Origin of the sequence: Rubripirellula tenax, assembly GCF_007860125.1 — a bacterium.
GTDB lineage: Bacteria > Planctomycetota > Planctomycetia > Pirellulales > Pirellulaceae > Rubripirellula > Rubripirellula tenax.
Window position 1 is genome coordinate 301,515 of the sequence record NZ_SJPW01000006.1, and the last position, 115,343, is coordinate 416,857.

Annotated in this window: 78 protein-coding genes, 2 tRNA genes and 3 pseudogenes (1 of these 83 only partly in view); 45 read left to right on the forward strand and 38 right to left on the reverse strand. The window is 55.6% G+C overall.

The genetic code is table 11. The features are described from left to right. The first annotated feature begins 36 nt into the window (after positions 1-36). The gene (locus Poly51_RS22015) at positions 37-2,154 is read left to right on the forward strand and encodes an arylsulfatase (RefSeq protein WP_146460179.1); all 2,118 of its coding nucleotides are present in this window, start codon (positions 37-39) and stop codon (positions 2,152-2,154) included. Positions 2,155-2,217: 63 nt separating this feature from the next. On the opposite strand, the gene Poly51_RS22020 is transcribed toward Poly51_RS22015, so the two are convergent. Both Poly51_RS22020 and Poly51_RS22025 read right to left on the reverse strand, forming a co-directional pair. Beyond that, positions 2,218-2,838 carry a hypothetical protein gene (locus Poly51_RS22020; RefSeq protein ID WP_146460181.1) on the reverse strand — a complete coding sequence of 207 codons (621 nt, stop codon included), beginning with the start codon at positions 2,836-2,838 and terminating at the stop codon, positions 2,218-2,220. A 72-nt stretch (positions 2,839-2,910) separates the two neighbouring features. Further along, on the reverse strand, positions 2,911-3,174 hold the full coding sequence (locus Poly51_RS22025) for a hypothetical protein (protein ID WP_146460183.1): 264 nt from the start codon (positions 3,172-3,174) through the stop codon (positions 2,911-2,913). A 21-nt stretch (positions 3,175-3,195) separates the two neighbouring features. Here Poly51_RS22025 and Poly51_RS22030 point away from each other — a divergent pair, with 21 nt between their 5' ends. Beyond that, positions 3,196-3,558, forward strand: coding sequence for a hypothetical protein (locus Poly51_RS22030; protein ID WP_146460185.1), 363 nt, complete (start codon positions 3,196-3,198; stop codon positions 3,556-3,558). 1,491 nt (positions 3,559-5,049) lie between these two features. Here Poly51_RS22030 and Poly51_RS22035 read toward each other — a convergent pair. The 6 genes and pseudogenes from Poly51_RS22035 to Poly51_RS31885 all read right to left on the reverse strand — a co-directional run. Beyond that, complete coding sequence (locus tag Poly51_RS22035; protein ID WP_146460186.1) at positions 5,050-5,757, reverse strand: LolA family protein; 708 nt, start codon at positions 5,755-5,757, stop codon at positions 5,050-5,052. A 139-nt stretch (positions 5,758-5,896) separates the two neighbouring features. Further along, positions 5,897-8,140 (reverse strand): outer membrane protein assembly factor BamB family protein, encoded by a 2,244-nt coding sequence (locus Poly51_RS22040; protein ID WP_315853677.1) that lies wholly within the window; start codon positions 8,138-8,140, stop codon positions 5,897-5,899. Positions 8,141-8,253: 113 nt separating this feature from the next. Beyond that, positions 8,254-9,609: a DUF1552 domain-containing protein gene (locus tag Poly51_RS22045; protein ID WP_146460188.1), complete on the reverse strand. Its 1,356-nt coding sequence runs from the start codon at positions 9,607-9,609 to the stop codon at positions 8,254-8,256. Between the two features lie 70 nt (positions 9,610-9,679). Then, positions 9,680-10,408, reverse strand: coding sequence for a DUF1588 domain-containing protein (locus Poly51_RS31875; RefSeq protein ID WP_390621805.1), 729 nt, complete (start codon positions 10,406-10,408; stop codon positions 9,680-9,682). Beyond that, positions 10,388-10,804, reverse strand: a pseudogene (locus Poly51_RS31880) (DUF1592 domain-containing protein); the annotation flags it as partial. The gene Poly51_RS31875 and the pseudogene Poly51_RS31880, both read right to left, overlap by 21 nt. 54 nt (positions 10,805-10,858) lie before the next feature. Continuing rightward, a pseudogene (locus Poly51_RS31885) lies at positions 10,859-12,391 on the reverse strand (DUF1587 domain-containing protein); the annotation flags it as partial. 164 nt (positions 12,392-12,555) lie between these two features. Between Poly51_RS31885 and Poly51_RS22055 the strand changes: the two are divergent. From Poly51_RS22055 to deoC, 5 genes are all read left to right on the forward strand, one after another. Then, positions 12,556-13,200, forward strand: coding sequence for a hypothetical protein (locus Poly51_RS22055; RefSeq protein ID WP_146460190.1), 645 nt, complete (start codon positions 12,556-12,558; stop codon positions 13,198-13,200). Positions 13,201-13,305: 105 nt separating this feature from the next. Continuing rightward, on the forward strand, positions 13,306-13,860 hold the full coding sequence (locus tag Poly51_RS22060) for an RNA 2'-phosphotransferase (protein WP_146460191.1): 555 nt from the start codon (positions 13,306-13,308) through the stop codon (positions 13,858-13,860). A 190-nt stretch (positions 13,861-14,050) separates the two neighbouring features. Beyond that, on the forward strand, positions 14,051-14,821 hold the full coding sequence (locus tag Poly51_RS22065; protein WP_146460193.1) for a GntR family transcriptional regulator: 771 nt from the start codon (positions 14,051-14,053) through the stop codon (positions 14,819-14,821). Next, entirely contained in the window at positions 14,818-15,993 is a 1,176-nt protein-coding gene (locus Poly51_RS22070) for a Gfo/Idh/MocA family protein (protein WP_146460195.1), read from the forward strand. Before Poly51_RS22065 ends, Poly51_RS22070 begins: the two co-directional genes overlap by 4 nt. A 66-nt stretch (positions 15,994-16,059) precedes the next feature. After that, positions 16,060-16,785, forward strand: a complete 726-nt coding sequence (gene deoC / locus Poly51_RS22075) for a deoxyribose-phosphate aldolase (protein WP_146460198.1) — start codon at positions 16,060-16,062, stop codon at positions 16,783-16,785. Between the two features lie 68 nt (positions 16,786-16,853). On the opposite strand, the gene Poly51_RS22080 is transcribed toward deoC, so the two are convergent. The 3 genes from Poly51_RS22080 to Poly51_RS22090 form a co-directional block, all read right to left on the reverse strand. After that, positions 16,854-18,071 (reverse strand): purple acid phosphatase family protein, encoded by a 1,218-nt coding sequence (locus Poly51_RS22080; RefSeq protein ID WP_246114686.1) that lies wholly within the window; start codon positions 18,069-18,071, stop codon positions 16,854-16,856. Beyond that, positions 18,068-19,132 carry a hypothetical protein gene (locus tag Poly51_RS22085; protein WP_186775719.1) on the reverse strand — a complete coding sequence of 355 codons (1,065 nt, stop codon included), beginning with the start codon at positions 19,130-19,132 and terminating at the stop codon, positions 18,068-18,070. The genes Poly51_RS22080 and Poly51_RS22085 overlap by 4 nt, the downstream gene beginning before the upstream one ends. A 176-nt stretch (positions 19,133-19,308) precedes the next feature. Continuing rightward, positions 19,309-20,022 carry a sugar-binding protein gene (locus tag Poly51_RS22090; RefSeq protein WP_146460200.1) on the reverse strand — a complete coding sequence of 238 codons (714 nt, stop codon included), beginning with the start codon at positions 20,020-20,022 and terminating at the stop codon, positions 19,309-19,311. Between the two features lie 266 nt (positions 20,023-20,288). Between Poly51_RS22090 and Poly51_RS22095 the strand changes: the two genes are divergently transcribed. After that, positions 20,289-20,999, forward strand: a complete 711-nt coding sequence (locus Poly51_RS22095) for a hypothetical protein (protein ID WP_146460201.1) — start codon at positions 20,289-20,291, stop codon at positions 20,997-20,999. A 74-nt stretch (positions 21,000-21,073) separates the two neighbouring features. On the opposite strand, the gene Poly51_RS22100 is transcribed toward Poly51_RS22095, so the two are convergent. Beyond that, the gene (locus tag Poly51_RS22100; protein WP_146460203.1) at positions 21,074-22,501 is read right to left on the reverse strand and encodes a sulfatase-like hydrolase/transferase; all 1,428 of its coding nucleotides are present in this window, start codon (positions 22,499-22,501) and stop codon (positions 21,074-21,076) included. A gap of 1,201 nt (positions 22,502-23,702) precedes the next feature. Here Poly51_RS22100 and Poly51_RS22110 point away from each other — a divergent pair. From Poly51_RS22110 to Poly51_RS22140, 6 genes are all read left to right on the forward strand, one after another. Further along, positions 23,703-24,206, forward strand: a complete 504-nt coding sequence (locus Poly51_RS22110) for a hypothetical protein (RefSeq protein ID WP_146460205.1) — start codon at positions 23,703-23,705, stop codon at positions 24,204-24,206. A gap of 159 nt (positions 24,207-24,365) precedes the next feature. Next, a complete protein-coding gene (locus Poly51_RS22120) occupies positions 24,366-24,833 on the forward strand; it encodes a hypothetical protein (RefSeq protein ID WP_186775720.1) in 468 nt (155 codons plus the stop codon). Positions 24,834-25,010: 177 nt separating this feature from the next. Further along, complete coding sequence (locus Poly51_RS22125) at positions 25,011-25,697, forward strand: thioredoxin family protein (protein WP_146460208.1); 687 nt, start codon at positions 25,011-25,013, stop codon at positions 25,695-25,697. Between the two features lie 689 nt (positions 25,698-26,386). Continuing rightward, on the forward strand, positions 26,387-28,348 hold the full coding sequence (locus Poly51_RS22130; protein WP_146460210.1) for a hypothetical protein: 1,962 nt from the start codon (positions 26,387-26,389) through the stop codon (positions 28,346-28,348). A 337-nt stretch (positions 28,349-28,685) separates the two neighbouring features. Further along, positions 28,686-29,627 (forward strand): PEP-CTERM sorting domain-containing protein, encoded by a 942-nt coding sequence (locus tag Poly51_RS22135; RefSeq protein ID WP_186775721.1) that lies wholly within the window; start codon positions 28,686-28,688, stop codon positions 29,625-29,627. Between the two features lie 258 nt (positions 29,628-29,885). Beyond that, positions 29,886-31,976, forward strand: a complete 2,091-nt coding sequence (locus Poly51_RS22140) for a polysaccharide lyase 6 family protein (RefSeq protein ID WP_146460214.1) — start codon at positions 29,886-29,888, stop codon at positions 31,974-31,976. Between the two features lie 153 nt (positions 31,977-32,129). Here the strand turns inward: Poly51_RS22140 and Poly51_RS22145 are convergent. Both Poly51_RS22145 and Poly51_RS22150 read right to left on the reverse strand, forming a co-directional pair. Continuing rightward, positions 32,130-32,202, reverse strand: a tRNA-Lys gene (locus Poly51_RS22145). 77 nt (positions 32,203-32,279) lie between these two features. Next, on the reverse strand, positions 32,280-34,178 hold the full coding sequence (locus Poly51_RS22150; protein ID WP_146460217.1) for a DUF3352 domain-containing protein: 1,899 nt from the start codon (positions 34,176-34,178) through the stop codon (positions 32,280-32,282). A gap of 235 nt (positions 34,179-34,413) precedes the next feature. On the opposite strand from Poly51_RS22150, the gene Poly51_RS22155 reads away from it, so the two are divergent. Next, a complete protein-coding gene (locus Poly51_RS22155; protein ID WP_146460219.1) occupies positions 34,414-35,043 on the forward strand; it encodes a BON domain-containing protein in 630 nt (209 codons plus the stop codon). A 114-nt stretch (positions 35,044-35,157) separates the two neighbouring features. Here the strand turns inward: Poly51_RS22155 and Poly51_RS22160 are convergent, their stop codons facing one another. The 3 genes from Poly51_RS22160 to Poly51_RS22170 all read right to left on the reverse strand — a co-directional run bounded on the left by Poly51_RS22160 (position 35,158) and on the right by Poly51_RS22170 (position 39,141). After that, entirely contained in the window at positions 35,158-36,423 is a 1,266-nt protein-coding gene (locus Poly51_RS22160) for a polysaccharide biosynthesis/export family protein (protein WP_186775722.1), read from the reverse strand. A gap of 133 nt (positions 36,424-36,556) precedes the next feature. Next, positions 36,557-37,849, reverse strand: a complete 1,293-nt coding sequence (locus Poly51_RS22165; RefSeq protein ID WP_146460220.1) for a hypothetical protein — start codon at positions 37,847-37,849, stop codon at positions 36,557-36,559. Between the two features lie 170 nt (positions 37,850-38,019). Beyond that, positions 38,020-39,141, reverse strand: a complete 1,122-nt coding sequence (locus Poly51_RS22170) for an EAL domain-containing protein (RefSeq protein WP_146460222.1) — start codon at positions 39,139-39,141, stop codon at positions 38,020-38,022. 373 nt (positions 39,142-39,514) lie between these two features. On the opposite strand from Poly51_RS22170, the gene Poly51_RS22175 reads away from it, so the two are divergent. Both Poly51_RS22175 and Poly51_RS22180 read left to right on the forward strand, forming a co-directional pair. Beyond that, on the forward strand, positions 39,515-40,840 hold the full coding sequence (locus Poly51_RS22175; protein WP_146460224.1) for an AAA family ATPase: 1,326 nt from the start codon (positions 39,515-39,517) through the stop codon (positions 40,838-40,840). Beyond that, positions 40,840-43,932 carry a protein kinase domain-containing protein gene (locus Poly51_RS22180; protein ID WP_146460226.1) on the forward strand — a complete coding sequence of 1,031 codons (3,093 nt, stop codon included), beginning with the start codon at positions 40,840-40,842 and terminating at the stop codon, positions 43,930-43,932. Before Poly51_RS22175 ends, Poly51_RS22180 begins: the two co-directional genes overlap by 1 nt. Positions 43,933-44,065: 133 nt before the next feature. Here Poly51_RS22180 and Poly51_RS22185 read toward each other — a convergent pair whose 3' ends face one another. Together Poly51_RS22185 and Poly51_RS22190 are read right to left on the reverse strand one after the other, a co-directional pair. Beyond that, complete coding sequence (locus Poly51_RS22185) at positions 44,066-45,565, reverse strand: YihY/virulence factor BrkB family protein (protein WP_146460227.1); 1,500 nt, start codon at positions 45,563-45,565, stop codon at positions 44,066-44,068. Positions 45,566-45,734: 169 nt separating this feature from the next. Then, entirely contained in the window at positions 45,735-46,094 is a 360-nt protein-coding gene (locus Poly51_RS22190; protein WP_146460229.1) for a hypothetical protein, read from the reverse strand. A 332-nt stretch (positions 46,095-46,426) separates the two neighbouring features. On the opposite strand from Poly51_RS22190, the gene hpt reads away from it, so the two are divergent. The 4 genes from hpt to Poly51_RS22210 are packed head-to-tail and all read left to right on the forward strand — an operon-like array spanning position 46,427 to position 51,577. Continuing rightward, positions 46,427-46,969, forward strand: a complete 543-nt coding sequence (gene hpt, locus Poly51_RS22195) for a hypoxanthine phosphoribosyltransferase (RefSeq protein ID WP_146460231.1) — start codon at positions 46,427-46,429, stop codon at positions 46,967-46,969. Further along, positions 46,966-48,243 (forward strand): glycosyltransferase family 4 protein, encoded by a 1,278-nt coding sequence (locus Poly51_RS22200; RefSeq protein ID WP_146460232.1) that lies wholly within the window; start codon positions 46,966-46,968, stop codon positions 48,241-48,243. Before hpt ends, Poly51_RS22200 begins: the two co-directional genes overlap by 4 nt. Positions 48,244-48,245: 2 nt before the next feature. Continuing rightward, a complete protein-coding gene (locus tag Poly51_RS22205) occupies positions 48,246-49,331 on the forward strand; it encodes a glycosyltransferase family 4 protein (RefSeq protein WP_146460699.1) in 1,086 nt (361 codons plus the stop codon). After that, positions 49,331-51,577 (forward strand): trypsin-like serine protease, encoded by a 2,247-nt coding sequence (locus tag Poly51_RS22210; RefSeq protein WP_146460234.1) that lies wholly within the window; start codon positions 49,331-49,333, stop codon positions 51,575-51,577. Before Poly51_RS22205 ends, Poly51_RS22210 begins: the two co-directional genes overlap by 1 nt. A gap of 1 nt (position 51,578) precedes the next feature. On the opposite strand, the gene Poly51_RS22215 is transcribed toward Poly51_RS22210, so the two are convergent. Next, on the reverse strand, positions 51,579-51,779 hold the full coding sequence (locus Poly51_RS22215) for a hypothetical protein (RefSeq protein ID WP_146460236.1): 201 nt from the start codon (positions 51,777-51,779) through the stop codon (positions 51,579-51,581). A gap of 199 nt (positions 51,780-51,978) precedes the next feature. On the opposite strand from Poly51_RS22215, the gene Poly51_RS22220 reads away from it, so the two are divergent. The 4 genes from Poly51_RS22220 to Poly51_RS22235 all read left to right on the forward strand — a co-directional run bounded on the left by Poly51_RS22220 (position 51,979) and on the right by Poly51_RS22235 (position 57,523). Beyond that, positions 51,979-53,232 (forward strand): tagaturonate epimerase family protein, encoded by a 1,254-nt coding sequence (locus Poly51_RS22220; protein ID WP_146460238.1) that lies wholly within the window; start codon positions 51,979-51,981, stop codon positions 53,230-53,232. An 86-nt stretch (positions 53,233-53,318) separates the two neighbouring features. After that, positions 53,319-54,905, forward strand: a complete 1,587-nt coding sequence (locus Poly51_RS22225) for an alpha-L-fucosidase (protein WP_146460240.1) — start codon at positions 53,319-53,321, stop codon at positions 54,903-54,905. Positions 54,906-54,916: 11 nt separating this feature from the next. Next, positions 54,917-55,975 (forward strand): aldo/keto reductase, encoded by a 1,059-nt coding sequence (locus Poly51_RS22230; RefSeq protein ID WP_146460242.1) that lies wholly within the window; start codon positions 54,917-54,919, stop codon positions 55,973-55,975. Between the two features lie 63 nt (positions 55,976-56,038). Next, a complete protein-coding gene (locus Poly51_RS22235) occupies positions 56,039-57,523 on the forward strand; it encodes a sugar MFS transporter (RefSeq protein ID WP_146460244.1) in 1,485 nt (494 codons plus the stop codon). Positions 57,524-57,610: 87 nt separating this feature from the next. On the opposite strand, the gene corA is transcribed toward Poly51_RS22235, so the two are convergent. From corA to Poly51_RS22255, 4 genes are all read right to left on the reverse strand, one after another. Then, positions 57,611-58,738 carry a magnesium/cobalt transporter CorA gene (gene corA / locus Poly51_RS22240; protein WP_246114687.1) on the reverse strand — a complete coding sequence of 376 codons (1,128 nt, stop codon included), beginning with the start codon at positions 58,736-58,738 and terminating at the stop codon, positions 57,611-57,613. Positions 58,739-58,797: 59 nt separating this feature from the next. Further along, a complete protein-coding gene (locus tag Poly51_RS22245) occupies positions 58,798-62,385 on the reverse strand; it encodes a mechanosensitive ion channel domain-containing protein (protein WP_246114688.1) in 3,588 nt (1,195 codons plus the stop codon). 220 nt (positions 62,386-62,605) lie between these two features. Further along, complete coding sequence (locus tag Poly51_RS22250; protein ID WP_146460249.1) at positions 62,606-63,859, reverse strand: serine hydrolase domain-containing protein; 1,254 nt, start codon at positions 63,857-63,859, stop codon at positions 62,606-62,608. A 108-nt stretch (positions 63,860-63,967) separates the two neighbouring features. Beyond that, entirely contained in the window at positions 63,968-64,996 is a 1,029-nt protein-coding gene (locus tag Poly51_RS22255; RefSeq protein ID WP_146460251.1) for a helix-turn-helix transcriptional regulator, read from the reverse strand. A 271-nt stretch (positions 64,997-65,267) separates the two neighbouring features. Between Poly51_RS22255 and Poly51_RS22260 the strand changes: the two genes are divergently transcribed. Continuing rightward, on the forward strand, positions 65,268-65,948 hold the full coding sequence (locus Poly51_RS22260) for a hypothetical protein (protein WP_146460253.1): 681 nt from the start codon (positions 65,268-65,270) through the stop codon (positions 65,946-65,948). Between the two features lie 47 nt (positions 65,949-65,995). On the opposite strand, the gene Poly51_RS22265 is transcribed toward Poly51_RS22260, so the two are convergent. Then, on the reverse strand, positions 65,996-66,835 hold the full coding sequence (locus tag Poly51_RS22265; RefSeq protein WP_146460255.1) for an RDD family protein: 840 nt from the start codon (positions 66,833-66,835) through the stop codon (positions 65,996-65,998). Positions 66,836-67,125: 290 nt separating this feature from the next. On the opposite strand from Poly51_RS22265, the gene Poly51_RS22270 reads away from it, so the two are divergent. Together Poly51_RS22270 and Poly51_RS22275 are read left to right on the forward strand one after the other, a co-directional pair. Further along, positions 67,126-72,282, forward strand: a complete 5,157-nt coding sequence (locus tag Poly51_RS22270; RefSeq protein ID WP_146460257.1) for a choice-of-anchor Q domain-containing protein — start codon at positions 67,126-67,128, stop codon at positions 72,280-72,282. 80 nt (positions 72,283-72,362) lie between these two features. Continuing rightward, positions 72,363-72,436 (forward strand) — tRNA-Pro (locus Poly51_RS22275). On the opposite strand, the gene Poly51_RS22280 is transcribed toward Poly51_RS22275, so the two are convergent. Next, complete coding sequence (locus tag Poly51_RS22280) at positions 72,418-72,756, reverse strand: hypothetical protein (protein WP_146460259.1); 339 nt, start codon at positions 72,754-72,756, stop codon at positions 72,418-72,420. The two genes, Poly51_RS22275 and Poly51_RS22280, sit on opposite strands and share 19 nt — an antisense overlap. A 266-nt stretch (positions 72,757-73,022) precedes the next feature. Between Poly51_RS22280 and Poly51_RS31405 the strand changes: the two genes are divergently transcribed. The 7 genes and pseudogenes from Poly51_RS31405 to Poly51_RS22315 all read left to right on the forward strand — a co-directional run. Continuing rightward, complete coding sequence (locus Poly51_RS31405; protein WP_146460261.1) at positions 73,023-73,682, forward strand: ISAs1 family transposase; 660 nt, start codon at positions 73,023-73,025, stop codon at positions 73,680-73,682. Between the two features lie 491 nt (positions 73,683-74,173). Continuing rightward, positions 74,174-74,419, forward strand: a complete 246-nt coding sequence (locus Poly51_RS22290; RefSeq protein ID WP_146460263.1) for a hypothetical protein — start codon at positions 74,174-74,176, stop codon at positions 74,417-74,419. A 427-nt stretch (positions 74,420-74,846) separates the two neighbouring features. After that, on the forward strand, positions 74,847-83,567 hold the full coding sequence (locus tag Poly51_RS22295; protein ID WP_146460265.1) for an FG-GAP-like repeat-containing protein: 8,721 nt from the start codon (positions 74,847-74,849) through the stop codon (positions 83,565-83,567). A 701-nt stretch (positions 83,568-84,268) separates the two neighbouring features. Next, positions 84,269-85,414 carry a B12-binding domain-containing radical SAM protein gene (locus tag Poly51_RS22300; RefSeq protein WP_186775724.1) on the forward strand — a complete coding sequence of 382 codons (1,146 nt, stop codon included), beginning with the start codon at positions 84,269-84,271 and terminating at the stop codon, positions 85,412-85,414. Positions 85,415-85,426: 12 nt separating this feature from the next. Continuing rightward, complete coding sequence (locus tag Poly51_RS22305) at positions 85,427-86,281, forward strand: NAD-dependent epimerase/dehydratase family protein (RefSeq protein WP_146460269.1); 855 nt, start codon at positions 85,427-85,429, stop codon at positions 86,279-86,281. Positions 86,282-86,450: 169 nt separating this feature from the next. Next, positions 86,451-88,277, forward strand: a complete 1,827-nt coding sequence (locus Poly51_RS22310) for a dockerin type I domain-containing protein (RefSeq protein WP_146460271.1) — start codon at positions 86,451-86,453, stop codon at positions 88,275-88,277. Positions 88,278-88,499: 222 nt separating this feature from the next. Next, positions 88,500-89,404: pseudogene (locus tag Poly51_RS22315) on the forward strand (transposase); the annotation flags it as partial. 97 nt (positions 89,405-89,501) lie between these two features. On the opposite strand, the gene hmpA reads toward Poly51_RS22315, so the two are convergent. From hmpA to Poly51_RS22340, 6 genes are all read right to left on the reverse strand, one after another. Continuing rightward, positions 89,502-90,737 carry an NO-inducible flavohemoprotein gene (hmpA, locus tag Poly51_RS22320; protein WP_146460272.1) on the reverse strand — a complete coding sequence of 412 codons (1,236 nt, stop codon included), beginning with the start codon at positions 90,735-90,737 and terminating at the stop codon, positions 89,502-89,504. A gap of 66 nt (positions 90,738-90,803) precedes the next feature. Beyond that, positions 90,804-90,965 carry a hypothetical protein gene (locus tag Poly51_RS30635; protein ID WP_186775725.1) on the reverse strand — a complete coding sequence of 54 codons (162 nt, stop codon included), beginning with the start codon at positions 90,963-90,965 and terminating at the stop codon, positions 90,804-90,806. 52 nt (positions 90,966-91,017) lie between these two features. Beyond that, the gene (locus Poly51_RS22325; protein ID WP_186775726.1) at positions 91,018-92,376 is read right to left on the reverse strand and encodes a hypothetical protein; all 1,359 of its coding nucleotides are present in this window, start codon (positions 92,374-92,376) and stop codon (positions 91,018-91,020) included. Between the two features lie 177 nt (positions 92,377-92,553). Then, positions 92,554-93,021 carry a response regulator gene (locus Poly51_RS22330; protein WP_246114689.1) on the reverse strand — a complete coding sequence of 156 codons (468 nt, stop codon included), beginning with the start codon at positions 93,019-93,021 and terminating at the stop codon, positions 92,554-92,556. Positions 93,022-93,117: 96 nt separating this feature from the next. Further along, positions 93,118-93,594 carry a hypothetical protein gene (locus tag Poly51_RS22335; protein ID WP_146460274.1) on the reverse strand — a complete coding sequence of 159 codons (477 nt, stop codon included), beginning with the start codon at positions 93,592-93,594 and terminating at the stop codon, positions 93,118-93,120. A 223-nt stretch (positions 93,595-93,817) separates the two neighbouring features. Then, positions 93,818-94,669 carry a glycosyltransferase family 2 protein gene (locus tag Poly51_RS22340; protein WP_146460276.1) on the reverse strand — a complete coding sequence of 284 codons (852 nt, stop codon included), beginning with the start codon at positions 94,667-94,669 and terminating at the stop codon, positions 93,818-93,820. A 732-nt stretch (positions 94,670-95,401) separates the two neighbouring features. Here Poly51_RS22340 and Poly51_RS22345 point away from each other — a divergent pair. The 4 genes from Poly51_RS22345 to Poly51_RS22360 all read left to right on the forward strand — a co-directional run bounded on the left by Poly51_RS22345 (position 95,402) and on the right by Poly51_RS22360 (position 98,919). Beyond that, positions 95,402-96,166 (forward strand): rhomboid family intramembrane serine protease, encoded by a 765-nt coding sequence (locus tag Poly51_RS22345; protein WP_146460278.1) that lies wholly within the window; start codon positions 95,402-95,404, stop codon positions 96,164-96,166. Positions 96,167-96,377: 211 nt separating this feature from the next. Then, the gene (locus tag Poly51_RS22350; RefSeq protein WP_146460280.1) at positions 96,378-97,514 is read left to right on the forward strand and encodes a serine/threonine-protein kinase; all 1,137 of its coding nucleotides are present in this window, start codon (positions 96,378-96,380) and stop codon (positions 97,512-97,514) included. Next, positions 97,514-98,311 carry an inositol monophosphatase family protein gene (locus tag Poly51_RS22355; RefSeq protein ID WP_146460282.1) on the forward strand — a complete coding sequence of 266 codons (798 nt, stop codon included), beginning with the start codon at positions 97,514-97,516 and terminating at the stop codon, positions 98,309-98,311. Before Poly51_RS22350 ends, Poly51_RS22355 begins: the two co-directional genes overlap by 1 nt. Beyond that, positions 98,308-98,919, forward strand: coding sequence for a flavin reductase family protein (locus tag Poly51_RS22360; protein ID WP_146460284.1), 612 nt, complete (start codon positions 98,308-98,310; stop codon positions 98,917-98,919). Before Poly51_RS22355 ends, Poly51_RS22360 begins: the two co-directional genes overlap by 4 nt. Positions 98,920-98,946: 27 nt before the next feature. Here Poly51_RS22360 and Poly51_RS22365 read toward each other — a convergent pair whose 3' ends face one another. Then, positions 98,947-100,527, reverse strand: a complete 1,581-nt coding sequence (locus tag Poly51_RS22365) for an outer membrane protein assembly factor BamB family protein (protein ID WP_146460286.1) — start codon at positions 100,525-100,527, stop codon at positions 98,947-98,949. Between the two features lie 243 nt (positions 100,528-100,770). Here Poly51_RS22365 and Poly51_RS22370 point away from each other — a divergent pair, with 243 nt between their 5' ends. The 3 genes from Poly51_RS22370 (at position 100,771) to Poly51_RS22380 (ending at position 103,864) form a co-directional block, all read left to right on the forward strand. After that, positions 100,771-101,526, forward strand: a complete 756-nt coding sequence (locus tag Poly51_RS22370; RefSeq protein WP_146460288.1) for a metallophosphoesterase — start codon at positions 100,771-100,773, stop codon at positions 101,524-101,526. A 100-nt stretch (positions 101,527-101,626) separates the two neighbouring features. Beyond that, a complete protein-coding gene (locus Poly51_RS22375; protein ID WP_146460290.1) occupies positions 101,627-101,935 on the forward strand; it encodes a Dabb family protein in 309 nt (102 codons plus the stop codon). Between the two features lie 435 nt (positions 101,936-102,370). Beyond that, a complete protein-coding gene (locus Poly51_RS22380; protein ID WP_146460292.1) occupies positions 102,371-103,864 on the forward strand; it encodes a DUF5722 domain-containing protein in 1,494 nt (497 codons plus the stop codon). Positions 103,865-103,913: 49 nt separating this feature from the next. On the opposite strand, the gene Poly51_RS22385 is transcribed toward Poly51_RS22380, so the two are convergent. Further along, entirely contained in the window at positions 103,914-104,585 is a 672-nt protein-coding gene (locus tag Poly51_RS22385) for a GNAT family N-acetyltransferase (RefSeq protein WP_222435905.1), read from the reverse strand. Between the two features lie 114 nt (positions 104,586-104,699). Between Poly51_RS22385 and Poly51_RS22390 the strand changes: the two genes are divergently transcribed. Continuing rightward, positions 104,700-106,637: an autotransporter family protein gene (locus Poly51_RS22390; protein ID WP_186775728.1), complete on the forward strand. Its 1,938-nt coding sequence runs from the start codon at positions 104,700-104,702 to the stop codon at positions 106,635-106,637. A gap of 208 nt (positions 106,638-106,845) precedes the next feature. Here the strand turns inward: Poly51_RS22390 and Poly51_RS22395 are convergent, their stop codons facing one another. Continuing rightward, positions 106,846-107,295: a hypothetical protein gene (locus Poly51_RS22395; protein WP_146460294.1), complete on the reverse strand. Its 450-nt coding sequence runs from the start codon at positions 107,293-107,295 to the stop codon at positions 106,846-106,848. A gap of 222 nt (positions 107,296-107,517) precedes the next feature. On the opposite strand from Poly51_RS22395, the gene Poly51_RS22400 reads away from it, so the two are divergent. Together Poly51_RS22400 and Poly51_RS22405 are read left to right on the forward strand one after the other, a co-directional pair. Continuing rightward, positions 107,518-108,678, forward strand: a complete 1,161-nt coding sequence (locus Poly51_RS22400) for a C45 family autoproteolytic acyltransferase/hydolase (RefSeq protein ID WP_146460295.1) — start codon at positions 107,518-107,520, stop codon at positions 108,676-108,678. A gap of 15 nt (positions 108,679-108,693) precedes the next feature. Then, a complete protein-coding gene (locus tag Poly51_RS22405) occupies positions 108,694-110,082 on the forward strand; it encodes an aspartate aminotransferase family protein (protein WP_146460297.1) in 1,389 nt (462 codons plus the stop codon). A gap of 237 nt (positions 110,083-110,319) precedes the next feature. Here Poly51_RS22405 and Poly51_RS22410 read toward each other — a convergent pair whose 3' ends face one another. The 3 genes from Poly51_RS22410 to Poly51_RS22420 all read right to left on the reverse strand — a co-directional run. Further along, on the reverse strand, positions 110,320-111,696 hold the full coding sequence (locus tag Poly51_RS22410) for an NAD-dependent succinate-semialdehyde dehydrogenase (protein ID WP_146460299.1): 1,377 nt from the start codon (positions 111,694-111,696) through the stop codon (positions 110,320-110,322). A gap of 307 nt (positions 111,697-112,003) precedes the next feature. Then, positions 112,004-113,179: a hypothetical protein gene (locus Poly51_RS22415; protein WP_146460301.1), complete on the reverse strand. Its 1,176-nt coding sequence runs from the start codon at positions 113,177-113,179 to the stop codon at positions 112,004-112,006. Positions 113,180-113,364: 185 nt separating this feature from the next. Continuing rightward, positions 113,365-115,343, reverse strand: partial view of a DUF3516 domain-containing protein gene (locus Poly51_RS22420; RefSeq protein WP_146460303.1) — the 3' portion only. The gene runs 487 nt beyond the window's last position; the window shows 1,979 of its 2,466 coding nt (coding positions 488-2,466); its start codon lies beyond the right edge, outside the window — the gene reads right to left on this strand; its stop codon occupies positions 113,365-113,367.

The window sequence follows — 115,343 nt, forward strand, 5'->3', positions numbered from 1 at the left end:
CGGGCTTGTCCGCCTTGCTCAAAAAAGGGAGTCACCATGTTGCAGCTTCAAGCCGTTTCGACAACTCAATTCAAAGCCCTCGGTACTCTCTGGAACGCTTCCCGGCACTTGGGTCACAGAGTTTCCGCTCTTGCCCTGGCCACCTGTGCCGCAGCTTTCTGGCTGAACACTGAAATCACTGCGACTGCAGCAGATACGGGTGACCGCCCGAATGTTGTTGTGATCATGGTCGATGATCTCGGGTACTCGGACATCGGTTGCTATGGCAGCGAGATCGAAACGCCCAACCTGGATCGCTTGGCCGAGGACGGATTGCGTTTCAGTCAGTTTTACAACACGGCAAAATGTCACTCGTCGCGTGTTTCCTTACTGACGGGTCAGTATTGCAATGCAGCGGGCAACGAGTCGCTTGCAAATGCCGTTACATCGGCGGAAGTGTTGGCCGCAAACGACTACACCACAATGATGACGGGCAAGTGGCACCTCGATCGCGAACCCACAGATCTCGGTTTCAGCCGTTACTTTGGTCACCTCAGCGGGGCGTGCAATTATTTCCTGGGCGATAAGACGTTCCGGCTCGATGGCGAACCCTTCGAGGTTCCCAACCGCGGTTTTTATACAACGGTCGCTAACATCGACTACGCGCTCGAATTCCTGGACGACGCGCGAGACACCGACGATCCGTGGTATCTGTATGTCGCCTTCAACGCGCCTCACGCACCGCTTCAAGCACTTCCCGACGACTACGAAAAGTACGAAGGCGTTTACGAAAGCGGATGGGACGTGATGCGAGAGGCTCGTGTCGAAAAGCAACTCGAAATCAAGCTGCTCGAAAACGTTGACAAGCCAAGCCCGCGCCCGGAACACATTCCTGCTTGGGACAATCTTACGGATGAGCGTCGCGATTTCGAAGTGAAGCGTATGCAAACACTCGCAGCGATGATCGATCGCGTCGACCAAGAGATCGGCCGGTTGATGAAAGACTTGGAAGACGCCGGCGAACTGGACAACACGTTGATCTGGTTCGTGTCCGACAACGGCGCGTGCCCGTACGATCGCCACAGCGACAACGTGGAAGCCGAACCGACATCGGGCAACGTCAATTGGAGCGATTCGACGGGATGGGCGTGGGCACGCAACAGCCCGTTTCGATACTACAAACAAAATCAATTCGAAGGCGGCATCAGCACTCCGGCAATCGTCCATTGGCCCGATGGCTTGAAAACCGATCGCGGCAGCATCCACCGCGGCGCCGCGCATCTGATCGACGTGATGCCCACGTTGGCGGAAGTGTCGGGATCGACCATCCCGACCACGTTCGAAGGACGGGACCTACGACCGGTATCGGGTCAATCGTTGCTGCCGATTTTTCAAGGTGGCGAGATTGAACGCGAGCAACCGATTCACTTCGTTTTCGCCAAAGATCGCGGACTTCGCGACGGCGATTGGAAGGCGGTCAGTTTCAAAGGCGAAACGTGGGAGCTGTACAACGTCAAAGACGACCGGATCGAAATGAAAAATCTGGCGGACGCCGAACCCGAACGATTGACCGCGATGGTCGACCAGTGGATGCAGATCAGCAAAGACGTGCTGCACGCGACCAGGCCCATGTTGGCGGCGGCGACAAGCGCGGTGCTGCCTCACCATCATCCCGAATGGACCAACTTCGACACGGCACCCGGTGAAAGTTCACGCCGCAATCGAAAGAAGGCTGACCCAGCCGCGAATCCGAAGACCGAGAAAGCCGCCAAGAAGCCGAGGACGATTCGTGCGCGCAAGAACACCGAAATGGAAATCAGCGACGGGAAACTGAACCTGACGTTCACCGGTGACGATCCGGGATTGGCGATCGATCGGCTTCCCGAAACGCTTCCCGCCGGACCTTACGTGTTGGCGTTTCGATTGCGGTCGAATGCGAAAGGTGACGGCGAACTATTTTTCACCGCCGATCCCGAAATCACGCTGCCCGATGGAACGCGTGTTGAATTTCCCGTCGACCCGGACAACAAATGGCACGAATACCGCGTCAGAATCCAAACAACCGATCGAATCGACAAGCTTCGGCTGGACATCTGCGACGGACCGGGCAACGCCACGATCGAACAGTTGCGTTTGACCAACGAAACCGACGAGACGTTGGTCGCTTTTCCGTAAGAAAGGCCTGACTCCCTCGGGATGCATTGGTATCTACCCATGTCTAAATCGTCGGTACGAATGCTACTTCAATGGTTCGCGCAACGCTGACGTCGCCGGCCCGCTCGGCTCTTCGTTTCCATGATGCAGCGCCACGAGCTGGCGAAACCGAGCGGGGTCCGCCGGAGGGAAGTAGAGCCAGCCTTCATTCCACTCGATACGAAAATGCCCTTTCGTTGTTGATGCGGTTGTGACTTCGCGCGGCGGGAATCGCGGCGCTGTCCAACCGTGGATCAACACTTCTTGACGCGTTGCTTGCGTGATGCGAACGATACGATTCCACGGCAAGAATCGTGGATGACCAAACAAGCGTCGAAACCGAAGACCCGCAGACGAAATCTCGAGGCTGCGAATGGTGAAAAGAAAAATCAGGCCGCAAACCAATGCAACGGTCGCCAAGCTAAACAGAAATGAACTCGTTAACCATCCAACAAGGCCCGCCGGAATCCAAAGGTAAATCAAGCCCGGCAACTGACCGGCAACAAGATCGAAACCATCTAGGTACAACGGAGCGACCTTGATCACGACCGATTCTGCCTCGTCGCCCTGTGGGTCCAAAGGTGCTTCGTCAGCAGGCGGTTCGTAGGGATTCAAGACTGTGACAATCGAGTGAGCAGCGCGGTGGCGATCGGCAGGTACGAGCATGCGACTTCACGGCGGACGAAACACCGACCGTCCGGACTCCGTTGCAGCACACGGTTGCGCCGCTTTGTGAAATCACACGTGAGCGTATCGCGCGACCGACCATACGGAACAATGGCGACAGTGTGGGCAATCCGGATTGGAGTCGCGCAATCGCTCGGCGATGTCGTCCGCCCGAACGCGGTCGTCGACTAAAGCATAGCGGTTGACTTCGCTGGAATCAAAAACGCCGGGAAAACCACCGCAATTCGTAAGCACGCTGAGCGATTCGTAGGAATCGAGGATGTCGTAGCCGCAGAATTCGAATTGGTCCGCAACGACGCCAGGCGCAGTGCGCATTCGGGAAAGCGACAGAATGTTATGAACCCGGGGATTGAACTCGATCCGTTCCATAAGATAATCAAGGTCTCGGAACCAAAAGACACGATTGTCTGCGTGAACGTTGTGCTTCCAGTCTTTGTCGACCAGCTCAGTCACGAGGTTTGGACACATCATCGTATCGGCCGAAACCAATTCGTCGATCTGACGAAAACCAGTCCAGTTTATGAAGCTGGTAAACTCGTCGCCGAGCGACTTGTCAAAGCGACGATGGGCAGTGAAAAAGCACATGATATTCAGCCGAAAACCGGTGCAAATCAACTGGAAATGCGGGCGGTCTATTTGCAAGATACTTTCACGCAAGGATTGTTGGGCAACTGCTACCATGGTCACTCCGGTGCATAACATGGCTGTCCGCTGTCCATCGACCAGGGCAAGCCAATTTCTCCTGAAATCTTGAGACTAGAACGCTTCGACCGGAAACGGATATCCTTGTCGGGAACTATTCAGCGTCAGACTTGCGAAAACCATCCACCGAACCGCGAATGCGAGAACCTCTTCGATCGCGTAGATCCTCAATGCATGTGTTAGCGAGGGAAAAAATGACAATCGCAACGAAAGTGCGCATCGGATATGTTGAAACAAACGGTCCTCCGCACAGTATGCCAACGAAGGTGGTAGCGAAGAATGACATCACACGCCTAGCGGGTCGCTGGTTGGCATTCGACATTGGCTTCGATATCGAAACGCCAGCTTGATCTTCAACGTCGTTGGGATTCAAACGCTGCCTTCGTCGTATTGCGTGAAAATATGGGTTTTAGGGCGTTGCCCCTGGTGACCCGACATGGCGAATTCTGCGAATGACGGCCGCCGAAGGTACGAACACAGTGCCCAAATCATTGTGACCAGGTTGCAGAAAGACTTCAAACCTAGAACGTTTCCATTGGGTGGGTTTGTTTGTGACGATCACGTGATCAAGACGAAGGGATTCATGGTATGCCATGAACGTCAGACTCGCACCTGAAGGTAGGCCGTCGATGGATACTGCACCCGTCGAGTCGCTGACGGAAGCAAACGGATGGTCCAAGACAACTAAGAACGACTTCATCCACGGACATGCACTGCTTGTAATTGGGGCAGATGCGGGACCCGCAAGAGGTACAGTGATTGTTTCGCCTGGCTGAAGATCAACGTTTACGATCGGCATATTGAAGAATTCAATATTCGGACAGTGGCGGTCAGAGGCGACGTTCTTCAGCTGAAGCGAGTCACCCACGCGGGCGAGAAGGATATGTGGTTCGAATCGCACGTTCGATATCACCAGACATCGCTGTTGACTCTTGTGCGGAGCCAGATCGAGTTTTGAGCCGCCCCGTCCCGTGTCGACGCAGACAACGACGTTCCGAATCCCTTTTGATTCTCGATCAGCCAGTAGCGCCTCATCCAGGGTCGAGTCTTCCGCAAGGTTAAATTCAGAAGGCGTGTCGATTGTCTCTCGAGCGGGTAGAGCACCATCGAAGACGAATCGCATCTTGAGTGAAGCGGTCTGTGCGTTGATGGAAGTGGCGAGTAGAAGTGAGCCCACAACTGAAATCGCTGTTAAATTCATCTTGAGCCCATGTTTAAGTCGTGTGGCTTGCCACCGCAAAGCGATCGTAAAACCTGCTCACGTGTACGCCGAGGCTATTCGACGCGTTTTGACAGGGAGTCCTGGCGTTCCGAGACCGCCGTCCAGTCAACGGCCGGTCACAGGTACGGCCAGTAGAGCCTTTGTGCACGAAATGACTTTCAGGTTGACGCGAAAACGGTGGCGGTTTCCGCCGCTGCTGACACGTTGGTAGTAAACCCGATTTTCTGGAACTCGACTCTCCGGTGCACCCGATGGTTTGCCGATCGCTACTCGGGTGCATCGTAGGCTAGCCGATTTGGTTCAATTTCATCGTCAACAACAGGATCGTAGATTGTCGTCTCGGATGTTGTAAAATCGTCGAAGACGGACGTGGTATCGATGCGGCGAATCAAGTGACTCTGCTCGTCGATCCAAATGGTTATCGGGTCGCCTCCATACGATGCTTTGATAGTCAGGCAAGCGTGTTCGCCCAATGACTCGCTTGCGCCAAGTTGTGCCGATTTGAGAGCCGTTATCAGACGACCGCCGATCTCCGCCGGCATTAGCATCGCTGGGACAGTATGTGCCGATCCGCTGGAAACACCCGTCGCCCCGGCTATCGCCATCCCAAGAGAATCCTCGCGTTCGGATCGCTTCTTTAAGTCCCACCAAGTGAGAACATCGCCGCCATCCTGCCAGATGATATACCTTGAATCTGGGTCGTCTTGTTCATTGAACTCGAACCGAAACTTGCTTGGCCGAATCATCGCTGTTGAAAAGTGTTTGACGACGGTCCTGTCTTCCTTGTCAGAATGAAAGACTGTCGTGACGGTGCCGGAGTCGCTGTAGGACTGACAATCGGAGTAGGCCTTCGCCATTTGTTCGATGGCCTGTGTCGCCTTGGGGTCGCTTGCAACCCTGGGAAGATCGCACCCAATCGAGAAAATAGTCGAAGAAACGACGACGAAGATGGAACGATTCGACACGGCGTTCATCGGGAAACCTCATTCGTCGTTTGTCGTTTGACCGTTCGTGGCGGCAAATGGCAACCATCGACAATCACCCAAAGTTTGTTCGCTCAACGACCGGCACAAACCGTCCCATGAACTCTCGTAGAAGATGCGACGAACCCCATTAAGGATTCGGTTCGACCGTCACGTTCTCGATTGCGATTTCCGCATTGGTCGAGTTGCCGAACAATCCGGGGCTGCCATTGCGATTGGGTGCGTCATCGGTGGCCGTCAACATCCATTCCTTCGGTTCCGCATCGTCGCGCGGCCAAGCCTTGGCACGCAGCACGGCTTGGTCGCCTTCGACCGCGGCGGTGAACTTCAATCGATACCATGTTCCCGCGTTCCATTGAAACGGAACGCTCTTGGCCATCCGCAACTGGGCCGTCCACGTTCGGATTTGCAACTGCTGGGATTCGCCCATCATGTCCAACGTGTACCGCTGGGCGATCAAACCGATGTCGGGCATCTTCGCCGCTCCTGCGGCGGCTTGCACGTCGGCCGTGACCGTATAGCCGGCCAAGTCGGTCGGACCAAACCAGGTCTGGCTTCGTGTCCCCTTGGGGATCGTGGTGATTTTCACGATCGCCGGCTTGCCATCGACATCGCGAGCTTCGTGGCGATAACGAGCACCGATCCAAGTCACGGGAACTTCGTGGTCGCTGAAGTCGAACGACCAAGGCAACGACGGGATGATGCGGTATCGAGCCACTGCGGTTCGATCGCCCGACGTGACGGTAACCACGGCGGCAATGTGTTTTTCCGAAGCCTGAGTGACCAAGTTTCCGCCGGCGTCGACGGATGCATTTCCGGTCACGGTGAACTGCAAGTCATTCGGTCGGTTTTCCAAAGGCTGGCCGGCGGCGTTGTACGCCCACACTTTCAGTGGCAACATCTTGCCAGCCTCGACGATGGCTTCCGAAGGAACGATCTGCAATCGAGCGACGGTGGTATCCGTCAGGGGCGCATCGGGTTGACGCGCGATCGACAAAGTCGCCGGAGCCGCCTCAACGCCTTCATTGGCCAAACAGAACAAGCCGCCGGTGGTCGGCAAATAGATTCGGTTGCCGACGACGATCGGCGAACCGCCCACATCGTGACCCTTGGGCAAGCGCACTTTGGAAACCACTTCAACGCCATCATCGGCGGGCTTCAAGACGTAGAAAATGCCAGTGCCGGTGCAGGCATAAATTTTGCCGTCGGCGTGAATCAAGCTGCCCCGCATCGACGTTCCCAGCTTCAATCCATCGCCAATCTCTTCGCCCGTTTCAGCATCTAGGACGTGTAGCTTCGACGAGTCTTCGACCACGTAAACGCGACCGTCGATCAAAAGCGGCGAACTCTTGCCGACGATCAGCTCCTCCGTCCGCCAAGTCTCAACCGCATTCGAACCCGCCATGGCGGCGGGAACATCCACGCGAACGACCGCGCCCATCAACGTGCCGACAGGGTTTTCTTCGCCTTGTCCGATGTACGCGTTGCCCTTTCCGTCGACGACGGCCGACGTGTTCAAGCCGCGACGCGAAATTGGCACCGACCAAAGCAGGGCACCAGTCCGCGGCTCAAAACCGTGCAACCCGCCGTCACCCGATCCGGCGATCATGACGTCTTTGCCGTCGACGTTTGCGAACACGGGCGTGCTGTACGTCGTGTCTTCGGGCAACGGACGGGTGCTGGTCAACCAAACCAGTTCGCCGGTGAATTTGTCGAACGCCAAAAACCGGTGCGCCGGGCGAGCGGTTTCGTCCCAACCGGTTGTCACGCCGCTGATGATGATCAAGTTTTCGAACACCGCGGGCGTGTTGGTTCGCCCGCCGTAGGTGCTAAGCATTCCGTATTCTTCGCTAAGCGAATGTGACCAAACGGTTTCGCCGGTCTTCGCATCGATACGCTGCAAAAGACAGCACGCACTGAGTGCAAAAACCGAATCGGTTTCAACATCCGCCGTCACGTTGGACCAACCGACGCGTTCCGCCGGCACGTCCGACAGAAACACGTTGGTGATGTTTTGCCACAGAAAATCGCCGGACGACGCGTCCAGGCAAATGACTTTTTCAGCGTCGATCGGCGTGTCGACCATGTGGCGAACGATGGTGAACAAGCGACCGTTCATCACCACCGGCGTTGAAATGCCGGCCGCATCTTCGCTTTTCCAAACCACGTTGCTGCCGGCGCCGCCGCGGGGATTGAATTTGTCGATCAATCCCGAGGCTTCGATCGTGCCGTTTTGGTTCGGCCCCCGCCATGCGGTCCAGTCGCCAGCCGTCGCCACGGCGCTTGTGACCATCGCGATCGCAATCGCCGGAATTGATATCGCCGTTGTCAACCGAGCGAAAGAAAAGACAACGCAGCGTGGCGTTAGTTTCATAGAGTCACGAAGTACGGCGGGAAGGAACTGAACAGCAGAAGCGTCAACTGCGAAATGTAGTATCCCGCCGCCGGAAAACAATCGTGAAAGTGCAAGTTTTCAACGATCCAGCATTACGCCAAGCGCAGCCGGTCGGTGCTGTCACCAAACGAACCCTGCTGGACACCCATCCGCTCGATCAGTTCGAGGTGCAAGTTGGCCATCGGAGTCGCCTCGGAAAGTTTTTGGTGAATGCCACCGCGAATGCCCTGGGCGACACCGCCGGCAAAGATGATCGGAAGATCATCGTGGTTGTGTCGATCCCCGTCGCTCAAACCGCTTCCGTAAACCAGCAGCGTGTTGTCCAACAACGTCGAACCCGAATCCAGCTTGTGCGACCGCATCACTTCCAAAAGGTAGGCGAACTGTTCGCTGTAGAACGTGTCGATCTTAGCGATCTTTTCCAGCCGTTCGGCATCTTTTTTGTGGTGCGAAAGGTCGTGGTGACCGTCGCCGATGTTGATGTCCTTGAACGTTCGGTTGCTGCCGTCGTGAGCCAGCATCAACGTCGATACTCGCGTCGTATCCGTCGCGAGCGCCAACGACATCACATCCATCATCAAACGCATGTGATCGCGATAGCTGTCGGGGACTCCCGCCGGCGTGGGATAGTCGGGATCGACGGGCATTCCGAAGCGTTCCGCTTTTTCGATTCGCGTTTCGATTTCGCGAACACCGGTCACGTATTCGTCCAATTTGCGTCGGTCATCGATGCCCATTTGACGTGTCAAAAATTCCGCCTCTTCCCGCAAAAAGTCGATCACCGATTCTTGCCGTGCCTGCCGCCGGGCATAGTTTCCCGTTCGCTCGCCATGCGATCCGTCGCCGAACAAACGTTCGAACACCAAACGCGGATTGGATTCTGGCGACACCGGCGTCCGTTCATCGGACCACGCCAAGTTGAACTGGTACGCACACGAGTATCCCGAGTCGCATTCGCCACTGCTGCGAACTCCGTCGCAAGACAATTCCAGCGACGGCAATCGCGTGTCGACACCGATCTTCTTCGCCACGACTTGGTCGGCCGAGACGCCGACGTGGATGTCGGCGCCCGATGTCTTGTGCGGACGCGCGGCGGTCAAGAACGAAGCACCCGCCCGTGCGTGGTCACCCGCGCCATCACGGTGAATGTAGGCCTCGCGATGTTCCAAACCCGTGATGAATCGCAACGAATCCCGGAACGGTTCGAGTGCTTTCGTCGATCGGTTGAACTGAAAATCGCTGCCTTCGCCCTGCGGTCGCCAGTGTTCCATGTTGACGCCGTTGGGGACGTAGACGTAACACAGTCGCATCGATTCACCGCTGGTCGCCGCGGCGTTGGCGGCACCGTTTAGGCTTGGCAAAAACGGCAACGCCATCGAGAGTCCCGATGCTTTCAAGAATCGTCGGCGGCTGTGGGAAACGGTGGATGCCACGGTGCGTGATTTCATGTTCGATTTGCAAATGGGTTTTGAGGTGGGACCGGATGGCGTTTCGTTTCGCGAACGCCAAAACGTGAACTCAAGGATAAGCGGCGACGGAATCGGACTTGGGAACGTGAGTGAACGGAACGCTGCGAATGATCGAACCGATCAAGGATTGCATGCGTCCCTCATCGGTTTTCAACTGGGACACGATTTGGTCGACCGTGGTCGCATCGGTCGACGTCAATCCGCGTCCCAAAGCAAACACCAACATCTTTTCGGTCAAGCATCGATAGAAGTCGTCACGGCGTTCATTCGCCAGCACGTCGGCCAACTGGATAACCGATTCGAACTTCTCGCCCGTCATCAGAACGCCCGTCGGATCGATCGCTTTGTCCGGTTCGGCTTCACGGCCGCGATGTTCGGGCATTCCCCATTCCATCTCGCGGAATTGACCGATCGCGTTGTAGTTTTCCAGTGCCAAACCCAGCGGATCCATCCGACTGTGACACGAAGCACACATGGGCTCGCGGCGATGAAATTCAAGAATCTCGCGCAGCGATGCGTTCTTCATATCGCCGCTCTTGGATTCTTCCAACGCCGGCACGTTCGGTGGCGCCGGCGGTGCCGGTGTGCCCAATAGATTTTCCAAGATAAACAAGCCGCGTTTCACCGGGCTGGTGCGCGTCGGGTTGCTGGTCACCAGCAAGACCGAGCCGTGGGTCAGAATGCCTTTTCGGTGGCTGTCTTCAGGTAACGTGACCTTTTGCATGTCGCCGCCATGAACGCCCTCAATTCCGTAAAACTTTGCCAGTGACTCGTTCATGAACGTGTAGTTAGCGTTCAACAATTCTTCGGCCGGACGATCCTTTTCGATCAGATACCGAAACATCATTTCGGTTTCGCGCTTCATTCCATCGCGAACGGCCCACGAGAACACGTCCCTGTCGCCGCGATAGGCCAACACGCGCCGAACGTCGATGGGCTTGTCCATCACGTCGCGCGTCTTCAACCACTGGCCCACGAAATTGGCAACGCCCGTTCGCATCCGCCACTCGTCGCCAATCATGCGTTTGATTTGCGCGTCGAGTTCTTGCCGCAACGTGCCCGCCGTCGCCGCCCGAATCAATTCGTCGTCGGGCGGACCGCCCCACAGGAAATAGCTCATCCGCGACGCGAGTGCGAAGTCGTCGATCGGGTCACCCAGTGGCGACATCGGCATGTCGGGCGGCAACGAAGCCAAACGATCGGCGACCAACGGTTGTTCGATCCGAAACAGGAAACGAGGCGACGCCAGGACCAACTTCAACGACGCGGCGATTCCCCGTTCGTAATTGCCGCCGGGCTGATTTCGAGCCTGGTTCGAAATGGTGACCAATCGGTCGAGTGTCCGATCATCGATGGGCCGACGAAACGCGCGGCCCGCAAAATTCTTAATCACGCCACGCGTCATCTGATCCAAAGTCGCGTCGTCGGCGTCCTTGGGCGGTGGACCGCCGACCAAAATGTCGCCGCCCCTTCGATACTCTTGGACGTCGCCGTCCGTCGGCCCGATCATGTCGGCATAGGAAATTCGAAACGTGTACGGGGCCGGCGATGGGTTGTCGGCCTGTTTCGATTTTGTGTCCGTGGACGTCGGTTCAAACACCACGCTCAGGTGCACCGGTTCGTCAATCGCCGCAAACGACCCTCGCAATTCGCCGTTGGTTTCGAAAAGGAAACCGGCCTGGGCATGGTCGAGGTCAACAATGGTCGCTTCGCCACCGTCTTTGGCTTCGATGTGACGGCGTAATTTCAAATTGGCGGTTTGATCGGTGTTGGTCCAGGCACCGTCCAGTTCCCACCGAACCACGATGTCGAAGGTCCCCGCTTTTCCCGTCCACTTCACCAAATGAAACTCGCGGATGTCGATGAACTTGACACCTTCGGCCTTGGGCCCCTCGGGGGACTCGAGCCGAAAATGGTCGCTCCAGTGCCGCTGTTCGGGCGGCGTCGGGCCGTCCAACGGGATCGCTTTCGAAACAATCGTTTCCGCCGCGGCCAGGTACTTTTCTAACAGCACCGGCGAGATGTGCAGCACCTCGCCAATCGTGTCGAATCCGTACCCCGTGTCGTCCGCCGGGAACGCTTCGGTCGTATCGAATTCGACGTCCGTCAGCTGCCGAATCGTTTCGCGATACTCCGACCGGTTCAACCGACGCAGCACGACTTTGCCGGGATCGATTTGGCGCGGGTCGAGTTGGAAGACCTCTTTTTGAATCCAGTTGACCCAACCGAGCCGTTCGCTCGGATCGGGCTGCATCTCGTCGGCCGGAGGCATCGTTTCGGCGCGGATGTTTTTCCAAACCGCCTCCCAGCGATCGAGCGTCTGTTCGCCGTAACCGCCCTCGGCCAGCTTATCAAAACTGAATCCGCCCTCTTCGCCACCATCGCCGTGGCATCCAAAACAACTGTCTTCGAACCGACCGCGAAGTTCTTCTAGATCGACCAGGTACCGATGGTGGCCTTCGGTCGAGGGCGTGTCGTCGTTCGCGGATGATACCGAAGGCACCAAACACGCGACTGCCACCAACAAACGAAGGATTTGAATACGAATCGGGCGAGGATTGGGCGTCATGCGTCGAAACAGAAGTGTTTTAGGCGGGGAACGTCGTGACGAAGTCTCGCTCGACGATTGTGACAATGTACGCTGCCGGCGAGATTCCAGTACTGGTTTTCCATGCCGGTTCCGTTTGCGGTGAAGCCACCGAATGCCGTCGGTTTGACCACACTCAATCGGGACCAGATCACTTTGACGACACTTGCCCATGGTCGGGCTGATTACCGCAGGGACGTGAAACAATCGTGATTTACGGCCTTTTGCGATGCTTTGGGGCGGGTGAAACCGATTGGCACGGGCGATGCAAAGTTAGAAGAGCGTCCGACGTCGCGGCGACGCTCGACAAATCCCCCCACGAGTTCAGGAAAATTACGATGGCAACCTTCTACCAAGCAATCGCCTCCGTCGCTTTGACCATGTGCGTTTTCGCCGGTTCGGCCTTTGCCGATACTTACCGCCACATCGATCTGTTGGCGCTGCAGATTGCTCGCGAAACGAAACTGTTGGTTCTGGAAAGCAGCCACTACCGTCACACACCCCAGTACCGGCATTTGCTCGATGACACTCGCGACATGGCGCGTCTGGCCGACCACATTCATGACTTGGCGCACCACCATGGCGAATTGGTGCACATGGAATCGGACGTCGCCCAGTTGGACGCAAAGTTCCACCACCTCGAAGGATTGTTTCATGCGATTGAACGCGAAGCTCGATTCGGCAACGGTCGGATTTATGGCAACACCGCTCACGTCGGCCGGTTGCTGCACTCGATCGAAGACGCGATCCATCACCTGCAGGACGATCTTCGCGACTTGCGTCGATTCGCTTGCGACAACCGAAACGTGATCACCAGTCGCCGAGTGGCCGTGCCGGACCCGATCCGATACGCCCCACGAACCCAATCGCTTTATTGGAATGGACCGCCAGTTCGCAACACACGCGATGACATCCGTCGCGGCAGCGGATTCGGAATCTCGTTCGGCGGCGGACGACGCTCGGGATTCTCGTTTCAGTTCTAGTGAACACGAGATGGGGCGGCACGAGTGCCGATGACACAAACACGCCATCGCGGCCATCGCTGTTGAACGAATAGTGGTCCCTGCCGCTTTGATAGAATCCGGGTTATGAGTGCAGAAAAAAACCGCGTATCGACAAGCAAATTCCTTAGCTTGGTTCTTCGTCACAAACCCGAAGTCGTCGGTATGACGCTGGACGAAGAAGGATGGTTGAGCATCAGAGATCTTATTGCAAGCGCGAATGAACGAGGGAAGCACCTTACCCTGGAACTGCTGCATGAGGTCGTCGCGACGAGTGACAAGCAACGGTTTGCCTTGAGCGATGACGGGCTTCGGATTCGAGCCAGCCAAGGTCACTCCATCTCAGGCGTTGATTTAAAACTTGATGAGCAAACGCCGCCCGACATCCTCTATCACGGAACCGTCGCGCCGTTCATCGAGAGCATTCGCATCCGTGGTTTGCAAAGACGTTCGCGGAATCATGTGCATCTATCAGCCGACGAAGCGACCGCGATCAAGGTGGGTTTAAGGCGAGGCACGCCCATCATCCTTCGCATCGTCGCGGGTCAGATGCAACGAGACGGGCATCAGTTTTACCTGTCGGCAAACGGTGTTTGGCTGACCGATGCAGTACCGACGCAGTATCTGCGATTCCCATCATGACGGACCCCGCAGCGTGTCGGCGATGGATGAGGACTCACGCGAGCCTTCGAAAGTAATTTGAGATAGCCGATTCCATACTTGCGTAGCCCGAGCTCTGGTCCTACAGTGGCTTAGCCACGCGTTCATCAGGCCCGATCGCGAGTCTTAGCCGATCGATCATTTCCCAAGCCGATATTTTGGGCGCAAGCTCTTGGATACCCGTCTTCAACGCCATCCTGTTTACCAGCAACTCAACGACCGCCTGCGCGAGTCGTTGGGAGGCGAGTATCGGCGCGGTTCCAAGTTTCTGACCGAACGAGAGATCAGCGAGCGGTTCGACGTCAGTCGCGCAACGGCGAACAAGGCGCTCGCGAGCTTGGTTTCCGAAGGCTTGCTCGAATTCCGTCGCGGCGTCGGGACGTTCGTCAGGCGTGATCTGATCAACTATGACGTTCGCTCGCTGGTCAGCTTCACCGAAAAGGCAAACGCCGCTGGAAAGAAGCCGACGACCAAAGTACTTTCTTTCGCCAAGTGCTTAGCAGTTTCCGTCGACGCGAAGGTCGTTGAAGCCCTCGATCTTGCGCAAGCAGCGACGCTGTGGCAGTTACAGCGTCTACGTTCGGCGGACAAAGTGCCCGTCATTCTGGAGCATCGATACATCGTGGCCGATCTTTGTCCGAAACTGACCAAGGCACAGGTGGCGGGTTCGTTGTACGAAGCTTTCTCCGATACGAATTCGTTGGCGATTGCTGGTGCGGACGAAATCATTCGCGCGGTTTCACTCAAGCCTTCGGAAGCGAAACTGCTGGCCGTTCCTTCCAAATCGCCTGCCATCGAAGTCACGGCGGTCGGGTTCCTAGACAACAACGAACGCACTCCACTGTGGTGGGAGAGGACACTTTATCGAGGTGACCAGTACGAATTTCATAGCCGTCTTGGCCCGATTCAAACCGCCACGCCGGCGCGAGGAAAATTGCGATGACCGATACCGCGAACGATTTATCGACGAAACGCAAACCCACCGCCGTCGTCGTCGGCACGGGCTTCATTGGGCCCGTGCATGTTGAAGCCCTCGGCCGGACGGGTGTCGATGTCATCGGGATCTTAGGTTCGACGCCACAGAAATCGATCGCGGCGGCCAAGTCGTTGGGACTTGCGCGCGGCTACGCTTCGCTCGACGAAGTCTTAGCCGATGATTCCGTCGACTCAGTACACCTAACAACACCGAATCGCTTTCACTTCGAACAAGCGACGGCGGTCATTAAGGCTGGCAAGCATGTGATGTGCGAGAAACCGCTTGCGATGAATTCGGAGCAATCGCAACAGTTGGTTGAGCTCGCCGAGCGCTCCGGAGTCGTTGCAGGCGTCGCCTACAACATCCGCTTTTATCCGCTTTGCCATGAGGCTGCGGCGCGGGTGTCCGCCCCGGATTTTGGCGATGTATTGCACATCACCGGATCCTATGTTCAGGATTGGTTGTTGAAGGAAACCGATTTCAACTGGCGTGTGATGGCTGACGTTGGCGGTGCGTTACGCGCGGTCGCGGACATCGGCACACACTGGCTCGACTTGGTTCAGTTCATCAGCGGCAACAAGATCGTGGCCGTGTGTGCTGATCTGCAAACGGTTCATGCAACGCGACAGCGACAAGTCGGTGGTTCGTTGACGTTTTCCGACGATGCAAGCGGTGAGACCGAACCGGTTTCCATCGATACCGAAGACGCCGGTTCGATCTTGTTGCGTTTTGCGGACGGCAGTCGTGGCTGTTTGCATGTCTCGCAAGTCACCGCGGGTCGCAAAAACTGTCTGCGGTATGAAATCGCTGGCAGCAAGCAAGCTTTGTCGTGGAACAGCGAGCAACCGAACAGTCTCTGGATTGGCCACCGCGACAGACCAGGCGAGCAATTGGTTCGCGATCCCGCCATGATGCACCCGTCGGCTGGCGGCATTGCGAATTATCCCGGCGGCCACTGCGAAGGCTTCCCTGATACGTTCAAACAGTTGTTCAAATCGTTTTATGGCTACATCGACGCGGGTGACCTTTCGGCTCCGCGACCGTTTCCGACATTTGCCGACGGCCATCGCGAAGTTCTGTTGTGCGAAGCAATCCTTGACAGCCATCGTCAACAAACATGGGTTTCGTGCGGCTGCTAAACGTCTGGTTTACCCAGTTTCGGTCGACTCGAATTCGGCCTTCACTTTCTCTAAAGAGACTTCACGATGTCGGACTACACCTATCACGACGTTTCGAAAATGATCGACCATTCGCTGCTCAATCCAACGCTGGCGGTGAAGGATCTGGAACAAGGTATTCAGTTGGCGATCGCATACGACGTCGCCAGCGTTTGCATCATGCCGTACCACTTGAAACGCTGTGCCGAGGTGTTGAAGGGGACGGACGTGAAGGCGTCCACGACGATCGGGTTCCCCCACGGCGGCCATACGACGGAAATCAAGCGAGCCGAGGCGGTCCGGGCGATCGCGGACGGCTGCCAAGAACTGGACATGGTTGTCAACGTTTCAAAGGTCCTCTCTGGCGATTGGGACTACGTCCGCAACGACATCGCAGCGGTGATCGAAGTCGCACATGCCGCCGGCCAGAAGGTAAAGGTCATCTTTGAAAATGCGTATCTGAACGACGACCAGAAAATCTCGCTCTGCAAAATCTGCACTGAACTAAACGCCGACTGGGTGAAGACATCGACAGGATACGCGCCCGGCGGAGCGACGCACGAAGACTTGAAACTGATGCGTGAGCACGCCGGTGATCATGTTCAGGTCAAAGCAGCCGGCGGAGTGCGTGATCTGGATGCGTTGCTCGCCGTCCGAGCGTTGGGCGTGACACGGTGCGGCGCCAGTCGTACGGCCGAGATGCTTGGCGAGGCGCGAAAGCGTTTGGGTCTGTCCGCGATCGAAGCGACGGCCAATGACGCATCCGGATACTGACTCAACGCCACGCCTACGAACGCGACCGCCGATATTCGGCTTACCGAAACGCTAACGCTGTTGGGCGATCAACGCGGTTGACGCGTGAATTCGTCGCGGATTTTGCCGCCTTCCAGAACGCATTTTCCGTGCATCGCGTCTTTCCCGAATGTCAAAACGAACACGTGGTGTCCCTGGTCCGCCATGCCAGGTGATTGAATGAACCAGCGATCCGTCTTCGGAGTCCGCTGGGGAACTCCCAGGCCGCCCTCGCCGATGTAAACGACTCCGGTCTGGTCCAACTGTCCGTCGCGAATCGGAACGGTGCGTTTGATGTTGTGTCCGTCGGCTTCGCAAACCAAATCAACGTCAAATTTTTCAAACAGGGGCACCCACGTCTTCAGCCCCGCGCCGGCTTCTTTGACAGCCGGATAGACCGGACGATGGTACTGTGCCAAAAGCCAACGGTGGTTTGCCCGAGATCGCGAGAGTTCTTCATTCAGCCAAGTGGCTTGGTCCCCCGCGGTACTGATTTCTGAATTCAGCGTGACCATTCGAACTTTGGGTCCGATACTGATGCCGTAATAGTTCAAGTCGCCATCGGGGAATCCGAAGACTTTATTGAAGGGCTTACCCTTGTCATGATTTCCACGCGCGGGAATGATCGGCAGCAGTCGTCCATCGGTCATTGTGGTCAATTCATGATCAGACATCCACACCGACCAGAGCTCCATCTTCGTCCCCGATACGACGTAGTCGCCCCCGTGTGCAAAAGCAATGATGTCGTCGGCAGGATCGTCGTTGTCGAAGGAGGCTTCAGCCATCTCGGAGATCATCGTGTTGACTCGGCGACGGGCATCTCGATCTGAACGCGAATCGCCACCATGCAAAATACTGAACTCGCGATCGGTGTCGGACGCTGTGACGAAATAAAAAACCGGTGACGACTCGGTATCGCTGATCATTTGAATCTCGTACGCAGTGCCTGGGCGCAGATCGGTTAGCTTTGAATGGTGATAGTAAAGCTCAAACGAACCGCCCGTGTAACGCCCCGACTCGGCAAGCGTGGTCGCGTCCCCGTCGTCGCTGTCTTTGGCCTTAAAGCGAACCGAATGATCGCGACCAGCCGACTTTGTGCTCCAGGCAATTGTGGCCGTCGTGGTAGGGTCGTCGGACCATACAACTCGCCACTGGGCCGGTGCCGTGCCGGCCAGCGGTGCGTCGGCGAAAGCACTTGGTTGTGATGTCAGGAGAGCGCCAGCAAACAAGAGGGTCAGGAAATAGTGAAACGGTATGGTCATAGTCATTCGGATTCAAATTGAGCGGAATTCTGTTGAGCGGAATGTTGCTGCGCAGCAAGTTGAGCAACAAGGAGCAGCAAGATCACAAACGGAACGCCACCATTCGCCGCGCGAAGCACTGTTTCGGGCCATGCATCCAATCCCAACGCGGACATTCTACTTGCTGCGGTGACCCATCCCCAAATCGCCATGTAGGCTGCTGCGATTCGAAATCGAAACACAACCAGGGCAATGGCAACGATAGCGTCAAGAACGCCGATGGCGACGAGTGCCCGTTCGGCGGTGGACTGGCTGAACCCGAAACCGGTCCATTGAAGGTCCGACAGCAGGATCAAGTCCGTAAAGGGGGCGTAACATTCCATCGCCTTGTAGCCATGAGCAAGAAACGTGGCCGCCGCGGCCAGCACAAGCACCGACAAAGCCATCTTGCCACGACCGCGACTAGCAGCCTGTTGAAAAAGGGGTCTGACCCTTTGGAGACGTTGCTGCAACATTGTGAATTCGAAACGTCGGAGAGGGTCAGACCCCTTTTTCAACAGGCTGCTGGGTTCGCCGACCGGATGACCCATCGACACAGGCCGCCAAGACAACATTAGCAAAGCGATCGGCGCCGCATAGCGAACCGCGTGCTCGGCCAGTGCCAGTTCGCCGTAGACAGACGCTCGGATCATGTGTGCAAGAGACAACGCCAACATCCAAACGGCCACCCACACCAACGCGACCTGGTCGGACCAATGAGCGATCGACGCAACGATCGAAACTGGATCGCATTTCGAACGACACCATCCGGCGACACCAATCACGACTGCCGCAACAAGAGTCAGTACCATGCCAAAGTCGTCAATGCCTTGGCACAAAGACTCCGGCCAGTGAAGGTCGAAGTAGAGCCAGCCATAGATGTCGCTTTCGGTTTCTACCGACGAAAGCAAATAGCGTCCGACGACTCCGATGCACTGGATCAGCACAACCCAACGCAACCACCACATCGCTGTGGTGGTTGTTGGGGTGAGAAATCGTTGGCGGGCTTGGTCTCGCGAGGATTCGCGATGCGATGGAGGGGAATTCATGTTCCCGACACTCTAATCGCTGGGGAATCGCAAGGCGATGTGCTCGATGCGATTCCATTCGACAACGTGCCAGCAAAATCGATCCGGCCACGACGTTGGGCCAGAAAGCAGGCCGGAAACCTACCAACCGTTTGCTTCGTGCAGTTTTCACGAAGCAAACGGTAATCAGCGCGAGTCTACTTCAGCGTCAGGGTGCCGAAATTCTCGGTGCTTTCAAAAGAATCGTTTTCCGCGTGACTCCATTTCGCTACCGAGACGCGTTCACCGCTGCCGTCGTCATTGTTGACTTGAAGCTCAAGTCCAAGATGATCGCCAGCGTGAAGTGGCGAATCGGTCATGTTGATCGACATCTCAACCAGATACCCGGTATCCGTCTTTTTGCTGACTGCCTTGACATCCGATTCCACGAATCCGAGACCACGTCCGCTGACCTGGCCCTTGAAGTTGACCCTGTACTGAGCATCATCGTCTTGGTAGGACGCCGTCGCTTCATGGTTTCGATCCACGAAAAGTTCAATGGAGTCTTGCGCCCAATCTTCACTGGAAATCGCCGACAGCTCCTTATCGGAAACTTGCCACAATACCGATAGCTTATCGCTGCTCCAGAGAACGCGCACTTCGCCGGTTGACATTTCTTCTTTCGAAACCTGAGTCAGATCGGTGATCGGCTTATCCACTTTGATTGCCGTTGCCGTACTCCACACTTCGTCGATCTCACCGTCAATGACTGGCGATCCCGCCGCCGCGATTGCCACGACGCCCTTCACCGCACTGCTGTCCGATTCGGTCGCCGTTTTGGCTTCGGTATCTGCCTCGTCACCGGCGCGAGCAATACATGGACTAAAGCAAATGGAGATGGAAGCAACGGCAAAACTGATAGCTCGCAACATTTCGGTTACCTTGGATCGAAGACTCTGGACTTGAAAATTTCAACGACACGCATTCTACGCTACCGACTGCAGGGAGTGGTCCTCGGGCCTCTAGCGGTAAACTGCGGCATCGTTTGAAAGTTGCAGCATCCGCGGATTCCCGATTTGCACGTCCATTCGACCCGTTACGCACGCGATTTGACTTGCTTGCTGCGTGCAAGGGCGTGACAATGAGTGATAGACGTACGGGTTCGTACGTCCTTTCAGATCAACCCTTGAGGTGTGCGATGTATTGGATTCGACTTGTCGCGATGTTTTGTCTCTCCAGTCTCGCGTTGCCGCTGGTTGCCAGCGCAGACCGCTTACAGCTTTCCAACGGCGACGAGATCGAGGGTGACGTTATTGAAATGACACGTGAGCACGTGAAGTTTCGGCACAAAGTGATCGGAGAAATTACGGTGCCCCGACATCAAGTACACGCCATCGAGTTGGGTGAAAAACGAGGTGGCAAACGCATCATGGCCGACGGCACCGAAGCGGCCCCCGAGTCGCCCGAAGAAGTGATCGATCGGCTGGTGAATCCGGAACTGAACAAGAAGAAAATTCGCGAGCTCGAAAAAGGTGCAAAGCGTCACGCGACGGCCGAAGATGCCGTCGAAGAACTTCGCCGAGTCGGCGTCGACTCGAAAATGATGAACCAGTTGCATGGAATGCTTCCGGGGTTCGGTAGTCCCGCCGTGCAAAACCACTTTCAAGATCGTGTGTCAGGATTGATGAACGGTTCGCTGTCCATCAACGATATTCGCAACGAAGCGATCGACGCGAGAGATCAATTGAAGGAGTTGATGGATGATCTGGGGCCCAGCGGAGCAGCCTTGCAGGGCTATTTCGGAATCCTAGACGGCTTCATTGAAAAGACGGATCCCGACAAACCAAAGACGTTGGATATCATTCCGCCACTCGAGCTGACACCGCGTGCGATCCCGCCCCAGCTCTAACGACGAAACTTGAGCGAAGACCTGACCGCTAGTCGCAGCGTTAATGCACAGCCCGGCGGTGTTCCCGCGATTCCCTAGTCGTTTGGGTTGTGGATGTTTTTCCAATCCGGATACGTCGGCCGGTCGACTGCGTCCGGGCCGCCTTTCTTGAGCGGTGCCGCCGGCGCTCGCTCTAGCACGAGGCCGAGTTTGCGCCGTGCGACATCAGCAGGCGACGTGCCGGAACCCTGCGTTTCAAGGCTATGTGTTTCCGTCAGATCATTGGGGACGTCGAAAAATCGACCGTCACGGTACAGTTTGAAACGCTGGTCGCGCACGTACTGTCCGCCAACGGCCTTGCCCCAATATGGTTGGTAGTGCAGGAGAGTCCAATCGCGCGGGTTGCCCCATTCCCCTCTTAACCGCGGAATGAAACTTCGCCCATCGAACGGGTCGTCGTCGGCAAGTGGAATGCCGGCGGCATCCGCTAGCGATGCATAAAAATCGGTGAAATCGACCAAGTCGTCGAACACCGCGCCGTTGGGCGTATGGCCTTTCCAATAAGCGACAAACGGGACATGCGTTCCCATGTCCGTTGTCGTTCCCTTGCCACCGGAAACGGTTTGGCCATTCCAACTCGATCGAATCTGACGATTGGTCCCGTTGTCGGCCGTGAACAGGATGATCGTGTTTTCGATCGCACCGACCGTTTCGAGCTTGGCAACAATTTTGCCAATGACTTTGTCGAGATAGCTGACCATCGCAACGAAGTTCTCTTTTTTCTCGCCAGGGTTCTTGGGCCCCTTGTTTGCGGCTTGCGTTCGCGGCGCATCACCAATCGAATCGGGAGTGGGCACAAACGGGTCGTGAACCAAGACCGTCGGGTAATAGACAAAGAATGGCTCGGTGCGGTAACGGTCGATAAAGTCGCAGACAAAATCGGACATGATATCCGGTCCATATTTTCCAGCGTTCTCGTCGGCCGTCAGCAACTTTCCGTTTTGCTCCAGCGGAGGACTCCAGAAACGCTCGCCGCCGCCGTCTTTGGCGTTCTTGCCTTTCGTCACTTGCCAGAGACAGTACTCGTCAAACCCCGACTTCTGCGGTCGCGTGTTGTCGTTGAACCCTTCGGCTTTGTGGTACAGCCCGTTGAGCTGCCACTTTCCCGCAATCGCGGTTTTGTATCCGGCCGACTGCAGCAACTGACCAAATGTCTTCTCGCTAGGGTTGAGGTAGCCAAAGTGCGTGTAATTACGAAAGCTATACTCTCCCGTCATGATCTCGACTCGCGACGGAGTACAGATCGGCGTCGAGTAGCAGTGGCTGAATCGAACACCTTCGGCTGCTAGACGGTCGATGTTCGGCGTCTGATAGTCCTGGGCTCCGTAGCAACCAAAGCACTCCCAGCTGACATCATCGGCCATGATCAAGACGACATTGGGCCTTGTGGACTCCGCGTGAAGCGTTTGGCAAACCAGCACCGATAGGACGGCGGCAGTGATCGCTATCAATGGATGTCTCATTTTTTCTCCGTGAGAGTCTTATCCGCCGCCCGCCAACCTTCTTTGGAATCGAAGTTCCCCACGAACATGCGATTACCAGACGAAAGCGGCAGCGTTAGAAGAAGTGCGTCGATCGAAATTGCAGTGGAAGTCGGTCGGAGGATGGCAACATCGCAAGAACATGTCGCCGGCGTTGCACATCGTCGTCCTCAATTAGAACGTATCCGCAGGTTCGCAATCATCCGGTTGTCGCCGAAGTCCCACAGAACGAAAATCTAGGCGGAAACCACACGTCCATCACCTTGGGAGAGTAGGTCTCGTGAACCGCGAAGCGATCATCGGATGCATTCTTGGAACAGCCGTCGGTGATGCACTCGGCTTGCCCTAAGAAGGCGTTTCGCCGCTGAGGGCGTCCCGATTGCTGGGACCACCGGATCGCTATCGATTCCTTGTTCAACAGGCTGCTAACCGGGCATTCGTTCGCTGGCGTTCTCGGAACGCTCCGTCAGTTTGAAAGCAAGGAATCCGTTCGGCTATGCCAATACACCTCACCCGAGACAATTGATCCAAAAACATTGCCCTTTCTGTTCCGATCCGCTAGCCTTGAAGTCCACGATGCGACATCTTTGACCCGCCCTTTTGGTAGGGTGTGTCGCATAAAGTCATGTTAGCGGACGCTAGTTTTTCGTTGCGCGGGCGGGGCGCACGGATTGGAGACTGCCCTCGGAGCATTGACGTTGTTCGTTTCGGCGGCGCTTTGGTCGTTCGGCGATCCGACGTCCTCTCAGGTTGGTTGCCGGATCCCGCGCGGTCGGTGCGCTGATTGTCACCGCGAAGCGGCGCGCGTTACATTCGCGATGATTCGCGCCATTAGCGGGCAATCGGTCACGATGGTCTGCCCGCGAATTGCGCCAATGGCCGCGAATGTGGTGACTCGATTGCGCAGTCCGCTTGCAAGTCTCATGAAATGGAGGCTGTTTTGGCGATTCAACGCGTCCGCTAACATGGTTTTTACGCTAGTCGCGGCTGTCGTCGTTGGAGAGTCTTTCGGTGCGCAACGTCAATCGCTTCGGTCACGTTCCCACTGGTGCAAACCCGCGATCACCTTGGCTCTTTGGCAACGGGCCCTCGCATTGGTACAATCTTTCGTAACTCAGAGTCACTCGCTTCGTTCAGGGCGGTGACGTAAAAACCTCCCGTTAGTGGTCACTAGTTTTCACCGATGCCGACCCCGCTCGAACATCCATGGATCGCCGAATCTGACTTCGAGCCTGAATATCGTGACTCCATCCGCGTCGCTATGAAATCGACGCAGGCAATGCTCGACTCACATACGCCGCCGAACTGGATCATCACTCTGGACGAATCCGCAATGTGGTATCGGGCGCGCACTCGAATCGTCGTCGATGGTGACGCAACGATGGACGTGGAGGGTAATCCGGTTGATTCGCCCGTTTCTACTTTACTAACCGACTCACAGACTGCCTCATTGCTGGCGGCCTTGTCTGACATCACGCCAGCCACCCTCGTTGATGTCGAGCATTTCGTACTTGACGGTACATGGTGCGTCGTCACGGTGGCAAATGGAGTCGACGGATGGTGCGCGTTCTCGCAATTCAACTGCGCCGGAATGGATGCTGCCCAACTTGCATTACCCGGGCCACACATCGCAACGCTCGTACAATCGTTTTACCGCAGCCTCACACCCAAAACTGATGGCCCGTGACCACTAACATGGTTTTTACGCTAGGCCTGCGGCACACCTTCCAACTTTGGCAACGCGGGCTGGCCTTGGTACAATTTTCGGTAGTTCAGGCATCGTTCGCTTCGTTCAGGGCGGTGTCGTAAAAACCTTCCGTTAGGCGACCTAGCCGTAGAGTAGTTCGTGACTTCGACGTGGACTGAAACCGACTTCGACTCACTTGGCTGGCACGACATCCATGTCCACGGATTTCGCATCGTTGAAGGCGAGCACGGCGTCGGCGATCTTTGGCTCGACCTCGACTACATTCTCGAATGGGTGCCCCCTGCCGCCAAGGGTGGTGCATTCCGTTTTCGCATCGCACCAGCGTCGCTCGTGTTCCGGGACGTAACATCGCTCCGTCTGGCTCTCGACTACGCTACGCCAACCGCGTCAATGGGGCCGTTTTCACTTGATGGCATTGAGCGCGAACCGATCTCGTTTGACAATGGCTGCAATTCATTCCGCTGGGCAATCAACGTCAACTGGCCTGATGGTGAAATGACATTTGAATCACCGGGTTTTACTCAGACGCTCTCCGGCCCGATCATAGAATCCGATGCGCAATATCTAACAGACGCCGAACGAAATGGTGATGCACCGGTCGCCTAACATGGTTTTTACGCTAGGCCTTCGGCACACCGCTGTCGTTTGTTCAGGCCTCCATCCGATGGTAGAATCTTTCGTAGTTCAGGCATTGCTCGCTTCGTTTAGGGCGGTGTCGTAAAAACCTTCCGTTGGGCGATTGGCGTCGTCGCTTGGCGAACCGGCGACGGTCACGGACTGGCGATGAACGCCGCCGCCGTTCGGTCGTTCCTGCGAGGCGAAGTCGCGGAGTTCGATGATGATCTACCCGAGGATGCGATTCCGCTCTGGCAATCGTCAACTCGGCTGATTCTCGTCACTTCCCAAGGTTGTCAGCCGTGCGAACTTCAAAAGCAATCCATTCCAAACGATGTTCGCTACGAAACAATCGACATCGAGCGGGTGAATGCGAAAGGCTACGAAGTGCGAACGACACCAACGCTGATGGTGTTCGTGGACGGAAAGCTGCAAGGCACGTCGAGCGGCCTGCTTCGCGGCGACCGCTTGCGTGCGTTTCTCGATCGCTGGGGATTCGGCGAAAACCAAACTGAACCCGATGAAACGGAGCCAGCAGACGATTTCAATCCCTGGAACAATCCACGTCGCTGGAACCGAGGCCCGATCCGAGATCGCATCGACGAAGCGAAGAGCCGTTTCGCATGGTGGTTGCTCGGAAAGTGGCTCGGTTTCGGATCGGGCGGAATCGCGGTGATCTTCCCGTGGCTGTTCTTTATCTATCGAGCGTTACGCAAGTTGCGTAGCGACGGTGGCGAAGGATGCCCAGCGAATAAACCACGTTCACGGCGACAGCCCACCAAAAGAACGAAGAAACGAACCGCACGACGCCGAACAACGAAGAAACGATCGCCATCCACGCGACAGGGCCGGTAGGGTCGATCCTGAGTAGTGGTCGCCTGAAAACTCCTGTCCCTGTCATGCGGCTTGGGAGCCGCATCGCGCAGCCGTTTCACCGTTGGAGCATTCTTCACGACGATGGAGAATCCGGTCGCGACGTACCGCAAACGATCGTCGAGCTTTGTTCATTCTTCGAGTGGCAACGACGATCGTTTGCGGAACGTCGCTCCCTCCAAGGCTTCGTTCCTGCTCCGCCGCCGCTGCACGTGGCCTACGTTCGTCCCTCACTGCGGACACGTCTCGCGTCGGCTCCGCAATCCAGCGTGGTCCACGGCCTATGAGCCGTGGTGCAGCGTAATGCCGGGCGGCGGTTGCCGACCGCTAACGCAAGCGAGCTTCCAACGTCAATCGCTTCGGTCGGCTGGCGTGTACGCTACAAGCGGCGTCCGACTTTCACGAAGTGACCTACGGCATCCTGCCTCCGTCGTTTTTTCTGCGGGCATCCTGCCCTGATGCCCTCGGCGGCGACTCCGTCTGTGTTGGAGACTACATCGGGGCTCAAACTGCAAACGTTTCGGTTCAGTGGCGATCCGCTGCAAACGTCGCCGTCCCGATCCGGCAACGCTCAGACTTTCGGGGTGCAAACTGCAACCGTGTTGGAGACTTCATTCGTCGTGCCAAATTAATCGCTTCGGTCAGTCGCTTCCCTGCCGGATCGAAGTTTGATGCCGCTGCTCGAGTCAAAAGCGTCTGGTCAGATTGATCCGACGCGAAGTTTTGCCCTGACCGGGATGGAACGTCATGTCTACTCGTACCCTTCACGTGCGATACGAACGCAAGACTATCTGTACATCCTCAACTTTGATCCCGACCAATGGCCGACTGGCGAAGTCGATGGTCACAACCCTGAGTACGATTTCGCGACGATGGCATGGCCGAGAGACGAAGGCGCTTTCCCTTTCAACATCGATCCGTCACCGGCCAAACAGTTTCTGCGCCTCAATCGCGCTCTCGACGATGTCAAGCAGTTTGCTCAACTCTCGTTCGGTAAACATGCGGAAGAGGAACTCTACGATCTGAACAAAGATCCGGAGCAATTGAACAATGTGTCAAGCGATCAGGGCTACACCGATGTGAAGCGGTTACTACGCCGACAGCTAGACGCGGCGTTGATCAGGAGCGACGATCCACGATTGGCCGTCGCGGGGTATCGCACTCGCGTGATCGAGGGCTGGCCGGTTCGCATCAGTGATCGTTTGCTGCAAAACCAGCCTGACAAGACGGCACGAGCAATTGAGCTACTGACCCAACAGCTCAAGACGATCAGCGAAGTCGTGCCGTCCAGCGTGCTTCCAAGGATTCGATGCGTGCCCATCTGGATGTCACCAGAGTACGAAGGAGTGCGACCGACCGCCGAGTATCACCCCAGTGAAGGTTGGCTACGAAAGGTTGGTCGTCCCGCAGAGTTGGCTGAATGTGTGGAACTGACGAACATCGGCATCTTCGAAAAAGAGAATCTTCGTATGCCAATGATGATCCTGCATGAGCTTGCTCATGCCTTTCATCATCAAATGCTTGGCTTTGACCACGCGAAGATCAAGGCTCAATACGAACGTGCCAACGCTAGCGGGAGCTATGAAGCGGTTGAACGGCATGATGGCAAGACCGAGCGTGCTTACGGAATGAACAATCACAAAGAGTACTTCGCCGAATCATCGGAGGCGTTTTTTGGGAAGAACGATTTCTATCCGTTTGATCGAGCACAACTCAAGAAGCACGACCCTGGCATGTTTGAGGTTTTAACGGAAGTTTGGGAACTAGGTGACCGACGACCCGTTGCTCGTCAACCGTCGACCGATCAATCTTCAAAGTACCGTGTCGAAACACCACCGGCATCGCTGGGTGTGAAATCGTTCTATCGTAAGTACGTCGATGCAAATGGCTATCCGATTGTCGCATCGGCGGGCGTGAATGACTACGCCCTGAAGGAAGCGGCCTATATAATCGACATGATGTTGGCCCACCGGCCAGACATCCGACAGGCAATGGTTGCCAGCGGTTCGAGAATGGTTGTCATGGCACACAGTGAATTCACAACGGACATACCCGAGTATGCTCGCATGCGTCCGAAAGACTTCTGGGATGCGCGGGCAAGAGGCCTAGGTGGATCGAAGATGGATGCGGTTTGCTCATGTGGCGAAGAAAATTTGCTCGCCTTCCCCGGTGATCCCTACTCACAGGAGAGCATCTTGATTCACGAGTTTGCTCACAATATTCACTTGCGAGGCATGGTCCGGTTGGATGCAACTTTTGATGATCGGCTGAAGCAGACCTACGATCACGCCATGGCTCGGGGATTGTGGAGGGGGAAGTACGCGTCATCCAATCACGCGGAGTATTTCGCTGAAGGGGTGCAGTCTTGGTTCAATAACAACCGGCCCCCGGATCATGACCACAATCATGTCGACACGCGGAAAGACCTGCAGGAATACGATGCCGGCTTAGCATCGATTTGTGAAGAAGTCTTTGGGGCGACAATCCTTGCCTACACCAAGCCCGGAACACGTCTTACTGGTCATCTTGCGGGCTTCGATCCTTCCCGGTCCCCGCGGTTTAGGTGGCCTGCGAGATTGGAACAAGCACAAAAAAAGATCCGACAAGGCGGGAGCAAACGCAGTACCAACTGATAAAACAACTGATCAAAAAAGTTTCGGCGATCCAAATACATGCGGCCCGATTTGCTCAAGTCGATCCGCGCGTCTTCACGCACCAACCGCCGTCGCAGAACTAGACGAGCAACCGTCGTATCGATCTTCCTCTCTCTTCCTCTCTTTAACCCGCTTTCCCAACAGAGTCGGACCGCCACTCTCAGTTCTCTTTTCCCAGCAGCCTTATTCCGGACATTTTGCCTAAATTCGCACGCTAACGGTTGCTTTCGCGGACTACGGAGACTATTCCTGGTTAATAGCTATGAAATTACCACGGTTTCTATTACATCCTTGGTCTGGATCGGGAGACACTTTCATGATTGTTCAACGTTGCTCTTTTCTGTCTTTGTTCGTAGTTTTGGCAGCGACTGTGCTTGCTGGTTCTGGCCAGGCAGCCCTTGTTGTTGTCGTTGATGACAGTTTCGCTGACAACGATCGTGCGAAAACCGGCACCGACGACACCAATTGGTACGCCACCAACACGACGTCGGCCTTCGAGAGCCCTTCGCTTACCAACAACCAGTTGCGAATGGCCACCGGAACGTCGGGTCGTGGGATCCACACAGTGTTCACGGCTCAGTCGCTTTCCAACATCGGCGACAAGATCACGGCTACGTACACGTTCACGACTCCCTCCACGATCGGCGCGTCCACAGGCAGCTTCCGTGTCGGCATGTTCAATCCCACGGCGACGCTTGCTGGCGTCAGCCAAGACTTGAGTGTCGGTTCGAGCTCGCCCAACGTCGATCTTAATATGCCCGGCTACATGGTGGATATGGATGTGTCGCCCTCTTCGGCACCCAATGCAACATCGGACTTCCAGTTCCGCAAACTCGACAGCGCTAGCGCGACGGGCCGACTGTTGGGTACAACCAGCGGTTTTGTCCAAGTCGACTCGTCCGGCCCCGACGCGGGTTACTCGTTCGCGCCCAACACTACCTACACAGGCCTACTCTCTTTTGAACTGGTCGCCACCGGCACCCAGATGACTGCCATTCTGGGCAGCGATACTTACACGGTGATCGATGACGGCACCTACTCAGGCGCACCGGTGACCGACTTTGGTTTCTTCGGCGTTCATGTGAATTCGAATGTCTTCGGCAACATCAACGACGCTTCCGTCCCAGACAGCGGCATCGCTTTCAACAACGTCAGGGTAGAGTTCTCGACGACGGCTGTCCCCGAACCAAGTTCCTTGGCCTTACTCATGTTGGGCTGCCTGGGCGGCGTGGTCCGCTTCGTACGACGTCGCAAATAGATCGTCATCCACTCTCTTGAATTTGAAATGTCCGGCAATCACAGGATCGCCGGGCATTTTTCGTAGCCTACGTTCTTCCGTTTCTTGCCGGAACAAGCGATCAACGGGGAGGCTGCAATCACATCAGTTTCCATCAAATAGCAGCGAAAAACGTTGATCTGAAAAAGCATTTCCCTTTTCGAAAACGTTACCCCACACCCAAAACAATTCTTTGCATCGTCGATTCAAAGGTGCCGTAAGGCTTTCAAGGACGGATAAATGATGAAACACGTTTCGAGTCACACGTCGGGTATCGTGACTTGGGTTTTTGGCTTGGCCATGGCGTTTCCAGGTGGGAACACGTTTGCGGCCGATTATTGGGTGTCGTCAGCGGCGGAAATCACCACCGCAATGCAAAACGCTCAACCCGGCGATGTGCTCGTGATGGCCAACAACGGCAATTGGCACAACCAAGCGATCAACTTCACCGGAAAGAATGGCACCGCGGCAGCAGCAATCACGTTGCGGGCTGAAACCGCCGGGCAAGTGAAGCTTACCGGCACCTCCAATCTGTCTATCTCTGGAAACTACCTCGTCGTTGATGGATTGAATTTTGAGGGTGGAACGCCGGCCGACGGTTCGCACGTTATCCGGTTCACCGGTTCCAATGGCGCAGCCAATAACAGCCGTGTGACCAATACTCAGATCAAGAACTATAACGCACCATCGGAAACCGACCGAACGTTTTGGGTTTCGCTTTATGGGCAAGGCAATCGTGTCGACCACTCCACGTTTCAAGGTCAAAGTAACTCGGGAGTTACCATGGTGGCCTGGCTCACCAGTGGCCAGGCGGCCAACCACCGCATTGACTCTAACTATTTCGCTGATCGCCCAGTCGGCAGCACCAACAACGGATACGAGACGATCCGGATCGGCGATAGCGCCACCAGCAATACGAACGCAGGTGTTGTGGTGGAAAACAACCTTTTTCAAAAGGTTGATGGTGAGATCGAGATCATTTCCAACAAGTCGAACGACAACATCTATCGCTACAACACGATCCGCGAATCGGCAGGAACACTGACACTGCGTCACGGCGACCGAGCGACGGTCGAGGGCAACTTTATTCTTGGCAACAACAAAGACGGCTCAGGTGGCGTCCGCGTGATCGGTGAAGATCACAAGATTTTTAACAATTACATTTCGAACGTCGACGACCGTGCCGATGGCGCGATCTCGATCACTGCGGGCGTCCCCAACACACCGCTGAACGGATACAAGCAGGTCAACAACGTCGAAATCAGCAACAACTCGATTGTGAATCCGAAAGCTGCGGCGGTCACGTTTGATTGGGGCCTGGGCAGCGGAAGTCAGTCGTTGTTGGCCGAAAACGTTTCGCTCAAAAACAATCTGTTTTATACGAATCTGTCATCCCCAACCCCGCTATTCGAAGGTGTTGCGGGTGCAGGCTGGACGTGGCAGAACAACATCGCCTTTGGTGCGTCGCTCGGGTCAAAGCAATCTGACCAGACCGGCATCATGACCGTCGACCCGCAATTGGTGCAGGGGCCAGACGGTCTGATGCGGCCGACCGCCAGCAGCCCGACGATTGACGCAGGCACGGCGGTGTCCTTCGCAACCGACATGGATGGCCAGGCCCGCATTGGCGTGGCCGATATTGGCGCCGATGAATACTCCATCGCGCAGATCGTGCGTATGCCGTTGACCGCTGCCGACGTTGGCACACTTTGGAACACGGTGATCGTCCGACCAACCGGTTCTTACTTTGCGGTTCAGGCCGAAGATTTCAGTGTTGTGACGGACCCCAATGGCGACGGTCGCGTTTGGACAACGGTGGCCGACGATTCTGCGCTGGGAGGTTTCGCGATCGAAGCTCCGTCGGGCGGACGCACCGATCTGGCAACGAGTCCTCATGACACGCTTGCCGTGTACACCCTTTCGTTTGCCGAAGCCGAGACATACACCGCTTATTACCGAGCGCGCGGATTCAACGGCTCATCCGATTCTCTGTTTGCGCCGGATGACTTCAACACCGACCCGACACTTAGTGAGTCCACAACGAACAACGGCCAGTTCCGCTGGGAGATCGGCGGCACCTTTGAAATCACAGCTTCAAACGTGGGGATGCCACTGGAATTCAGAATGGGTCGGCGCGAAGGCCTAACCCAGCTGGACGCCATCGTGTTCCATGTCGACTCGGCGCTGACCGGCGCACAACTGGACGCCTTGTTCACAACGGCGGTGCCCGAGCCTAGCGCGTGTGTCGTACTGTTTGCGGGACTGGCTTGGGCCATTCAAACCCGTCGACGTCGAGCCAATGACTCCGCCGCCCAGCAAAGCCCGCGTTGATCATTGAGCGATTCAAGTGACTGCAAACTGAAAACGCAGTCGCAAAACCGCAGGCCAGTAGAGAAAATCCAAAGGCACGAAAAAAGCCGATTGGAAAGATCCCCGTCGATAAAGGAGATCTTTTCAATCGGCTTTGGCTGACTTGCTACTCAGTGCCCCCACTAGGACTCGAACCTAGGACCCAGTGATTAAGAGTCACTTGCTCTACCGACTGAGCTATAGGGGCGGTGGACAGGACTTTTCCTGTCCTGCGAGTTGGGATTTTAACAACTTCTCTCGACACGGCAACGTGGGTTCACGACTTTATTCGGCTGCTTTCAGTGTGAACGATCCGAGGTGCATTCCCGAAGGTTCGTCGTACGCGAATGTGCCGCTGGGAGCGAAGTATTTCTCGAATTTCTCGAACGGCGGGAGTTCGTTCTTTTGCAACAGGCTGGCCAATTTTGCCGCCATCGGGTTCTTCTCGCCCTGCTTCTGCAAAAATCGACGCGTATCGGGTGCCTTGGCCAGTTCGTAAAACTGGCGGATGTATTCGGAACTTCGTAGGAACGACACCATGAACGGGTTTTCGCCGTCCAGCTTGCCGCCCAACTCGCTCGACACAAGTTCATACTCGGGAACGCTGATCAATCGCGGTAACGATCCGAAAGACGCCATCGAGACTCTTTCCACAAACTCACGTCCGTCGCTGATCAACAGCCAGTTCCCCAGCACGGTGAAGCACGGCTCGGGCTTTCGCAGTCCCTCGGGCATGTTTCGACCGCCACCCGACTTGGGAAGGTAGATCACGTTGCCGGCGACCGTGGCAACCTCGATTTTTCCCGGCGATCGTTCTCGCATCTTGGCGATCGTCGCTTTCGCTTTCGTCGGATCTTTCAGCTCGAAGCCATGCAATTGCACTTGGCTGTTCAGTTTGATCGGCGGTTGGATCCAACGACACGTCACGTAACGACCCGTCAACTGGTCAACGACTTCTTCCTGGACATCGATACCCATTCGAGTCTTCGCAGGGTCTTCGATGAAACGCTTCAGCGGTTCCGGGCCCTGGAATTTCTCCAACACCTTGCCAAAGTTCTCGTACGTTGTTGCAAAGTCCCAGTGGATCGATGTGTAACTGGTCACGTCCGATGGAACGAAATCCGGTGGTGTTGTTTCGCCGGTCTGTGGTCGCAACACGCCGAAGAAGCCGTCGCGTGGAGGATCGATCAAAATGTGCAAATGGCTGATCTCTTCAAAGTCTTCGCCTCCGCGAAAAGAGCTTCCGCCGATTCCACGAATTTTTGCGATCCCAAGTTCTTCGACGAGCGGCCAAACCAACGCGGCGGCGCCGCCCCGTTTGACCAAACGTTCGACCACGTGATACGGGTCGACAAAGAAGGTGATTTGTGGCCGCGTATCTTCTGCGCCGATCGATCGCGACATGACGGATGTAAAGTCGGCGCGTTCCGCCAACGTGGGTTCGTCGCTCTTGTCGATCCATTGATCGAGCGCCTTCGATGCAGTCGCATGACCGATTCCCATCACCAGCGTTTCATCGCGGACGAAGTACTCGATCTCGGGTCGCCCCATTCGCGGCGGCAACAAACGGACCAACGTGGTCGAGTCGATCGACGATGTGCGGCGGACGTAGCCTGATTCTGTGATTTTGGATTCGACACGATCGACGATTTGCATCAGGTCTTCGATGTTCTCGCCCGCTTCGATGACCACTATCCCAGCGAAAGAGTTTTGTTGCCTTCGTTTTTGCGCGATGCGACGGCGGATCGCGTCGGGCGACTCGTCTCCGGCGTCGGCCTCTGCTTGCTCAAGCTGTTCCTCCGACAGGTTCCCAGGCATTGCCGCGATGGCGACTTGCCCGGTCGGAATCGCCAAGACTTGGTCGAGCGTCAAGCCGAGCTGGTCGCCGACCATTTGAAACAGTTCGGCAAGTGACTGATAAACGTCGCTAACGAACGGGCGAAGCGCCGGATCGTTGAACATCTTTCCCATCGCCGAATTGGCCGCATCAACACGCAGATCGCTGGCGTTGTCCAGCCGGATATAGGCGAGAGTGTCTTGCGGGAGCAATCGTGGCGCGCCGGGCGTCGTGGAAACGGGCTCTGCTTGCGACCTTGATTCTTGGGCCTGGGCAGCCGGATGCGGCAATGCCAACGCGGTCCCGATGGCCAGGGCGGTGAAGGCGAGACAGCGGCGAAAGCACATGGGGAAATTTCCAAAGTAGCATCGTTGGCGACGGAACCGTATCCCGACATAGATTAGCCGAAGGCGACGGATCTTTGTGCTATTCGATACAATTGGATCCAGATTGGCATCGAGACAGGAAAAACATTGTCGTTTCCCATCCGATCGCACAGATCGCCGAAACCGGTTGTGATCGGCGCGGTTAAAGTACACCGTACTGGACCGCTTACAACGCCCGCTCGGAGTTTTCACGCAGATGTCGATCAAAGCACCCTTTTCCGCTGTCACTGCCTTGATCGTATTCGCATTTGTTGGGGGCGACGGTGGTCACGTTCACGCCCAGCAGAACACGGGAACCAACACGGGCACCGCAACGGGAACCAATACTGGCGCAGCGACGCCGGGGGCAATTGGTACGCTTGATGTGGATACCGCGTTCTCAGCCGTCGAGCGAGGTGCCGAAGTCGGGGCGACAGGACAGACGGGCGCCGGATTCAGTTCGCTCAGCGTTGCAACACCGGTTGGTGCCGGCGGCGGCGGTGGTGGCTTTGGCGGATTTGGAGGGCTCGGCGGATTCGGCGGCCTGTTTGGCGGCAACAATAACGCCAACTCTCAATCCACCACGCCGATCATTCGCACTCGATTGCGATCGGCCGTTGAAGTCAATCGGGTTGCCAGCCAGTCCGTGCAACGGAACGTCAACAACCGATTGCAGGCCGCGCCCAGCCGCGCGGGTGTCCGAGGCGTCGGCGTGACATTCGACGGCGGAACAGCGATCGTGACGGGCACTGTTCGCAGCGAACGCGATCGACGCATGAGCGAGTTGCTGTTGCGTTTGGAACCAGGCGTTCGACGCGTCGATAACCGCGTTGTCGTCCAGCCTTAGGACCCCAGCACCGATTCCATTGCAGGGAGTTGCCGTCGGCAGATTCCGTCGCGTCCAAGGAACCGAACTGTGGCGAGTCCGGTTACGCGTGCAACGCCACCTTCTTGATCTCGTCTACAGGTCGGTCAGGCTGGTGTATTGGACGGGGAAGATTCGATAGAGCCCGTCCGTAAATACTTGCTGAACGAAGTTGTTGAAACGCGTGATCGGCTTGTCTGGCACGATGATCACGTCTCCGTCACGCAACCAAATTTCGTCAGCTGGCGATGGGCGTTTCCCCAAGACCGCGCCCTGAAGATCGAGAACCGTCGAAATCAATCGCCAGTCTTCGGCGCGACGGAAAATCACGACCTGGCGTAAGTTTCCACCTGGCTGGTGCCCACCCGCCGATGCGATAGCGCCAAGGATCGTCGTTGGTGCTTCCAGTTGAACTCGCCCGGGCAAGTTCACTTGTCCTAACACGTGGACGAAGTGCGGCGCTTGCTCGGTCAGGATCGGCTCGGTATCGATTCCGACAACGATCTCGCCGTATCGCAAGTTGATTTCGCGTTTCAGCTGATTCAACGAAAATCCTTGCACGCATACTTCGCCGATTCCCGGCAGCCGGATCTTTCCGTCCGGCATTACCTGGACAGTGATGGCTTGTTGATTGAATCCGCTTTGTCCGCCCACCGCGTTGCGGATGTCTTCGGCAAGTGTGTTGGTCTTCACGGGCGTCACGTCGATAGCCGGTTGTTTGATGAACTTCGAATATTCCTCTTCAAGGATTTCGCGAAGCTGTGATACCGTAAGACCTGCCGCGTGGACCTGTCCCAGCATGCGAACGGTGATCGTACCGTCGGGTTGAACCAGCAATCCGTTTTCAAGAGTACCGCGTGTCAGGTCCTCGTCCGTGCCAGATTCGATCAGCACTTCATCGCCGGGTGTCAGCCGATACTCGCCGACCTTTTGCCGTCTTGTGATCAGATACAGCACCTGGATATTGTCGCCGGGTCGCAATCGATATTCACCCAGATGGGCGAACCGCGAAGGACCGGCGTAACCACCGGGACCATAGGAATCGAACGGCATCGGACGGATGTCGCGCCAGCGCGCTTCGGCCCCACAATTTCCCTGGCAATCGACGCCGATCATGCACTTTTGGCATCCGCCAACGCACGGGTATCCGCCCGGTGTGTTCTGGCATCCGCAAGACTGTGCGACGGGATCCTGACCCAGTTCCATGATCCGAGCGTCCGCGCGGTCCAACACTGATTCAGCAATCTGCTGTGCACCGACAACATGCGGAAACGCAAGCGACGTGCTGATGGCGATGACGCAAGCAACAAGAGCAAGTGAATCTCGCATGTACCGTCGTTGTGATTGTTGTGAAACGTTCATCTGCAAATACCGAATCCGAGATTGAGTTTTCGGCCGCAAGGGTGGCCGTCGAACAAGCGTGGGATAGGCTTCCAGCCTGTCAATTTGGGCTGTTCTCTATGACAGGCTGGAAGCCTATCCCACGTTTTTATGGTTACCAAGGATTCTTGAACACGCCCAAGAATCGTCGGATGATGCTGGGTTTCTTTGCGGGATCGATGTCGTTGGCGTCTACCATCGACGGCTCGGGTGCAAACGGCTGTATCGTGTCGGGCGTTTCGCCCGTACGATTGACTTTCGCGCTGGCCAACTTTCCGGGGACCATGCGAGTGTTAGCCGGTCGCGGCATGACGGGTTTCGATACGGATGCAAATTCGGTGGGCGACAATTCGACGACTTCGGGAATCTTGATCTGACCAGAGCTAGCGTCAGCGGCGGAATCAAGTTTTGCGATCCATTGGTTTGCGGCTGCCGCGTCGCCCGTCGATCGCATGACCGCGACCAAGGCTTGTGCCGTTGGCGGGTCATACTCGAACGACAAAGAGTGTTCGAGCGCCCAGCGTGCTTCATCGTTCAAGCCGATGTCCGCCAAGTGCATGCCCAGTCGCGAAGCGAGGCTCGGGTTGTTGGGTTGTCCCTGCAACGCGGCGCGACGCAAACACAAAGCCGTACCGCTGGGGATCGTTTTTGAATCGGCACGCTCTAAGTAGATCGCCGCTAACAGATCCATTGCCTGGGCGGCATCGGTGCTGGCCTTTGCCACGACCGCCAGGTTGGTCCGAGCGAAATCGAGATACTGGTCTGTCGCTTCGTTTGCTTTGAGTGTCTGAGTCGAATCAAGACGGATCAATCCGCTGCTGTGGCCGCGGGCGATGCGTCGGATGGCGGCGTCATCCACGGGGCCGTAGGATCCGGCAAAGTCGCGTGCTTCGATGATGGCTTGTTTCGCCATCGTGAAATGTTTCGCGGCGGTGGGCGTTGACCCCGCTATTGCGTAACCGTGTTCTTGGGTCGATAAGTCGACCGCTGCGGAGGCGTGGCGGATGGCTTCCCACGCGGACGTTTCGGCGGACATCCAAGCGTGCGAATTGTATTCTGCGGTTGCTTGGGCGATCATCCGACGTGCGGCTTCGCTGGACGCATTCGATGTCGTCGATCGCAACCAACGTGTCGGAACCGCCATCGCGTCGTCCGCTTGCGACTGCGCCGCGGGCAGGCGTTGGTGACGCGCGTCGGTATTGGAGGATGCGTTTCGAACGCCGGTGTTTATTGGCGGCGTAGTCATCGGCGACGCTGATTGCGACGACGCAGATTCCGTTAGTACCGAGGGCAGTCGCGTCGGTTTGGACAAGTCGCGATCCGCCGCAATGGCCGGCAGTCCGATCCCGGCCAAGAGTACCGAAGTGATCAGGCGGCGATGTGAATGGTTTCTCTGTTTGGTCTTCATATTTCCGATCCCAAGTGAAGGGGGCAAGACGCGCCATGCCCACATCCCTTACAGATCGGATCGTCAGATCAAGGATCACTGCCAAACTTAACCGCGATCATCGTTGCATCCATACCGCGACGAACAATTCCGCAGAATCGTCAAAGTCAACGGTGCTCGGGCGTTCAGTTTCACGCCGGTGAAGGACGGCCGAAGAAATATCCCTGTGCCAATTCGAATCCGACTTCTTTGCAGACTTCGGCTTCTTCCGCCGTTTCAATGCCTTCGGCCAATGCCACGATATCGAGTTCGCGGACCATTTTCACCAACGTTTCTAGCATCCGACGTCGTTGCTCGTTCGCTTTGTCGATTTCGCGGATCAGCGAGATGTCGAACTTAACAAAATCTGGACGTGCTTCGATCAATTCAGCCAACCGAGCCTGGCCAGAACCGAAGTCGTCGTAGGCCAAACGTATGTTCAAATCCTGCATGGCCGAGTGCAATGATTTCATCAATGCGGGGTTCGTGACGGACGACTCGTGAATTTCTAGCACCAAATCGGTGCCGCCGGTCATGTCGCGAACTTTGACCAGTGAATCGATCAATTCACTGCCATCTTCCATTTCGCGTGGGTGCGTATTGACGAACAATGTCGGTCGCTCGGGCAGATCGCGGCCGACGCGGATTCCTTCCCAACGCAACAATTGGCTCAGTTCGACTTCGAGATTCAATTGTTCGGCAGCTTGAAACATTGCGCCGACCGATTCCAATCCGAACACGCTACCGCGGCCCAGAATCTCGAATCCGATCGCCTTGTCGTTCGACATTTCAACGATCGCTTGGAAGTGCGGTTTGACCAAACGCTCGCTCATCAGTCGATCGAATTGGACCAAGGCCAGTGCTTGGTCACAAACGTTTTCTGCGTAGGTACCGTTGGACATGCCCGTCGGCGATTGACGACGGACGCGGAAAGGTGCTTCGGCAAAGTGGATCAGGTCTTCTTCGCTGATCGCGATAGGCGTTTCCGGATCGATTCGGTTTCCGTTGACGTACGTGCCGTTCGTGCTGCCGAGGTCTTTCAGGTGCAAAACGCCCTTTTCGACCCACAACGAAGCGTGATTCCCGCTAACGGTACGGAACTGCAACTTCAGGGAGACGCCCGTTTTACGACCAACAATGTACGGATTTCCGTCGACGGGAATGTGCAAGACGCCTTCCCCGGGCTGGGTGGGGCCCGATAAGAACCACACGTCTTCCGAGAAAATCGTGCTGCGTCGAAGTCGTTCGAGGGTTGCGAGGTCGACCGAAGGCATGGAATCGAATCCGAGAAAGCAAATGTGTGAGGATGCCAAATCCGTCTGAACTTGGGCATCTTAAACCTAGGTCATGCTTAGTCGCGTTCCTCGGTTGATAGCACATTTACAGGTAATTTTTGGACTTGGCCGACCGACCCGATCGGTAGACCGCTGCGACGCTTGTTTCAACCGTTTAAAAGCACCCGTTGTGACGGTCGTTCTGTTGTCTTGGTCCGCAATCACGACTCAATCGTAAAAGTCGGCTGGTATCGGCGTGGGTGACACGGTTCGCAAGCTACGTTTCATGGAATCGGTCTCTAAGAACTGCTTGCAGGTTGCTGCAGGCAAGCATCGCGGGACCCTTGGAATACCTACACACCGCAATATCGTTATGAACACGTTAACCTCAGAAACGCAGTCTTTCGAACCGAGCTTGTTGGGCGGTCTCCTTTCGAACGACACGTTCTGGCCCAGCCAACCACAGAACTCAGCCGAAACAGGCCTGAGCGATTCCTTCATTGAAGCCTTGGTGCTGAAAACCGTTTTGATCGGCGGCACGGTCAGCGGTCGAGTCGTTTCTGATCGAACGGGATTGACGTTTCGCGTGGTCGAACCGCTGTTGGATGTACTGCGGACGCGTAAGTTGGTTTCCCACGTGCGCCCGGCGGCTTTCAATGACTATTACTATTCGTTGACCGAAGCCGGCCAGAACCGCGCACAAGGCCACATGAAACAGTGCAGCTATGTGGGCCCCGCACCTGTGCCGTTGAACGATTACGTGCTGAGTGTTGAAGCACAAGCTGCTGGCCTGGAACCGATTGACCGCGACCAGCTACGTGCGGCACTGGCAACAATCTCCTACGACGACCACCTACTCGACGAACTCGGACCGGCCGTCAACAGCAACACGGGGTTGTTCTTGTACGGACCGCCCGGAAACGGAAAGACGACGATCGCTCGATGCTTGACTCAGGTACTGGGCCAAGAAATTTGGATTCCCCATGCGATCCTCGATGACGGAAACCTGATCAAGCTGCAAGACGATGCCTTCCACCGACCCGCGCCTGTTCCGCAGGCGACCGGGAACATGCTAAAGACGCAGGAGTGGGATCGACGTTGGCTGCGTATCGGACGCCCGACCGTCGTCGTCGGCGGCGAATTGGTGATGGAGAACTTGGAGGTTCGTCACGATCCGCGATCCAACATCTGCGAAGCCCCCCTGCAAATGAAAAGCAACTGCGGTTGCTTGCTGATCGACGACTTCGGACGCCAACGCATTGCACCGGAAGATCTGCTTAATCGCTGGATCGTGCCGCTAGAAAACAGTTGTGATTATCTGACGCTTCCAACGGGCAAGAAAATTCAGATCCCGTTCGAGCAACTGATCATCTTCTCGACCAACATCGACCCCGCCTCGTTGGTCGACGAAGCATTCTTGCGCCGCGTGCCCTACAAAATCTTCGTCGATGATCCGACCAAAGAAGAATTCACACAATTGATGTCGGATGTCGGCAAAAAGATGGGATTCCCCGATACACCGCAAGCGGCCTCGCATCTGTTGCGATTTTATGCCGAAAGCAACCGCAACATTCGGCGTTGTCATCCGCGAGACCTGCTCTTGCAAGTTGCCAACTTTTGCAAATACCGAAAGCTTCCATTCGCGATTCGTCCTGAATATTTGGACCAAGCTTGCCGCAGCTACTTCAGCCAACTGTGATGGAAATGCAAACAACAAATTCGACGAAGATCTGCGAAGGCTACGAACCGATCCCCGGTTACGTGCTCGAGGAAGCTATCGGACGAGGCGGCTTTGGCGAAGTATGGCGTTCCAGCGCGCCCGGTGGGCTAAAAAAGGCGATCAAATTCGTCTTCGGCAGCCAAGATCAATCTCGCGCCTCGCGTGAATTGCGTTCCCTTGAGCGTGTCAAATCGGTACACCATCCGTTCTTGCTGACATTGGAACGGTTCGAAATTGTGGATGACCAATTGGTCATCATCACCGAATTGGCCGATGGATCTCTCGAAGACGTTTACAAAGTACATCGCGACCGTGGATCGTGCGGTATTCCCCGCGATCTGCTGTTGAGCCATCTGCATGATACTGCCGACGGTTTGGATTATTTGCACCAGTCGTACCAACTGCAGCACCTGGACATCAAACCGGGCAACCTGTTGATGATCGGCGGTCACGTCAAGGTCGCCGACTTCGGACTGCTGAAAGACTTGCGTGACATCGACTGCAGTGTGGTTGGCGGATTGACGCCGATCTATGCGCCGCCGGAGGTCTTTGATGGGCGTCCGAGTCTGCACAGCGACCAGTACTCGTTGGCGGTCATGTTTCAAGAATTGTTGACGGGTACGCGTCCATTTAGCGGACGGACCATCGCTCAATTGGCGACACAGCACGTTCATAGCGCACCAAACTTGGAAACGCTACCGCCGAGTGATCGACCCGTCGTCGCCCGAGCACTTGAGAAAAATCCGAACCGTCGATTCCCAAGCTGCAAGGAATTTGTCGACGCGTTGCGTAACCAATCGATGCGGTCGCAGTCGAAGGTTACCACGGTCGCACCCACCGATTCGACACTCGAAGAAGCAAACGGCGATGTCGAAGATCTGCCGCAATTGAATGGCGAATCCGCGAAGCCCGCGGGTATCGCTGTCAGCCATGCCATGGTGATCGGTCTGGGCGGCAGCGGCGCGGAATGCGTTCGCGAGCTGCGTCGCCGGATTGCCGATCTGCACGTCGCAAGCCCATTGCATCTCAACAGCGTCGTCATCGATACCGACATGGCAACAATCCATGCGTTGCGTTTGGGCGAAGTTTCCGATCGTGTTCCAAAGTGCCATACCATTCACACGCCGCTGAAGTCGGCACACGAGTACCGAACCAATGGTACCGACCGCCTTCGATCCATTTCACGACGCTGGATTTACAACGTCCCTCGCAACGGAACGACCGAAGGAATGCGACCGCTTGGACGATTGGCATTGGTCGACCACGGTGAGACCGTTAAAAAGCGACTGATCGCCGCGATCGAAACGATGATCGAAGAAGCGGACGGTGCGCCTGCACGTGTCTACGTTGTCGGGTCACTTGCCGGCGGCACCGGCAGCGGTATGTACATCGATGTCGTCCACCTGTTGCGCCATCTTCTGGATCAAGCCGGGCTGGAAGAGACTCGCATTTTGTCGTTGCTGTCGTCGGTCGGTTTTCAGATCGACCACTGCAATCCGCTGGCATTGCATGACGCACAAGCAGCATTGCACGAGATCGAGTTTTTCATGCAGGTCGGCAACGGCTATCCGGGCGACGAAGGCGCAGGCTTTCCAAGCGTGCCCGCTGCAAGAACACCGCTTCGCGATCTCTACGTGATCGCTGGAACGCAAGCCGACCGATGGACCGTGAATCCGATCGAAACGATAACGGAGTACTTATGGGCAGATTCGACCGGATGCGGCGACTTGCTCTCGGCAGCCCGCAAGTTTGAAAAGACGGATGCAACAACAATCCGTCGACCATCCATTCGCTCGGTTGGCGTCGTCCCGCTCGGTGACCGGCACAGGCTGGAAACACGAGTCCTATCGCCGGCCGTCGTTCGCGAATTACTTGTACGGTGGTTGGGCATTCCGTCGAAGGCTCGCCGTGAAGCACCCGCACTTGCGGACCGGTTGGAACGACGTTTGTCGGTTTCGATCGAACATGCCATCGAAGCCGTTCAAGATCACTTGGATATGCGAAGCCTGCCCGAGCCAACGATTGAGGCGATCGAAACTTTCGTACGAGACCACGCCAACGACTTCGACTGGCTTTCCGCCGGCTGGCTCAACAACGCCTTCCGCGAAGTCTCTGTTTGCTTGAACGATCGACGAGCCGACGTTTCGACCGTTTACGAAACATTGAAAATTTTCTACGAACGTTGCGTTGAGTGGTCTCGCTCGACATTGCAATCGACGCCGCGCCCGGTGGGTTCGTCGTCAGATTTAATCGATCAGGACCTCTTCCGCGATGCAATCGTCAAGGGCTTGGCGTCCAAGCAGCTCGACCATTTCGCGATCCACTTGAAATTTTTAGAGGAACGGATCGAACGGTTCGCGGCAATATTGGCCGTCGGCATTGTCGAAACCAAGAACGAAATGGGCGACCTGAATCCTTGGGAATCGATGCCCGAGTTGTTGCGTGCAAAATTCGGCTCTATCGTTAGCCAACTGCATCGCTCTGCGGTCGGCGAATGTCTGGTTCGCCCCCTAAATGATCTGGGAGCGAATGTCGATTGCCGATCCATCATTGCTCAATTGACCCAGCAAGCCGTGCCGATCGTGATCGACGCTGTCGAACGACACAGCGACGAAGTCGCGCGGACAAACGCAAAGGGAATCGAAGTTGCCGAAGCGGTTGCCGAGTCTTCGACGACAAATATATCGCAAACCAACGCCCAAGCTTCGCTAAATCGAACGGCCAATACGCACGAGTTCACGATGGCGCGAGAGGCCAGGAAGTCGGCCGGGCCGATGTCCGTTGATGACGGTATCGCACTGGTCAAGCCTGCGTTGTTATCCATCGGTGGCCTTCAGCGGCTGATTCTGGTCGTCGGCAGCGAAGGCGAACGCAGTCAGTTGGAAACCGAAGTGCGAGCGATTCACCCCGGTGCATTGACCGTCGCGGTGGTTCCCAACGCAGAACCGAAGTTGATTCATGAGGCTCAAAAGATCGAGCTCAAAAACATCTTGTCACGTTTGACCGTTTTGAACGGAAGCAACGAACAAGTGACGACACGGCTGGCAAGCCGCGTCGATGTCGCGTTCTAAACAAAGTGGGCGACCCCTTCGGCAACATTCAAGGGTTGGCATCTTGCCTGCCAATTCGCAAACGCTGAAGATCACTGTTCCGAAGCCGACGCCACGATGAAGGGAACCCGCGATCGAAAATGTGGTTGAAGGCCTAACTGAGATCCGAAAGCATTTTTCCTTGGGCAGCGTTTCGCTCGGCCGACTTCAAATCAGCGAGTGATAGCCACGCCGGGTGATCGCTTGTCGGGCGGAAACGATGAGCCACTTCCAGAATTTCGACGACGGTGATCTTGTCCGATGGGCGCGCCAGGATCAGCGACTCGGCTTTGCGATCATCCGCCGAAACTCTTCTTAAAAAGCCTGCGTCGACCAATTGCGACGTCATTTCGCCGACGATCCGACTGCTCAGTCCGATTCGGTCCGCCAATCCCTGGTTGTCGATCGGTTTTCCTTTCGCGAATGCCAGATTGACTTCGCACATGATCGGCAGCATCCAATCGGGGTCGCCCGATGGCAATGCATCGCTGTCCCAGACGGACGAACGTGGGCTTCGACCTCGCATCGTCTGCAACGCGTGGGTTAACACCAACCCGAACAAGACGATCAACCAAGTGATATAGATCCAAAAGAGGAACAGAGGAATCAAGCCGATCGATCCGTAGATCGCCGAATAGGGAACTGCTTTCGCGACGTAGATCTGAAATCCGAATTTCGCGAATTCCCACATCAGCGAACTGACCAAGGACCCCAAAATTGCAGCGCGAACGGAAACATGCGTGTTGGGCATCAAAGCGTACAGCAAGAATAACAACACCCAGCTTGCAACAACCGACAACAGGTGTCCCATCACAATTCGAAAGTCAGAGCCTGCACCGATTTCGCCAAACCACTCGATGACTTGGCCCGACATGTACAGACTCATCGCCAACAAACCGCTGCCCAGCGTGATGATGGACCAATGAATCGCCAATCGAATGTGAATTGGACGTTTCGACGGAGCGTCGTAGACGCGGTTGAACAAATGCTCGACGGCGTCCGCGAGTGCAACGGCTGCGTAGATGAACAATAGCAGGCCGAATACTCCAATCGATTTGAAGTCAACCGACGCAACCTTCGCTGTCACTTCCGACAACGTGCGGCGAATGCTCGCGCGTGCTTGGCGAACAGATTCTTCCCGCACCTGTTCTTTGTTTTTTGCTTCCTGTTCCGCCAGCGTGATTGCCGCATCGATATCGATCACCGGATCAATCTTGACGCTTAAATTTTCGCCGGTGATCTGAGCGCCAAGCGACGGTTCCAGCGATGATCGTATGTCGTCTGCTTGTTGTTCGGCCAAGTTCGTTCGGCCGTAGTCCCCCGGAACTTCGGGTACGCCAAAGAAAGAATACAGTTGGTTCTCGACTTGCCCTTGGACCTCTTCGAGTCCGCCGACAATACGAAACATCACCAAGCCCAACACGACGACGGGAATCAGTGAAAAGATAGTCCGGTAAGTCAGTTCGGCCGCCATGCCCTCGGCACGATGGCGCTGCAATTGACGCCAGCAATGACACGTCAATTCCCAACATCGCCGCACCGTATGCTGGCGAGGCGTCAATTGATCGTGCGGGCTTCGAACCGCATCGACGATGTATTCAAGGAATCGAGTCATCGGTCAAGCGAGCTTCCAACTTCGGTTCAACGCGTCGCAGGGGGCCGAAACCCCGATGTGCTACGCGAGCAACGCCAACATCGGCGTGTGTCGAAGCTTACTCAACTTTCGCGGTTGAACGTAAGATGAACGCAAGATCGGGAAACCGGCCCGAGCCACGCGATCGACTCTAGGCAGCTCGTCGGACGCCGGTGCTGGCTTGCTGTGGACGGGGGATCGCCAGAATCACGGGATCCGCGTCAGCAACTCGGCCGACGAACTCGTCAATCTCGCCAGATCGCATCACCGTTTGCAGAACATTCTGGTTGTCGAAAATCTTCAGCGTGTCTTCTTCGATGAACCAGACCGCGCGGTGCGTCGCTGCTCGAAATCTTCGCCCGCAAAAGAACTCATCACGAATCAACACCGACTCTGTTTGGATTTGCGGACCGTCACTGTCGTCGTTGCCACCCGATGTCTGGCCAATTTCGGCCGACATCCAACGCAGAAAGCAGTTGCGGACGGTCGCCAATCGCTGAGAGTTCGTCATTCGGTAAATTTCAGAATGGATGTCGATTGGGATGCGATCGAGTCGATCCGCCGAGAGCGGCAAATCGATCCGGACAAAAATTCGGTGATCAAGGTCGACTCGAACCCACGGCCATTTGGCGATAAGTTGGGGGAACCATTTCAGACACGACCACCAGGGTTCGTTTTCGGCACTTCGCCGCCCCACTCATCGCCACAACTGCAACACAAGGTACGTTGCCCCTAAACTACGCAGGTTGACATCGGTCGGGTGCTGATCGATACCTTGGTTGCCGTCGGCGAGTTTCACGTTCCGTTTCTTTAATTCCCCACAAAATTGAAGGCTTGTTGTCGATGCGAATCCTGTTGGACGAGTCGCAACTCAATGAAGGCGTCGAGCGGTTGGCGGCCGAGATCGATTCACACTACGGCGATCGGCCACTGACCGTTATCGCGATCATGACGGGGTCGTTGGTTTTGTTTGCCGACTTGATTCGCCGGTTGTCGATGCCGCAGCGCGTGGGCGTCGTTCGCGCGTCCAGCTACCGTGGCGGCATGAAGTCGGGCGAGTTGACGGTCGATGCTCAAATGATGATTGACGTCACCAATCGCGACGTGTTGTTGGTCGACGATATTTTTGACACTGGCAAAACGCTGGACCGGCTCAGCGGCATGATGCACGAGTTTGGCGCCGCGTCGGTCAAGTCGGCGGTTCTGTTGCACAAACGAACCGATCATGTGGTTGAACTGCGACCCGACTTCCGTGCTTTTGAGATCCCCGACGAGTTCGTCGTTGGATACGGTTTGGACTATCTGGATATGTTTCGCAACTTGCCGTACTTGGCGGTACTGGAACCTGCAGAGATCGAAAAGACAGCGGCGGAAGCCAAATCGTGAGCCGGAAAGTGCGAGTCTTGATGGTCGGCCGACACTTTTGGCCGCACGGCTCCGTCGACTCGGCGGCTTACCTGATTCAGTTGGCGCAAGGTTTGAATCGCCGCGGCGTCCAGATTCAAGTTTGCACGCCTCGCTATGCAGCGTCATGGCCGGAAAAGTTTTGGCTTCGCGAAATACCCGTGCATCGGCCTGCCGCTGCGCCGCGAAGCGACTGGTCCATCGGCCGCTACACGCGTCACTTGACCCAGTGGTTGCGGACCAACGCTTCGTCGTTTGACTTGATGTTGGTCGATGGGATTCGCGAAGAGTCGATGGCAGCGATCGAGGCCGCGCGGTCGACGGGCTGCCCGACGCTGCTTCGGTATGGAAGTCGCGGCAGTCTCAGTGATCAACATTACTGGTCGACATCACGTACGGCTCGTCGATGCGGTACCGTTGGCCGGATGGCGGACGGAGTCATCGTCAATAGCGCCACGTGCAGCCGCTCGCTGCTAGCCGAAGGTTACTCACCCGAGCGGATCATTCGGATCGACCCTGGGTTCGCGGCCGGTCCATTGCGATCGAGCGTTGCTCAGAAACGGGCACGGCGATCGCTCGCGGCGATCAACACCGACCTGCACGTCGACCCAGACGCGCGTGTGGCCATCTGTATGGCACCGATGACACGCGACGGCGGCATCCAGGATTTGGTCCGTGCGGCTTACCGAATCGTGGATCAAGTGCCCAAATTGAAACTTTGGTTCATCGGCGATGGTCCCCACCGCGATTGGATCTATGAGCAGCTGCGAGGCGACGGCGTCCGGGCCTCGATTGCGATGCCAGGATCGTTTTGTGACGGGGACGAATTGTTTGCGGCAGCGGACGTATTCGTTCAGCCTGATGAATCCGGACTCGACTACTTTTTGCCGACAGCCGTGTCGGCCGAATTGCCGATCGTTTCGATCCAGCGGGATGCCGTGCGATCGGTGTTGGTGGGACCGGCTTCTCGTGAGTCGACGTCGACGTTGATTTCGACGGGGCCGGTGCCGGGCGGTGATCCGGCACAATGGGTGCAATGGATCGATCAGCCTACGGCCACGGCGTTTACCGAAAGCATCGCGGCCGTGGCGGCAAACTTGCCGATGTATCAAGACAAAGCATCCATGCTGCGACGACATTGGATCCGAAGTCGCCCAATGGTTTCGGTCATCGATGAGTACGTTGAAGCGATCGAGCGTACGATCGCAAAGAAGAATCGCGTACGCGGTGGCGATCCGACCGAGGTGAAGTCATGACCATGCGAATCGTGCAAATCATTCCGACGATGGATCGCGGCGGTGCCGAGAAACAACTGTGTTTGCTGGCGACTCAATTGCCTCGCGATCAATTCGACGTTCACGTCGTACTGTTGACGCGCGACGGTCCGCGATCGAAGGAACTGACCGCGGCTGGAATCCCTGTCACGTTGATCGGAAAACGTTTCAAAGCCGATCCAACGGCGCTGGTGCGGTTGCGGCGTGAATTGATACGATTGAAACCGGATGCGGTGCATACTTGGCTGTTTGCCGCCAACAGCTTCGGACGCGTGGCGGCAAGATTGGCGAAGGTACCAAAGATCTTTGCCAGCGAACGATGTGTCGATCCTTGGAAGACCGCGGCGCATTTTATGATCGACCGCCAATTGGCCAGGTTCACAACCGCGATCACTACCAACAGCGAAGGCGTTCGTGACTTCTACGGCGATCACGGTATCGATCCAGCCCTGTTCCGAGTAATTCCGAATGGGATTTCGCCTCGGCAACCGACCTCGACGACGCGCGAGAAAGCGTTCGCTAAGTTGAAGGTCGACCCGCGGCGGAAACTGATTTTGGCAGTTGGGCGACTTTGGCCGCAAAAGCGGTACCGAGACTTGATCTGGGCTGCTGAGTTGGCGGCAACGGTTTGTGAAGACACAACATTAGTGATCATCGGCGACGGTCCACAGTCGGGCGAACTTTTGCGTCATCGCGATGCCGTCACCAGCGCTGACCGTGTCCGGTTTGCGGGCCAACGCGATGACGTCTCTGAATTGCTTCCCCACGCCGACGTGTTCTGGATCGCCAGCGAGTACGAGGGGCAGAGCAATTCGGTGATTGAAGCGATGCAGGCGGGTGTGCCTGTGGTGGCCAGTGACATCGCCGGGAACCGAGATCTGGTGATCGACGGTAAAACCGGAATCCTGGTCTCGCTCGGCGACTCGGCCGATTTTGCCAGGAAGACGATCGGGCTATTGGAAGCCCCCGAACGAGCGAGACGCCTTGCCGAAGCAGCCCGGAATCGGATTGAATCCGATTTTACGGTGGCCAACATGGTTGACCGGCACGCTGAACTCTATCGGGGGTAATGCGTCGGATTCGCCGGCCAATCTGTTGGCATGTCGCGCTGGCCGGTCTGTTCTGGACGGCATTTATCGGCGCGTCTGATGATTCTTTCCCCGCCGATCCGATGCACAAAGGTCGAATCAAGTTGAACGCCATCACCTGTTTTGTTTCGTCGCGATTTCGGTCGACCAAGGAGCATTTTCGTGCCACGCTGCTTTGGTTACTGACGGGGTGGCTGGTTCTCGCTAGCGGAAACTTCGCATCCGCAGTCGTTTGGCGCGACGATTTGACGGACGCGGAAGTCCAAGAACTCGCCCGGCAAGGACAGTTCGCGGGCGTCGGAACGGTTTCTGGTGGTGGGACAGGGTCGGCGATCGCGCCGGGCTGGGTTTTGACGGCGCGTCACGTGGTCGGCAACGGAAGCCGCGTCACGTTCCGACTTGATGGCCAGACCTATGCGGGCACCAGCGTCAGCCAAGCGGGCAGCGACGTCGCACTGATTCGTTTGGATGCGAATCAACAACTGCCGACTTCAACGCCTTTCATCGTGCCCAACCCGGGACACAACCCGGTCAACCAACTTGTTTGGAAAGTTGGATGGGGGCAATACAGCAGCGTCGCCAACTCGCAGATCAGCCGCGGTCCATCCGGTGAGAACGCTCGCGCCGGTACCAACGTCATCAACTCGATCCAAAACACATCCGCCGGCTCAAGTCTGGTGTTCAACAACAGCAACATGGGCGTCAACTCGACGCCATTCGAGGTTTCAACGGCGCCCGGTGACTCGGGCGGACCGATGATGTATCAACATCAAAACCAATGGTTCATTGCCGGTGTCACAACCGGCGCCGAATCGGGCGTGGGATTCACCGATGCAAATGTGGCGGGCGTCTACGATTGGATTGTCAGCCAAACCGGAGACATCTTCACGCCGCAGGCTGCGCCGACACAGATTTTTTGGGACGGCGACTCTGCGACACCCGGTGTGCAAACCGGCCCGGGAAGCTGGAGCAACCAGCGACCAAGTTTCACCGCCGTCGGTGGAGCAATCGACGGTTTTAACTTCACGTGGGAAAACGATGCGACGGCGACGGCTGTATTCGGAACTGCGAACTCGGGCGCATCGCTGATCACGGTGGACAGCGCGATCCGGTTCGCCGGAATTCGCTTCGCACCCAACACGTCGACGGGACCGTTCCAAATCCTAGCTGGCTCGGGAACATTAGAAGCCGCGGCAGGCGGCGCGACCATCGAGGCACAGAAGTTCGCCCGAGTCGGCGCGGCTCTGGTCGGCAATCAAACCATCACGAAGACGGGAGCAGCCGACTTGCTCATCAACGGTGACAACTCTGCGTTTGATGGCCAATTTGTGATTCAAGAAGGGACAGCCATTTTCGATAACGCCGCGTCGTTCGGGACCGGCGGATTTCTTCCGACGACGAAGACAACCGTTGCGGATGGCGCAACGCTGCAATTGCGAGGCACCGGTTTGTCGGCAAGCGAACACCTTCACATCAGCGGCAGCGGCATCGACAACAAAGGCGCGATTTACGTGAGCGCCGGCAACCACGAATTGACCGAGCGGATCTCGTTGCAAGCGGATGCGACGATCCGAGTGGACGCTGGACGTTCGCTGACCATCGGTGGCGATCAAGGGCGCTTTTACAATCCCGGAGGACAATCCAACACGCTGACCCAGATCGGCACCGGCGTGGCGGTCTATGACAAGATCAGTAATATCACCGGACTGGCGGTCGTCAACGGTATCGCAGCAGGCTCGGGCGGCATCAACGGATTCGTGACCCTGACAAGCGGTGCCGAACTTCGTCCCGGCGACTCAGCAACCAACACCGCGATCGGAACATTCACGACGGACGACTTTACGATCGACAGCACCAGCTTGCTAACGATCGACTTCGATCCAATGGCCGGTTTGATCGACTCGCTCAACGTGACGGGCTCGGTCAATTTGGCGGGGCTGCTGAGGTTGAATCTGCTGAGCGCGCCGACGCCCCAAAGCAGCTTTTTGTTCGTAAACAACGATGGCAGCGACACCGTCATCGGACAGTTTTCGAACCTAAATCGCATAACGGGTTCGTTCGGCGGGCAAAGTTACGACTTCGCGATTCGCTACAGCGCCGGGACGGGCAACGATATCGCAATTGCGGCGGTCCCCGAGCCGACAACTTGGGTTGCCCTGAGCTTGGCGGGTTTGGCGATCGGGTATCGTCGTCGCCGGCAATGCATGACCCGACCGATGGTCAGCTAAATCAAGTCCTTGGTTGGACGGCCGAAGAGTCGCTTGAATGCGTCAGCGACCGGGAAAGCATCCGATTCGTTGAATAGCCCTTGACTTGCAACAATCGCGAAAGTTGGGCACGGACTTCGCGTGGTGCGTGGTGGATGGCAACGGCATCACGGTCGAGCATCTCAAATGCCCAGACCCATTCGTTGACGACGGCATCAGTCATGACGCTTCCGTCACTGCCGATCCGAACGTTCGAGCATGGTCCGTCACGCTGCCCGAATGGCTCTTAATCCACCGACCGTCTGGTTCAAGGAAGCCTTTCGATAGGTTAAGAATTGACATCTAAAAGTAAATCTCGGCTATGGGGTCGAGCGACGCCATGAGCCAGAATTATGCTCTTAAACAACACACGAAGGAAGAAGATGCTCCCTCTTGAGAAATACACGTTCGGTGTCGGCGATCGATTTGCCCACCAAGCGGCTGCCCAATTGCGCGCTTTTATGCAGTTGGCCGATGATGGAGTCGACGTGACGCCGGTTTGGAACAAGTCCAACCGCGAGCACACGTTCGTCGGATCCCAGCCGCAGAGCGTTTACGACGCGGCCAAGTTAGCTGTTGAAAAATTGGGCTGGGACAAGCCATGGCACGTCGACGCCGATCACATCCAGCTGAAGACCGTTGATCCGTTTTTGCCTTGCAGCGACTTTTTCACGATCGACGTGGCCGATTCGATTGGCAAGCCGGCACCAACCGCCGATGTGGCGGCATTCGTGGATCGCCATCCGGAATTGATTGGAACGTTGCGACTAAGCGGTCTTTCGGCACCACTCGAGGTCACGCGAAAAGACGTTCAAGAGGTCGCCCAACAGTATCTATTGGCTGTGAAAGAGGCCGGCGAGATCTATCGTCATATCGCCGCAAAGAACGGCGTTGATAAAGTCGCGACCGAAGTTTCGATGGACGAAACCGACGCGCCGCAAACGCCACCCGAACTGTTGATCATTTTGGCAGCGTTGGCCGACGAAAAGATTCCCGTTCAAACGATCGCGCCTAAGTTCACCGGTCGATTCAACAAAGGCGTCGACTACGTCGGCGATCTGGCCCAATTCAAACGTGAGTTCAACGACGATGTCGCGGTGATTGCTCACGCCGTCAAAACCTATGGGTTGCCGGAAACGCTGAAGTTGAGTGTTCACAGCGGCAGCGATAAGTTCAGCCTGTATCCGATCATTCGCGAATGTCTGCAGCGAACCAACGCGGGTCTCCACTTGAAGACCGCCGGCACGACATGGCTAGAAGAGATCATCGGCTTGGCCGAGGCTGGTGGTGACGGGTTGGCGTTGGCGAAAGAAATCTACGCCTACGCGCTCGGTCACGTGGAAGAGTTTTGCGCACCCTACGCCAGCGTCATCGACATTGACCAAAGCAAATTGCCGTCCGCCGACGAGGTCAATGGATGGTCGGGCCCAAGAATGGCCAGTGCAATCCGACACATCCAAGACAACGAACACTTCAACGCCCACATGCGACAACTGTTGCACGTGTCGTTCAAAGTCGCTGCCAAGCACGGCGCTCGATACACCGATATGCTGAAGGCGAACGAAGCGATCGTCAGCAACGAAGTCACCAAAAACATCTACGAACGACACCTGCGTCCTCTCTTTGTCGGTTCATAGTTTGGCGTGACCGAATTCCGACGTGAATTGAAACGCTTGGTTGCCGCGATTTTACTTACCTTTTTGAACAACCGGATAAACCTTCGATGAAATACCTAGCCTTGGCGAGTCTTTTGTTGGCTGCCGTTTCGGTGCAAGCCGAATCACCCGAAGTGGCAATGCAGCCACATCCGAATGTTGCGCCCGCGGTGAAAAACATCGACGCGAAAATCGCCGAAGGTCCCTTTCAAGCGAAGTGGGATTCGCTTTCGGGGTACGAAATTCCACAGTGGTACAAGGATGCCAAGTTCGGCATCTTCATCCATTGGGGTGCCTACAGCGTTCCCGCATTCGGAAGCGAGTGGTACCCGCGGCAGATGTACATCAACTTGGATCGTCGCGGCGACAATTTCTTCCAACACCACATCGACACGTACGGGCCTCAGAAAACGTTCGGTTACAAGGACTTCATTCCGTCCTTCAAGGCCGAGAAGTTCAACGCCGACGAATGGGCAAAGCTGTTCAAAGACACCGGTGCACGCTACGTGATTCCCGTCGCCGAGCATCACGACGGTTTCCCCATGTACGATTGCTCGTTTACGAAATGGGACGCATCCGAGATGGGGCCGAAACGCGACATCGTCAAAGAATTGTCGGTATCCGTTCGCGAACAAGGCATGAAATTTGGCGTCAGCAGTCACCGTGCGTTCAATTGGATGTTCTATGTCCGAAACGAAGCCTACGACAACGCGGACCCACAGTACGCCGACCTGTATGGTCGACCGATGCCGTTCTTGTTCCAAGAAAATGCCTGGGACTATCAAAACTTTTTCCCTCCTCAAGACCAACAGTTCAAGGACGATTGGTTGGCGCGATCCTGTGAAATCGTTGACAAGTATCAGCCTGATGTGTTTTGGTTCGACTTTGGCATCACGCCGGACCGGAAAGAAACCTACGAAACCAACTCGTATGCCGAGCACCTGCAAAAGTTCGCCGCGTATTACTACAACCAATCCAAGGGTTGGAACGACGGTATCGGCGTCATCAATTACAAGTTCGAAGCATTCCCCGAGGACGCTGCGGTCTTGGATAAAGAACGATCCAAGATGGCGGAAATTCGCAAGCCATTTTGGCAAACCGATACGGCGGTTAGTGCAAGCTCATGGGGCTATACAGAAAACCAACGCTACAAGACTCCCGATCGCTTAGTCGACGATTTGGTTGACATCGTCAGCAAGAATGGTTGCCTATTGCTGAACGTCGGTCCGCGCCCCGACGGAACCATTCCCGAAGAAGACCAGGCAATCCTGAAAGCAATTGGTGGTTGGTTGAAAATCAACGGCGAAGCCATCTACGACACAACCTACTGGACGACATTCGGCGAAGGACCGACCTCCGTTTCGACAGGGCACGTCTCCGAGTCGAAGGACAAGCCGTTCACGTCCGAAGACATTCGCTTCACCGCGAAAGGCGACGTCTTGTACGTCACGGGAATGGCTTGGCCGAAAACAAATTCCATCACCATCAAAACGCTTGCGAGTGATTCAAAGTATTATGCTGACGATATCGGGTCGATCACTTTGTTGGGATCGGACGAAGAAATCAAATGGAATCGTAACGCCGAAGGCTTGACCGTGTCATTGCCGGCGAAACATCCGTCTGAATTTGCCTACGTGCTCAAAGTAACCAAGTAGCGGCGACGACCATGGAAACGAAGTCGGTAGTATCCGCATCCGGTCCGGTTGGAGTCACGCTTCCGCCGATCGTGTTTGGCACCAGCGCGTTGGGGAATTTGTATCAACAGGTTTCTGACGACGTTAAGCACGAGATCGTTTCCGAATGGTTCAAGCATGTGCCAGGAATCGTAGCGGCTGATTCGGCAGGAAAGTACGGCGCAGGCCTAGCCCTTGAAGCGATGGGCAAGGCGCTCAGCAGCTTGTGCATCCCGCCGGAACGAATCGTTATTAGCAACAAACTGGGATGGCGACGTGTTGCGTTGACAACGCCCGAGCCCACCTTTGAACCGGGCGCGTGGGTCGGATTGGCACACGATGCCGTTCAAGACATCAGTTACGAAGGTATCCTCCGCTGCTATGAGCAGGGTTGCGAGCTTTTGTCGCCCTATCGCCCCCGTATGGTCTCGGTCCACGATCCCGATGAATACCTTGCGTCCGCGGCCGACGACCGTGATCGCGAGTCGCGGTGGGACGATATTTGCGGCGCCTACCGGGCGCTCGCAGAGCTCCGCGACCGAGGCGACGTCGATTCGATCGGCGTGGGATCCAAGGACTGGGAAATTTCAAAGCGATTGTCGGCGGAAGTCCGCCTTGATTGGGTGATGCTCGCTACCAGCCTGACCATCTACACGCACCCGACCGAACTGCTTGACTTCGTCGCCACGCTTCACCAACAGGGCGTTGCCCTGATCAATTCGGCTGTTTTTCATGCGGGTTTCCTGACCGGCGGCGACTATTTTGACTATCGACGCGTCACGGGCGAATGCGAGGGTGACCAGGAGTTGATTCAATGGCGCCGGCGGTTCCATGACGTGTGCCGACAATTCAATATCACGCCTGCGTCCGCGTGCGTCGCCTTCGGGATGTCACCGCCCGGGGTCATCGCGACGGCACTCAATAGCAGTCGTCCCGATCGTATCGCCCAAAATGTGGCACTTTGCACATCGAAACCCGATAGCGCATTTTGGGTCGCGATGAAAGAAGCTAGTTTAATCGCCGCTGACTATCCCTTCCTGGGCGTGGCGTGATATCGAAGTCGCTATAACGTCACCAATGAAATACATCTCACCGAAACAACTAAGAGAAAATTGATGGCGGATGAATCCCACGGCGACGGTCACGATCAAGAATTGGGATCCTCCCATCCCAATGCCACCGATCGTCAAGCAGGAATACCGGGCAAGGTCCCGGTGGTTCCAAAGCAGTACTTGATGGCGTTCATTCTGACGACGTGCTGTTTCGCTCTTTGGGGATTCGCGAACGATATCACCAATCCGTTGGTGAAGGTGTTCAAAGAAGTATTCCAAATCAGCAACACACAGAGCTCGCTGGTTCAATTCGCGTTCTACGGCGGCTACTTTACGATGGCCCTGCCCGCGGCCTACTTCATCCGCAAGTTTTCGTACAAGGGTGCGATCATGGTCGGATTTGCTCTCTATGCACTTGGAGCTTTGCTCAGTATCCCGGCCAGCATGAACACCAATTTTTGGATCTTCATTGCCGGATTCTACGTATTGACGTTCGGCTTGGCGTTCTTAGAAACGAGCTGCAACCCATACATCTTGGCGATGGGTCCACCCGAAACTGCGACCCAACGATTGAATTTGGCACAAGCGTTCAATCCGATCGGTTCGCTTACGGGCATGTTCGTCGCCGCGACATTTGTTGCGCCGAACCTGGACGTTTCCGAGTTTCGATCCAGCATGGAATCGGGTTCGCCCGCAGCAGTGCAGTATGTCGACGCGGAATATCCAAACGGCCTGCCAAATTTTGCCGAGGAATATGGAACGCTTGATGCTGCGGTCAGTACAGGGTTGTTGAACATGAAGGCCAAGGATGCGCCTGCCTTCACCGCAATGCAGCAACATGACCTTGGCGTTGTTCGTACACCCTATGTCGTGATCGCGGCTGTCGTGCTCGGTTTCTTGGCGCTATTCGCGCTCACTAAGATGCCGACCTTTGCCGCAGAGGTTCCTGACGCGCCGATCGGTGAACTCGCTAGCAGATTGCTCGGAAAGGCTCACTATCGCGAAGGGGTGATCGCGCAGGCCTTCTATGTCGGAGCCCAAATCACATGCTGGACGTTCATCATTCACTACGGAATGGAACAAGTCGGATTGTCATTGGGCGAGGCCCAATCGTGGAACATTTATGCCATGATCATCTTCTTGGTCAGCCGGTTCGTGTGCACATTCATGCTGAAATACGTCAGCCCAGGAAAGCTTCTCGCAGCACTGGCCATTGTTGCAATCGCGTTTACATTCGGGGCCATCACGTTGCCAGGTAAAACTGGCTTGATTTGCCTGATCCTCATTTCCGCGTGTATGTCGTTGATGTTCCCAACAATCTATGGGATCGCATTGAAGGGCTTGCCCGCCGAAGAAGCCAAGTTGGGGTCGGCCGGATTGATCATGGCGATCGTCGGAGGTGCCCTGCTGCCACTTTTGCAAGGGAAGTTCATCGATGAACTGGGCGTTCGCAACTCGTTCTATCTGCCGTTGATCTGCTTCGTTGTGATAGCGATCTTCGGCTTCCGAACGTTCATGCGACACGATCAAGAAGTATCGGCTGCTTGATAGCGGGCATCGCCCGACACGCGAGCCTTGATGCCACGGCGTCGGCAAGTCCTTGCCGCGCCGTCGCTCCCCGCTGGGAACCGTGGGTCAGGCCAGCCAACCTTTACGGTACAAGAACGCCAACAGCCCGCCGGCCATTGTTGCCATCAATGCGAGCGCGAACGGATACCCGAACGCCCAGTGCAGCTCAGGCATGTTCAGCATCGACGCATCGCTGTCAAAGTTCATCCCATAGATCCCGGCAACGAAACTCATGGGGATGAAAATGGTTGCGATGATCGTCAACACCTTCATCACGTCGTTGTTCTTTTCGCCCAGCATCGCGAAATACAGCTCGCGAAGCTCACCGCATGTTTCTCGATCCGTGTCGGCTGCTTCCATCAGTTGTTGAATGTGGTCTTGGCAGTCACGAAAATAGAGAGCCGTGTCCGGGCCGACGATTTCTGCCTCGTCACGAAGAATTTCGTTTAAGGCAACTCTGTGTTGATTGACGACCTTTCGTATCAACAGCAGGTCGCTTCGGATGTTGTGCAAGTGCAGCGGCAAACTTCGGTCGCCACCATTCTCCAACAGTGTTCCGGCTTCATCCAATTTTTCGCTGTATTGATCCAAGAGCGGAAAATAGCCATCGACGATCGCATCAATGATCGCATAGGCAAGGTAGTCAGATCGCCGCCGACGAATCCGACCCAACTTGTTCGCGATCCGGTAACGCACCGGTTCCAAACAATCGCCAGGCCGTTCTTGGATCGTGATCACGACGCCATCGATCAGAAACAGGCTCACCTGTTCAGTATTGAATCCATCTGCACCGCTCGGCATCCGTGCAACGAAGAAAAATGTATCGCCGAAGAATTCCAGCTTGGCGTGCTGGTGGACGTTGACGACATCCTCCATCGCCAACGGGTGAATTCCGAACAGACGGGAAAGTTCCCCCAGCTTCTCGATGTCACCGACGCCGTCGATGTTGATCCAAGTCACACCCTTACGACGAGGCGCAGCCGTTTCATCTGTGGTCGTCTCGCTTGCCGCATAGCCCGCCAAATCACCGACGGAATCCACGATTCGATCATCGAGCGTCTTCGAGTCGAAATGGATGACGCGAATTTGACCATTCACGCTACCTTCATGATGCACAAGTTGTCCCGGTACCGCGCCGAAGGCTTTCTTGTGGGTCTTGCGTCGTTTGGTGAGTCGAAGGAGTGTTTTATTCACGGGCACAGAAATCATTGGAGGTCACGGGATTCGAAACGGTGGCGCCACAAGTCTATCACCTATGCCGCGTCTCGATTCAGATCGCCTGGGACATGACGCTCGGAACCTTCCCCAGCAATCTCGCCATTCAACTCCGTCGCTTCGCCAGATAGCCCCAGAACTGCCTGTGTCGTGCGCACATGCAAGTCTCGCTGAGGGTAGGGAATCTCGATTCCTTCGGCTCGGAACGCCTTGTTTACATCTGTGTGAAGTTCGTGAATCACCTTCAATCGGTCATCCAGTGTCGGCAAATAACATCGAAGCACCATGTTCAACGCGCTGTCACCAAACCCCTGTAACGTCGCAACCGCTGGTGGGTCCTTCAAAACCAACGGGTGATCGTTGGCAACATTCATCAAGATCTCTCGAGCGCGATCCGTATCCGACCCGTAACCTATCCCGACTTCAACAACAACGCGGTTGACCTTATCGGAAAGCGTCCAATTCAATAGACGACCCGTGATGAACTCTTTGTTCGGAACGACGTACTCCTTGCGGTCCCAATTGGTGATCGAAGTGGCTCGGATGCGAATTCGCGAAACAACGCCCGTTACATCGTCCACCGTGACGATGTCTCCGACGCGGATCGGTCGCTCCAGCAAGATGATCAATCCCGCCACGAAGTTCGCGAACATCTCTTGCAATCCGAACGCAAGTCCGAACGTCAGCGCCGTGGCCAACCATTGAATTTGTGACCACTGTAGCCCGATCGTCGAACACGCAACGATCGTGCCCACCAATACGATCGCATAACTGACCAGCGTCGTGATTGCGTAGCGCACCGAAGCATCCACGGGTAACTGTTGAAGTAGCGAGATCTCCAAGAGACCAGGCCCGTTTCGCGACAGCACAAACGTGACAAAGACAACGAGAATCGCAAGCGCCAGATCCGAGAGCGTGACGTATTCAACCGGTTTTTCATCGACGAACATTCGAGCCGCTTCGGAACCGCCCTCGGCGTCTGCTGAAGCAGCGTCAGCGGGCAGGATCGCAGCCGTTGGTGATACCGCGGCGACCGATGCCGCATTCAATTGCGAACTGCGCGGCCAAAGTGCGTACTGATCCAACATGCTGAGCGCCGGTAACACCTGGACCCAAATCAACCACAAACCGATCAGCGATCCGGCCAGCAACCCGGTATTGATCAATCTTTGCGATTGCTGGCTGTGAGCGGAAATGTCAGCCTGGGGATCGTCGGTCACGATTCCTGCGACCGATGGTGTTTTTGTGTCACCGTTGATCACGGAGGCCGCTGCTCGGTTCCGCGATTGTTCCATGCTCAGATGTCGACGCCTGAGCAGAACCATTCGCATCAGCAATGCGCGAACGCACAACAACGCCACCACAAACAAGCAAGTGATCATCAACCGCCAACATAGAACTTGTGCGGTGTAGTGGTATCCGAACAAGGTCAAACATGCCAACGACATTGGAATGCTCGCCGCAACAGTAGCCCACACGAACTTCAATCGCTCTGTCCAACCGCCCACATGGTCGGCAAAATAGTCACGCAGCAAGCCGTGGCCCGCCAACAACCGAAAAACCAAGACCGCAACCAGGACCAAGCCGACCAAGAACATCAAACGTTCGAGGCTGTCGCGGCCGTTCGGCGAACCGCTAGTCCCCAGCGTTGCGATCACAAAGGTTAGCGGTAGAGCAATGACCAGGAATCGCTGCAGAGTTTGCCGCAACGTATGAGTTGCATGCGACGACCAACGAAAATGTGCGTTGCCCAGGCCCATGGGGCGACACGCTTGGCGAAGAATTTCGGCCGCAAACCACAACGCTCCGACGCAAACCAATCCATAGCCGATCGAGTTGGCGAATGTCGTTTCGGGTGCAGTCCTGAGTCGCCAACCAATCAACAAGCAAAGCGATGGCCATCCCATTGCTGCCGCAACGGTCAGCAACATGGCCCGCCATGTCGGCGTGATGGAACGGCAATTCGCCTTCGATGCGACTTCACCGACCTCGGTAAGTTTTTGCCGGATCGATCTGCGTCGCATCAGCAATCCCGTGATCGGAATCATGGCAAGAGCGTACAAAAAGTAGTTTGAACGCGCGTCATCGACCAAGGTCGCGCCGGCCTCGGACCACTTCACTGGGCTGATCATCCAGCGGTCCGAATCATCGATGCTAAAGTCTTTGGACAAAGCACGGCCGCTTTGAATCCACAGCACTCGCTGGTCGATGTAGTTTTCGTATTCGTTGACTAATTTCAACACCTGTTGGTCCGTGGTGTCGAGTTCGATCAGGGCGTCAAAGAACTGGCTGCTGCTGCGGATCAGCGCATCCAGATACTCTTCCTTGCGTTTGACGAGATCCTGCGCTGCCGCTTCAAGTACATCGCTGTCGACCTGTGCATCGAGATAGGATTCCGCCAAGATTGTTTTCAAAAACTGATCGGCATCGTCGAGTTCTTGACGCTGGTCTTCGTATTCGAAGATCAAGTACTGGGTGTCGTTGATCAGCGTCTGCCTTGATGCAACGTCTTCACGACGCGCACTGACATCGGGCAACATCGAGCGTTGCTTGCGAAGCATCGCGCCGACGGAACTGGTCAGCCCGACCGTTTCCACTTTTTTGCGAGCCTTACCGAATTGGCGGGCAAGAGTCTCTTTCAATTCGATTGCCGAACTGACATCGCGTTCGGCCTTCACCAAGCTCTCGCCGATCTCCTTAGCGTTCTCAGCAAGTTGCTGGTTCAACTCGGCGTACTCTTTCAACGACGGCGCGGCGGCAATCGCTTCCATCCTCGCTTTTCGAACCGATTCGAGCGCATGTTTTTCGCGTGTGAGGTTGATTTGGTTTTGCAGCAGAGCCAAACATTTCTCGTTGTACGAAATGGCTGCCGTCGATAAGTCGATTTTCAATCGAATCAAATCAGCCGCTTCCTCGGCGTCGTACTTCGCCAGTTCGGCCTCCATCGCCGGCACTTCTTTTGCCAACGTCATGTGACGCGACAACAGCTTGGCCGCGAACGAAGCCGTTGAAATCGAGGGGGACGCATTCTTTAGCAATTGAAGTTGCGACTGGGATTCGGCCATCCGTTCTTGGACGACGGGAATGCGAGCTCGGATTTCTTTTCTGCGCTGCACGCGTGACTGCGCTTCCGATTCGGCCGCCTGTCGTGCTTTTTTGTGTGACGAAAGATGCAACTCCCACTGTGGCAACAACTGCTCAAGCTCTGGAAGGCCCAGCGATGTGTCTATCTCTGCCTTTTTGTCTTTCAGTTCCGCGCGCTGTTGCTTCAGCTGCTCGACACGCGCGGTCACGGTGGCTGTTTCGGCGATGAACGCTTGCTCGCTGGCTTCTTTTTGAGCAGCAGATTGCAGATTGCGTATCGCCGCGCCGTACGTGTCGATCGCTTGAACCGTTTCAACACTGCCGTCACCGGACTGAGTCAATTCGGCGATCGTTCGTTCTAGTTGTTCAATGGAAAGCGATGGGTCGTGGAGGCTTTCCGTCGCCTCCACCGGACTCTGCGCAAAGACCGGCTGTTGCATCCCAATCCAAATTGAGACGCTCAGTGCGCCGACGACCCAGGGCATTGGCGAGCGGCGAAGTGACTGGATTCCTAGCCGAACACGTGTAAACAACGAATTCAATTTGACACCGAACAGCGAGAAACGAGATAACGCGGCAGAGCTCGTCTCTCGGCGAGGCTCCCGGTGCCCGACGGTACGAAAATGCGTCCTTGGGAGTCAACGCCGAACCGTGACACATTCGACGCATTGCTGCGTAAAACCCCGCTAAAAACGGGGGGTCACAAAGTTTCACGGCGTCGCGTCCGGTGCCATCCCGCCCGAGATCCCGCTGGAATTTAATTCAGCGGTTGCGAATGGCGGCTTCCGGCTGATCTTGGTCGTCGAAGATGGGGTCGATGTAGTTTGCCTTCGTTTCCTTGGTCCAACTCGGGTGGTCCTTTGAAAACCGCTTTTCCGATTCCGGAATGTCTTCGCCGCGACTGAACGCATGTTGGGTGACCAGGACTCCTATCACTTCCGTCGATCGGTCCAGCCAAGTGTACGTGCCTGAGGAACCGGTGTGCGCAATCGCGGCGGGCAGTCCATCGCTGTGGTCGTCGGGTGACAGCATGAATCCCAACCCGTACGTTGCACCTTCGCGAGTACGTCGGTACATCGATTCGATGTTGGCCGCTGGAATCAACTGCCGATCACCGACACGGCCTCGGTTTTGATGCAGTTGCATGAAGCGATGCAGGTCACCGATGGTGGACACGATCGCACCGCCAACTGAAACGTAGTCGCCGTAGTCGACGGTTCGTTTCTCAAGCCGCTTGCGCAATCGACCATCGCTCCGCCACTTCCAGTAAAAGTCCGGCATCGCTGCTTGGGTTTCCGCGTCCGGATAGTATGTTGTGTCGTGCATTCCAATCGGCATTAGCAATTCGTCGCGCAGCACATCGGCGAGCGGTTGTTTTAACGCGGCCTGGATGACCGCACCGGCGACGTCATAACCGATTCCGCTGTAAGCGAATCGTGTCCCAGGCATACGGACCATTGGGATCTTCGACTCAATTTCAACGACTTCCGCCAGCGATTTCCCCTTGCCGGTCCATTTCAACCACGGGCGACCATTTTTACCAATGTCCGCAGTGAATCCGGCGGTGTGTTCCAAGCACTGACGCAGCGTCGGCGCACGCCCGATGGGCCTGGCATCGGCAAATTTGAGTCTCGACATCTCCGGCAGCCAACGGTCGACCGGCGCGTCAAGGTCTAGCTTTCCATCGGCGTCCAGTTTGACGACAAGTGTGGCGATGATCGGCTTGCTGATCGAAGCAACCCGAAACGGCATCGCGATTTCAAACGGTCGTTCGTCACGCACGTTCGCGAATCCGAATGCCTCAGAAAGAATCGTTTCGCCACCATGATCCAGAAGAATCGAGCCACCTGGGATATCGCTTTGCTGAACGCTGTGCTGCAAATGCTTCAACAACGAAACCCTCGCACTCGTATCCAGCCCGTGGCGCGACCATTGCGATGTATGCGAATCATCTGCCAAGGAAGACGAAGCAAGCACAAGCAGTCCTAGCAAGATTGTGGCGGTGCGAAAAAACATGGGTGACGAATGCTTGAATGAAAAGCTGTGATGGGCGACTGTCGAAAAGCCGAGAGCGGGCGAGGCCGGTTGCGATTGAGTATCTCCATTTTCGACCTTGCCAGTACACTAGTTCGACGGCGATGAAGTTGCGTAACTTGCCGCCATTTTTTCGACAGCTTCAGCGACCGCGTCGCGAAACAGGGGCGGCGAGAGTACTTCGGCATCCGCACCCAACGACAAGACTTTCGGGAGCACCTCACGAGGATGGGACGCAGGAACCGTCAGCTCGGCCGAGCCATCCTCATGCACTTCGAGTTTTTGTTCAGGGTGCCACGGATCTTCGCGAACGTAGGCCGCGGCCCGTTGGCCCAACCGAATCTTGACGGTCGTTGGCGCTTCCCCCGAAAAGATGCCGATGCTCTTTCCAAGGTGTTTTGACAGTTCAATGTTTGGGTCGGGTTTGAAGTACTCGTCCAAAGCGGTGGCGTGGCGAAACCGATCGAGTTTCCAATTGCGAAGCCGTTCGCTTGGTTCGGCCACTTCCGGCGCGGCGGCGACGACGTAGATACTGCTTTGATAGACCGCCAATCCGTAGGGTTCGATCCGACGTGTCGAGACGGGTTTGCCGACTGCTTCGTATTCCACCTCGACGACACGATGTTCGACGATCGCGCGGTTGATCGTCTTCAGCATTCCTTCGTGGTTCTCGTAAGTTTTGCTGGGGCCGCCAAAGACGTGCAGCGTTTTACGGTAGCGCGAATAGTGGTCGAAGACACCGTCGGGAACCACTTCTTGGACCTTGTTCCAAAACGTCTCGATCCCACGCCAGTACTGGGTTCCCGCCAACGGGTAAAGCAAGTCACGGCCAATCGACAAGGCAATCATCTCTGAGGCCGACAGGCCGATTTCGTGGACCCCCGTATTATTTTGGCCCAACTTGTAAACCTTGCCCCGCTCGACTGTATCCGATTGAATATCGAATCCCGCCGACTGCAACGCTTCGACATCTCGCCGGACCGTCCGCTCGTGCAAATTGGTCAATCCGAGATCCAGAACCAAGTCGCCCCGCAATTCTTCAAGAGTTCGTCCAAACCGCGAAAACTCGAGCAATTGCAACAGTTTGTGTTGACGAATGAGCTGTTCGTTACGGGCCATTAGTCGTTTCCGTCCGTGTTTTAGGGGGTCTCGCGTCGGCGTATTGTCCCCCACCGAGCACGGCTTGTGAAGAACCGGCGTTCCCAGTGACCGACGCCGCCAATGAAATTAGTCACCAAATCTGCTAAGCTTATTCTGGGTCTTCATTCCCAAATGAGGCGTTTCAGCGTTCATGCATGACCAGCACCATGATTTTCCGCTGTGACGACCCACGACGATTTTTAGATTCTGCACCATTGATTCGCACCCTCCATTCGTAGACCTACTTCCTGTGAAACGTTTGCAAATATCCTCATGGCGCGAACGACCGCTCGCTCTCGCGTTGGTCATTCCTTTCGCCATGTTCGGCTTGGCGCCGTGCTACGCCGACATTGTCCTGCTGCTCGGCTCCGCCGGTTCGGGGTCGTTTGACACAGGAGTGGCTGGCCCAAACAAAACCATTCCGTTTTACATCCGTCAAGACGTTGGTTCATCAGACGCGATCGCTGGGGCGGTCGTCGACTTCGAACTCAGCGGCGGAGTCATTCAATCGGGAAAAGTGGGTAGCGAGGACTCCGTCTCCAGTCCTCCACTGTTCGGCGAAACCAATTTGAAGCTGTCCCAGTTTGTTGAGAACGCGCAGAGCGTGGAAAACCCCAACCCATCGTTTGTTGTAAACCAAGAATTTGACGACCCTCAGTCTGTGCCGACTTCGCCGACGTTGTGGTTCGAGTTAACCATCGACACGACGGGATTGGCTGGAGGCGACTACATGATCACGCTCCTCGATCCCGGCAACTCGTTCGTGTCGTCGCTTAACCAACCGGTAACCGCATCGGGGAATTTGACGTTCACTGTTACAGCCGTTCCCGAACTCAGCTCATTCGCATTGGTCGGATTCGCATCCGTCAGCGTGATCGCCATCGGCAGGCGGAATTCGCGACGAAGAAAGACGAGCATCGCCAAAGCTTAGCTTCACGGCAGCGGGACACGTCGTTGGTTTCACTGCTTCAGCATTTCCTACGCGTTGACGACGTAGGTTTTCGCGTACTTATCGTGAAGCGTTTGATGGTCGCCGATGAAAAGGTAGACCACATCGGCGAGCGCAACAAAAATGCCGATCAACGGAAGCCCGGTGAAGATTCCGAACACAAATGTTCGTTGCAAAATTCCTTGCGTGAACCCAACCGGCGCGCCCGTTGCTTCATTGACGATGACAGTGCCAACCAGCTTCTTCCCCAATGTCTGGCCGGACATCGAGACCAAAACGGCATTGATGATCGGCGGGATGATCGCACCGACCATGAACGCCCAAAAGCCGGGATCGGAAAACTCGCCCGCTTGTTCTTCGTCGACACCCGAAACGGCATAGACGGCCAACATCAAACCAAATCCGAGTGCCATTCCGACCATGCTGAAGACGCCGTCAAGCAGCGAGCCGCTGATCCGCTTGCCTACACTAGCGATCGAAAAGTTTGGATTGGCACCCAATAAAACCGCGGCGGACCGATCGGTTGTCGATCCATACTGGTTCAGCAGCTTGCCGCCCGCTGCAGACATGCCACCCGTGGGCGCAGAGCGGCCCGGTTGAGGCACCGCGCGGACGGGTTGCAAATCACCGTCCGTCAATTCGTCGAACATGGCAGGATCAAAATCGTTGCTCGATGCGGCCGCTCGCGAAGGAGCTGCGGCAGGCCGCGATGGCGCCGCCGTCGGAGCACCGGTTGGTCGAGCTGCACCAGCCGGCTTCGCGGCGCCAGGTGCACGCAATTGCTTCCCACAACTGCACTTGACGACCTTGCCGGCTGCCGTATCGGGCACGTTCAAAACGGTGGCGCAACTGGGACACTTGATTTTCATGAACACAAATCGAATCGAGTACAAAATCGGCCTTCATGGGATGGCTCGCGATCGAGCGCATGATAGTTGATTCTCGACACGAGAGGGTCTGAAGTCGGCTTTAGGTGCCATTTACCGCCCACATATCGCACAACGGCGCAGACGTGAACGGTTGCTCATAGTATTTTGGATTGATCGGGTCGCTTAAAGATTTCTCGCAATAGAGACGACATTTGCGTCTCTTGCCGACGAGAGTTTCTCCATTTTATTTAGCCGATCGCTCCCGCCCCACAAGCCGTCTGTTGCCCAAAATGTCGATCCTCCGATTTTTGTCTCATCGAAGTTCCACTCGCCGAGCGTCGAAGCGGCGCGTCCACCAAACGGGACTGCAGCGCCGCCGATCGATCTTGGAGACTCTCGAAGATCGTCGCGTCTTGGCTTCGTTTGCGGTGATCACGTCGGCCGACACGGGCAACGGTTCATTGCGGGAAGCCATCGCGTCGGCAAACGCTTCGCTGGGGCCCGACGTGATCACGTTCGCGCCTTCGGTAACCGGAACGATCACGTTGGGCGCCATCAATGGTCCGTTGTCGATCACCGATTCCGTTTCGATCGCTGGGCCGGGATCGGGGGCGCTAACCATTCGTGCAAACACGAACGCGACGAACGAGTTTCGTATCTTTGACGTCCAACCGGGTTCCGGCGATGTCTCGATCGCGGGTCTGACGCTATCGGGTGGACGCGTGACAGGACAGGCCGGCGGCGCGATCCGTTATCAAAGCGTCGGTACGCTGACGGTCCAGGACAGTGTCCTGAGCGGAAACGTTGCAAACAATGGTGGCGCGATCTATGGCGAATACGACGGCACGATCGCCGTCATCAACAGCACTTTCGAAAACAACGAAGCAAAGTACGGCGGCGGTGGTGCCATTCATGCGATCGAAACGGACATCACCGTCCAAGACAGTACGTTCAACAACAATCGTTCGTACGGAAGTGGCGGGGCGATCTCAAGCTTCTCGTTGGGGTCCATTTCGATCACCAACAGCCAACTGACCAACAACCAAGTGACCGAAGCGGGCTTCAACGGCGGCGCTATCGATAGCGGTGATGGCGCCGTTACGATTGCGAACAGTGTGATCAGCGGCAACACAGTCGCAGGTGGCGACGGCGGCGGACTGTACAGCATCAATGGCGCTGTCACGATCACGTCGTCGACCTTCGATGGGAACATCGCAAACTACAACGGCGGTGCGATCTTGAACGATGTCGGCCCGCTTACGATCACGGACTCGATGATCACCAACAACCGAGCACAGTATGGCGACGGCGGCGGCATCTCGAATTTTGTCGGCAACCTGACGCTGACGCGTTCGACCGTCAGTGCCAACAACAGCGTTACCGACGGTGGTGGCGTCTCCAACGTCAGCGGTATCGTTGTCGTTCGCGACAGCACCATCGACAACAACACATCGGGTGGCGACGGCGGAGGACTGGCAACGATCACCGGTGCGGTCGCTTTGATCAACTCGACCGTATCAACCAACACCGCCAATGTGCGCGGCGGCGGAATCCAAACTGACAATGCACCAGTTCGATTGGTGAACTCGACCCTGGTGGAAAATACTTCGAACATTTCGGGCGGCGGCATTGGGACGCTCAACGACGGTATTTTCGTGGGCGACAATTCAGCGTCGATCTTGATTCACAACACGATCGTTGCCGCCAACACATCGCCGATCGGCCCCGACTTTGTATCGCCGTCAACACCAGTAACGAATCTGGAAGTCCGCAACAGTTTGATCGGCAACAACAAGGACACTTCGTTGTCCGCATCCAACGGCACTTCGAACGGAAACTATGTGGGGACACCCACGGCGTTGATCAACCCATCACTGGGGCCTCTTTCATCCAACGGCGGAACCACGCGAACTCACAACCCCGGCCCCAGCAGCCTTGCCGTTGACCATGGTTCCAATGCCTTGGCACTCGATTTGGGGCCCGATGCGAGACCGGGGGGCGGCGATGACACGTCGTTGGTCGGCGATCAACGCGGCGGCCTGTTCGCTCGAATTGCCAACGCGGGCGGCGGTGGATCCACGGTCGACATCGGTGCCATCGAACGGCAAGCCAGACCGATCCTAACGGTCGATTCCTCGGCTGATGAATCCGACGGAAACCTTGCCCCCGGCGACCGAACGCTACGCGAGTTGATCGAACTGGCAAACGCCAGCGACGGTTTCGACACGATCATCATTCCGGCCAGCATTGGGTCGACGATCACGCTGGATCCCGCGCTCGGCCCACTGCTCATCTCTGATACCGTTTCTATTATTGGCCCCGGCGCCGATCTCGTCGCCTTGGTCGCTGCGGACGGCGAGAGTCAGCGTTTGGTGCAAATCACCAGCACGGCCGGCAACGTCACCGTTTCCGGTTTGCGGATGTCGGGCGGGAATGCTGGGCTTGGCGGCGGTGGAGCGATTCAGTCGCTGTCGCCGGGCGACTTGGTCGTAACCAACGTCGAATTGTCCGACAACGCCGCGGCAATTGGTGGGGCAATCCAAGCGTCGGCGGGAACCGTTTCGATCGCGTCGTCGTTGCTGGCGAACAACACGTCGACGGCGGGCGGTGGTGCTGTCGCCACATCCGGCACGGCGACCTTGATCGCCGTTGTCAACTCGACGTTTTCCGCCAATGCGGCGGGCACCGATGGCGGCGCGATTTTCGCCGGCGCCGGCGCTGTATCGATAGCATCGTCAACGATCACCGCGAACTCGGCAACGGCCATTGGCGGCGCGATTGCGATGGGCACGAGTTCGACAACGCTTCGAATCACCAACTCGATCGTTGCGTCGAACACCGCCGCCACGTCGCCCGAATTTTCCGACCCAACGACTCCCGCCACGAACCGAACGGTCGAGTTTTCGTTGATCGGTTCCAGTGCCGGTACGACCTTGGTCGCAACCACCGGCAGCAACGATCCGGATGCCAGTGGGAACTTTATCGGCGGAACCGCGGGAAGCGAACTCGATCCGCTGCTTCAACCGCTCGCGCTCGCTGGCGGTCGCTTGCGATCGCATGTTCCGATGACTGGCAGCCTGGCGATCGACAATGGCAGCACGATTCGATTGCCGGTCGACACCTACGACGTCAATGGAAATGGCAGCCGAACGGAAACGCTTCCCACCGACGTGCGGACCGCGCCTCGCGCGGTCGACGCCGTTGATATCGGATCCGTTGAACTGGCTCCGCTTCCCTCGGTCACTTGGAGCGCGATCGCAGATATCTCGTTCGGCACTCCCTTGGATACGACACAGTTGAACGCGGTATCGACCGCCGCCGGATCTTTTGTTTACTCGCCCGTGGCCGGAACGGTTCTGGATGCCGGCGACGGCCAAACATTGACGGCGACGTTCACTCCCAATAACCCCTTGGCGTTTCGTTCCGTCGTGGCAACCAATTCGATCAACGTCAATACGGCGGACCCCATGATCAACTGGAATGACCCGTCGACGATTGTCTTTGGTACCGCGCTGACCGAAACTCAATTGAACGCGATGTCAAACGTCACGGGGACGTTTGTCTACACGCCCGTGATCGATACGGTGCTGGATGCCGGTGACGACCAAGTGCTGAGTGTCCAGTTCACACCCGACGATCCAAACTACAACGCGGTCACATCGACCGTCATGATTGATGTTCAGAAAGCGACCGCAACAATCACTTGGAATGATCCCGACGATATTCTTGCCGGCACGCCTTTGTCCGCGGCGCAACTGAATGCGACAGCGGACCTTGCTGGCACGTTCGTATACACGCCGCCGCTAGGAACCATTCTTGCCACCGGACTCGACCAAACCTTGACGGCCGAGTTCACGCCCGATGATGCGACCAACTATGGCGTCACGACGGCGACGGTGATGATCAATGTCATCCAAGCCAACAGCGACGATTACGGCGACGCACCGTCCGACTATCCCGTCACCTTGTCCGATGACGGAGCCCGGCATGCCGTGGGCAGTTTGCGACTGGGAAGCACCATCACCCAGGACACCGACGGCCAGCCTTCGGCCAACGCCGATGCGGATTCCGATGATGGCGTCGTTTTGATTGCCGACCCAGTAGCGTCCGCGAGCGCCGCAACGACGGCTAGTTTCTCTGTCACGGCATCCGCAGCGGGCAAATTGGACGCCTGGTTGGACTTCGGCGCGGACGGATCCTGGGACGCCGCGGACCAGATCGCCGACAGCATCGATTTAGTTGCCGGCACAAACGTTCTGTCGTTCACCATCCCTGCCGGTAAACAGGCGGACGTGACGTTCGCTCGATTCCGACTCAGCTCGGCCGGCGGCTTGTCGCCCACCGGATTCGCAAACAATGGCGAAGTCGAAGACTACCTTGTCGAGATCTTCGAGGGCGATGCAACCGCGGACATCATTGTCACGCCACCCTCGGGATCCACAATCGTCGAGTCCGTCGGCGGCGAAGTGATCGTACGAGCGGGCGACATCGTATTGTTCCGTGCGTCGGCGTCAGAGTTGGCGTCGTTGCAGGTCAGCGGTGGAAACGACGACGACTCGATCGAACTGAACACGATCGGTTTGGCATCGGGCTCTACCCTCGTCGTCGAGGGCGGTCAGGGCACCAACACGCTCGTTGTGCAGACCGCGACACTTGATCTGACAGATACCGCTTCGATTGCCGCCGAAGACTTCGCGGTCATTGACTTATCTTCGCCCAATGCACAAACGGTAACGATCAACACGGCAACGGTTTCAGCGCTCTCACCGAGCGACCGTTCGATCTTGGTCCGAGGCGACGGTTCGCTCGACCGATTCGTCTTTGCCGACGCCGCCGAGTGGCGACTGGGTGCACCGGAGTTGATCGATGGTGAATTCATGCTCGTCGCAGTCCAACAGAGCAGCGGCGAGATCGTCCGTTCGACCATGTCCACAGGATGGCACAACTTCATCGAGCCTTCCGACGTCAACAACAGCGGCGGTGTCACTGCCAGCGACGCGCTGGTGATCATTAACGAACTCGGCCGGCGTTCATTCTCGACGGCCCCGAGTGGCGACCTGGATGACCCGGCCTCGCTGGACGTCTTCCCAGGGACCTACTACGACCAAAATGCCGACGGACGAGCCACCGCGCTAGACGCACTGCGAGTGATCAACCAATTGGCCCGCATCCGAAACGGAGGTCCCGGCCTTGAACAAATTGTAGGTGAACAGATCGCCGGCATCGCAATCGAGAGACGGACGACAACCGTCCCCGACGCGGTGAGTGCAGCCGAAGTTCCCGCCACCGAAGTGCCGCAGCGTACCGCAACGCAATCGTTCACGAGCCCTACGGTTGTGGCGAAAACGCAGCCAATCACCATCGCCGAAGCCGCGACGGAATCGAGTGATTGGGAAACCCAGGTCGACCAAACGTTGGCCCAATGGTCGCCCGACTGGCTGCAGTAGAGCGTTGAAAGAATAGCTCAAATACACCTATTTCAAACCGTCAAAACGGATTATCATTTTACGTCCGTGAAGATCGCCATCGGGGCGTGGCTCAGCCTGGTAGAGCGCTGCGTTCGGGACGCAGAGGTCGTGTGTTCAAATCACATCGCCCCGACTATCTTTCGTAACAAGCCCTTCGGCCAACAGGTCGAAGGTCTTTCTCATTGTGGCGCATAGGTTTACGTCATCCAGAGAACAGTTCAAACAGACGATTTCGAGGATTCGACGTTTGGCGGCGTAATCAGCCGTAACCCACCTAGCACGAAGGCTTTGCGAAAGTTCAAACGCTTTCACTGCTATGTCGATGGTTTCGTTCCGGCCACGGTCACAACGCTCAATTTCGAGCCTCAACGACGCCGCTTCGTCCCTCAGTTCACGGGCTTTGTGAGCAAAGGTATCAGCATCGATCTCTTCGAGCAGGCGAAGGTTGGCCACTGTTTCCCGTTCTCCGTTTCGCTGTTTGCAAAACGAACAATAGTAGTTCGGCCAACCCCCCTCACTATGTGGAGGACTTTCAGGCGCCCATCACTGGTCCCTTTTCAGTGCCCCGTGACAGGTGGGAGCCAAAGGGTTTCGGACTGGGGTCAATTCACAGGGCAATCGCACGTTGATTTCGTATCGGTCCAAGGATTGCGTTGTCATTTCGGAAGTCAAGACGCTCGCTTTTGAGTGGCGTGCTTCCCGCACGGAGGTGCCAAGTGATGAACAGTCCAGCAGCCATTGTTTGCAAAAGCTTTGTAAATGTTACCGACCCACGGGCTGAGCGTGGCCATAACCATGACTTGCTCGAAGTGATTTTCATCACGCTCACTGCGACGATTTGTGGTGCCAACAGCTGGACTGATGTAGAGCGGTTCGCCAATGGAAAGATCAAATGGTTTCGCCGTTACATCAAGTTGGAGAACGGCGTGCCCAGTCACGACACACTCGGACGAATTTTCAGCCGACTCGATACGGGTGAGTTTCTCGCGGCGATGCATCACTGGGTAGACCAATTTGCCCGTTCGCTTCGAGGCAAGGGCATCGCCATCGATGGAAAGGTTCTTCGTGGATCGTTTGATCGTGCTGCGGCCCAAAGCCCGTTGCACACGATGGCCGCTTTCGCTACCGAGACGCGGTTGGTCATTCGGCAGTTGTCTGGAATTCCCGACGAAAAGTTGACAGAGGACGTGCTGTCACTGTCACAAGCCGCGCGTGAGTTGCACGGCCGGCCTCACCCCTCAACTATTTGGAGGTGGGCGAAACGTGGCGTAAACGGAGTAAAGCTGGAAACAATCCGGATCGGTTCCGGACGCATTTACACCAGCAAGCAATCCGTCGCCCGGTTCTTGGAAGCAACTCAAGAATCAGCCAAATCATAGACGACGGACGCCCGCGCCGGATGACCGGTGACGGGCGTTTCGCGTTCCAATCTTTCACGTCGCATTGCTGCTAGGCGGGCGACATCATCACGGACGACGAAACCTTTTTGACGATTGAACCCGAACTGACAAGCCTTTTTGATCACGGGCAGTATGCAAAAAAATCGGCAAGCTGCATACGATTCCGCGAAGCCCCTACAAGCCCAACGGCAGTTTGAAGCGTTGGACTCTCTTCTTTGCGCCGGCAAGAATGGCCGGACTCGCTACGAATTGGCCGTTGATACAGGGATCCTCTACCAGAGCATCAAATCGGTGGCACTGGCTTTGCTTCGCGATGGTCTAGTCGAAGAAAACGGAGAAGTATGGGTCGCGTACTCGCATGAAAATCTCCACCGTGTTGTCAGTCGCGTTTGCGTGGCGACAGAAATTTGATTGGTGAGGATGTTCTCGCGTTTCTGGACCAGTACCTGCGTTTGCTCAGAGGACAATTGATGGACGACCCGGATATCGAAACGCCGTGCCAGCGAATTTACAAGAACCATCGTCAAGCTCTAGAACTGATTTACAAATACGCTGGATCTCCGGCAGCAAGACTGCTCGGCGAAATAGAAGAAGCGATCACGAAACACGCGGACAAATGGCACATCCTCAACAAGACAACAAAGGCCGTAAATTTTGTCCCGGAGGAATGGCTAAAGTGGATGCCGGAAGTTGGGTCGCGTCCAAAGTTTGATTAGAGGTGCTGGGCAGCGCTCCGATTTAAACTACATCCAAAGAAGGGCTTTCTTGCTGCGCAGACATCTACACAATCCCGAAGCCAAAAGGTGAAGCTTCCCCGATAGCGTAAAGGCAAGCAGGGAAACAAACGGTCAGATCAATCGCGAGTTGAAAAAACCGGGCAACCCAAATTCTGTGCCGAACAGCATTGGGTTTGAAGCATTTAATTTTTTCTCGCTAGGTGCTACGTTACCTCCTCTGATCCGCTCCGAAATAAGGCAGGGTTTGCCGCCTGCAAGCTGGTCCGCAGTTCACCCGATGCGTTCGTCAAATTCGGATACTGGAGTAGCTTCGGCAAGATTGCCCGATTACGATACGGCGCGGGTTATCGATCTGTAACGAAGGCGATCGAAATCGCTCGAACACCTTTGGCAAAGCATCGATATCATGGCCCACAAACGACCTGGTTCCAAAAAGAAAACGCGACGACCTCGATTGGAAAGCCTTGAAGTTCGTCGGCTGCTAGCGTCGGATTGGCGCAACCCAGCGGACAACTTGGATGTCAACGCCGATCTAAGGATTTCGGCCTCGGATGCTCTGGTGGTCATCAATGAATTGGGAAGACGTAGCTCCCAAAGCAATGCGACCGACCGCTTCGACCTTCTCGAACCTCGCCCGAGCAATCGTGGTTTTGTCGATGTAAACGGTAGTCGGACTGTCAGTGCCTTGGACGCGTTGACTGTTATCAACGCGCTAGGTCGAGGCATTTCTGGCCAGCGAGTGCTTGCCGAGTCCAACGCGTTTGCGAGCGAGCAACGAACCTTGGTCGCCGTCGGCCAAGATGCCGGAACCAGAACGTATCGAATGGAGGTCGACGCAAATTTTGGGTCCAGCCCTCAAGTCGGAATCGACGGAGACTTGTTCGCCGTTTACTTGCTCGATCCCGAAGATACGTCTCGATCACTCGTCGGCGACGGCACTCGCACGCCATTGTTCTCGTTAACAGCTACCGAAGCACGCAACACAACCGGGATCTCTCGCTGGGACGGCCGTATTCTGGAGCTTGATTTTTCATCTGTCACCGGTGCCGAAGATGGATTGCTGGTGCTGCAATCTCTCAATCGAAACCCACTTTCCGATTCGACATTCAAGCTCGATTTACTTTCCAATTCCGTTGATCCGGATGGAACGCCAGTCGGCCAGGTTGCGATAAATTCTGAATCGGTTGCGCCAGGTGCGATCATCGATACGGCGACGTTCACTTCATCGACGAGCACAAGTGTCGTTGAGCGAGCGACTGCTTTTGATTCGGCCACTCGTTTGTTGACAACGGAAATAGCAATTCAAAATATCGCGAGTTCAGTCAGTCGCAGCTCCGTAATTTCGTTCCCTGGACTTCCTGCCGGCGTGACGGTCGAAAATGCTTCTGGCACCGGGGCGGATGGTTCACCGTATATCAATCTCCGCGGCGCGATCGGATCGGGGGGGCTTCCTGCGGGCGTTCGATCGGGCTTCGTTCCGGTGCATTTCCATGTCACAGGCGATCAGCCCTTGAATTTGACGCCACAAGTGCTGGTCGGATTGCCGAATCTCGCGCCGGTCCTGGAATCGCTGACGACGATCACCGTGACGCCTGGATCACGAGCCGAATTGCAACTGCTGGCAACGGATGCCGACGGCGACGAATTGACGTACTCAATCACCAGCCAAACGCCGCTTCCCAATGCGACGCAATTCGCGGGCGGCCGCTTCACCTTTGCACCCACTCCCGGTCAAGTCGGTACGTACACGGTCGAAGCGATCGTATCGGACAGCCTGCTTTCCGATCGACAAACTTTCACGCTCATTGTGGTAACGGACCCGGTGGTCACCACTCGTATCGCCGGCCGAATTTTGGACGTCGACGGATCGCCAATCAGCGGGATTCAAGTCGAACTGGGTGGAACCGAAGTGTTAACCGACTCTGTCGGCGGCTTCTTGCTAGATGTTGGTGCGGGACTGCCGGTTACCGACACCTTGCGAATCCGCGGCGAGCTGTTGACGATCCCCGGCGCAACCTATCCGTTCATTGCCGAGAAGCTGCCGTTGATGCTTGGTGGCGCCGTCCAGCAAGGTCAAAATAACACGATCGTCCGGCCGATCTATTTGCCGAAACTTGATGTTGCCAACGGCAAGACGATCAGCGCTACGGAGGACACGCTGGTGACCACGGCGGCCATTCCCGGCGCCTCGGTGTTGGTGCAAGCGGGCACGCTTTTCAGTCAATCAGGCACGCCGTTTACCGGAACGCTGTCGATCACCGAAGTGCCTCGCGAACTGACTCCGGCCGCATTGCCGGCAGGCTTTGTCCCCGACCTAGTTGTCACGATCCAGCCCGGCGACATGGTGTTCACCCAGCCGACGCCACTGACCCTGCCCAACCGATCAGGATTGCCGGCGGGAGTCGAGCTTGATCTATGGTCGATCAATCCAGTGACGGGCGAGTTTGACAACGTTGGCAGAGGTCGCGTCAGCACCGATGGATCCGTCGTCGAAACCATCTCTGGTGGAATTCGGAACAGCAGTTGGCACCTATTCGTGCTGAATGTGCTGAACATCGATTTCAATCGCCAGAATCTTTTCAATCAAGATTATTCATGTGACCCCTGCCAAGAATTATTGGCCGGAACATCGATGGTCGAAGCCCATTCCGGAGCGGTGATTGAAAACCATAACTTGGTCACATATCGATCCCAAGGCGTCTCACGCGGTGTGCAGTTGGTTTACAACTCGTTTCGCGCTGACCCGCGACCGATCGTACACGATGCCTTCGCGTTGAATGTCGATACAAACCAGTTCGCCGGAAGCATCGCGGATGTGCGAGTCGTTTCGTATTTGACTGTAACCGGCAACGGACTTCGAGTCGAAGGCGACGATCATTTTTGGCGAACGGGCCTGGGTGGCCAAACTCAGGACATCGCGATTCAGGTGGACCTGAGCAATCAGCCGACCGGTATCTACGACTACACAATGAGAACCGGTTTCGTGGTCGCACCCGATGGCGACATCACGCAATCATCAGGGATACGAGGCGAAACGACGGGACAACTGTTGCACGTCAACAGCATTGCCAGCCCATTTGGAAGTGGTTGGGAGCTTGCCGGACTTCAATATCTTGTCGAGTCACAAGACGGCTCGGTGATATTGGTCGACGGCAACGGTACCGAACTGTTGTTCAAGTTGGCCACAGGTGGACTGTCATACGATTCACCTGCGGGACATTTCTCGACACTCTCGAAACTACTCGATGGCACCTTTCGACACACCACGACCGATCAATCCGTTGCCACTTTCGACAGCGACAATCGCTTGATTTCAAGCGTCGATCGCAACGGCAACGCCACTTTATACGGATACACGAATGGGCGGTTGGCCACGATCACCGATCCGGTCGGATTGATCACGACGCTCAACTACACCGATGGCAAGGTCACGTCGATCATCGACCCCGTTGGTCGTACAACGTTGCTGCAGTACGACGACCGTGGGAACTTAATTCGTGTCACCGATCCTGATAACACGACGCGAACTTGGTCGTACGATGGACGCAGCCACATTGTCGCTGAAGTCGACAAACGCGGGTTCCGCGAGGAAATGCAGTACGACTTTGCGGGGCGTGCACAACGGGCAACTCGCAAGGACGGCTCCATCCTGCAATACAAACCGGTACAAGTTCAGGGGCTGTCTCCAGCGGAGAAAACATCCAGTGCCGCAAGCGCGCCGTTCTCGCTGCGGCGTGACACTGTGGTTTCGACGTTTGTGGATGGCAATGGCAATGTGACAACGATCGAACTGAATACTGCTGGACAATCCGTCAGTGGGCGAGACGGAGTGGGTAGCCTGGGTGCGACGGTATACAACAATGATCTTCTGCCTGTCTCCACGACGGACGCGCGTGGTTTCCGGACGACGTATTCGTACGATGCCAATGGCAACGTGATTGGAATCCTGGACTCGGTCTCTGCCGTTGGTGGCGCTGGTGGAGTGCAATTTCCGGCTCCAGCTTTGCTGGCGGATACGCAGGTAGGCTCCTTCTTTGCCGGTGATCTCAACGGCGATGGCGCGATTGATTTCCTGGTTGACGATCAAGTCATTTTGAATAACGGCAGCGGCGGAATTTTGCCACCGGAATACTTGAATGGCGGATTTGGATATCCGAGCAGCATCTATCGTTTGAAAGATATGAATGGTGATGGGCTGACCGACATTATCTCATCGGTAGGTGTTGAATATACTGCCGGACTGAACATTTGGCTGCAGAACACGGACGGAACGTTCGGAACTGCATTGGCGTACCATACCGACGTGCTCCCAGGTGACTACACCGAGGACTATTACGAACCGGATGACCCGGAAAATCCGTTTCCGGACGTGCGTAGTCAGGTTCGGCAGCCAGGCATGGTCGTTGTGGATTTCAATAACGACTCGCGACCGGATGTACTGCTGACGCAGCCAGAAGATGAAATTAATCAGCCGTTTGCCAGTTTCATTTACTACGAGAATGATGGAAACGGCGGACTCAATTCGCCCGTGCTGATTCATCCCGACGATAGCGTGCAAGCAAATCGGCCTGGCTATGTTTGGGCAGTCGAAGCGGCAGATTTGAATGGCGACGGCAATCAAGACATCGTCGTTTCCAACACACGAAATGTTTTTGTCGGGCTGGACGTGAAGATCACGGTCATGCTTGGAGATGGAACCGGAGGTTTCGGATCGCCGGCCAACTATAGCTTGGGGTTCGAAAGTAATGGCGCGTCTCCGCTGTTTGAAGCAGCGTTCCTGAAACTTGTCGATCTCAATAATGACGGCCAGTTGGATGCGTTTGTCGCCTCTCAACACGAAGGTTTGGCGTCCGTTGTGTTTGGTGATGGACTGGGTGGATTCGGTGTGCCGACGATTGTCACCGAACTAATTCCGGAAGGAAATGAATTTCCATACTGGACAGCGATTGAAGCGGCCGATCTAAACGACGACGGATTCAATGATCTGGCGCTGACATCCAAAGCGGGTGCCATCATTCGCGTGCTGCTCAACAACGGCGACGGCACATTCGATACAGCACAGGACTATTTCTTTGACAACGTCTTTCAGGGATTCGCCGCCAGCGATTCGATTGTCATCAGTCTATTGGCGACCGATTTCGACAAAGACGGGTTCGTCGATTTGCTGACTCCAAGTAATATCGGTAACGACGTCAGTTATCTGCGCGGTCGTGGTGATGGCACGTTTGCTGCGTGGGACGAAATTGATCTGCCGTTCGCGATCCCTTATACGACTGCAGGCAACGCGATCGCGCCGGAGCAAATCGAATCCGCAGATTTCAACCGCGACGGTATCGCCGACATCATTACGCGGCACTATGAAGCCGGGTTGGAAGTACGTTTCGGATTGGGCAACCGACAGTACGCGGAACCGCTCGTGCTGGATTCCGGAGCGTCGGCCTTGGGTCGTCGTCAAATGATGATTGTCGATTTCGACGGTGACAATCTGGATGACGTTGTTTGGGAAATACTGGATAACACGGATACGCAGAACTTCAAAACAGTCCAATACGTTTACATCAACAACGGCGACGGAACATTCGACGAACCGGTTGTGGTTGATTTTGGGATTGCTGGCAGCCTGAACGGCGGACTGACAACGGCGGGCGACTTCAACAACGATGGGGTACTTGATTTCGTCCTCAGAAGGGAAAACTACGGCAATAATGGTTATGTGAACAGCACCATTTTCATGGCGTTGGACGATGGAGTCGGCGGCTATACCGTTTCCAGTTTTGTAGCCGACGGGCGGCCACAACAGATTGAGACGGGTGACATCAACCATGATGGCAACCTCGATCTGGTAATTAGCACCCGCGATACCGGTACGATCCTCGTCTACATTGGCGACGGAGTTGGTGCGTTTACAGCTGCCGCCCCCATTACAGCGGGCGGTGTTCGTGACTACGAAATCGTGGATCTAAACGCGGACGGGTTCAACGATATTGCGGTTGTTGCCTTCGATCAGTCCAGGCTGGTGTTAGATGGAGGATACCTGCTTAATGACGGGACCGGTCAATTCGACGCCGTGAATTTCGTCGGGGCCATCTCCCAGCGATCTTTCACTGTGGCAAGCTTGGAATTTGTTGAGATTGCCGATGTAGATGGCGATGGAGTCCTGGATATTGTGTTGGCCTCCGCCGCGCAATACCACGTTGCCGCAGGAATTGCGGGCGGCGGATTTGGTAGCTCGACGGCTTATCGTGGCGGCGGGTTCGATGCGACTGTCGTCGATCTGGATAACGACGGCGTCAACGACATCCTCGGCGCTCGAACACAGGTCCGTCGTATCAACCGTGACGACCACTATCGCAATGCAATTACGATGCACTACGGCGAACGTGCGTTCGGGCCGACACCTCGGCTGTACACCTACGACCCGGTTTTCAATCAACTGACCAGCATCACTGACGAACTGGGACGCCAAACATTTTTCGAAATCGATCCGACCAACGGCAACACCCTGTCGATCACGGAAGTCATCGGGTTGCCAGACGCAACTAGCAGTGAAACGAATGATCTGGTGACGCGTTACACCTACCTTGGCAACGGCCTGGTGGACACCGTGACGGATCCGCTGGATCGCGTTACTGACTTTGATTACGACGCACTCGGTCGCGGTACCCAGGTGACTTTGGCTGCCGGAACTGCCGACGAAGGCATCATCACCTTTACACTGGACGCGGCCGGCAACGTAACAGAAATTGTTGATCCAAATTTGAACCGGTCAACGTTCACGTTTGATCCACTAAATCGCCAACTTTCGTTTACCGATCCGCTGCTGGCGAGGGCCACGTTTGTATACGACGCCGCCGGCAATTTGATCGAATCGGTGGATCGCGGCGGAAGCGAGATGACGTACGTTTACGATGGCCTGAGCCGCATGGTCGGTGCGACCGACGAACAGTCCAACACAACGCGGTACAGGTATGACGATTCCGATAACCTTTCAAGCGTCACCGACCCGCTCGGGCAAGCGACTCGCTTTCTCTACGACGCCCGCGAACGACTCATCGCCAAAGTCGACCCCGATTCCGGAGTGACACGGTTTGTCCACGACCTGGACAACAACGTGACTCGCCTGATCGATCCGCTCGGCAACCTGACCCGGTTTACCTACGACGCACGAGATCGCGTGATCAGCGAGTTTGATCCGCTTGGAAACGAGATTCGATATGAATTCGATTTGGTCGACAACCTGATCGAAAAAACAGATCGCAATGGCCGCGTGACCCAGTACCAATACGACGACGTGGATCGGTTGGCTCGCGAAACCTGGTTCGATAACAACAGTTCAGTCGCCAACACCATCGACTATGTGTTCGACAAGGCAACCAATCTGCTCTCGATCACCGACGATTTCAGTGCGTTGACCTGGACGTACGATGCGCGCGACCGATTTATCTCGGAGAGCAACGCTGGAACGCCGGGAGCACCAGCGGTTTTGTTGCAGTACACCTACGATGGCGTGGGCAACATTCTTAGCGTCACCGATGCGATCAACGGTACTGCGGGTGCAGCAACTAGTTATTTATACGATGCACTCAACCGTGTGCAGAGCATGACTCAGACTGGCAACGGCGGTTCGTCAGTGGCCGACAAACGAGTCGACATTGCCTACAACGCAATCGGCCAGTTTGCGTCGATCAATCGTTTCTCCGACCCGGCCGGCACTCAACTGGTCGTGGGCACCAATTTCACTTACGACTCGCTCAATCGATTGGAACGAATCGCTCATGACAGCAGTAGAGGCACCGTTGCCTTCTATGACTATCTCTACGACGCCGATAGCCGCATTACGCAGATTAATGATGTCGACGGCATTACCGACTACAGCTATGACGACCGTGATCAACTGACCGGAGCAGACCACGCCGATGGCGCGAACCCCGACGAGAACTACACTTACGATGCCAATGGCAACCGGATCGAATCGCATCTTCAGACTGTGGGTTACGTCACGGGGCCAGCCAATCGCTTGCTGTCTGACGGCACGTATGGTTACGAATACGATGCCGAAGGAAACCGTGTTCTGCAAACATTGATCGCTAACGGCGATTATCGCGAGTTTCAATACGACCACCGGAATCGATTGGTGGCTGTCGTCGACTACGCATTCGATGCGACGCTGCAACAACGTGTTGACTTCACTTATGACTCGCTTGATCGTCGAATTTCAAAAGACGCGAATGGTACAGCGACCTACTTTGTCTACGACCGTATCGATGTCTTGCTCGATTTTATCGACGTCGATGGAGTCGGCGGCGACGCTCCCACACTGGATCAGCGATATCTTCACGGCCCGGCGATTGACCAAGTGTTCGCTCAAGAAACCGGCAATTCAGAAGTCAACTGGCTTTTGGCAGATCATTTGGGGACAATCCGCGACGTGGCGGATACAAACGGAGAGATCGTAAACCATATTCGTTATGACTCATTCGGGAACGTTGCGAGCCAATCCGACGAAACGAAGAGCACGCGTTATGGATTTACGGGTCGAGAAATTGATGACGACATCGACTTGTACTACTACCGAAACCGTTTCTACGATGCACAGGCTGGCGTGTTCATTTCAGAAGATCCGATCCGATTCTCATCGGGCGACTCCAACCTCTCGCGTTACGTTGCAAATCGCGTCCTGACGGCAATCGATCCGTTTGGTACGGAAACAACAATGCCAAGCACGGGCGTTCTGAATGACGCTGCGAATGCAGCGTCCTCGATATTGAATGGAGTGGGGGGCATTGCGGGAGAGATTCAAGATATCAGAGGCGATGATTGCGTAATTATTTCCAACGGTAAAAAAAGAAAAGCAAAGAAAGGCGATCTTTTACGTCACGGCGACCAGGTTTACACCGGCGCTGACACGGTGGCAGCGATTGAGCTTTCCGTCGGCGGTCGAATCGGAATCAAGCGTTCGAGCGGAATAGACATGGGTTGGGGAAGAGAAGTCTACGCCATTGTTGACGGGCGCCTTCAGGAAATACAACTTGAAAAAGGTGGAATGTGGGCGAAGTTTGCAAAACAGGACAAAGGAAACAAGCTTACGATTCAAACGAGCGGCGGTGTGTTGGGAATTAAAGGATAGGGAACGAAGCAACGGTGAAGTCCTGTCCCATCGATTTGACACAAGCAGGCTTGGGGACAGCCCCGGAGGTTGAGTAAAACTTTTTCTATTTAAAACGCCGCATACGGTTGCGGAGTAATCGGCTGAGAGATAGCCCCGGCGAGCTGATGCCTCCACCCAATGAAAATCAGATGAGAGAACACTGCTCAATGTCGAACCCGGATCGCTCGGTGCTGCATTTGGAAATGCCGCGGGCGTTGACCACGACCCTTGCGGCTTTTGACTTTCGAAGTGCGTCCGTCCTTTTCGAGCAGGGATTGGTGTTTGATCAGGCTGACATCAATAGCCATTTTTGGCAATTTGTATTTCGACGCTACGCACCGGAGTTCGGGCTTTCCCAGTTTTTCTCACCGTTCGTTTCGCGTGACGTCGTTTCCCGGTTGGTTGAGCTGCTCTGTGAGCTGCACGAAGATGCGTGGCTCCCGCTGATGCCGTACGGTTTTGAATTCGGAGACTTCGCCGATTCGAGTTCTGATATCGATGAGGCAATTTCCGGTACGGGAATCGGCGAATTGATCGACGCCTACCTCGACGAAGTGGCTCCGCTTCTAAAATTGGATGATCCCGACTTGCGTTGCGTTTCGCTGGGCATCGATTCGGCGAATTCGCTGATTTTCGCCTGTGCATTTGCAAGCTGCCTGCGAAAGCGTTTGGCGTCAAATGTGCAATTGATTCTTGGCAAACACAGCTATGAAAACTTTTCTCTCTCGCTGAGAAAAGATGATATTCTCGCAAACGGTGAGCTGCTGCGATTTTTCGATCACGTCATTTTTCATGAAGAAGAGTTTGCCAGCGAACTATTGCAACTTTTGAAACGGCCTGAGCAGCAAAGAGCGATTAGCGTGGACCGATCAACCCCGCAACCGGTGGAGCTTTTCAAGTGTTCGGTGTACTCGGACCTGCTAGTACTCCCGGCGAGTCAGTACGTCTGGTCGATGCCGCTTTCTCGAAACAAATGTTATTGGAAGAAATGCACTTTTTGCGTGCAGATCAAAAAACACAGTGCGGATCGCTATTTCGACGAATCATCGGAACTAGCATCGGCTTTGCGAGAGATTCAAACGCTTTACCAACTTGGTTTCCGATATTTTATATTCAACGATGAAGCAATTCAGCCCGCGAAATTGAAAAGGCTGAGCGACTTTCTCATTAAGAATGAAATCGACATCAAGTGGACGCCCAGGATTATCGCAGACGCAGAAATCAAGGAAGACCTGATCGCTAAAATGGCGGAGTCCGGTTGCTTCGAGGTACTCTTTGGTCTGGAAACAGTCGCTAGTGTCACCGCCAACCGGATGAAAAAAGTATCGCAGAATTCGACTGAGGAAGAATTGTTTCAGATGCTCAAGAAATTCAGTGGGCATGGAATCGAAATCTTCCTGAATTTGATTTACGCCTTTCCAACAGAATCAGATGAGGAGTTCCAAGAAACTTTCCAGTTTTATCAGCGAGTCAAGGAAGCGATGCCAGAGACTTTTGTCCGGTTCAACAAGTTTCACCTTTTCTATGGCACCGATATCTTTAACGCTCCCTCGGAGTTTGGAGTCACCGACGTTGAAGCGACGGATCCCGGCAACGATCTAAAAGTATCGTTGGATTACGAGGACCAATTCGGTAGAAAGCACTCGACACCGCCGAGCGAAAAATATTTCCTGGAGTCGATTGGTATGAGCGAGTTCGAATACGCCTCGATCGTCGAATCGGAAAGTCCGTTCTTCATAGCTGCGATGTTTCAGGTCAACTATGCGTCATTCGGACTGATTTACAAAGAACAAAACAAGCGAAACCTCTTGAGCAATCTGCGTTAGGTATCCACCTCCATGTCAACCATCGTAATTGGGTCATCCGGCTATCTTGGAAGTAACTTGCTACATGTATTCGGATCCGAACGCATCATCCGAGTCACAAGAAGCAGTCTTGCTCCAGGCCTTGGATGTTCAATCGATTTATCCAGTGTCGTGCTTGACGATTCTCACCCGCTATTCAATATGGTTCCAGAGCGAGTCTACGTTTTGGCACGGCCTGCTGAATCAGATTGGACAGTCAATCGCAGGTTTTATGAAAACTTGCAAAAGTTGTTGCAAAAGTGGTGTGGCAATCAGGAGCTCAAAGCCGTCTATTTTACGAGCACATCCAATGTCTATTCGATCAAGGAATCCGGCGTTAAAAGTCGGTTTAGCGATCATGCACCGGATGGCGAGTATGAGTATTTCAAACTGGAGTTTGAGCTTTTCTTGAAATACCTGCACTTTGCCCGCCGCAATGATGTCGATTTCTATGTGTTTCGCTTGCCAATCGCATTTGGTGGAATTTTCAGTCCAGAAAACAACGGCAATCAGTACATTTATTCATTCATTTCCAGTTACGAGCAAGGATATGCCTGGGAATTTCACAACGTTGAAGAACAAACGTTTGGGACTTCCTGGGTGTATACACCTGACCTTGTTGGGAAGATTTCTAGCCTTGAGCATATAGGGGGATCGTTTCAAATCGTGAATGTTGCCAGCGGTTTTTTCACGTATCGAGAACTTCATGAGATGCTCGTGAAACGGTTTGGCTCACGGAGAGTTGCTCCGCTCCGGCTATATCGATCGCGGATGGAAATCGAGAATGAGTTTGAATTGGAAAGCAGGTCAATCGAAGCTGAAATCGATCGTTACCTTGGGCTCGATTAAGGAACTGAAAATCTCTCGCCAAGGTGAACTTGAGTGGAATGCGAGCGAACAGTTCAGGGTAAATCAGATGCTTTACCCCTGTCCAACGTGAACTATGCTGAAACGAGCGAACGCAGTAGTTACTTGTCTCATCGGTCAGTAGCATCACTTCTGTTTGATTGTCAATTACGTGAAATCTAGACATCGCCGTCGTCGTTACCTCTTTGAAGCTCTCGAAGAGCGTCGGTTACTCGCTTCGCTGTGGCAGAACCCCATCCTTCCGCTCGATGTCGACGATTCGGCCCTGGTGAACGCCGGCGACGCGTTGGCGATCATCAATCGGCTCGGTCGGGTTCGTGACATGGTGCTTCCGGATGTAAAACCCTCCGGCGACGTGTTCTGTGATACCAACGGTGATGGGCGAGCGACGGCGCTGGACGCGCTGCTGATCATCAATGCCCTGCATCGCTACAAAGATCCGCTGACCTTTGTCGCCAGCGTGGCAACCGACAGCGATCCAGACGCAAACGGTGTCCAACTGACTGATTCGACTCGCATGATCGGCCAGACGCTTCCACATTTGGCTGTCCATATCCGCGTGCTGGGTGATTCCGCCACTCCACCACTCGTCTCAGGTGTCAGCGATGGATCTGGGAACTTCGTCTTGGAGATGCCGCTGTCGATCGGACGAAATGATTTTGAGGTCACGGCGACCGATCCGCTAGGCCGAAAGTTTCAAGTTATACAGACGGTTCAGCGTGGCGACGCGGTGCTGAATTGGAACGCTACGATCTTGAACGTCGTTCGCGAGTGGACGACGACCAGCAACGATCCCTACCAAGGGCGAATCGTGACATCCCAGCCGCCGGTTGTGGCGCGGAACATGGCGATGATTCACACCGCGATGTTCGACGCCGCCAACGCGATTTCGGGTGATTACGAGCCGTATTTGCCTGGATTGACTTCACCCCTCGGGGCTTCGCCCGATGCGGCACTTTCGGCGGCGGCGTTTCGTGTTGCCTCGGCGATCTATTCGGACGCCGATGAACTGGCCTATTGGAATGCGGCGCTTGCCGAAGCACTTGCGGTGATTCCTGATGGGCCGGCAAAGCAGTCGGGAATTGCATTGGGGAACACGGTCGGCGACGCCATGCTGTTGGCGCGACAGAGCGATGGCAGCCAAGCAACCGCAACGTATTCTACGATCGATGCGCCCGGTCATTGGGATCGGACGCTGCCAGGTTTCCTGCCTCCGCTGTTGCCGCAGTGGCCTAATGTCGAACCGTTTGCGATCTGGTCTGCCGCAGACTTTCGCGCTCCGCAGCCGCCGGACCTATCGAGTGCCGCATATGCAGCTTCGCTCGATGAAGTGATGCGACTTGGGCGCGTCGACAGCACGGAACGAACAGCCGACCAAACTGAAATCGCGGTGTTTTGGGCCGACGGCGGCGGAACTGCGACGCCACCGGGACATTGGAATCGGATCGCTTCGGATGTCCTCGTTGGGCAAGGAAATTCTCTGGTCGATAACGCGCGGACCTTTGCGTTGTTGAACCTGGCATTGGCCGATGCGGGCATCGCCGCCTGGGACGCCAAGTATCACTACGATTTCTGGCGTCCCATTGACGCCATTCGCCAAGCGGATTTGGATGGAAACGGGGTCACCATTGCCGACGAAACTTGGTTGCCGCTGCTGGCCACACCTCCGTTCCCGACCTACACGTCCGGACACAGTACGTTCAGCGGCGCGGCCGACGCGGTGCTGACCACGTTGCTGGGCGACAACGTTTCATTCACCAGCCAGAGTGACTCGCACTCGGCACCGGGCCAACGGCCGATCGACCCGAGTCTGATCATGACTCGATCGTTCGAAAGTTTTACGCAAGCCGCTGACGAGGCTGGCGTGAGTCGAATTTATGGAGGCATTCATTTTGACTTTGACAACACTGCGGGCCTAGATGTCGGGCGAGCCATCGGAGCAGACGTCGTCAGACGCCAACTGCAGCCAATGTTTTAGCTGCAGGTCAACCGAAGCTTATTCGGCGTTCTCTTGCTCCTGCTGTATTTGCCACATCACTTTGCCGGAGGCGGACTTGGAGAGTGATTCGACGAACTCGACTTACCTCGGAACCTTGTGGACTGCCATCTTCTCGCGAGTCCAAACTTTGTCAGGCCCGCTTCGCGGGGGTCAGCGACAGTCTCATGTAGGGCCACTAGCAGATTCCGAAGGAAGCGCCCAATAATTGTTGAAAGATGGTCTCCCGAAGGGCAGAATCTGCCCTTCGCAACTTTTCAATTTTCGTCGGCGGCAACCGACGGGCAGGCCATCATGAACGAAGCTAGTCTTTGGGAATCATTGGGGCAAGTTTCGGCCTCTGAAACCGGACAAGTCTTTCGCGACTTCTTGCGGGGTCACGTGCGTGAGATGATCTGCGAAGTCATAGCGACGAGGTGACAAAGCTCTGCGGCCCCAAACACAATCCATCGCCAAGTGATCACTTTCGTGCCGGATCGAGTTCAGGTCGCGTGCTCTACGAAGGCGAACGCGAAGACGTTATTCGGCCTCGAGTTCGCCAGAATTCTGGTGACGGTCCCACGCACGAAGTTGAGCTAGCCACGTACCGTGTCGCCAAAGATCCTCAGCAGTTGCAGGAACAGATTGTCCAAGCGATTGTCTCGGGTGTAAGCACACGCGGCGTCCAAGAGATCAAGCCGCATTCTCCTGGTGCCAAAATGCCGAATGTTTCGCGGCTGTGGCAGGAAGCGGGAAGCAAGTTCGTTGAGAAACTGCGAGCCAAGGACCTTCGCGGTGTCACTTGGTGAGCGTTGATGCTTGACGGCATCCGTTTGAGCAAAGATCAGACGGCCGTGGTGGTACCGGGGATCGACAGCGAAGGCCGCAAGCATGTCCTGGACTTTGCGTTGGGCAGCAGCGAAAACCTGGAAGTTTCTCGCGAACTGATGAGCCGAATCGTCAAGCGTTTTTTCACCTGCGAGCATCGCTAGTACGTCATTCTCGAAGGCAGCGATGCCCTTCGCGGCGCGGTGGTTGAGTGCTTTGCCGACGCAGTGATCCAGCGTTGCTTGGTCCACAAACAACGTAACATCAAGGGAAAACTCTCGAAGCGTGATTGGGTCGAGCTTGTTGCAAAGTAAAACCCAACCTCCTACGTCTTCGCCAGAGAGGCTATCAAGAGTTTCAACAACGAATCGGACATCCCCCTCTTTGAAACTCGACCGGTTAGCCAGTCGCAGAGCTCGTCAGTTCTTGCTTGGGTCCAAAGAATTCGTATCGAGCGCGATGTTCGTCCACACCAAGTTCTGCCAAGCACGCATGAATATTTTCCATGAATGGCTTGGGCCCACAGAAGTAGAAATCGGCTTCGGAAAACGGCGTCCACTCACGAAGCATCTCCGTCGTCACGAATCCGGTCGCATCGCATTTGCCGTTTTGGACGTCGTCTGCCAGCGGCGCGTCGTAGATCACTCGCGTATTTACGTTAGGGCCTGCCGCGGAGAGTAGACGAAGTTCATCGTCGAACGCATGAACCGAGCTGTTGCGTGCTGCTTGAAGAAAGTACAGCGTCGCTTCCGGATTTTCATGGATGATCGACTTGGCCATCGACAATAGCGGCGTAACGCCGATACCACCGGCTAGCAGAACAATCGGTTTGGTGACAGCTTTCGGGTCGACCGTGAATTCACCGCATGGTGGGCCGAGCTGAATCGTATGACCTTCTGCGATCGCGTCATGCAAGTGATTCGAAATCAATCCCTCCGGCGCATTGGGTTGCAACCGCTCCTCGCGCTTTACACTGATCCGGTAGTGCGGTTCGCCGCTTCGATCTGATAAGCTGTAATTGCGTGGCGACGTCGGCGTGTGAGGATGGTCGATGTGAACGGTGATGTACTGACCCGGCTTGAACGGCGGAAGTGCACCTTCGTCTTCGGGCTTCAAATAGAACGATGTTACGACATCACTCTCGGAAACTTTTTTAGTCACGACGAAAGCTCGCGTTCCGATCCAACCACCCGGTGCCGATTCCTGCTCACTGTAGATCGCGTTTTCGCGACCAATGAAAATATCAGCAAGGAAACCGTACGCCTCGGAAACGGCGTCCACGATTTCCGGTGTTGCCGCATCGCCCATCACGTCGCCGATCGCACCCAACAGGTTGCTGCCGACGATTGGATAGTGTTCGGCCTTGATACCCAGCGAGCAATGCTTCTGTGCAATCAACTCGACCGCCGGCATCAGCACGGCAGGGTTGTCGATGTGAGTGAAGTACGCGCAAATTGCGCCGGCCAGAGCTTTCTGCTGGCCGCCGGTATGCTGGTGCGACTGATTGAAGAACGCCTTCACTTCGGGATTCGCCTCGAACATCCGTTCGTAAAACCGTCGCGTGATGGTCTCGGCGTTGGCCGCGACCAATGGGGTGATCTCCTTGACGATCCGGATCGTTTTTTCACTCAACATAAACGGCATACCTAAAAATTTGATGTCTGGGGCGCAGTCAAATCACAGCTGAATCGCGAACTATACCTAAAGGTGTACAATGCGAACGTGCATGTCAAGGTGTACGTTGAGGAAGTGTTGCCGAAAGGCCGTTGACGACGACAAGTAGTGTCCATCGCCGATACATACAGCCAAAGTCAGCCACAGCATCGTTCGGAATAGCAGATCGCCGCTCAGCGATCGCAACATTGCGGTACGCTCTTTTTCCGGCAACGTGTCAATCGGATGGTCGCTGCGGAAACTATTTGACGACTGATTCGAAGATCGCCGTTGGCGAAGATTCGTCTTGGCTTTGCCCCGTCGCATGAAACCATTGGGGAAGCCCCGGTTTGGTTTCTGAAAGGATCGCAAGAATGGTGGATCGAGTCGACGAGTCTAAGTGCGGGTAACGCTGGCTCAATGATTCACCGGATAACACACTTAGCAATTGTCGATAGATTTCGTCACGTAGCGGTTTTTGCAGTGCGTCGAACGCATCTGAATAGATCAAGTAGCTACACGGATACTTGAATATCCTGGTCTCTACATCGAAGTCGCGAAGCGATCGGCCCGTGGCATCCTTTGGTCCCCGTCCGATGAAGTCATCAGAAAATACCACCGAACCTTTGACAGCGCTGGTCAATGGAGCTTCATTCAGAAACAGCATGTGGTCAACGATCTCGCGGGCCACCAAGTGCAACTGGGCATTCCATTCGTCGGCATTCTCATCGACGCTGTCGTTCTCGCTGCTCCGCTCTTTGCGTCTCTTGCGATCGTAGATCAGTTTTCGGATCGTGAAGTCGCCTTTGGTCATGAGGTTGTGCATTTGCGTTTGGTGTTCCAAGACCATCAAAGCAACAATGTCGCTCTGTTGTGATAGGTAACCCGTCCCATCAAAGTCGTCTCGCAAATGGACTCGGTTTCCATTGTTGCCCGTGTTCATCCGACTGCCACGCAGAAATGTATTACCGATGTGGCTCATCTCGCCGTGCAGTCCTGTCACGTACCATCCGCCCCAACGTTGGCTAAACGGGCTAGAATGATCGGTGACGAAGGATTCCGATTGGGCATTCACGCTGCCATCAAAACTTGGGTGAACGCTGCGCACCGTGTGGCCGGGAACGCCCGCGGTCATCGACGTCGCATGGCACCCCAGGCAATCGTAGTTGACCCGCAAAAACTTGGCCCGCAGCGGTTTCATCGTAACGGTATAGAAGGCCGCGCCCAGCTTCGGGTCCGTTGTCGACATCTCGATCAGAGAGCTGCCACGGATCCAAGCGACGTAGGTGTCGTCGTTGAAGAATACGGCACGCGGGTTTCGAGGTGAAATGTATTGCACCTGCATACTGGTTTTGGAAAAGACCAGCGTTTGCGACGAAATCGGAATCTCTAGCTCCGCCAGCAGCGATCGCAGATAGCCGCTCTCGGAGTCGTATTGAAGCTGAATAACGCCGGCGTCGACGCCTTCGATCAAGCGACTGATGCGATTTTTCGCCTCCGTCGTGACGTATCGAATCGGCGGCTTGTCGATCTCGATCGTTAAGTTCAATTGAGACCAGCCGCTTGCGGCGAACGCGGCATGCACGATCAGCCCAACGATGAAATGCGCGGGAAACTTCATGGGTACCGTCACGTGGGCCGCGGCCAAATGCAATTCGAAGCGAATGAATCCGCACCTGAGTGTATAGATTAGGCGTTCACCCGTCAACGGTTCAGATCGGCGATCGTGGACAACTCACGTTTTCAGTCAGAAAAACTGACTTGCCCTGAAGGCTACCCACGGTTCATCCGTCGTGCGCTAGCTCAACACGGATTCCAGAATCGGTGTCGAGTGGATCATCAACTTTTTATGATCGCGCACGACTCGCATGAAGTCTTCTTCGCTAACCGGTTTGCGCATGTAGTCGTGAACCTTTAGCTCGTCGCATTGCTTACGAAGATCGGCATCGCGCGATGCCGTCAAGACAACGGTCGTTGGTCCGCAGTGGTTGGACTCGTCATCCGTCATCGACTGGGTTGCTGCTAGGACGTCCAACCCCGAACCATCGGGCAACATCATATCAAGCAACAGGAGGTCGGGATGTGGCGCTCGTGCGAAGACGCCCTCGCGGCGAAGGAACGCGATCGCTTCGCCAACCGTCCGCACCAACGTTAAACGGTGGTGCACACGACTGCGGCGAAGTGCAAAGATCGTAACGCGAGCGTCTGTCCAGCCATCCTCAACCAAGAGGATCTCCATCGGCTTGTTATTCGATACGTTAAGCATCTTTCGTTATCCGTTTTTGCGAGGCTTGTGTTTCGCGGTTCTTTCGCGCGACGCGTACTCCGCCATCGATCGAGGTGATGGGGTTCGAGGCCGGCATCAACCGAATGCTTGCCGGCTCAGTGACATGTCCACCAAATCGGCTTCTAGCTGCTCGTGGCTGCTCCACAAATGGTCAAACTCGATCGCGTCATGAACCAAGCGATTGAAACATTCTGGTTCAAATCCGCGATACTGCAACTCCTCGGCCCGTTCCGCCAGATCGCTAATCCGCAGATACAGCGGTCCGTGCTGGGCCTGGGCGGCTGCAGCTTTTCGGGCCAAGTCTTCATTCTGTGGCTCAGCAACGGCGATGTAGCCGTATGATTCTTCGAGCGAAAACTGCAACGCGATCGCGTCCCTTAGATTATCCAGCAATCGCGTAAGTCGGTTCAAAACGGTTGTTGATTCACCCTGCATCCGGCAGGTATTTCGTAGATCTTCGGCTGCGGACCATAGGTCAGGGTTGCTGTCTTTGATCTCTTGCAAAAATGCGGGATTGACCGCGACCGCAATTGCCGTGCTGGTGATCGACATCGTTGGTTTGCCTCCTTGAATGGTGCCCGACGGACTCAAACTTTGGCGAGGGCAGATGAGAGAAGAGATGTTGCCAAGCCGTCAGCGTATCGATGTGACGACGACAAAGTCAAGCAAATTCGGGCGAAAGATTTTCGAGAACCCGAACGCTTGTTCACTTCGCAAGTTCACGCGGTTTTCGCGGGCGAGCGTCAGAGATGGAACTTGCCGTCCGACAAGCGTTTTATCGCCGGAATAACCCGTACTTCACGATGCATCGAAGCGCGCTAACCCCGTCGCGCCATCCGATCTTTTTTCCCTCGTCGTACCACCGGTGGTGATACCGGATGGGTCGCTCCGTGAATCGCAGCCCTCGCCGCGCCCAACGCGCCGTCAGTTCGATCTCGATTCCGAATCGGTCTTCTTTCAAATCGTCGAAGACGGCTTCGAAGTGCTTCCGCGACGCCATCTTGTAACACGTTTCGACATCGCTAAGCCGGATGCCCACTGCAACGCTGGCCAGCAGTGTCAGTGCATTGTTGACGGCTTGATGCCACCATGGCGAAAGAGACCGATCGCAGTGCCCATAGCGGGTTCCGTAGGCAATGTCCGACTCGCCCGCCACAATTGGTTGTAACAACGAACGAAAGTCCGACGGATCGTATTCACGATCGGCATCCTGAATCACGATGACGTCACCGGTGGCTGCTTGAATGCCAGTTCGAATCGCCGCACCTTTGCCCATGTTTTTTTCATGGTGTCGAACGACGATGTCGGCATCACCGTCGAATCCGTCGATCACACCACCTGTGCCGTCGCGGCTGCCGTCGTCGATCAAGATGATCTGCATCGGCATCCCCGTTTCGCGCAATCGCATGATGACGCTTGCGATCGTTTCATGCTCGTCGAAAACCGGCACGATCACCGACAAGCAAAAATTGTCAGGCAAGCGGTAAATCGAAAGTTTGCGGCATGCCGACGGGCCCAATCGCGCCATCATCGCGTCCACGAATTCGTTGCTCCACCAATGTGTGACACTCGATTCTGTAAGACCGGCGGAGTCAGACACGTGCAGTTCAACTTTGTCGGAAGACATCAAAAATCGTTTCGTTGGATCATCAGGATAAACGATTCGCACGGCAGCGTTGAGCCATTGCCGCGAACCGCTACTGCGAAAAAATATTTTCGTCGATTGTAGCACCGTATTTCGTTGCCTTTCGGTCGAGGCTTCGATGCGAAATGAAAATGTTGGGTCAGATTGTTGTTGACATTTGATTCTGTCGACGCCACATTCTCCACCGATCCAAGTGACTGACGAGACCGACCGGCCGGAAAAGTTTGTCTCCCTTTTCGAAACTTTTTGGAGTGTGTGCGATGCAAAGTTCGGGTAACGAACAAGTTCTAGCATCCATCAAATTCTCGCTGACACGGTTTGCCGTTTTTGCGAACCAGTCTCCGCCGAACCTTTCTATTTGGGCCCGCACCTGACACCGGTGCTGAAGGCCGTCTTAGGCCGGCCGACGCCGAGAACAACTTTGAGTTACTGAGTTGTTTTCAAAAACCGACCATCGGCGATTCAAATGATTTGAATCGCCAACGGACGATCGCAAGGGACGCGATCAGCCTTACTTCGAGGGGTGGTAAAAACGGATTGCACCGGCAAGTTTCTACTTGCGTACATGGATGTCACCCTCTCTTTTCTGCTTTTACTCTTTGAGTCACGTGTGATCTTGAAGACAATGGATCTGTCTTGTTCTTTACACGTTTGCAGTGATTCGCGACCGGGATGCATGAGGCATGGCCGGTCGCGTTTCTTTGAACCCCCATTATGATTCCGCTACGCGACAACATTCCTAGCCGCACGACACCGTTTGTTAACTACGCAATCCTTGCCGTATGCGCCGTCGCATTCGCGATGCAGTTGGCCGAGCCCGCGGGCACGATCGCCGAATCGTTTGGAATGGTCCCGCTGCGCTTGACGGACCCCACGGCGGTTGCCTCTTTGACTCAGGTAACGCAAGTTCGCACGCCAGTCGGCGTCGAACTGGTGAACCAAGAGTACGTTTTGGCACCGGCAACCATTCCACCGTGGATGACGATGTTCACGTGCATGTTTTTGCATGGTGGATGGATGCACTTCATTGGCAACATGTGGTTCCTCTATATCTTCGGCGACAATGTCGAAGATCGACTCGGCCACGTAGGCTATGCAATGATGTACTTGGGCACCGGTGTCGCGGCGGGGTTGGCGCACTACGCGACGGATTCGTTGAGCCCGATTCCAACGATCGGGGCCAGCGGCGCGATCGCCGGTGTGATGGGTGCGTACGCGTGGCTGTACCCACACGCAAGAGTCCAAGCGGTTCTGCCCATCTTTATCATTTTGCAGATATTTGTTCTGCCGGCGCCTGTCTTTCTTGGCATCTGGTTTCTGATGCAAACCTACAGCGGGATTGCTTCGTCGGCCGCCAGCGGGTCCGGTGGAGTCGCGTGGTGGGCCCATATCGGCGGTTTCGTTGCCGGCGCAGCGGTCGCCTTGGTTGTCGGCCGAGCCCACTTGGGGAACGATGCCGTAACAGCTCGCCGATTCTGACGGCATCTTACGGACCGATATGATTCGTCTTCGGACGTGAATAACGGAATCTAGCCACATCACGACCGCCACCAGCGGCTAGACTGTGCTCGAAACCGCTGATGTTCCCCAATCCCGTTTCTACGAGTAAAATTACTCGGCGGTATGGTCACACGAACACCTATCGCCATGTCGCGAACGAATGTGCAAATCAAGGATGGACGAACCAAACATGCAATCCACGACTCGCTTCGAACCGAACCCGACGATCACGGCCGAAGGGGCGCTTGGCGCGGTTGCGGATCCGAAGCTGATCGCGGCGTACAGTCGGCTGGGGCTGGAAGGAAAAGTCAGCTGGACTGGCCACCATCACATGCTTCGGCTTCTGGGTCGTGGAGGCCAAGGCGAAGTCTATCTGACGGAATATCGTGGTACGGACGGGTTCACCGTTCCCGTCGCGATGAAAGTGTTTTCGCCGGAACGATACAACGGTGCCGCGGCTTACACCGAAGCGATGCAGCGAGTTGCTTCGATTGCTGCCCGCGTGGCGATGATACAGCACGACAACCTGCTGGACGTTCAGAACTTCTTCGAGCGCGAACGTGTTCGGATCATGATGATGGAATGGGTGGACGGCTACGACCTTCGCCAATTGATGTCGCCCCGATGCCTGCATCTTCTGCAGAGTCATGTCAGCAACCGACGGTGGCGTTACATCAACGAAGTGATTTTGACCGAAGGCGCCGAGCAGTCTCGCTTTAAGGCCGGCGTTGCGGTCGCCATCGTCCGCGAAATTTTGGCGGCGCTTGCGGCGCTGCACCGCGAAGGCATCGTTCACGGTGATGTGAAGCCGTCCAACATCATGCTGAAGCGCAGCGGCCACGCAAAGCTGATCGACATGGGATCGGCGATTGACTATCGCAACCCGCCGCGCGATCGCGAATGCACACCGTTGTATGCTGCGCCGGAAGTGCTTGAGAATCGCGAAGCGACGCCGCGCAGCGATCTTGCCAGCGTCGGATACGTCTTGGTCGAACTGCTCTCGGGCCGCAGCCCCTTCGGTCACAAATCAAAGATGCGAGACCTGTTGCAATCCAAACGCGAGCTGCCCGCCAACTTGTCCAGTGTATTACCGGACGACGTGCTACGAAACGAACTGTTGATGAACTTCATCGGCGGCTTGATTTCCCCTGATCCCAACCGTCGCTTTCCCAACGCGGAAGCAGCTGAGCATGTGGAAAAGGGTGCCGCAGCGTTTCACCGACAATTGATTCTCGGCGACATGGCAACCGAGTACGACAACGACATTCGTGTCTGGCTGGAAGAAATCAAACAACTTGAAATCGAAAACGACGGGCTGAATCTGTAATGGACGAGAATCACCTGCAGGTCGCCATGAAAGCTGCTCGCGCCGGTGCTGCCGAATTGATGTCGCGCCGTGACGATCGAGTCGTCCGCGAAAAAGCGCCGAAAGACTTGGTCACGGATGCCGACTTGGCGTCACAGAAAGCCGTTCGCGCCATTTTGATGGATGCCTTCGCCGGCTATGCCTTCGTTGGCGAAGAAGAAGGCGAAAATGAACCGCTGGAATCGGTTCGAAACGGAGACGTTGACGCGCCGCCATGTTGGGTCGTGGACCCACTGGATGGTACGGTCAACTATGTCCATCGATTGCAGTCGTTCGCGGTATCGATCGGTTTGTTCGAGCGGGGCAGGATGCGGCTGGGAGTCATCTTGGATCCGGTCACCGACGAACTGTTCACGGCGATCGACGGACAAGGCGCCTTTTGCAACGGAAAGCCGATTCGTTCGAGCGGCTGCAGCGACCTCAGCGACGGATTGGTCGCCTGCTCGTTTCCGGCGGGCGTCAAAAGCAACGACGTCGAAGTCGAGCGATTCTTGAAGGTTCTAGAGCGGTGTCGATCGCTCAGGCGACTGGGAAGCTGCGCACTGAATCTCTGCTACGTCGCAGCGGGACGTTTGGATTCCTATTGGGCGACCAGTGTTGCATCGTGGGATGCCGCTGCGGGGATCGTTATTGCAAGAGAAGCGGGCGCTACCGTGACGGCCTACGACGGCAGTTCGGTCGACGATTGGTTGCCAAAATTTTGTGTCAGCGGATCGGATAAGCTACACCGGACCATGATCGATTTGTTGTCACGATGAACTTCGCCGTCAATGAAAAATCGACTCGCGAAGTCTATGATTGGATGACGCGATTGATCACGCCGCGACCGATTGCGTGGGTGTCAACGTTGTCGGTCGATGGGATCGCCAACCTGGCGCCCTTCAGTTTCTTTTGCGGTGTGGGCGCGAACCCGCCGACGCTTGCGTTCTGTCCCGCCAACCGCCGCGACGGAACGCCCAAAGATTCATTGCTCAATGTTCAACGCACCGGTCAATTTGTCATCAACATTGTTACCGAATCGGTCGCCGAGTCGATGAACCGAACCGCGGCCGAACTTCCGCCGGGGGAAGACGAGTTCGAATTCGCAGACGTCGCCAAGGCGGTATCGACGCTGGTTCGACCGCCGCGGGTTGCGTCCGCAGTGGCAAGCATGGAATGCGAACTCCATTCGGCGATCGCGATTGGCAGTGGCCCCGGCGGCGCCAATCTGGTTTTGGGCCGCATCGTTTGGATCCACGTTCAAGACGACTGCGTGGATCACAACGGCAGCGCGATCACCGAACGTCTCGACACGATCGGTCGAATGGCCGGTGACCAATATTCACGAACCGCCGACCGCTTCGTCATTGCCCGCCCAAAAACGTGAGTCGACCGGTTTGTGTTCGCATCGGTGTTAGTTCGTAATTTTCTCGGGCATGTAAAAGCAGATCGTTTCGCGATCGTTGCGAACCAGAATATGCCTTCCGGCGATCGTCGGCACGTTCCATGTCTTTGTCGACAATGCCGGCAACTGTAGTTTCAATCGATACTCGTCGGCGACGGCATCGACGAAATCGACGTGCCCGGATTCGCTTTGACAAACCAGAACGTCTTCGACACGCATAAGCTGTCCTTGCCCCAATCGGTCGCTGCGAGGCTGCCGCCAATACGAATCCGATGATTCGACATTAACCGCTTCCAACGAGCCGTTGCTGATCGCGTAAGCCACGTTGTCCCCCAAACAGGCGTGCGTGAACTTGGTTTTCAGGACACTCGACGAACTCCAAACGGCGTGCGCGTTCATCGACGTTTTGTCACCGTCAATTTCCACCAATGCGCTGCCGCCGCCGTAGCCCTTGCCGATTATGAATCTGTTCATTCCAGCCTGAACGGCCGATGCACAGTTTGCACCCGCATTGGATTGTCCGGGCCATTCGAATTCCCACTGCACCGCACCGTCTTCGATCGAATGCCCCGTCACCGTCGCTTCGTTCACCGAAACAATTTGTCGGACGCCCGCCAAAGTCATGGTCATCGGTGATCCATAGCTAATCTGTGCTTCGCCGGCGGTCCATCGCGTTGTTCCGTCCTTGGCATCCAACGCGATCAGACTGCGTCCCGAATTGGCTAGTTCGTCCGGTCCACCCAGCGGTAGAACGCACATATCATCGACAATCAATGGCGAACCTGCTCGACCCCAGGTGATGGCATTTTCCGATTCCAGCTTCGTCCAACCGGCGACCTCCAACAAATCGAGTTTCCAGATCTCGTCACCGCTGAACAAGTCAACGCACCAAACCTTACCCGTTGCGCCTTGGGCATAGACACGGCCAGAATCGATGGTCGGCGTCGATCTCGGCCCAGTGCCCCCGAGCGCGTTTTCGTGGCGAGTTGCGGCCGATTGAATCCACAGTAGCTTGCCATCACGAAGCCGGTAACACGTCAAGCATTCCATTTCGCCGCGTTGTTCCAAGGTGACCGCCCGATCACCGGCGACTGCGAACGACGACCAACCTTCGCCGATCCCCTGGTTCCAAAGAATATCGACGTCGCCGGCAGACTCAGGCACCGCAAAGGCGCGTTTCTCAATGATGCCGTTTCGATCGGTTCCAAGAAAGTTTGTCGAGTTCGCAATTGCATTGGCCTCGGCCGAGTCGTCCAGGGCAATGTCAGAAGACTCCGCGTCCAAATCAGCCAGTTCCATCCCTTCGTCAAACCGAAAGGCAAACTGCGGTACCATTTCGCCGCTGAAACCATCGAATCGAACGAGCGAAAAGATTCCCGCCAGGACTACGGCGATCGTCGCCGGTACGACATAGCGTCGTCCGCGACGTGACGCCGACAAATGCAACTGGACCAACCCGTAAATCAGCGTTATCAAACCAATGACGAAACAAGCAGTGTTGGCGTGCTGATGATCCGTCGTCGTCGCGATTGACTGTGCTGCGACAATCGCGACCACCCCGATCGCCAGCGCGATTAGGCTTCGACGCAACCGGCGTGGCGATGTGAGAGTCGGTTTATGGCTGTCCGCCGTCTGGCCATCGTTTTCAGGGCCATCGTTTTCAGGGCCATCGATCAAAACATTATTCCGCAGGGTTGTGTTCGTAGAATCCGTCCGCCATCCGATCGTTCGATGGATTGACGGATTTTAGCCGCCGTCGGACTTTATGCGTATAGTACGCTTCGACGTAAGTCCGCGGGAATTGGCAAGCTTGACGTAGATTGGGCCAACTTAATGATCACAGTTTTGGAATCGGCGTCGCAGCGAATCGGACGAGAGAATCAGCGAGTCACGTTCGTTTCAGATTTGCATTGGTTAAGCGGTCGGTCGAATGCGGACACGCACCATGGTCGTATCGAGCGGGTGATCGACGACGCGGATATCTGCATTTGGGGTGGCGACCTCTTCGATTTTCGATGGAGTCGCGTTGGCGACGACGACGCATCGGTAGCCACGGCACTTCAGTGGCTCGATCGATGGTACCGGATGTTTCCGAAAAAGCATTTTGTGTATCTGAACGGAAACCACGACTCGCATTTGGCGTTTCACGACGCTTTGGTCCAGTGGTCGTCCGTTCGCGATCGATTCACTTCGGATCTGGAGTGTGTACGAATTGGCGATACGCTCTGGCTTCACGGCGACGTGATTGAGGGTGACGGAACGGCAGACGCTTTCACACGTTACCGACACAAGTGGCACGACAAACCCGTCGCGGGCAAGTTGGCAAACCGAGTGTACGACGTTGCGGTCCACGCCCGAGTTCACAGGGCCGCTGCGATCGCTGGTCACCGCAAACGTAATACTTGCCGACGACTGATTCGATGGATGAACCGGCAACCGACCGAACAAACGATTGGCATCAAGCGTGTCGTGTTCGGGCACACGCACCGGCGGATGCTCGGTTACCGACTTCAAGAAATTGATTTTTACAACGGCGGGGCCGCGATCCGCCACGTCCCCTTTCACCCGATCACCCTGGATGTGCGTTAGAAAAGTAACCGTGTTGATTTGCCGTTCGAACTGAGCCAAGCTATGAGGCCCGTACATTGGACGGACACCCATGACCCTGAACTCGAAAAGACATACTCGAATGCCCAACCTCGCCCACCACGTTTTCTTCACGCTAAAAGATCGCAGTAACGCCGCCGTTGAACATTTGATCAGCGATGCGCATAAGTACTTGGACGAACATGACGGAGTGGTCGATTTTTCGGTCGGCGTTCGCGACAAAGAACTCGCTCGGCCAGTCAACGGCGATTTCGATGTCTCGCTACACATGGTTTTCGCGGATCGTCCCGCCCACGATGCCTACCAAGTATCCGATCGTCACCAAGAGTTCATCGCCCAGAACAAAGATTCCTGGGCAAACACGATCATTTACGACAGCACCGTGAATTAGCCAACGGTCGAATCATCATCCCTGGGCGATATTCGACGCGGGGACGGTAGGACCGGCACAATCGTACCTTGGGTTATCCCGGCTCGCATTTTCTTGTTAAATACAGAGTCACAGCGGACGCCGATTCTTGCGCCAACCATGATGGCACTGCCCGTACCCACGATCGGTATGCAAAATCGGTATGCACGTTCCGTCCCGCCTATCCCACCTGCCGTCCAGCGATGATCCGCCATGCGAAACCCGTCTAGGGCAGTGCAGTTTCTGACTGCACTGATTGTCATTTTGTTCGCCCTTTCGCGCCGGGAATCCGCGTCTGCTGCTCCGGCGGCGCAGGCGACTCGAGTTATGGGGGCTGTGTTAACACGGTCGCTTGATCGATATCTGAATGCTACGTTCTCCGACACGATTACTCGCGTCGCGGTGGATGACGCGAGCGTGACCATTGAAGGAACCGTTCGATCCGTAACCGATGGAGTTCGGCTGGCGGACATTCCGATGGATCGAGTGCTTGGTGACGCGGATGTTTTCGCGACGTTGCTGGACGTTCCCGTCGGTGACGACGGCAGTTTCGTGGTGACCACGCCAAGGAATCGACTGCGCGAAGGACGAGACTACGATCGCATCGTTTCCCGATGGCAGTTGGTGCGCGAGACGGACCAGGAAACCGTCGCCATTTCGCATGCTCGGTATGCCGACACCATTGGATGCCGTTCCCCCGAACTTCCCGCAGCCAATCCGCGATCTAAAAAGGGGCTCGGCGGTTGGCACATTGTCCCGAAGTTGGCCAACGAACTCGAAGAACTCGGTGTCGCAGGCGTGACGATCAACTTGATGGTCCATTCGCTCATCGCCTTGGAGCCCGGACAATCGACCACGCCGTTTCAATGGCAGGGGCGCACCTATCACGCCGACAATCGACAACTGCATGCGATGGATCAGCGATTGATTGCTGCTGCCGAAAGCGACTTGATGGTTTCGGTGATCTTGTTGGTCGGCAATCCGGCCAAACACTCCAGCGAAGTCTTGAAGACGATCGGTCATCCCGATGCGAACTCCGATGGCACGTTCGCCATGCCCAACGTGACGTCGGCAAGCGGAGTCGATGCCTATGGTGCGATCATGAATCTGATCGCAGAGCGATGGTCGCGGCCCGACGGAAAATTCGGACGCGTTCATCACTGGATCATTCACAACGAAGTCGATGCGGGATACGAGTGGACGAACGCAGGTGATAAGTCCGCGATCGAGTACATGGATCTGTACCAGCGTTCGATGCGGTTGACGCACATGATCGCTCGCCAATACGACCCTAACGCCCGCGCGTTCATTTCATTGACGCACCATTGGGCCGATGCGGGAACGCCAAAGTGGTATGGGTCCAAACGATTGCTGCAATTGTTGACGAAGTTCTGTGCCGCCGAAGGTGACTTTGCCTGGGGATTGGCACACCATCCCTATCCGCAAAGCCTGCTGAAGCCGCGGACATGGGAAGACGACCAAGCAACAAGCGATTTCGATACCAAGAAGATCACCCCCAAGAACATCGAAGTACTGGATGCTTACATGCATCTTCCCGAAATGCGTTTCGGTGGCGAGCTAAGGCCTGTTCATCTGTCCGAGAACGGATTCAATTCGCCGGACTATTCCGAAAAATCGCTCATGGATCAAGCAGCCGGAATGGCTTTCGCCTGGAAAAAGATCTTACCGCTTGAGTCGATCCAAATGTGGCACTACCACAACTGGATCGACAACCACGGCGAAGGAAAGTTACGGATTGGGCTTCGAAAATACCCCGACGACCCAACCGATCCGCTCGGCAAAAAGCCAATTTGGAATCTATATCAAGCGCTCGGCACTGCCAACGAAAGTCGATTGGCCGATCCGTATCTCAAAACCATCGGAATCACCGACTGGTCCGCGGCGCCATAACGCTCGCGAAGCGTTTGACCAGTCGCGAATGGGTGAACCGATTGCAAATTTACGGTTCAACGTTTGCAAGCGACTTTTCGAGGAACACTGCGTGTCCCATCTTCGGATCCAATTGGTAGCCCTGGAAACCGAACTTGTCGTAAACATGTTTGGCGATTTGATTCCCTTCCAGCACTTCGAGTGTCAGTTTGCAACACTTTCGCTGGACTGCAACGTCTTGGACTTTTTCAAGTAGCACGTGCGACAGCCCCCGGCCTCGAAAGTTGGGTGAAATGACGAAGTCCTGTATGTTCAGGACTGGCTGACATGCAAAGGTAGAGAAACCTTCGAAGCAAATCGCCAAGCCGGCCGGGATCTCATTCGTCCAAACTAGAATGACGCAGCAATGGGATCGCTTGCGGAGTTGCTCTATAAGGTTCGTCTTGGCATGATCGGATAAAGGCGCGTTGCCGCCGGTAATATCGCGTGCGTAATTGTCAAGAATCTCGATGACGGCACGTGCATGCTCGGCCGAGTTCAGGTCGGCGACCGAGATGCGCGTCAAATCGTTCGTCATCGGCTCTTGCCAAAAAGAGAAATCACTGCCCCAAGGAACGTCACGCGGTTCGTGAGTCTGAACCCTGACAAGGCAACGCAACCCAAGGTTCGCCAGCATGCCAAAGAAATCGGGGCGAGTTGATCCATGAGCGACGTTGACGCATTTGACGGTTATGACGGTCATGGCGGCTGCAACGCCTGTAGTGACAGCTTCTGTTGGCGGAACCTTGATTGATTTGGGGAAGACCTTAGCGCCAGGCCGATGATCGGTACTACCCCGATTGGAGAAACAGGCCGGATGACCCGCAAACTAGCTAAAATCGATTCGCTACGCATCCTTTCAAACGCCTGCCGTCTTCGCGGAGTCGGTTGGCTGATTTGCTCGATCGGGTTTGTTTTATCCATTCCCGCGACCTCGATTGCTGCGGATATCGAGGTGACGACGCTTGCCGATTCGGGAACGGGTTCACTTCGCGAGGCAGTCACGACCGCCGTCGCGGGCGACCGGGTCGTGTTCAACATTTCCGGTGGCGGAACGATCACGCTGGCTAGCAATTTGCCGGATATCACCAACGACCTTTCGTTCACCAATTCGGACGTCGCAGCGGTGGTGATCGATCTGAATGGCAATTCCGCGGTCTCCGTCGACGGTGCAGCCGTTGACCTTGGGGAATTCCAAGTCACCAGTGTCGGTGCCGGCGTGAATGTCTCGGCCGCTGGAACCCTGTTCGGTGATACCGATCCAATCACTGCGAATCTGGTCGTCGAGGGAACGATCGCTCCCGGCGATACCGATACCGATGGTGTCGTTGGGACGTTGAATATCGTCGGCACACTGGATGCGACCCATTCGACGATCGCAGTTGATGTTGTCGGCGGCACTCCTGGTCAAAGCGACTTGATTGATGCCTCCGGAAACGTCACGATCACGGACTCAACGTTGCGACCGAACTTTGTCGGATCCAACTATGCAACCGGCGATGCGTTCACCGTCATCAACTCGGCGACGTCCGTCACGGGTGTCTTCGCAAACGCAGCGGACACATTCGCGTTGCCCTCGAATCCGTTCTTGGAAGCGACCATCGCAGCGAACCCTAGCGATGTTCAGCTAGTAGTCCAAGATAACGGCCTTACTTTTGCCGCAGTCGTCGAGGGTTGCAACCAAACGGTGGCGGCCATGGAATTCGACAGACTTCAGGTCGAGGGAAGCGTTGATCAGATGACCACGATTGCCGGACTTCGTAGTGGTTCCACCGATCTGGTCAATCGCGCAGTCAATCAAATCTCGGGGACGATTTATCCATCACTCGTCGACGGAGAGATCAACCAGATCCAAAACAACCTGCACTCCGTCCGCGACCGGGTGTTGTTGCAACGCAGCAACCCGGATTCGATTGGACGCCAGACACCGTGGGTACGCGGATTCGGAATGACCATGAGTGCGAACGAAGATCGTTGTTCGACGCTTGGCTATCGCCAATCCGTTGGTGGGATCGAACTTGGTACCGGTTGGTTGAGTGCCAACGGCCTTGGCGTGCATGGTTTCGCCCAAGTTTCGAGTTCTGACATGTCAATACGCGGTTCCGATCAAACGGCCGAATCCGAATCGTATCGACTCGGCGGAACGCTTCAGTATGCCGGCGATGTGGTGTACGTGTTGGGCGCCGGTGGTTTCGGATACCAAGACCACGATGTCAAAAGATCCACCGATGTGTTCACCGCCGACAGTCAGGCTTCGAGTAGTCTCGATGGAACCGACCAATTCGGTTATGTCGAGTGCGGCCTCGCGCACGGTTCGTACGATACGATGTGGTTGAATTTTGTTTCGTTGCAAGGCATCCGCGTTGATCTCGATTCTGCGGCTGAAACCGGTGGATCGGACTTTAATTTGAACGTCAACGGAATCGACGACAATTCACTTCGCAGCATGGTCGGATTCTCACTTTCGAAATCGAACCCGACGGCACTTGGTCCTGCAACAACCCAAGTTCGTGTCGGATGGTTGCATGAGTTCTTTGACGATAATCGACAAGCGCAAACGCTGCTAAGCTCGGCCGCGATAACGAATCAGTACTCGGTCGAGAGTGCTTCGGTCGACCGCGATTGGCTATCGTTGGGCGGACAACTGGATTGGGGTTTCCTGCTCGGCGGACAGTTCACTCTCGCCTACCAAGGCAACATCAACACACGTTCCGCTTTCCAAACCGGATTGGCGGGCGTGCGATGGATGTGGTAGCGATGCGGGCCTGGTTATCTGCCAACCCGAGGGGGTGGTAGTGGGTGGCCGTCGCTCGGATGGTCCAGTCAGGCGGATAGGGCATGACGTGATAAGACAGCATCGGCAACTCTTTGCGTGCTAGCGTCCATACACAACTGGCAAAAACAAATGAAGCACATTGCAATCTTACGTTCGTCCGACTTAGAACGCATCGGGCAGTCGCTTTCTACAGCGAATCCTTACTGCTTGTTTCGTCCGTGCTTACTTTGAGTTGTTTGAGTTCGCGTCTGCGCTTTGGGCAGGTGTAGTGCCGCGACCATGCTGCCTCCAAATTCGGATCCCCAAACTTTGAAAACCGCAGCACAATTCGATTCTTGCCTTTGCCCCATTTGCGATAAACGGTATGCGACGGGATCAGGTTCAAATCATGTGCATGAAAACCGATCAACCGAAGGATTCGATTCACCGTCCCAAGTCCTCCGATCGTCACGCTTTCAAGAAACGCAATTCTAGCGAATCGCCAGTCCTCGATTTGTTTCGGCGTCAACCTCTCCATTTGTAGCATCACATCAATCGGCGAGACAGACTCCTGCCGCTGGAGCACCGCTGCCATCGCCCCCACGGCCTTTTCGTAAAACTTATCCTGCTTGTAATTCGCAACTGTGATCTTTTTCATGCCTGCATTCATTGTCGAGGACGAAGTGAATGCGGCATTGGACGCTGCCACCCAAAAGGTGGCGAACAACGAACAGCGTTTGGGCGATTAGCCGCAATCTATGACGTTTATAAATGAGTTTACCGAACTATCATTGGGGTTCAATTGGACGAATCTTCAACGAATGAGTCGTTCACGATATACAAGTTTTTGTCTGGCCTTTCCTCGTCTGGATCACACATCATGCCTGCCATCGAGAAACTAACCCTTGTCGGTGACGCGACCGCGATGGGCCGCGCACATGGCACCGTATTTCGACGCGAAATCCAGGCTTTAACCGAAGAGCGGATGCGGCTTTGCCATGACCGTTTTTGGATCGGGGACGGCATCAATCGCGTGAACCCAGAAGCTTTGGCAGAGGCCTGCTGGGAACACCAAAAACGTTACGACACCCAAACGACGGCTGAGCTTGAGGGCATCGCCGATGCTGCCGATGTGCCAGCACGCGATCTGTTGGTGACAGGTGGGTTCACCGATTTTGTTGACGCGTTGCGTGGCGGTGCGGCGTTGAATAGCTCGTCGCAAGGTCCAGTGAACGATCCAGGTCAATGCACCGCGGTGTTGGTGGCTGCCAGTACGTCCGCCGATAGACTGCCGTTGCTTGCGCAAACTTGGGACATGCACACTTCGGCGACTCCGTACATTCGCGTGCTGGACCAACGATCGACCGATCAACCTGCCACGGTGGTATTCACCGTTACCGGCTGTCCGGCGATGATCGGTATCAACGAGCATGGTCTTGCGATCGGGATCAACAACCTGGTGACCATGGACGGGAGCCCCGGTGTGATGTGGACGAGCGTGGTGCGTCGCATGCTTCGCGCTCGAAATGCCGATGAAGCTCTCGAACTGCTAAAACTTGCACCGGTGGCCGGTGCGCATCACTACCTTTTGCTTGATGCGGAAAGTAACGGATACAGCGTCGAACGCTCGCCGACGCGAATCGCGGTGCGAACTTTGGCATCGACACTCGCCCACACCAACCATTGCTTAGACTCGGAACTGGTCAACATCGAACCCGTTCGCGGCGATGCACCAGTGCATAGTACCCGTGGCCGACTGCGATCGGCTGAGCACTGGCTTGATACCCATCGCGAAGATTGTTCTCGCCAAGGTTTATGGCGTCTATTGAACCAATTTGACGCGAAAGACCCATTAAGCTCGATCTGCCATGGCCCGCTTCCCGATTACGATGTAGAGACTGGCGGCGCGGTGGTGATTTCGCCTCGTGATCGTGCGATGGACGCGATCTGGGGACTAGGCAGAGTCCACGCGAAAGCGGACCAGACCGAGCCGGAAACCTTTACCGTGTTGCCAAACTCGCCCACGCCAACTGCTTCTTGATTTCAAACTCACACTATGCCTAAAAGCAATCTTGCAACTTCCACGATTCAAATCAGCGGCCCGATTCCCGGTCCTCGTGCCCAATCGATTCTCGATCGTCGCGATGCAACCACGGTCCGAGGGCTGTACCGATCGTGTCCTATCGTCGCCGCCTCGGCCTCGGGGGCAACGGTGACCGACGTCGACGGCAACGTCTTCATCGATCTAGCCGGCGGCATTGGCACACTCAATGCCGGTCATTGTCCACCCGAAGTCACGCAAGCGATTCACGACCAAGTGGATAAGCTGATCCATTTGAGCAACATCGTGGGCACCTACGAATCGATGGTGCAATTGAACGAAAAACTGCATGAGATTGTGCCGATCCGCGGCCCCAAAAAGACGTTGCTCTGCAACTCGGGTGTCGAGGCCGGCGAGAACGCGGTTAAGATTGCGCGCTACGCCACCGGTCGACAAGGCATCATCGTGTTCGAGGGAGCATTTCACGGACGAAGCCTGTTGGGAATGACGATGACGAGCAAATACGCCCTCTTCAAACGTGGCTTCGGGCCATTTGCGAGCGAAGTCTATCGTGTGCCGTTTCCTTACGAATACCGCGAGAAGCCCAGTGGGATGAGTACCGACGATTTCTGCGAACTTCGAATCAACGATCTGAAGAAGGCTTTGGTAGCTCAGATTGATCCAACCAGTGTAGCCGCCGTGATCATCGAGCCTGTGCAAGGCGAGGGGGGCTTTATCCCAGCACCGCCCGCATACATGCGAGCCCTACGCGAACTCACCGACCAATACGGAATCTTGTTGGCCAGCGACGAGGTGCAAACCGGATTTTGCCGCACCGGAAAAATGTTCGCGATCGAGCACACGCCGGGCTGTGGTACCCAGTGGGATGTCGACATGGTGATCATGGCCAAGAGCATTGGGTCGGGATTGCCCATCGCGGCAGTCACCGGAAAGGCTGAGGTGATGGACAAACCGCACGTCGGAGGACTTGGTTCAACATTCGGCGGCAACCCCGTGGCGTGCGCCGGTGCAGTGGCAACGATCGATTACATGCGCGAAAACAATTTGGCAGACCGCGCGAACGAGATCGGCGCGATAACACTGGATTACTTCCGTCGGTGGCAGGCAAAGCACGCTGCCATTGGAGACGTCAGGTGCATCGGTGCGATGTGTGCGCTGGAATTTGTTACGGATCGAGAAACCAAAGAACCCAATTCGGTGCTACCACCGCTGATCGTCGAAGAAGCTTTCCAGCGTGGTTTGATCATGATTCGCGCCGGGCTTTACGGTTCGTGTCTTCGTTTGCTTGCGCCACTGGTGATAAGCGACGCGCAACTCCATGAAGCGATGCAGGCACTTGAATCTGCAATCGATGCCGCAGTGTTGCGAGCCAAGACGGCGTAGGCAGTGGCGTAAGCTTCTAGCTTGCGATTTCAGCCGACCGCAAGCTGGAAGCTTACGCCACTTGATGTTCACGCGATGCTAAAGATCGAGCGGGAAATAACTGTCGTAACTCGGGCATTTTTTCCCGAGATGTTCGCGACGGGCAAGAGTGCCCATCGTACACTTATTTACCGCCCGATCTTAAAGCGTTGCTTTCGCGGAGCGAAAGACGACACTAAAAAACCGCTCGATCCTAAGTCAAGAACCCTTTGATCCCAAGTGAACGAGCTTCTTGTTCACAAACTCCAAAATACCGAGATGCGAAAGCTCTCGGCCATAGCCAGAATTCTTTACGCCACCGAAAGGTAGATCAGCTTGCGATGTGGTGGGTTGGTTAATGAAGATCATCCCCGATTCGATTCTCTCGGCGATGCGTTGGCCACGATCAATGTCCCGGGTATAGATGCTTCCGCCTAGACCATACGAGGAATCGTTGGCCAATTGAATTGCCGCTTCTTCGTCATCAACAACATAAACCGTGGCTACCGGACCAAAGAGTTCTTGGTCATAGGTCGGCATCCCAGGCGTGACGTCGGTCAAGATCGTCGGATTGAAATAAGCACCGGGCCTCGCCGGACGATCGCCACCCAGCAAAACCGTCGCACCGGCGTCAACCGACGCTTGCACTTGTTCGCTCAACGCAACCGCCGCTTGTTCCGTCGACAGAGGTGCAACGGTCGTATCGTCGTCCATCGGGTCACCGATCTTCAACACGGACATCGCTTGTTTGAACTTTGCCAGGAATTCATCGGCAACCGATTTGACGACGATGAAGCGTTTCGCAGCGACACACGACTGACCGGTGTTCGCCATTCTTCCTTTCACGGCAAACTCGACTGTCGCATCCATGTCGGCGTCTTCTAAGACAATGAATGGATCATTTCCCCCAAGTTCCAGAACGGAACGTTTCAGATTCTTGCCAGCCAGCGAAGCAACGGCCGCACCCGCTCGCTCGCTTCCCGTTAGTGAGACACCTTGAACTCGTATGTCGGAAACGATCGCCTCGACAAAACTGGTTGGAATAAAGAGGTTCGTGTAGACACCGCTGGGCAGTCGACATTCATCAAACAAATCTGCAATGACCTGAGCGCACCTGGGAACATTTTCTGCGTGTTTCACCATCACTGCGTTTCCTGCCATGATGTTGGGTGCAGCGAATCGAGTGACCTGATAAAAGGGATAGTTCCAAGGCATCACCCCCAAAAGAACTCCGATCGGTTCGAATCGAATAAAGACGTCTGCATCAGCGGTCTCCAATTGCTGGTTCGCCAAAAACGATTCCGCACCGTTTGCATAAAACTCAGCAATTTGGGCGCAAAACTCGACCTCCCTTCGACTCTCAGAAATTCGTTTCCCCATCTCACGAGTGATGATCTGAGCCAAATCGTCGACACGTTGCCTGAGCAGACTAGCGAACGCAATGACCACCTCTTTACGTTGGTCAAAGGTCGTCGTTCGCCAAGACCGATATGCCTGATCGGCAAGTTTCACCAACTCAAGCGTCTCGACTTTTGACTGTGTTTCGAAGGCCTCGATGGTTTCGTTGTTGGCCGGGTTGATACTTACAAATTTCACGAAGGGTTACCTATTTACGATCGTTCTACGTGCGAGGAATTACTTGATGTTCAACTCAGTCTACCCGCATCGCCGATCTTTTTGATGCGCGATTGTCCTTGATTGCCGTGCTGTGATCGGGTCCGACTCTCCCAGAGGGCAACGCCGTAGCCGACCCATATTTGCCGTTTCGGCGGTATGCCGCATGAAACCGGGCAACCTGCTTAGAATCGATGGAGTGTCATCGAACGTACGAGAGTTCCGCTTGCAGTGCGCAATAAAAAACGCCACGGCTGCTCGTGGTTCAGCCGTGGCGTCGGGCGACGTGTTACGCCGCCGCTTTTTGGTTGGAACGGTCCGAGACGTTCAACCATTTCGTGATCTTCTTGATGTCCTTTATCCAGGCATCGCTACTTCGACGGTCACAGAAGACGTGGAAGAGACCGTCGACCGTTTCACCCAGCGTTCGGATGGCGTCGATGCGGTCTTCGTCATCGAATTCTTCGTCCTCGTCCAGGTGAATCTTCGCGCCGCTGATGCCGAACGTTTCGGCTTGAAGGGTCAGATCAAACGTGCGTCCGTCGCGAACCAACGTCATCCCCGATTTGCGGGGCAACTTGCCGGAGCGGACGGCTTGCATGGCTTCGGGCAGCTTGACCGGGGCTTCGGACGAAATCGTTTCTTTCCCGGACTCGCCCATCGGGCACTCCAGCGACAAAGTCTTTGCCAACATCAATGTGACTTCCGTCTCATCCGCTAGTGTGATCGTGTCGGATTCATTCTCAAGCGTCCACCACAACCACATCAAAAACTCGTTGCCCAAGAAATCGGGTGCGTTGGAATGTTCATTCGCCCACACGTGGCCGCCCGTCGTTTCGCCATCCAAGAAGCTGATCGGCGACAGTCCATCGATTTCGGCGTAGCGATCGGCTTCAACGGCCCAGTCTTGTGCGATTACACCCGCGCCGAGGCGACGCAGTTCGATTTCGAATGTCCGCTCGAGTAGATCGGTACAATACGCGCTGGAGTTTCCGACCGACCCTCCAAAGTACAGCAGTCCGTTTGCGTAGTCCCAAAGCAGTGGAAACTGTTGCATGCGGCGATACTTGCCAGACGCCGTTTCGACTTCGCAGCGTTGCTCGACGGCCTCTTTCGCTTCTTTGCGTTGTGACTTTGTGGGGACACCCGACGGGCTATCCTTGGCATACCCGGCCAGTTCCATCGACAACCAGGCGGCGCGAATTGCGGCGGGGATTTGGTTTGTATCGATCCGAACGGAAAAGTGAACTGCGTCGTTGATGACGTTCTTGGAAAGATCAAAGGCTTGATCGAAAAGGTGATCACCGGCAAGAAAACCGACGTGGACGTTTTCCGTTGATGAGCTTTCGTTTCGTCCAGCAGCGTTTTGTGTAAAGATCTCGATGTGTTCGTCACCGAATCGGTCAGCTTGAAAACCAGCGACGCTAAACCTTTCAAAACCTAAGCTACCGCGTAGGAATGGCATAGAGGATCCCGAATTGATTGGAAGGGGGGAACAGACGACTGTGTCGTGTCGTTATCGTCGCGATGCCGCAAAGAGTTTGCCGCGAGATTGGCACGATGCACGACACGACCACGTGACAAGATCGGCAAAGATGACCTGCTGAACCAACAACCGCTAGAGTTTGCCCAGGCGGGCAGCCAAACACATCACTTGTTGCGGCGGCCCAGTTCGATCAGATCGTCGATTTCGCTTCCCGGTTGGTTCAGCATTTCGTCGGTGCTTTGCGCGTCGATCTTGCGACAGGTTTCGGTTAGCCGGTCAGCCAGTTCGTCAAGCGGATCTTCCCACGTTTCGACCGTCGATTCGATCGGCGGTATGTTCGCCATCTCATCGAGCAACAGGATCATCCGCAAACAGTGCCGAAACAGAATTCCCTCTTCCTTTTGCAGTTTGCGGGCGGTGACGTATTTGTTGAAGTCGCCGCCGAATTCCATCAACTCACCGACGATCCAAACCGGACGCACGTTCACGTCATGGACTCTTGGGAAATCGTTTCGGAACATGCGAAGAATCTTTTCGCCGATCGTTAACGGCCAAACCTTTTCTTCGAACATCACGCGACCGAAGCCTCGGTCAACGATGTCTTCGTCCTCATCTTTTTTGGCCCCCAGTTCTTCGGACGTGGCCAGCCCGAGCGTCAACAGTTGCCCGTCAAGTCGCGTCGTTGCAAGCGTTCCTGCCGGCATATCGTCATACGACGGCATGCGACAAAACCGTGCGACCGTTCCGGGGACTTCCAACACGCTTTCAAGTGCCGCAATCCGTTCGTTAGGATCAGCGATGGCCAATTGATCGGCCAGGTAGACACCAAACAGGGGATTGATGCTGCGGATATGCACAAGCCGTTCCAGTCGCTCGGTGGGCGTTGCGGAATCCGGTCGATAGTTTTCGACTTCGTAGCCGCGACTTTCAATCAGCTTGGGATCACGATTGTCTTCCTCGGGCTTTGGTTCCGATTTCGGTTCGTCGACTCGCATTTGATCCAGCAATTCGCCAAACAAGCCAGCGGTTTTCGCCGCCTTCTTTTCTTTGTTGGTCGGTGGCGGAGGCGGTAGTTCGGCGGCATGAGGCTTAGGTTCCAATTCGACATAGCCTGCGGACCACAGTGTGATCAGCATTCGATTCAAGTCGCGTTGCCCTTCTTCGATTCCCTTAGGCGTCAGCAAGCGACGACCGATCATGTCGCGGATGGGTTGGACGTTGGGGTCTTTTCCGAAAAGGTAAGCAAGCAAGCGCCATGGCAATCGTCCGCGGCTTTCTAGATTCGCCGAGTCGGCGGATTGCAACTGTTCGAACTGGGCGGCGGTCCAATACGTTTCATCGGTACGCCGTTTGGGCATCTTCTTTTTCAGTTGCTTCTTCGCCTTCATCAATCCCGGATCTTTGGTGTCTTCGGGGATCGAATCATACTTTTCTCGCCAACGATTGATTTTGACGTCGTCCTCATGCGCCAGCGCGTACACGTACCCGACGGCATCAAACTGTGGGCGACCGGCGCGGCCGAAGATCTGTTGTGCGGACGCGATCTCGCAGAGCTTCTTTTTGTCGCGCGGACCTTTCATCAAACTGGGCAACACGACCGAACGGGCAGGCAAGTTGATGCCGGCGGCAAGCGTTTCGGTGCAAACGCAAAACGCTAACAGCTTTCGCTGGAAAAGTTCTTCGACCATGCGGCGATACCTTGGCAACACACCGGCATGGTGAACGCCGACGCCGCGCATCAGAATCTGTTTCAGCTTCGGCCCGGCACCCTCGGACATGTCGGCAGCGTGCAGATAGTCGGCAAGTTCGGCCTGGCGAATTTTATCGATAACAGACTTGCCCTTCAGTAGCTCGGCGGTCGTCCAGCATTGCGAACGGCTGAAACAAAACATCAACGCCGGCGTACGACGATCGATCTCGTCACCGTCGGCGATCTTCTCGCAAAATTCAGGAAGCAATTCGTCGTCGACCCACGAGTACTGCAGCGGAACTTTCCGTTCGGTGCCAACGACCAATTGCAGTCGTCGGTTATGCGCGCGGGTCAGCCACGACGTGAACTCCATCGCGTTGCCGACCGTTGCGGACAACAACAGCGTGCGAATGTGAGCGGGTAGCAAACCGAGGGTCAATTCCCAAACGACGC

Bases quoted from the DNA above. Each gene is read 5' to 3' on its own strand.
- Poly51_RS22390 (WP_186775728.1), top strand. From the start codon at position 104,700: ATGACCCGCAAACTAGCTAAAATCGATTCGCTACGCATCCTTTCAAAC.
- Poly51_RS22155 (WP_146460219.1), top strand. From the start codon at position 34,414: ATGTCGATCAAAGCACCCTTTTCCGCTGTCACTGCCTTGATCGTATTC.
- Poly51_RS22205 (WP_146460699.1), top strand. From the start codon at position 48,246: ATGCGAATCGTGCAAATCATTCCGACGATGGATCGCGGCGGTGCCGAG.
- Poly51_RS22150 (WP_146460217.1), bottom strand. From the start codon at position 34,178: ATGTGCTTTCGCCGCTGTCTCGCCTTCACCGCCCTGGCCATCGGGACC.
- hmpA (WP_146460272.1), bottom strand. From the start codon at position 90,737: ATGTTGAGTGAAAAAACGATCCGGATCGTCAAGGAGATCACCCCATTG.
- Poly51_RS22085 (WP_186775719.1), bottom strand. From the start codon at position 19,132: ATGAATTCCCCTCCATCGCATCGCGAATCCTCGCGAGACCAAGCCCGC.
- Poly51_RS22220 (WP_146460238.1), top strand. From the start codon at position 51,979: ATGCTCCCTCTTGAGAAATACACGTTCGGTGTCGGCGATCGATTTGCC.
- Poly51_RS22265 (WP_146460255.1), bottom strand. From the start codon at position 66,835: ATGAAAATCAAGTGTCCCAGTTGCGCCACCGTTTTGAACGTGCCCGAT.
- Poly51_RS22045 (WP_146460188.1), bottom strand. From the start codon at position 9,609: ATGAAATCACGCACCGTGGCATCCACCGTTTCCCACAGCCGCCGACGA.
- Poly51_RS22060 (WP_146460191.1), top strand. From the start codon at position 13,306: ATGAGTGCAGAAAAAAACCGCGTATCGACAAGCAAATTCCTTAGCTTG.
- Poly51_RS22335 (WP_146460274.1), bottom strand. From the start codon at position 93,594: ATGTCGATCACCAGCACGGCAATTGCGGTCGCGGTCAATCCCGCATTT.
- Poly51_RS22255 (WP_146460251.1), bottom strand. From the start codon at position 64,996: ATGGCCCGTAACGAACAGCTCATTCGTCAACACAAACTGTTGCAATTG.
- Poly51_RS22345 (WP_146460278.1), top strand. From the start codon at position 95,402: ATGATTCCGCTACGCGACAACATTCCTAGCCGCACGACACCGTTTGTT.
- Poly51_RS22190 (WP_146460229.1), bottom strand. From the start codon at position 46,094: ATGACGAACTCTCAGCGATTGGCGACCGTCCGCAACTGCTTTCTGCGT.
- Poly51_RS22040 (WP_315853677.1), bottom strand. From the start codon at position 8,140: ATGAAACTAACGCCACGCTGCGTTGTCTTTTCTTTCGCTCGGTTGACA.
- Poly51_RS22385 (WP_222435905.1), bottom strand. From the start codon at position 104,585: ATGACCGTCATAACCGTCAAATGCGTCAACGTCGCTCATGGATCAACT.
- Poly51_RS22230 (WP_146460242.1), top strand. From the start codon at position 54,917: ATGGAAACGAAGTCGGTAGTATCCGCATCCGGTCCGGTTGGAGTCACG.
- Poly51_RS22135 (WP_186775721.1), top strand. From the start codon at position 28,686: ATGATTGTTCAACGTTGCTCTTTTCTGTCTTTGTTCGTAGTTTTGGCA.
- Poly51_RS22070 (WP_146460195.1), top strand. From the start codon at position 14,818: ATGACCGATACCGCGAACGATTTATCGACGAAACGCAAACCCACCGCC.
- Poly51_RS22015 (WP_146460179.1), top strand. From the start codon at position 37: ATGTTGCAGCTTCAAGCCGTTTCGACAACTCAATTCAAAGCCCTCGGT.
- Poly51_RS22100 (WP_146460203.1), bottom strand. From the start codon at position 22,501: ATGAGACATCCATTGATAGCGATCACTGCCGCCGTCCTATCGGTGCTG.
- Poly51_RS22125 (WP_146460208.1), top strand. From the start codon at position 25,011: ATGAACGCCGCCGCCGTTCGGTCGTTCCTGCGAGGCGAAGTCGCGGAG.
- Poly51_RS22210 (WP_146460234.1), top strand. From the start codon at position 49,331: ATGCGTCGGATTCGCCGGCCAATCTGTTGGCATGTCGCGCTGGCCGGT.
- Poly51_RS22400 (WP_146460295.1), top strand. From the start codon at position 107,518: ATGCCTGCCATCGAGAAACTAACCCTTGTCGGTGACGCGACCGCGATG.
- Poly51_RS22325 (WP_186775726.1), bottom strand. From the start codon at position 92,376: ATGAAGTTTCCCGCGCATTTCATCGTTGGGCTGATCGTGCATGCCGCG.
- Poly51_RS22305 (WP_146460269.1), top strand. From the start codon at position 85,427: ATGTCAACCATCGTAATTGGGTCATCCGGCTATCTTGGAAGTAACTTG.
- Poly51_RS22180 (WP_146460226.1), top strand. From the start codon at position 40,840: ATGGAAATGCAAACAACAAATTCGACGAAGATCTGCGAAGGCTACGAA.
- Poly51_RS30635 (WP_186775725.1), bottom strand. From the start codon at position 90,965: ATGTTGCGATCGCTGAGCGGCGATCTGCTATTCCGAACGATGCTGTGG.
- Poly51_RS22160 (WP_186775722.1), bottom strand. From the start codon at position 36,423: ATGAACGTTTCACAACAATCACAACGACGGTACATGCGAGATTCACTT.
- Poly51_RS22055 (WP_146460190.1), top strand. From the start codon at position 12,556: ATGGCAACCTTCTACCAAGCAATCGCCTCCGTCGCTTTGACCATGTGC.
- deoC (WP_146460198.1), top strand. From the start codon at position 16,060: ATGTCGGACTACACCTATCACGACGTTTCGAAAATGATCGACCATTCG.
- Poly51_RS22375 (WP_146460290.1), top strand. From the start codon at position 101,627: ATGCCCAACCTCGCCCACCACGTTTTCTTCACGCTAAAAGATCGCAGT.
- Poly51_RS22035 (WP_146460186.1), bottom strand. From the start codon at position 5,757: ATGAACGCCGTGTCGAATCGTTCCATCTTCGTCGTCGTTTCTTCGACT.
- Poly51_RS31875 (WP_390621805.1), bottom strand. From the start codon at position 10,408: ATGAACGAGTCACTGGCAAAGTTTTACGGAATTGAGGGCGTTCATGGC.
- Poly51_RS22080 (WP_246114686.1), bottom strand. From the start codon at position 18,071: ATGACTATGACCATACCGTTTCACTATTTCCTGACCCTCTTGTTTGCT.
- Poly51_RS22270 (WP_146460257.1), top strand. From the start codon at position 67,126: ATGTCGATCCTCCGATTTTTGTCTCATCGAAGTTCCACTCGCCGAGCG.
- Poly51_RS22405 (WP_146460297.1), top strand. From the start codon at position 108,694: ATGCCTAAAAGCAATCTTGCAACTTCCACGATTCAAATCAGCGGCCCG.
- Poly51_RS22185 (WP_146460227.1), bottom strand. From the start codon at position 45,565: ATGACTCGATTCCTTGAATACATCGTCGATGCGGTTCGAAGCCCGCAC.
- Poly51_RS22130 (WP_146460210.1), top strand. From the start codon at position 26,387: ATGCCGCTGCTCGAGTCAAAAGCGTCTGGTCAGATTGATCCGACGCGA.
- Poly51_RS22355 (WP_146460282.1), top strand. From the start codon at position 97,514: ATGGACGAGAATCACCTGCAGGTCGCCATGAAAGCTGCTCGCGCCGGT.
- Poly51_RS22170 (WP_146460222.1), bottom strand. From the start codon at position 39,141: ATGCCTTCGGTCGACCTCGCAACCCTCGAACGACTTCGACGCAGCACG.
- Poly51_RS22350 (WP_146460280.1), top strand. From the start codon at position 96,378: ATGCAATCCACGACTCGCTTCGAACCGAACCCGACGATCACGGCCGAA.
- Poly51_RS22140 (WP_146460214.1), top strand. From the start codon at position 29,886: ATGATGAAACACGTTTCGAGTCACACGTCGGGTATCGTGACTTGGGTT.
- Poly51_RS31405 (WP_146460261.1), top strand. From the start codon at position 73,023: ATGAACAGTCCAGCAGCCATTGTTTGCAAAAGCTTTGTAAATGTTACC.
- Poly51_RS22250 (WP_146460249.1), bottom strand. From the start codon at position 63,859: ATGTTTTTTCGCACCGCCACAATCTTGCTAGGACTGCTTGTGCTTGCT.
- Poly51_RS22370 (WP_146460288.1), top strand. From the start codon at position 100,771: ATGATCACAGTTTTGGAATCGGCGTCGCAGCGAATCGGACGAGAGAAT.
- Poly51_RS22165 (WP_146460220.1), bottom strand. From the start codon at position 37,849: ATGAAGACCAAACAGAGAAACCATTCACATCGCCGCCTGATCACTTCG.
- Poly51_RS22090 (WP_146460200.1), bottom strand. From the start codon at position 20,022: ATGTTGCGAGCTATCAGTTTTGCCGTTGCTTCCATCTCCATTTGCTTT.
- Poly51_RS22330 (WP_246114689.1), bottom strand. From the start codon at position 93,021: ATGCTTAACGTATCGAATAACAAGCCGATGGAGATCCTCTTGGTTGAG.
- Poly51_RS22095 (WP_146460201.1), top strand. From the start codon at position 20,289: ATGTATTGGATTCGACTTGTCGCGATGTTTTGTCTCTCCAGTCTCGCG.
- Poly51_RS22110 (WP_146460205.1), top strand. From the start codon at position 23,703: ATGCCGACCCCGCTCGAACATCCATGGATCGCCGAATCTGACTTCGAG.
- Poly51_RS22415 (WP_146460301.1), bottom strand. From the start codon at position 113,179: ATGCCATTCCTACGCGGTAGCTTAGGTTTTGAAAGGTTTAGCGTCGCT.
- Poly51_RS22395 (WP_146460294.1), bottom strand. From the start codon at position 107,295: ATGAAAAAGATCACAGTTGCGAATTACAAGCAGGATAAGTTTTACGAA.
- Poly51_RS22025 (WP_146460183.1), bottom strand. From the start codon at position 3,174: ATGCGCACTGCGCCTGGCGTCGTTGCGGACCAATTCGAATTCTGCGGC.
- hpt (WP_146460231.1), top strand. From the start codon at position 46,427: ATGCGAATCCTGTTGGACGAGTCGCAACTCAATGAAGGCGTCGAGCGG.
- Poly51_RS22235 (WP_146460244.1), top strand. From the start codon at position 56,039: ATGGCGGATGAATCCCACGGCGACGGTCACGATCAAGAATTGGGATCC.
- Poly51_RS22030 (WP_146460185.1), top strand. From the start codon at position 3,196: ATGAACCCGGGGATTGAACTCGATCCGTTCCATAAGATAATCAAGGTC.
- Poly51_RS22175 (WP_146460224.1), top strand. From the start codon at position 39,515: ATGAACACGTTAACCTCAGAAACGCAGTCTTTCGAACCGAGCTTGTTG.
- Poly51_RS22215 (WP_146460236.1), bottom strand. From the start codon at position 51,779: ATGACTGATGCCGTCGTCAACGAATGGGTCTGGGCATTTGAGATGCTC.
- Poly51_RS22020 (WP_146460181.1), bottom strand. From the start codon at position 2,838: ATGCTCGTACCTGCCGATCGCCACCGCGCTGCTCACTCGATTGTCACA.
- Poly51_RS22340 (WP_146460276.1), bottom strand. From the start codon at position 94,669: ATGTCTTCCGACAAAGTTGAACTGCACGTGTCTGACTCCGCCGGTCTT.
- Poly51_RS22360 (WP_146460284.1), top strand. From the start codon at position 98,308: ATGAACTTCGCCGTCAATGAAAAATCGACTCGCGAAGTCTATGATTGG.
- Poly51_RS22295 (WP_146460265.1), top strand. From the start codon at position 74,847: ATGGCCCACAAACGACCTGGTTCCAAAAAGAAAACGCGACGACCTCGA.
- Poly51_RS22225 (WP_146460240.1), top strand. From the start codon at position 53,319: ATGAAATACCTAGCCTTGGCGAGTCTTTTGTTGGCTGCCGTTTCGGTG.
- Poly51_RS22290 (WP_146460263.1), top strand. From the start codon at position 74,174: ATGGACGACCCGGATATCGAAACGCCGTGCCAGCGAATTTACAAGAAC.